Annotated in this window: 103 protein-coding genes, 4 pseudogenes and 2 other annotated features (1 of these 109 cut by a window edge); of the genes and pseudogenes, 30 read left to right on the top strand and 77 right to left on the bottom strand. The window is 39.5% G+C overall.

The features are described 5' to 3' along the window. Window positions 1-710 precede the first annotated feature (710 nt). The 10 genes from F991_RS10215 to F991_RS10265 all read right to left on the bottom strand — a co-directional run bounded on the left by F991_RS10215 (window position 711) and on the right by F991_RS10265 (window position 6,706). Window positions 711-1,124 (bottom strand): hypothetical protein, encoded by a 414-nt coding sequence (locus tag F991_RS10215; RefSeq protein ID WP_004671086.1) that lies wholly within the window; start codon window positions 1,122-1,124, stop codon window positions 711-713. Between the two features lie 262 nt (window positions 1,125-1,386). Continuing rightward, window positions 1,387-2,001, bottom strand: coding sequence for a virulence factor TspB C-terminal domain-related protein (locus F991_RS10220; protein ID WP_004671088.1), 615 nt, complete (start codon window positions 1,999-2,001; stop codon window positions 1,387-1,389). Window positions 2,002-2,158: 157 nt separating this feature from the next. Further along, window positions 2,159-3,378 (bottom strand): IS3 family transposase gene (locus tag F991_RS10225; protein WP_145972635.1). Its coding sequence is split into 2 segments (ribosomal slippage): window positions 2,159-3,102 and window positions 3,102-3,378, totalling 1,221 coding nucleotides; the frame shifts between segments, so codons are not numbered across the junction. Next, window positions 2,987-3,103, bottom strand: a sequence feature (AL1L pseudoknot). It overlaps the preceding gene by 117 nt. Continuing rightward, complete coding sequence (locus F991_RS17750) at window positions 3,347-3,835, bottom strand: hypothetical protein (RefSeq protein WP_004671089.1); 489 nt, start codon at window positions 3,833-3,835, stop codon at window positions 3,347-3,349. Before F991_RS17750 ends, F991_RS10225 begins: the two co-directional genes overlap by 32 nt. Before the next feature lie 70 nt (window positions 3,836-3,905). Beyond that, window positions 3,906-4,139, bottom strand: coding sequence for a major capsid protein (locus F991_RS10240; protein WP_004671090.1), 234 nt, complete (start codon window positions 4,137-4,139; stop codon window positions 3,906-3,908). Then, window positions 4,139-4,324: a hypothetical protein gene (locus F991_RS10245; RefSeq protein ID WP_004671091.1), complete on the bottom strand. Its 186-nt coding sequence runs from the start codon at window positions 4,322-4,324 to the stop codon at window positions 4,139-4,141. Before F991_RS10245 ends, F991_RS10240 begins: the two co-directional genes overlap by 1 nt. A gap of 3 nt (window positions 4,325-4,327) precedes the next feature. Continuing rightward, window positions 4,328-4,498 (bottom strand): hypothetical protein, encoded by a 171-nt coding sequence (locus F991_RS17495; protein WP_155757148.1) that lies wholly within the window; start codon window positions 4,496-4,498, stop codon window positions 4,328-4,330. Window positions 4,499-4,730: 232 nt separating this feature from the next. Further along, the gene (locus F991_RS10255; protein WP_004671095.1) at window positions 4,731-5,018 is read right to left on the bottom strand and encodes a hypothetical protein; all 288 of its coding nucleotides are present in this window, start codon (window positions 5,016-5,018) and stop codon (window positions 4,731-4,733) included. After that, window positions 5,008-6,453, bottom strand: a complete 1,446-nt coding sequence (locus F991_RS10260; protein ID WP_004671096.1) for a replication initiation factor domain-containing protein — start codon at window positions 6,451-6,453, stop codon at window positions 5,008-5,010. The genes F991_RS10255 and F991_RS10260 overlap by 11 nt, the downstream gene beginning before the upstream one ends. 4 nt (window positions 6,454-6,457) lie before the next feature. After that, window positions 6,458-6,706 carry a hypothetical protein gene (locus F991_RS10265; RefSeq protein ID WP_004671098.1) on the bottom strand — a complete coding sequence of 83 codons (249 nt, stop codon included), beginning with the start codon at window positions 6,704-6,706 and terminating at the stop codon, window positions 6,458-6,460. Window positions 6,707-6,850: 144 nt separating this feature from the next. Here F991_RS10265 and F991_RS10270 point away from each other — a divergent pair, with 144 nt between their 5' ends. After that, window positions 6,851-7,045, top strand: a complete 195-nt coding sequence (locus tag F991_RS10270) for a hypothetical protein (RefSeq protein WP_151283122.1) — start codon at window positions 6,851-6,853, stop codon at window positions 7,043-7,045. A gap of 56 nt (window positions 7,046-7,101) precedes the next feature. On the opposite strand, the gene F991_RS10275 is transcribed toward F991_RS10270, so the two are convergent. Together F991_RS10275 and F991_RS10280 are read right to left on the bottom strand one after the other, a co-directional pair. Beyond that, window positions 7,102-7,773, bottom strand: coding sequence for a HEPN domain-containing protein (locus tag F991_RS10275; protein WP_004671102.1), 672 nt, complete (start codon window positions 7,771-7,773; stop codon window positions 7,102-7,104). A 102-nt stretch (window positions 7,774-7,875) separates the two neighbouring features. Continuing rightward, complete coding sequence (locus F991_RS10280; RefSeq protein WP_034595537.1) at window positions 7,876-8,334, bottom strand: Lrp/AsnC family transcriptional regulator; 459 nt, start codon at window positions 8,332-8,334, stop codon at window positions 7,876-7,878. A gap of 109 nt (window positions 8,335-8,443) precedes the next feature. Between F991_RS10280 and rarD the strand changes: the two genes are divergently transcribed. The 3 genes and pseudogenes from rarD (at window position 8,444) to F991_RS10290 (ending at window position 9,912) form a co-directional block, all read left to right on the top strand. Next, entirely contained in the window at window positions 8,444-9,334 is an 891-nt protein-coding gene (rarD, locus tag F991_RS10285) for an EamA family transporter RarD (protein ID WP_004671106.1), read from the top strand. 33 nt (window positions 9,335-9,367) lie between these two features. Further along, a pseudogene (locus F991_RS17200) lies at window positions 9,368-9,544 on the top strand (transposase); the annotation flags it as partial. Window positions 9,545-9,648: 104 nt separating this feature from the next. Then, window positions 9,649-9,912 carry a VF530 family protein gene (locus F991_RS10290; protein ID WP_004671108.1) on the top strand — a complete coding sequence of 88 codons (264 nt, stop codon included), beginning with the start codon at window positions 9,649-9,651 and terminating at the stop codon, window positions 9,910-9,912. 1 nt (window position 9,913) lies between these two features. Here F991_RS10290 and F991_RS10295 read toward each other — a convergent pair. Continuing rightward, window positions 9,914-11,133, bottom strand: a protein-coding gene (locus F991_RS10295) for an IS3 family transposase (RefSeq protein WP_145972635.1) whose coding sequence is annotated in 2 segments (ribosomal slippage) — window positions 9,914-10,857 and window positions 10,857-11,133 — 1,221 coding nt in all. Because the reading frame shifts where the segments join, the coding sequence is not laid out codon by codon here. Next, window positions 10,742-10,858, bottom strand: a sequence feature (AL1L pseudoknot). (Overlaps the previous gene by 117 nt.) A gap of 279 nt (window positions 11,134-11,412) precedes the next feature. On the opposite strand from F991_RS10295, the gene F991_RS10305 reads away from it, so the two are divergent. Further along, the gene (locus tag F991_RS10305; RefSeq protein ID WP_004671110.1) at window positions 11,413-12,111 is read left to right on the top strand and encodes a DUF1826 domain-containing protein; all 699 of its coding nucleotides are present in this window, start codon (window positions 11,413-11,415) and stop codon (window positions 12,109-12,111) included. Window positions 12,112-12,157: 46 nt separating this feature from the next. Here the strand turns inward: F991_RS10305 and F991_RS10310 are convergent, their stop codons facing one another. Then, window positions 12,158-13,048 (bottom strand): LysR family transcriptional regulator, encoded by an 891-nt coding sequence (locus tag F991_RS10310; RefSeq protein ID WP_004671113.1) that lies wholly within the window; start codon window positions 13,046-13,048, stop codon window positions 12,158-12,160. A 110-nt stretch (window positions 13,049-13,158) separates the two neighbouring features. On the opposite strand from F991_RS10310, the gene F991_RS10315 reads away from it, so the two are divergent. Continuing rightward, window positions 13,159-14,082 carry an alpha/beta hydrolase gene (locus F991_RS10315; RefSeq protein ID WP_171063438.1) on the top strand — a complete coding sequence of 308 codons (924 nt, stop codon included), beginning with the start codon at window positions 13,159-13,161 and terminating at the stop codon, window positions 14,080-14,082. Between the two features lie 102 nt (window positions 14,083-14,184). Here F991_RS10315 and F991_RS10320 read toward each other — a convergent pair whose 3' ends face one another. Beyond that, window positions 14,185-16,356 carry a TonB-dependent siderophore receptor gene (locus F991_RS10320; RefSeq protein WP_004671117.1) on the bottom strand — a complete coding sequence of 724 codons (2,172 nt, stop codon included), beginning with the start codon at window positions 16,354-16,356 and terminating at the stop codon, window positions 14,185-14,187. 230 nt (window positions 16,357-16,586) lie between these two features. Here F991_RS10320 and F991_RS10325 point away from each other — a divergent pair, with 230 nt between their 5' ends. The 5 genes from F991_RS10325 (at window position 16,587) to F991_RS10345 (ending at window position 20,908) form a co-directional block, all read left to right on the top strand. Next, a complete protein-coding gene (locus F991_RS10325) occupies window positions 16,587-17,018 on the top strand; it encodes an SRPBCC family protein (RefSeq protein WP_004671119.1) in 432 nt (143 codons plus the stop codon). A gap of 177 nt (window positions 17,019-17,195) precedes the next feature. Continuing rightward, window positions 17,196-18,077, top strand: coding sequence for a LysR family transcriptional regulator (locus tag F991_RS10330; protein ID WP_004671121.1), 882 nt, complete (start codon window positions 17,196-17,198; stop codon window positions 18,075-18,077). 231 nt (window positions 18,078-18,308) lie between these two features. Continuing rightward, window positions 18,309-19,013 carry a CoA transferase subunit A gene (locus F991_RS10335; protein WP_004671123.1) on the top strand — a complete coding sequence of 235 codons (705 nt, stop codon included), beginning with the start codon at window positions 18,309-18,311 and terminating at the stop codon, window positions 19,011-19,013. A 1-nt stretch (window position 19,014) separates the two neighbouring features. After that, a complete protein-coding gene (locus F991_RS10340) occupies window positions 19,015-19,662 on the top strand; it encodes a 3-oxoacid CoA-transferase subunit B (protein WP_004671125.1) in 648 nt (215 codons plus the stop codon). A 73-nt stretch (window positions 19,663-19,735) separates the two neighbouring features. Beyond that, window positions 19,736-20,908 (top strand): thiolase family protein, encoded by a 1,173-nt coding sequence (locus F991_RS10345; protein ID WP_004671127.1) that lies wholly within the window; start codon window positions 19,736-19,738, stop codon window positions 20,906-20,908. Window positions 20,909-21,089: 181 nt separating this feature from the next. Here F991_RS10345 and F991_RS10350 read toward each other — a convergent pair whose 3' ends face one another. From F991_RS10350 to F991_RS10370, 5 genes are all read right to left on the bottom strand, one after another. Continuing rightward, complete coding sequence (locus tag F991_RS10350) at window positions 21,090-22,454, bottom strand: MFS transporter (protein WP_004671129.1); 1,365 nt, start codon at window positions 22,452-22,454, stop codon at window positions 21,090-21,092. 94 nt (window positions 22,455-22,548) lie between these two features. After that, a complete protein-coding gene (locus F991_RS10355; RefSeq protein ID WP_004671131.1) occupies window positions 22,549-23,826 on the bottom strand; it encodes a DcaP family trimeric outer membrane transporter in 1,278 nt (425 codons plus the stop codon). Window positions 23,827-24,117: 291 nt separating this feature from the next. Continuing rightward, entirely contained in the window at window positions 24,118-24,822 is a 705-nt protein-coding gene (locus F991_RS10360) for a class I SAM-dependent methyltransferase (protein ID WP_004671132.1), read from the bottom strand. A 67-nt stretch (window positions 24,823-24,889) separates the two neighbouring features. Next, window positions 24,890-26,584 carry an AMP-binding protein gene (locus tag F991_RS10365; protein ID WP_004671134.1) on the bottom strand — a complete coding sequence of 565 codons (1,695 nt, stop codon included), beginning with the start codon at window positions 26,582-26,584 and terminating at the stop codon, window positions 24,890-24,892. 103 nt (window positions 26,585-26,687) lie between these two features. Next, window positions 26,688-27,305 (bottom strand): TetR/AcrR family transcriptional regulator, encoded by a 618-nt coding sequence (locus F991_RS10370; protein ID WP_004671136.1) that lies wholly within the window; start codon window positions 27,303-27,305, stop codon window positions 26,688-26,690. A gap of 145 nt (window positions 27,306-27,450) precedes the next feature. On the opposite strand from F991_RS10370, the gene F991_RS10375 reads away from it, so the two are divergent. The 5 genes from F991_RS10375 to F991_RS10395 are packed head-to-tail and all read left to right on the top strand — an operon-like array spanning window position 27,451 to window position 33,965. Beyond that, a complete protein-coding gene (locus tag F991_RS10375; RefSeq protein WP_004671138.1) occupies window positions 27,451-28,623 on the top strand; it encodes an isovaleryl-CoA dehydrogenase in 1,173 nt (390 codons plus the stop codon). Window positions 28,624-28,647: 24 nt separating this feature from the next. Beyond that, window positions 28,648-30,249 (top strand): carboxyl transferase domain-containing protein, encoded by a 1,602-nt coding sequence (locus F991_RS10380; RefSeq protein WP_004671140.1) that lies wholly within the window; start codon window positions 28,648-28,650, stop codon window positions 30,247-30,249. Between the two features lie 10 nt (window positions 30,250-30,259). Next, window positions 30,260-31,063 carry an enoyl-CoA hydratase/isomerase family protein gene (locus F991_RS10385; RefSeq protein ID WP_004671142.1) on the top strand — a complete coding sequence of 268 codons (804 nt, stop codon included), beginning with the start codon at window positions 30,260-30,262 and terminating at the stop codon, window positions 31,061-31,063. 11 nt (window positions 31,064-31,074) lie between these two features. After that, complete coding sequence (locus F991_RS10390) at window positions 31,075-33,066, top strand: acetyl/propionyl/methylcrotonyl-CoA carboxylase subunit alpha (RefSeq protein ID WP_004671144.1); 1,992 nt, start codon at window positions 31,075-31,077, stop codon at window positions 33,064-33,066. Further along, a complete protein-coding gene (locus tag F991_RS10395; protein WP_004671146.1) occupies window positions 33,063-33,965 on the top strand; it encodes a hydroxymethylglutaryl-CoA lyase in 903 nt (300 codons plus the stop codon). Before F991_RS10390 ends, F991_RS10395 begins: the two co-directional genes overlap by 4 nt. Window positions 33,966-34,163: 198 nt before the next feature. Here the strand turns inward: F991_RS10395 and F991_RS10400 are convergent, their stop codons facing one another. Then, window positions 34,164-35,048 carry a LysR family transcriptional regulator gene (locus tag F991_RS10400; RefSeq protein ID WP_051064212.1) on the bottom strand — a complete coding sequence of 295 codons (885 nt, stop codon included), beginning with the start codon at window positions 35,046-35,048 and terminating at the stop codon, window positions 34,164-34,166. A gap of 251 nt (window positions 35,049-35,299) precedes the next feature. Here F991_RS10400 and F991_RS17210 point away from each other — a divergent pair. Both F991_RS17210 and F991_RS10415 read left to right on the top strand, forming a co-directional pair. Further along, window positions 35,300-36,444, top strand: a protein-coding gene (locus F991_RS17210; protein WP_155757138.1) for an IS3 family transposase whose coding sequence is annotated in 2 segments (ribosomal slippage) — window positions 35,300-35,564 and window positions 35,564-36,444 — 1,146 coding nt in all. Because the reading frame shifts where the segments join, the coding sequence is not laid out codon by codon here. Window positions 36,445-36,536: 92 nt separating this feature from the next. Further along, entirely contained in the window at window positions 36,537-40,007 is a 3,471-nt protein-coding gene (locus F991_RS10415; protein WP_004671151.1) for an indolepyruvate ferredoxin oxidoreductase family protein, read from the top strand. 101 nt (window positions 40,008-40,108) lie between these two features. Here F991_RS10415 and F991_RS10420 read toward each other — a convergent pair whose 3' ends face one another. The 11 genes from F991_RS10420 to F991_RS10470 all read right to left on the bottom strand — a co-directional run bounded on the left by F991_RS10420 (window position 40,109) and on the right by F991_RS10470 (window position 52,139). After that, a complete protein-coding gene (locus tag F991_RS10420; RefSeq protein ID WP_004671154.1) occupies window positions 40,109-40,444 on the bottom strand; it encodes a DUF3325 domain-containing protein in 336 nt (111 codons plus the stop codon). Then, window positions 40,441-42,135 carry a PepSY-associated TM helix domain-containing protein gene (locus tag F991_RS10425; RefSeq protein ID WP_004671156.1) on the bottom strand — a complete coding sequence of 565 codons (1,695 nt, stop codon included), beginning with the start codon at window positions 42,133-42,135 and terminating at the stop codon, window positions 40,441-40,443. Before F991_RS10425 ends, F991_RS10420 begins: the two co-directional genes overlap by 4 nt. A 4-nt stretch (window positions 42,136-42,139) precedes the next feature. Further along, window positions 42,140-42,487 (bottom strand): hypothetical protein, encoded by a 348-nt coding sequence (locus tag F991_RS10430; RefSeq protein ID WP_004671158.1) that lies wholly within the window; start codon window positions 42,485-42,487, stop codon window positions 42,140-42,142. Window positions 42,488-42,668: 181 nt separating this feature from the next. Then, on the bottom strand, window positions 42,669-43,094 hold the full coding sequence (locus tag F991_RS10435) for a YbaN family protein (protein WP_004671160.1): 426 nt from the start codon (window positions 43,092-43,094) through the stop codon (window positions 42,669-42,671). Between the two features lie 111 nt (window positions 43,095-43,205). After that, window positions 43,206-43,802 carry a biliverdin-producing heme oxygenase gene (locus F991_RS10440; protein WP_004671162.1) on the bottom strand — a complete coding sequence of 199 codons (597 nt, stop codon included), beginning with the start codon at window positions 43,800-43,802 and terminating at the stop codon, window positions 43,206-43,208. 33 nt (window positions 43,803-43,835) lie between these two features. Continuing rightward, complete coding sequence (locus F991_RS10445) at window positions 43,836-44,750, bottom strand: energy transducer TonB (protein ID WP_004671165.1); 915 nt, start codon at window positions 44,748-44,750, stop codon at window positions 43,836-43,838. 9 nt (window positions 44,751-44,759) lie between these two features. Beyond that, window positions 44,760-46,247, bottom strand: coding sequence for a hemophilin secretion modulator (locus F991_RS10450; RefSeq protein ID WP_004671167.1), 1,488 nt, complete (start codon window positions 46,245-46,247; stop codon window positions 44,760-44,762). A gap of 81 nt (window positions 46,248-46,328) precedes the next feature. Beyond that, complete coding sequence (locus F991_RS10455) at window positions 46,329-47,120, bottom strand: Slam-dependent surface lipoprotein (RefSeq protein ID WP_004671169.1); 792 nt, start codon at window positions 47,118-47,120, stop codon at window positions 46,329-46,331. Window positions 47,121-47,308: 188 nt separating this feature from the next. Further along, the gene (locus F991_RS10460; protein ID WP_004671171.1) at window positions 47,309-50,482 is read right to left on the bottom strand and encodes a hemophilin receptor HphR; all 3,174 of its coding nucleotides are present in this window, start codon (window positions 50,480-50,482) and stop codon (window positions 47,309-47,311) included. Between the two features lie 127 nt (window positions 50,483-50,609). Further along, window positions 50,610-51,614 (bottom strand): FecR family protein, encoded by a 1,005-nt coding sequence (locus tag F991_RS10465; protein WP_004671173.1) that lies wholly within the window; start codon window positions 51,612-51,614, stop codon window positions 50,610-50,612. Further along, the gene (locus tag F991_RS10470; RefSeq protein ID WP_171063439.1) at window positions 51,615-52,139 is read right to left on the bottom strand and encodes a sigma-70 family RNA polymerase sigma factor; all 525 of its coding nucleotides are present in this window, start codon (window positions 52,137-52,139) and stop codon (window positions 51,615-51,617) included. 188 nt (window positions 52,140-52,327) lie between these two features. Here F991_RS10470 and F991_RS10475 point away from each other — a divergent pair, with 188 nt between their 5' ends. After that, window positions 52,328-53,272, top strand: a complete 945-nt coding sequence (locus F991_RS10475; protein ID WP_004671178.1) for an ABC transporter permease — start codon at window positions 52,328-52,330, stop codon at window positions 53,270-53,272. Then, a complete protein-coding gene (locus F991_RS10480; RefSeq protein ID WP_004671180.1) occupies window positions 53,272-54,150 on the top strand; it encodes an ABC transporter ATP-binding protein in 879 nt (292 codons plus the stop codon). The genes F991_RS10475 and F991_RS10480 overlap by 1 nt, the downstream gene beginning before the upstream one ends. Window positions 54,151-54,330: 180 nt before the next feature. On the opposite strand, the gene F991_RS10485 is transcribed toward F991_RS10480, so the two are convergent. The 7 genes from F991_RS10485 to F991_RS10510 form a co-directional block, all read right to left on the bottom strand. After that, window positions 54,331-55,353 carry an ABC transporter substrate-binding protein gene (locus F991_RS10485; protein ID WP_004671183.1) on the bottom strand — a complete coding sequence of 341 codons (1,023 nt, stop codon included), beginning with the start codon at window positions 55,351-55,353 and terminating at the stop codon, window positions 54,331-54,333. A gap of 64 nt (window positions 55,354-55,417) precedes the next feature. Next, entirely contained in the window at window positions 55,418-55,852 is a 435-nt protein-coding gene (locus F991_RS10490; RefSeq protein WP_004671184.1) for a CopG family ribbon-helix-helix protein, read from the bottom strand. A 4-nt stretch (window positions 55,853-55,856) separates the two neighbouring features. Then, window positions 55,857-55,982, bottom strand: a complete 126-nt coding sequence (locus F991_RS17900; protein ID WP_004639188.1) for a hypothetical protein — start codon at window positions 55,980-55,982, stop codon at window positions 55,857-55,859. A 609-nt stretch (window positions 55,983-56,591) separates the two neighbouring features. Further along, on the bottom strand, window positions 56,592-60,197 hold the full coding sequence (uca, locus tag F991_RS10495; RefSeq protein WP_004671187.1) for an urea carboxylase: 3,606 nt from the start codon (window positions 60,195-60,197) through the stop codon (window positions 56,592-56,594). A gap of 3 nt (window positions 60,198-60,200) precedes the next feature. Continuing rightward, the gene (locus F991_RS10500) at window positions 60,201-60,854 is read right to left on the bottom strand and encodes an urea amidolyase associated protein UAAP2 (RefSeq protein ID WP_004671189.1); all 654 of its coding nucleotides are present in this window, start codon (window positions 60,852-60,854) and stop codon (window positions 60,201-60,203) included. A gap of 17 nt (window positions 60,855-60,871) precedes the next feature. Further along, entirely contained in the window at window positions 60,872-61,615 is a 744-nt protein-coding gene (locus tag F991_RS10505) for an urea amidolyase associated protein UAAP1 (RefSeq protein WP_228127771.1), read from the bottom strand. Window positions 61,616-61,880: 265 nt separating this feature from the next. After that, entirely contained in the window at window positions 61,881-62,360 is a 480-nt protein-coding gene (locus F991_RS10510) for an Lrp/AsnC family transcriptional regulator (RefSeq protein WP_004671193.1), read from the bottom strand. Window positions 62,361-62,490: 130 nt separating this feature from the next. Between F991_RS10510 and F991_RS10515 the strand changes: the two genes are divergently transcribed. Continuing rightward, entirely contained in the window at window positions 62,491-63,129 is a 639-nt protein-coding gene (locus tag F991_RS10515) for a LysE family translocator (RefSeq protein WP_004671195.1), read from the top strand. A gap of 75 nt (window positions 63,130-63,204) precedes the next feature. Here the strand turns inward: F991_RS10515 and F991_RS10520 are convergent, their stop codons facing one another. The 9 genes from F991_RS10520 to F991_RS10560 form a co-directional block, all read right to left on the bottom strand. Beyond that, window positions 63,205-64,035, bottom strand: a complete 831-nt coding sequence (locus F991_RS10520; protein WP_004671197.1) for an SDR family NAD(P)-dependent oxidoreductase — start codon at window positions 64,033-64,035, stop codon at window positions 63,205-63,207. Window positions 64,036-64,050: 15 nt separating this feature from the next. Beyond that, window positions 64,051-65,124: an amidohydrolase family protein gene (locus tag F991_RS10525; RefSeq protein WP_004671199.1), complete on the bottom strand. Its 1,074-nt coding sequence runs from the start codon at window positions 65,122-65,124 to the stop codon at window positions 64,051-64,053. A gap of 414 nt (window positions 65,125-65,538) precedes the next feature. Continuing rightward, the gene (locus tag F991_RS10530; RefSeq protein ID WP_004671202.1) at window positions 65,539-67,740 is read right to left on the bottom strand and encodes an OsmC domain/YcaO domain-containing protein; all 2,202 of its coding nucleotides are present in this window, start codon (window positions 67,738-67,740) and stop codon (window positions 65,539-65,541) included. A gap of 302 nt (window positions 67,741-68,042) precedes the next feature. Continuing rightward, a complete protein-coding gene (locus F991_RS10535) occupies window positions 68,043-69,215 on the bottom strand; it encodes a hypothetical protein (protein ID WP_004671204.1) in 1,173 nt (390 codons plus the stop codon). Continuing rightward, on the bottom strand, window positions 69,212-70,555 hold the full coding sequence (locus F991_RS10540) for a TolC family protein (protein ID WP_034595541.1): 1,344 nt from the start codon (window positions 70,553-70,555) through the stop codon (window positions 69,212-69,214). Before F991_RS10540 ends, F991_RS10535 begins: the two co-directional genes overlap by 4 nt. Further along, entirely contained in the window at window positions 70,552-72,138 is a 1,587-nt protein-coding gene (locus F991_RS10545) for a GH3 family acyl-acid amido synthetase (RefSeq protein WP_004671208.1), read from the bottom strand. The genes F991_RS10540 and F991_RS10545 overlap by 4 nt, the downstream gene beginning before the upstream one ends. Then, window positions 72,135-72,956, bottom strand: a complete 822-nt coding sequence (locus tag F991_RS10550) for a hypothetical protein (protein ID WP_004671210.1) — start codon at window positions 72,954-72,956, stop codon at window positions 72,135-72,137. Before F991_RS10550 ends, F991_RS10545 begins: the two co-directional genes overlap by 4 nt. Window positions 72,957-73,102: 146 nt before the next feature. Next, window positions 73,103-74,650, bottom strand: coding sequence for a DHA2 family efflux MFS transporter permease subunit (locus F991_RS10555; protein ID WP_004671212.1), 1,548 nt, complete (start codon window positions 74,648-74,650; stop codon window positions 73,103-73,105). Between the two features lie 24 nt (window positions 74,651-74,674). Then, window positions 74,675-75,742 (bottom strand): HlyD family secretion protein, encoded by a 1,068-nt coding sequence (locus F991_RS10560; RefSeq protein ID WP_004671214.1) that lies wholly within the window; start codon window positions 75,740-75,742, stop codon window positions 74,675-74,677. 677 nt (window positions 75,743-76,419) lie between these two features. Here F991_RS10560 and F991_RS10565 point away from each other — a divergent pair. Next, window positions 76,420-77,295 (top strand): bile acid:sodium symporter family protein, encoded by an 876-nt coding sequence (locus F991_RS10565; protein ID WP_004671216.1) that lies wholly within the window; start codon window positions 76,420-76,422, stop codon window positions 77,293-77,295. Window positions 77,296-77,416: 121 nt separating this feature from the next. On the opposite strand, the gene hchA is transcribed toward F991_RS10565, so the two are convergent. The 7 genes from hchA to atzF all read right to left on the bottom strand — a co-directional run bounded on the left by hchA (window position 77,417) and on the right by atzF (window position 86,915). Further along, window positions 77,417-78,292, bottom strand: coding sequence for a glyoxalase III HchA (hchA, locus tag F991_RS10570; RefSeq protein ID WP_004671217.1), 876 nt, complete (start codon window positions 78,290-78,292; stop codon window positions 77,417-77,419). A gap of 97 nt (window positions 78,293-78,389) precedes the next feature. Then, window positions 78,390-79,403 (bottom strand): NAD(P)H-quinone oxidoreductase, encoded by a 1,014-nt coding sequence (locus tag F991_RS10575; protein WP_004671218.1) that lies wholly within the window; start codon window positions 79,401-79,403, stop codon window positions 78,390-78,392. A gap of 7 nt (window positions 79,404-79,410) precedes the next feature. Then, complete coding sequence (locus F991_RS10580) at window positions 79,411-80,280, bottom strand: AraC family transcriptional regulator (protein ID WP_004671219.1); 870 nt, start codon at window positions 80,278-80,280, stop codon at window positions 79,411-79,413. A gap of 150 nt (window positions 80,281-80,430) precedes the next feature. Beyond that, window positions 80,431-80,703 carry a hypothetical protein gene (locus F991_RS10585; RefSeq protein ID WP_004671220.1) on the bottom strand — a complete coding sequence of 91 codons (273 nt, stop codon included), beginning with the start codon at window positions 80,701-80,703 and terminating at the stop codon, window positions 80,431-80,433. A gap of 58 nt (window positions 80,704-80,761) precedes the next feature. After that, window positions 80,762-81,457 carry a GntR family transcriptional regulator gene (locus tag F991_RS10590; RefSeq protein WP_004671222.1) on the bottom strand — a complete coding sequence of 232 codons (696 nt, stop codon included), beginning with the start codon at window positions 81,455-81,457 and terminating at the stop codon, window positions 80,762-80,764. Between the two features lie 11 nt (window positions 81,458-81,468). Continuing rightward, a complete protein-coding gene (gene uca, locus F991_RS10595) occupies window positions 81,469-85,074 on the bottom strand; it encodes an urea carboxylase (RefSeq protein ID WP_004671224.1) in 3,606 nt (1,201 codons plus the stop codon). A gap of 14 nt (window positions 85,075-85,088) precedes the next feature. Further along, complete coding sequence (atzF, locus tag F991_RS10600; protein WP_004671226.1) at window positions 85,089-86,915, bottom strand: allophanate hydrolase; 1,827 nt, start codon at window positions 86,913-86,915, stop codon at window positions 85,089-85,091. 319 nt (window positions 86,916-87,234) lie between these two features. On the opposite strand from atzF, the pseudogene F991_RS10605 reads away from it, so the two are divergent. Both F991_RS10605 and F991_RS10610 read left to right on the top strand, forming a co-directional pair. Continuing rightward, window positions 87,235-88,223: pseudogene (locus F991_RS10605) on the top strand (formylglycine-generating enzyme family protein). 247 nt (window positions 88,224-88,470) lie between these two features. Then, window positions 88,471-89,460, top strand: coding sequence for a formylglycine-generating enzyme family protein (locus F991_RS10610; protein ID WP_004671230.1), 990 nt, complete (start codon window positions 88,471-88,473; stop codon window positions 89,458-89,460). Between the two features lie 18 nt (window positions 89,461-89,478). On the opposite strand, the gene F991_RS10615 is transcribed toward F991_RS10610, so the two are convergent. From F991_RS10615 to F991_RS10635, 5 genes are all read right to left on the bottom strand, one after another. Further along, the gene (locus tag F991_RS10615) at window positions 89,479-92,463 is read right to left on the bottom strand and encodes a hypothetical protein (RefSeq protein ID WP_004671232.1); all 2,985 of its coding nucleotides are present in this window, start codon (window positions 92,461-92,463) and stop codon (window positions 89,479-89,481) included. A gap of 6 nt (window positions 92,464-92,469) precedes the next feature. After that, on the bottom strand, window positions 92,470-94,896 hold the full coding sequence (locus F991_RS10620; RefSeq protein WP_004671234.1) for a DUF2345 domain-containing protein: 2,427 nt from the start codon (window positions 94,894-94,896) through the stop codon (window positions 92,470-92,472). 149 nt (window positions 94,897-95,045) lie between these two features. Beyond that, on the bottom strand, window positions 95,046-95,399 hold the full coding sequence (locus F991_RS10625; RefSeq protein WP_004671236.1) for a winged helix-turn-helix domain-containing protein: 354 nt from the start codon (window positions 95,397-95,399) through the stop codon (window positions 95,046-95,048). 61 nt (window positions 95,400-95,460) lie between these two features. Next, window positions 95,461-96,570 carry an S-(hydroxymethyl)glutathione dehydrogenase/class III alcohol dehydrogenase gene (locus tag F991_RS10630; RefSeq protein ID WP_034595635.1) on the bottom strand — a complete coding sequence of 370 codons (1,110 nt, stop codon included), beginning with the start codon at window positions 96,568-96,570 and terminating at the stop codon, window positions 95,461-95,463. A gap of 20 nt (window positions 96,571-96,590) precedes the next feature. Then, window positions 96,591-96,866 carry a metal/formaldehyde-sensitive transcriptional repressor gene (locus F991_RS10635; protein ID WP_004671240.1) on the bottom strand — a complete coding sequence of 92 codons (276 nt, stop codon included), beginning with the start codon at window positions 96,864-96,866 and terminating at the stop codon, window positions 96,591-96,593. Window positions 96,867-97,162: 296 nt separating this feature from the next. Here F991_RS10635 and F991_RS10640 point away from each other — a divergent pair, with 296 nt between their 5' ends. Then, window positions 97,163-98,671: a phospholipase D family protein gene (locus F991_RS10640; RefSeq protein WP_051064213.1), complete on the top strand. Its 1,509-nt coding sequence runs from the start codon at window positions 97,163-97,165 to the stop codon at window positions 98,669-98,671. Between the two features lie 16 nt (window positions 98,672-98,687). Here F991_RS10640 and F991_RS10645 read toward each other — a convergent pair whose 3' ends face one another. Then, window positions 98,688-99,278: a uracil-DNA glycosylase family protein gene (locus F991_RS10645; protein WP_004671243.1), complete on the bottom strand. Its 591-nt coding sequence runs from the start codon at window positions 99,276-99,278 to the stop codon at window positions 98,688-98,690. Window positions 99,279-99,646: 368 nt separating this feature from the next. On the opposite strand from F991_RS10645, the pseudogene F991_RS10650 reads away from it, so the two are divergent. Next, window positions 99,647-99,997 (top strand): annotated as a pseudogene (locus tag F991_RS10650) (glutathione S-transferase); the annotation flags it as partial. Window positions 99,998-100,056: 59 nt separating this feature from the next. Here the strand turns inward: F991_RS10650 and F991_RS17215 are convergent. Next, window positions 100,057-101,201 (bottom strand): IS3 family transposase gene (locus tag F991_RS17215; protein ID WP_155757138.1). Its coding sequence is split into 2 segments (ribosomal slippage): window positions 100,057-100,937 and window positions 100,937-101,201, totalling 1,146 coding nucleotides; the frame shifts between segments, so codons are not numbered across the junction. A 75-nt stretch (window positions 101,202-101,276) separates the two neighbouring features. Here F991_RS17215 and F991_RS10665 point away from each other — a divergent pair. Continuing rightward, window positions 101,277-101,564: pseudogene (locus F991_RS10665) on the top strand (glutathione S-transferase family protein); the annotation flags it as partial. A 77-nt stretch (window positions 101,565-101,641) separates the two neighbouring features. Here F991_RS10665 and F991_RS10670 read toward each other — a convergent pair. The 5 genes from F991_RS10670 to F991_RS10690 form a co-directional block, all read right to left on the bottom strand. Beyond that, on the bottom strand, window positions 101,642-101,902 hold the full coding sequence (locus F991_RS10670; protein WP_004671246.1) for a hypothetical protein: 261 nt from the start codon (window positions 101,900-101,902) through the stop codon (window positions 101,642-101,644). Window positions 101,903-102,076: 174 nt separating this feature from the next. Continuing rightward, on the bottom strand, window positions 102,077-102,775 hold the full coding sequence (locus F991_RS10675; protein ID WP_004671249.1) for a histidine phosphatase family protein: 699 nt from the start codon (window positions 102,773-102,775) through the stop codon (window positions 102,077-102,079). A gap of 192 nt (window positions 102,776-102,967) precedes the next feature. Further along, complete coding sequence (locus tag F991_RS10680; RefSeq protein WP_004671251.1) at window positions 102,968-103,840, bottom strand: MBL fold metallo-hydrolase; 873 nt, start codon at window positions 103,838-103,840, stop codon at window positions 102,968-102,970. Window positions 103,841-103,850: 10 nt separating this feature from the next. Beyond that, window positions 103,851-104,261, bottom strand: coding sequence for a DUF6691 family protein (locus F991_RS10685; RefSeq protein ID WP_004671252.1), 411 nt, complete (start codon window positions 104,259-104,261; stop codon window positions 103,851-103,853). After that, window positions 104,261-104,677, bottom strand: coding sequence for a YeeE/YedE family protein (locus F991_RS10690; protein ID WP_004671255.1), 417 nt, complete (start codon window positions 104,675-104,677; stop codon window positions 104,261-104,263). Before F991_RS10690 ends, F991_RS10685 begins: the two co-directional genes overlap by 1 nt. A gap of 235 nt (window positions 104,678-104,912) precedes the next feature. Here F991_RS10690 and F991_RS10695 point away from each other — a divergent pair, with 235 nt between their 5' ends. Then, the gene (locus F991_RS10695) at window positions 104,913-105,284 is read left to right on the top strand and encodes an MbcA/ParS/Xre antitoxin family protein (RefSeq protein WP_004671256.1); all 372 of its coding nucleotides are present in this window, start codon (window positions 104,913-104,915) and stop codon (window positions 105,282-105,284) included. After that, on the top strand, window positions 105,281-106,045 hold the full coding sequence (locus F991_RS10700) for an RES family NAD+ phosphorylase (RefSeq protein ID WP_004671257.1): 765 nt from the start codon (window positions 105,281-105,283) through the stop codon (window positions 106,043-106,045). The genes F991_RS10695 and F991_RS10700 overlap by 4 nt, the downstream gene beginning before the upstream one ends. A gap of 59 nt (window positions 106,046-106,104) precedes the next feature. Here F991_RS10700 and F991_RS10705 read toward each other — a convergent pair whose 3' ends face one another. From F991_RS10705 to F991_RS10730, 6 genes are all read right to left on the bottom strand, one after another. Continuing rightward, the gene (locus F991_RS10705) at window positions 106,105-106,581 is read right to left on the bottom strand and encodes a DUF6438 domain-containing protein (protein WP_004671265.1); all 477 of its coding nucleotides are present in this window, start codon (window positions 106,579-106,581) and stop codon (window positions 106,105-106,107) included. 134 nt (window positions 106,582-106,715) lie between these two features. Continuing rightward, window positions 106,716-107,411, bottom strand: coding sequence for a 2-C-methyl-D-erythritol 4-phosphate cytidylyltransferase (gene ispD, locus F991_RS10710; RefSeq protein ID WP_004671266.1), 696 nt, complete (start codon window positions 107,409-107,411; stop codon window positions 106,716-106,718). Further along, window positions 107,401-107,766, bottom strand: a complete 366-nt coding sequence (gene ftsB, locus F991_RS10715; RefSeq protein ID WP_004671267.1) for a cell division protein FtsB — start codon at window positions 107,764-107,766, stop codon at window positions 107,401-107,403. Before ftsB ends, ispD begins: the two co-directional genes overlap by 11 nt. Window positions 107,767-107,893: 127 nt before the next feature. Further along, complete coding sequence (gene eno / locus F991_RS10720; RefSeq protein ID WP_004671269.1) at window positions 107,894-109,183, bottom strand: phosphopyruvate hydratase; 1,290 nt, start codon at window positions 109,181-109,183, stop codon at window positions 107,894-107,896. Between the two features lie 91 nt (window positions 109,184-109,274). Continuing rightward, window positions 109,275-110,132 carry a 3-deoxy-8-phosphooctulonate synthase gene (gene kdsA / locus F991_RS10725; RefSeq protein WP_004671271.1) on the bottom strand — a complete coding sequence of 286 codons (858 nt, stop codon included), beginning with the start codon at window positions 110,130-110,132 and terminating at the stop codon, window positions 109,275-109,277. Between the two features lie 35 nt (window positions 110,133-110,167). Beyond that, a complete protein-coding gene (locus F991_RS10730) occupies window positions 110,168-111,799 on the bottom strand; it encodes a CTP synthase (RefSeq protein ID WP_004671272.1) in 1,632 nt (543 codons plus the stop codon). A 370-nt stretch (window positions 111,800-112,169) separates the two neighbouring features. Here F991_RS10730 and F991_RS10735 point away from each other — a divergent pair, with 370 nt between their 5' ends. Next, window positions 112,170-112,628: a hypothetical protein gene (locus F991_RS10735; protein ID WP_004671273.1), complete on the top strand. Its 459-nt coding sequence runs from the start codon at window positions 112,170-112,172 to the stop codon at window positions 112,626-112,628. Window positions 112,629-112,726: 98 nt separating this feature from the next. Here the strand turns inward: F991_RS10735 and F991_RS10740 are convergent, their stop codons facing one another. The 4 genes from F991_RS10740 to F991_RS10755 all read right to left on the bottom strand — a co-directional run. Further along, the gene (locus F991_RS10740; RefSeq protein ID WP_004671274.1) at window positions 112,727-113,812 is read right to left on the bottom strand and encodes a YheT family hydrolase; all 1,086 of its coding nucleotides are present in this window, start codon (window positions 113,810-113,812) and stop codon (window positions 112,727-112,729) included. Between the two features lie 19 nt (window positions 113,813-113,831). Then, entirely contained in the window at window positions 113,832-114,548 is a 717-nt protein-coding gene (locus F991_RS10745) for an SGNH/GDSL hydrolase family protein (protein WP_004671275.1), read from the bottom strand. A 28-nt stretch (window positions 114,549-114,576) separates the two neighbouring features. Then, a complete protein-coding gene (locus tag F991_RS10750; protein WP_004671279.1) occupies window positions 114,577-114,990 on the bottom strand; it encodes a nuclear transport factor 2 family protein in 414 nt (137 codons plus the stop codon). Between the two features lie 83 nt (window positions 114,991-115,073). Continuing rightward, window positions 115,074-115,343, bottom strand: partial view of an NADPH-dependent 2,4-dienoyl-CoA reductase gene (locus F991_RS10755; RefSeq protein ID WP_004671281.1) — the 3' end only. It continues 1,755 nt past the right edge of the window; the window shows 270 of its 2,025 coding nt (coding positions 1,756-2,025); the start codon falls outside the window, past its right edge; the stop codon is at window positions 115,074-115,076.

Genomic DNA, 115,343 nt, shown 5'->3' on the forward strand with positions numbered 1-115,343 from the left:
TGTGAAGCTACCAACGCCACCAAAAGCACAAGTATAAAGACAGAAAAGCCTTTGTATATCAAAGGCTTGAAGCACAACTGTGCGTATAATGTATATTATGTTAAATAGAATATCTGAGACTGTAGCCTACACAACACTGTTTGTAGCTACAGCTCAGCAACGTGAATCTCTACGATCATAATTCACGTTGCTGAGTATTCCAAGTAACATAATATAAGTTATGCAGAAATCAGACCGCTACTCGACTTGCGTATTAGTCGAGAGCCTACGCAAGTCTGCGTGGCTATGACCTCTATGTCTGGATACATGATGCAGATTTGGTCAATCGTTTCCCGCATATTATAGGTTGCGGGAAATTGAAATTATGACCACCTATTAAAACTATAATTTTGCGATACTGGTCTATCTATATGATGCTGTAATTTATTAATTAGTAGTTTTACGTCATTTATTTTGTCATTGCTAGAGCTATTATCTTTTTGGACGTAAATTAGATATTCATCTAGTATTTCAATAAGTTGTTGCCAATCCTCTTGACGCATAACTCCAATTGAACGTTTGTATCGCATATATTCAACCTAGCGCGTCTGTTCTTTTCACTGAGAAATAAATATTTTCAGTCCTTGCTTGCTACTTAAGCCACTATAATTGTTAAAACCCGATCAATCATAGATTGATGGGTTTTATACAATTTTATGCGTTTAAGCAGCTCAACCTTTAATACGATCTGCATTAATTTTTTCTTGTCTTACATCATCATATAAGCCTTTTAAAACAGGATCATTTTCGATTTTTAATAGTCTTTGCTCATGAATTTGATCATACAAATCTTGAATAGTTTTGTTCTGTTCAACGGTCTCAAGTATATTAAATGCTTGATCTCCACCTTTAATATCAATAACTTGCTTGTAAATGTAAGATAAAGTTCGATCTATTTGAGTTCCTTTAATTAACCACCAATCAAATTCTCCATCAGTCATTGGATTTTCTGAGTCATTAAATCTAGAATCCAAATATTTATAGTCATCAATTAGTTGTTGAAATTCTCCTTTAATTGGTTCTATATCATGGACTAATTTATTGAACTCAGCATGGTCTGTTACTGGCTGAAATTGCTTTGACATTGATGATCTCCTTGAGAGTTTAAACAAAATGTAGTGAGTTAATATAATAATTAAAACCTTAAAAACAATAACTTATAAACATGCAAACAAAATGTAGTGACTTAAATTGGTTTTAACTACCATTATTAATACTTTGAGTGACTAATTTATTAATAAAAAAGACACTAAACAGCCCTAAACCTAATGATGAAATTGCTTTAAAAACAATTGTTCCACCCACGTAAGACAAGAATCTAAATAGAAAGCCCATCACTTGTATCCTTTAAGATTTGGAATAACCAATCAGAATTAGACTTGCAGCAATAAAGCCACTGGCAATGACAAAATATTTGATGCTACTTGCAAATTGACAAAGTGGTTCATAAGAAAATTTCAAATCAAATGCAGTAATTCCTAAACTAATTCTTTGAGTATAATCAGGTGGACATGAAGCATTAAATGAAATTGATAGTTGATCTAAATCATTAATTTGATAATTACCAACTTCTTTCGGTGGAGGTGTGTTTTCAGGATAGACAGTATCATCATAAATCACATCACAGATAGGTGTTGCCCAACTACAAAAATCAGGAAGAACCCCTGTTACTGCACCAGTAGCATCTTTTATTGAACCATCTTTAGTTTGAGGAGCTGTATTGATCAACGAAGATTCAATTTGTTTAACTGTTTCATCTGTTTGTATAGCTGTCGTATCAGATGTGTTATATAAATCGAGTAAAGCATCTGTGGCTTTTGTACGTTGTTCTAATGAGGGAAAGTATCCACTACCTTCAACTGCAAATGCATCATTTAAAAGAGCTTCAGCGAAGACTTCAGGCTGAATCACCTGTTCCTCAACAGGTAGAGTATTGGGTTTTCCACCGATACTACTTTCCATACTTTTTTCTTTTACCGCCCCCGTTTTGACATCCTTTCTATCAAAATATAAGGCTAAAGCACCAGAGCTTGTGATTGTATAAAATAAATTGGAATAAGAATAAGTTCCTGCCCAAGTTTGAACCGTACCGGGTTTGTCGGAGACTTTTTTATTTAAGTTAAGCCACCTGACCTAACGGGTTAATCTTATCATAGTACATTGCTTCAAACTCAAAAGGCGACACATAACCCAGTGCACTGTGTACACGCTTTTTATTGAACCAATCTACCCAGTTTAGTGTCGCAAGTTGTACATCTGCTAAACCTTGCCAATCTGCTTTTAAATATTCAATCACCTCTGTTTTGTATAAGCCATTCACCGTTTCAGCCAAAGCATTATCGTATGAATCACCAGTTGTACCGACTGATGCTCGTAAATTTGCTGCTTCTAAACGATTGGTATAGCGAATCGAAAGATATTGCACACCCCTGTCGGAATGATGAATCACATTCTTTGGCATGCCTCGATCGTGCAATGCTTGCTCAAGTGCATCGAGCACCATATCTGTATTCATCCGTGTAGATACTTTCCATCCAACAATTGCTCGTGAGAACACATCAATAATAAAGGCGGTATAGACCCAGCCTGAATGAGTTTGAATATACGTAAAGTCACTGACCCATAATTGGTCAGGTCGATCAGCACTAAAATTACGTTTCACTAAATCATCTGCTCGTTTTTGATCATCTCGGTTGCGGGTAGTTTGTTTGTTCTTACCACGCCAAACACCTTGTATATCTAGCTTCTGCATCAATCGAGCAACTGTACAACGTGCAATAACATAGCCTTCACGTTTCAATTTTTGCCAAACTTTACGTACACCATATCGACCTAAACTTTCCTTCCAAATTCGTTTAATTTGTTCAGCATGATGCTCATCATGTAGATCTCGTTTCGCTCGATGTTCTGGATTGTCAGCGAGATCTAAAGTTCGGTAATAGGTTGAAGCTGCGATCGGTAAAATCCTACAAATCGCATCAACACCATATAAGTCTTTATTGTTATGGATGAAATCCACCATTATTTGTGTGGGCGGTCGAGCTCCGCCTGGGCGAAAAAAGCGGCTGCTTTACGTAGAATTTCATTGGCACGCTTTAATTCTTTAATTTCACGTTCCATTTGCTTCATTTTTTCTTGATCAGATATCTGTTGTACTTTAATAGGATTTTGCTGATCTAAATGCTTTTGATGCCAGGCACGAAGTGTTTCAGGAGTACAACCAATCTTAGGCGCAATTGCTGTGATTGCAGCCCAAGTAGAAGGATAATCTTTTTCAGATTCAATTAGTAATTGAACCGCTCTTTCTCTAATTTCGGGGGTATAGGTTGGTTTTTTCATCGGAATAGTCTCTCAGAATATTGAGTCTCCGACAAACCCGGTACGGTTCAGTTTGATTTAATCTTTGCATCACCTCATTACCAATAGTTGTTGGAACATTGGAACAAAGAAGTAAATAGCACCACTCCCATTGACTTTGTCCCGCTTTTTTTAAGAATGTCCCATCATCTTGCTTATAGGTCATAGAATAGTAAGTGCCTGCAAAAAGAAGTACACCTACAGCACCACCTCTTAATGCTCTACTTGATAAAGCAGATTTCAAAATAGATGGTGTTGGTTTAACAGCAGTTTTGTAAATATTTCCATTCTTCTGACCTATTACATTGATTGATCGGTTGACCTTATCAACTGAAGTTTCATAGGTGAATCCACCTGCATTTGATGCATATAAGCTACTACTAGCTAGCGTAATAATAATGCTGCCAAACAAACGAACATAATGAGTAAATATAGCCACGCTTCCACCTCAAGACCTCATTTTATAGGGTGTGTAGGTAGGGTGCGAAGCTACCTACACAAAAAGTTAATTATCGAATTAAGGCAATCACACGTTTAATCACCCAAACTCCAGCTACTACACCAATAATGGCAATACCGACTGTTTGAAGTGTAGATGAACCACCACTAATGGCAGATGTAGCACCAGTTGCTAAATCACCCTCCGCAAAGGCAGAGCCTGTAGCAACCATTAATGCCGTACCTAAAGCAACAGGTAAAGCCTTGTTTTTTTTCTTTAACTTGAGTTTCCATATAAACCTCATTATTTAAGCAAGCTGATAACTTGCTTGACGATGAAAACAACGGCAAAGCAGCCTACGATTGCGATTAACATTTGATCGGCTTGCTGTACCGTTAAATTTGGCAAGAACGGTTTTTGTTCCTGCCATTCCAAGCACGTTTGCAAACCTGTTTCATTTTGCGGTGATAAAGTTTTGCAGACGTGCATTTCTTAAATTCCTTGTTCTTTAAGACGATGAATCACTTGTCGTCTTAAAGCCTGATACTGTACTGATGTGTAATATCGACCTCTAAACAGGTACAAATATTCAATAGAATTATTATCTAATGATGCGAACTTAATACGTTTAGGACGTTTAAAATGATCAGACGTTAAATTCACAACGAACTGAAAAAACTCAAAAAAAATCCTAGATATAATAAATCCAGCAACTAGACCGATGATTAGCATGTAATTAGCAGCTTCAACGAAATGAGCTACGGTTAAGTCCGACCGTAAAATTTCTAATTCAGTCATAAATAAGATCATCCATTACATTGTTTTTCATGCTGTTGTAGTACCTCTTCGTAGAAGAAATAAGCACCACATTTGTCACAGCAGTAAACTAAACAACTCATTTTTGTACTTGTGGTACGAGGTCTTTTAAGATTGTGACCATTGATTTACCGTTACTCACCTGCTCCATTGTTGCTTCAGCATTTAATGGAAATTTCAAGGCTTTCAACTTCTCGAAATTGGCAGATGTACCCCAGCGGATTTGTTCACCCACCTGCCCTACAAAGTTTTCACTATCTTGAAGCTCCGCTTGGAAGAAAATAGTTGTAGAGTCATAGGCATGTCCGTTGAACTCACCTTTTGAACTTTTTGCACCTAGTACGGTAATAGTTGTTTTAAACTGCATGAGCTAATTCCTCATAAATTGGTTGATTGATACGAACGGCTTGCATTGCTGCAATTGCAGAGAATTTCAGACGTTTGGGGACTTCATCTTTGGATGATGAAAGCATGGTAAGTAATTCAGAATCGTCATAGACTTTTCGGAACTGTCGAATGTATTTACCAAATTGACTTTTGGTAATTTCGATAGCTTTTTTCCACTCGATTTGTGATTGTTTTTTAATGATTTCAGTCTTTTCAGGCATGATGTATTGCCCTAATCGTGGCAATAAAACCTTTTCAAATACTGGATAAGCACCGACAAAATATTTTGACGGTGAGAGCAACATTTCTAATTCTAGGTAACGATCTTTGGATTTAAATTCGATTTCAATACGAACCCATTCACTTAAATGATCACCTTTCTCTTTTCCTTTTTCATAAATTCGGCAAGATTTTCCACTTTGACGACAACCAATATATAAAGTACGCCCTTTTCCGCTAGGACGTTTCCAATTACCAGCCTGTCTGGACTCAGGTACTCGACCAGAAACCCAAAACATTTCTTGTGTATCCCATTGATCGGCTTCATCTAGAGTGATGTATTCACCCTCTAAGTCATCAAAGCAAATATCCACACGAGAAAGCTTTGAACCTTTGATTTGCTTCAAATATTTATAGAGTTGTTCATTCCAGCCTTTACGAGCAAGCGCACATCCTGAACCATTGATTTGAATATAGATGTATTTTTGTTGATTTCCATACAGGACCATACCGAGGTCATCCTGTAAGGTGTAAGCATATCGATTATGATGCATGCCCTTATCACGCTTTTGACCTAGACCAAATCCAAATAATTCAAAAAGTTCTTGACCTAAAACAGATTCGAGTAATTCAGTTAGAGCTTCTTCTTCGATTAAAGGGTCAAGAGATAAATATTTTTCATGGAAACGTGACAAAGGAATACCGAAAGTCACCCAATCTATACCTGCTATACCGTTATCGACTTTTGCAGCAATTGGTACTGGCATAATGCCTTGAATGGTGGAAATAATTTTGTGGTTATCTAAATATCTTGGAAAAGCCCATTGTTCAGATTGCAGTGATTCAGTCGGTAACCCCATATTATAAATTGGGGGTTGAGAACCTTGCTGAGTTGGATGTACCGTGTTTTTTAGTACATTGGCTATTTTATGTTCAAATGTTTGAACGACTGAATTTTCTTTGGGTTGCTTCTGTTTTTTAGTGATGAGCTGCTGGCAATGGTTCAGTTTGTTCTGAACTACACCATTCAAATAATCTTTAAGGTTTTGGCAAACACGAAGATCAATTTCTGAATATGTAGCAGCTAAGACAATTTCATCCATGATGAAATTAGATTGCTCATAGACTTCTGTAAGTTGATGAATGTTTTTATCGAAGTCTTGGATTTTATTAATTAGTTCACATGCCTTATCCATCACCCTACTCTCCTAAATATTCACGAATTTCAGCATTGGCTTTTTTATAGGTTTCTAAGTGAGCATCAATGAATGAATAGTCATACGACCAATCACTTGCGACTATTGCCAAATGCTCAAGACATCTTTCTGTAGATTCAGCAGGACAACAAACGTCTAAACATGGATGACCATGTTCAGCAACAATCTTAGCAACTTGATTGAAAGCAGCTTGAGTGAATTCTTGAGTAGAGACAAAGGTAATATTATTCATATTGTATACATGTGTAAGTATTACATAGGGCAATACTACTATGATTTTGTGTTAATGTATACATGCGTAAATATAAAGTGCGTAAAAATAACTTGTATACTTATAGTGGAGTGCTATATGGGCCAAAAGGCTTGGAGTAAAAGAATGGCTGTGACTGTTCGTTTAAATGATTCAGAACAAGAAAGGCTTAGACGTAAAGCTATTGAGTTGAATAAGGTGCTAATCAATCGTGGGCTAGAACCAATTAAAGATAGTGAATTGGTACATCGAATTTTAGATCAGACAATTGAAGCTGCTGAAGTATCATCTTCAGGTGAAGTTATTATTGTTTTGAAATAAGGGAAAAGTCCCAAATTTGAGACTAGAGTCCACCATTAGAAAGCGTGGACTCTTTTTTATGATGAATAGGTAAGTAAAAATCTTTCAATATCTTTAATCATATCCTCAACATTTTGTTGATTAAACTTTTCATAATCACCATGAGCAGCATTATTTCTTATATCTGCTAATGCCGTGATTTGTTTTTGCTGAAGTGTGTTGTAAACACCTGCTTTTGCCAAGTCATCATTTAAGCGTGTAAGTTTTTTCTTTTCTAAATCGATTTCATTATTTTGGCATAGCTCTTTAATTGCTGTTTCTAAAACTACACCTGCAATTACAGCAGCAGCATTTTTATAGCCACTTTCAAGCAATGATTTAGCTTGCTCAAGTTCATTGTCAAAGACCTCAGCTTGCACAATTTGCTTAAACGTAACTAGAAACCCATTTTTAAAGTCATCATAAGCTGCTATTAAAACGGGTGATAACCGTTTTAGAACATCAGTTTTACTATCCATAGTTTGTGGCTTTTCAGATTCAATAAAATCTTGAAAATGTATTGATTTTTCACCACATGATAACTTTAGTAAATTTTTTACTTTAACTTTCCATGCTAAATACTGAGCATCTCCATTTTCACCTAAAGTTGTGTAGCTACCATATTCATGATGTTTAACTCTTGATAAAGATGCTATTGCATTTGCTTCTTCAATCAACTCTTCATAACGTTTTATGATTTTTTGGCTCATATTTTCTCAAGTATTAAGTCATTCTGAAGTCGCATAACTTCATTTTATGTTAAATAGAATATCTGAGACTGTGGTCGGCCTACACTTGCTTCAAAGTTATATTTATATATTTGGAATATCCAAAGATACTTTTACCCGATCCAATACAACAGTTGTTTTAAACCATTCTACATTTGGGTTGTTATGAAAGAGTTCATCACAGAGTTCTTGAAACCGATTCATGTTTGGTACTAATAGTACTAACATGAAATCGACTTCACCCGTAACATAATAGCATTGCTGTATTTCTGTCCTAGAGAAGCTTGCTTTAAGAGATTTAAGATCAATAGCATGGGTTTTATTAACCCTAATTTCTACAAGGATTGTAATCACTTGATTAAGCTTATCTGGATCTAAAACAGCAATATTCCCAATGATATAACCATTTTCACGTAACTTTTGAATGCGTCGTTGTACTGAAGCTGTAGATAAATGCACAGCATCTGCTAATTCTCGTAATGGAATTAAACTGTCTTTTTGAAGTAGCTTGAGCAATGCAAAATCAAATTTATCTAAAGTCATATGTGTATGTGTTGTGAGAAATTTTCTCATTTATTGTAAAAAATTAGAGTCTAATTATCAATCAATCTGAAATAAAATATTGTCCAAATGGCTTAGCTAGTAAATATCGATGTCTACACAATCAAATACGGCTCTTGGTATAACCTTTAATGTGATCGCCTCAATATTATTTGCGTTAATGTTTGCATATACCTCCCTACTCCAGTCTTTAAATGGAAATGAAATTTATGGTTGGCGTATATTACTAACATTTCCATGTCTAACGCTTTTCATTACTCTTCAGGGTGGTTGGTCGCAAGTCATTAGTATTTATAAACGTTTATACAATGAACGTTATTTCTTTTTAACTCGGTTTTTATCATCTTCTTTAATAGGTGTACAACTTTGGTTGTTCATGTGGGCACCTAGTAACGGTTATGGACTAGATCTCTCACTAGGCTATTTTATGATGCCAATTACTATGGTGATTTTGGGTCGTATCGCATTTAAAGATAATATGTCACGATTACAAAAGTTATCCTGCATTTTTGCAATATTGGGCATTATTAACATGTTGGTTATATCAAAAACGCTAACATGGCCAACCTTACTGATTTGTTTAGGTTATCCCATTTATTTTTGGTTAAGACAAAAAACCAATACCAACAATATTGGTGGCCTTTGGGTTGATATGATGCTCAGTCTTCCAGTCAGCATATTTTTTATATTTAAAGGTGATGTCGTCTTATCAGAAGAATTAGACACACTTTGGCTTGTTTTGGGATTAGGACTAATTAGCGCACTGGCTTTAGGGTTTCAGTCTCTGTCAGCTGCATATCTGAATCTAAGCCTTTTTGGTCTTTTGGTATATGTTGAGCCAGTTTTATTGTTAGCTTTTTCAATATTATTGGGTGAAACAATTAAACCAGCGGAATGGGCGACTTATATTGCTATTTGGTTGGCGGTTTGCGCCCTCATGCTTGAAGGTATTCTTAGCTTAAAGAAAAATAGCTTTACCTAAAAAGACTTTAATGAATAAGCCTGCGTCCAAAATATATCATATCGTACAACGGATTGGTCTTCTTACAACCATGCTTTGATCAATCGTGGAAACCTCACCATTTGGTTTGATTCCAATACACAGTGGTATGCATAATCAACACGTAAACAAGGACGAAATCAAACCCATTCTGATGCAGCCATCCAGTGTTGCTTAATGATCAAAGTTTTATTAAGCTGTAATTTTATATGTTAATTACGTTTAAATTTCAACTCTCTCATTTTCTAACTAGCTCAGGTTATAATAATGGCCTCAAAAAATATAGTTGATCTATTATGAACACCTCCAATGACCCTTTACACGGCAAAAAACTTGCTGGCATTTTGGATGAATTATTGGATTACTACGGTGGCTTTGAAGGCTTAAGTCGTAAAATTGAAATTAGATGTTTTTGCATAGATCCAAGTGTTAAGTCATCATTGCGATTTTTGCGTACCACACCATGGGCACGGGAAAAAGTAGAAAACTTATATTTGTATGTCTTACGCCAAAAAGCTAAACTGAACCGTACCGGGTTTGTCGGAGACTTTTTTATTTAAGTTAAGCCACCTGACCTAACGGGTTAATCTTATCATAGTACATTGCTTCAAACTCAAAAGGCGACACATAACCCAGTGCACTGTGTACACGCTTTTTATTGAACCAATCTACCCAGTTTAGTGTCGCAAGTTGTACATCTGCTAAACCTTGCCAATCTGCTTTTAAATATTCAATCACCTCTGTTTTGTATAAGCCATTCACCGTTTCAGCCAAAGCATTATCGTATGAATCACCAGTTGTACCGACTGATGCTCGTAAATTTGCTGCTTCTAAACGATTGGTATAGCGAATCGAAAGATATTGCACACCCCTGTCGGAATGATGAATCACATTCTTTGGCATGCCTCGATCGTGCAATGCTTGCTCAAGTGCATCGAGCACCATATCTGTATTCATCCGTGTAGATACTTTCCATCCAACAATTGCTCGTGAGAACACATCAATAATAAAGGCGGTATAGACCCAGCCTGAATGAGTTTGAATATACGTAAAGTCACTGACCCATAATTGGTCAGGTCGATCAGCACTAAAATTACGTTTCACTAAATCATCTGCTCGTTTTTGATCATCTCGGTTGCGGGTAGTTTGTTTGTTCTTACCACGCCAAACACCTTGTATATCTAGCTTCTGCATCAATCGAGCAACTGTACAACGTGCAATAACATAGCCTTCACGTTTCAATTTTTGCCAAACTTTACGTACACCATATCGACCTAAACTTTCCTTCCAAATTCGTTTAATTTGTTCAGCATGATGCTCATCATGTAGATCTCGTTTCGCTCGATGTTCTGGATTGTCAGCGAGATCTAAAGTTCGGTAATAGGTTGAAGCTGCGATCGGTAAAATCCTACAAATCGCATCAACACCATATAAGTCTTTATTGTTATGGATGAAATCCACCATTATTTGTGTGGGCGGTCGAGCTCCGCCTGGGCGAAAAAAGCGGCTGCTTTACGTAGAATTTCATTGGCACGCTTTAATTCTTTAATTTCACGTTCCATTTGCTTCATTTTTTCTTGATCAGATATCTGTTGTACTTTAATAGGATTTTGCTGATCTAAATGCTTTTGATGCCAGGCACGAAGTGTTTCAGGAGTACAACCAATCTTAGGCGCAATTGCTGTGATTGCAGCCCAAGTAGAAGGATAATCTTTTTCAGATTCAATTAGTAATTGAACCGCTCTTTCTCTAATTTCGGGGGTATAGGTTGGTTTTTTCATCGGAATAGTCTCTCAGAATATTGAGTCTCCGACAAACCCGGTACGGTTCAAAACAGAAATCGCAGCTATCAAAACCCTAGCCTCAGCATTCTTAATTCACGTTGCTGTGTATTCTAAATTTCATCTATCAGCCATTTACAGCGATCTTTGTAACCATGGCTTCATTACAACAGATCATGTTTCTTAATAACAGAGTTACCAACCTACTTTAATTGAAATGCAATGTTTTTATAAAGCTAAGTGTTATTATTAGATCCTGTTCATTATCATAATTCTCTTATGAAGAATGCATTTTCTGACAACCCTCAAATTGGCGTGGTTTCCACTTTTTCTGAATTGGTAAATTCCAATTTTCAAGGCGATATGAATGCCATTTGCTGGTATAGAAATTTGGTCGGTGATTTTGAAGAAATTGTGTCTAAACTTGAGTTAAAAGAGAATGTTACTGAGATTTCAGTTGAAGATCTTTTAGCATTGAAACTTTCGGAAAATGGCAATTTAGCAAGAGAAATTATCTTAAGAGATATGCGACTCTTAACTGACTTGGGGGCATCGCCTACGCTTAATTTAATTAATAATTACGAACGGGATGAAGAACTAGATTTTATTTCAACAGATGTATATTCGTTTCATGTTGACCGATCACCTATCCCAACAGATACTTTTTTGTGCACCTATCATGGTTCTGCAAGTGATATCCTGCCCCATGATCAAGTTGAACAAAAGATTTTAATTCCAGAAATTAGGGAAAAACTTAAAAAATTACATGACGGTCCAGAAGCTGAATTTGAAAATTTTCTAGAAGAGTATTTCTTTGATCTGCATTATCAGCCTAAACCCAACACAAAACCTGTGAATTTAGGTTTAGGACATCTATGGCGATTGGCTGTAGACCATCCATCACAACAAGTTTTACCTTGTGTTCACAGAGCACCTGCTGAAAAGGATGATGAATATAGACTGCTATTGATTTGTTAAGTATTTATTCGATATGGTTTGTTACTACAGCGCTATCAGGGGGAAATTAAAGTTTTTCTTTTAGAGCATTGATTAAGATATTCAGCAAAGGTGCTTGTTCACGTCTATGTGGATAATATAAGTGATAAGGCTCATAGCTATGTCGCCAGTCTTTAAGTATTTCTTCTAGCTCACCATTTTCAATATATGCTTGCACCATATCAATAGGTAGATAAGCGATTCCTACACCACTTCTCACTGCTTGAAGTACTGGAGATAAGGTGGTAAAAACAATTTTAGCATCGATCTTTACACTCTGAGTTTTATTGTTTTTAGTAAACTGCCAGCGGAATAATGCGCCATGTGTTGGTAAGCGTAAATTAACACAGTCATGCTCAATTAAATCTGTTGGGTGCTTAGGTCTACCTTTTTGATTTAAATATTCAGGGGTTGCTACTGCCAGCATTGAAATACCATCACTAATTCTGACAGCAATCATGTCTTTTGAGACAAGCCCACCTCGTCGGATACCCGCATCAAAACGACCATCAACAATATCGATTAAGCCGTAGTCTGAAGTGATTTCTATCGAAATTTCTGGGTATTTTTTGATGATTTTTTCGATCGCAGACCATAAAAAACTTTGTATTGCATATTCGTCAGCATTAATACGTAAAGTTCCCGTTGGATTCTTTCTAAGCGCACTAATTTGGTTAATACCATGCTCAATATCTTCAAGCGCTGGTTGAATCATATTCAGTAAATATTCTCCTGCTTCAGTTGGAGACACGCTTCTCGTTGTCCGTGATAGTAATTTAATCCCGATACGCTCTTCCAAATTACGAAGTGTTTGGCTAATCGCCGATTGTGATGTGCCAAGTTTTGCGGCAGCTCGAGTGAAGCTACGTTCTTGAGCAACAATCATAAATGCTTGCAAATCATGTAAATTTTCTTTCATTATTTATAAGTATTCAATATAAGTCTTATCTGATTATAACGGATTATCATAATGAATCATGACTGTTAATCTTATTTCATCAACATAGTTCCTCTCTCGGAGATTAAATGATGAAAACTGTTACTTTTAAAAATAAAAACATCGATGTTTCTGCAACGATTCGATTTCCTAAAGATTTTGATGAAAGTAAAAAATATGCAGCCATCGTATGTGCACACCCAATTAGTAGCTGTAAAGAGCAAACTTCAGGTGCAATTTATGGTGAAAAACTTACTGAGGCTGGATTTATTACTTTGGCATTTGATGCATCATATCAAGGTGCAAGTGGTGGCGAACCTCGCTTTCTGGAAGATCCTGCAACGCGTGTAGAAGACTTCCGTTGTGCTGCTGATTACCTCACCACCTTAAATTATGTCGATGAAAATCGTATTGGTGTATTTGGTGTCTGTGGCGGTGGTGGTTATGCGGTCAATGCAGCGATGACTGAACGTCGTTTCAAAGCAGTTGCGACTGTTGTTGCTGCCAATTATGGTCGTCTTATGCGTGAAGGTGATTTTAGCACTGATGCAGCGATAAAAACTTTAGAAGCAATAGCGGCACAAAGAACTGCTGAAGCACGTGGTGCTGAACCATTTATTACCCAATATATTCCAAACTCACAGCAAGAACGTGAACAAGCTGGAATACATGATATCGATATCAAAGAAGCCATTGATTACTATAAAACGCCTCGTGGTCAGGCTGATGGTTCACCCAATAAACTGCGCTTTTCTGGTTTAGCGGCTGCAGTTGGTTTTGATGCATTCCACTTGGCTGAGCATCTGCTTACTCAACCTTTGCAAATTGTAGTTGGTGACATCTCTGGCGGATTTGGGTCATATCGTGATGGTTATGAGTTGATTAGCAAAGCGGCTTCTAAAGATAAAAATCTATTCGTGGTTAAAGGTGCAAGTCATTACGACTTATACGATCGACCTGAACCTGTTGCTCAAGCTTTAGAAAAAATTATTTCGTTCTTCCAAAAACATCTTTGATTCGTATGGTGGAAAGTTTCTGAATCAAGAAACTTTCCACTCCTTTATACCGTTTCCCAACGATCTTTATAAGCTGAAATAAATGTTGATCCTAAATATAAATCAAAAACTCACATTCCAAGACAACTGCGCGGTACGTGGTGCACCAAGGAACAAATAATCATCTCCAAAGAAGCTACCTGCATCTCGCCAATATTTCTTATTGAAAACATTGTCGACATTGAACCTCAAGGTATTGTCATATCCATAAGCACGGAAGTTATAGGCTGTACCTGCATTAAATACTGTATAACCAGATACTTTCGCTGTACCTGATTTATTGGCGTATTTACTACTGCTGTATTGCATGCCTGTTAACAAGCGTAATCCATCTACTTGCGGCACTTGATAAGACAAATAACTGGCTAAACGCACTTTCGGTACATTTTGAGTTTGATGCCCTTGATAATCTGAGACATTTATATCCTTCAAGCGTGAACGAGTAAGCGCTAAAGTCGATATCATGTCTAGGCTCTGCCCTAGCCGCCCTTGTACGCCTAATTCCAAACCAAGGTTTTGTTGTTGACCATTGGCGACAAAATCATTTGAAATACCGGTATATTGATTATCTTGTTTCAAATCAAATAATGCAGCAGTGAACAGCAAATTCTGCACTTGTTGTTTAATCCCCAATTCATACTGGGCTGATTTTACAGGTGCTAAAGTTGCGTAGGCATTATTGGCAAACCACGGTGCTTGTCCACCATCGCTCAAGCCTTTGGCATAAGACGCATAGAGATGGGTATTTTCCCAAGGCTGAAACATCAGCGCGAACTGAGGCAAGAATCGGTTTAAGTCCGTATCACGGATAGTATTGGCTTCAGCATCATAAGCTTTTTCATCTAAATGCAGCAGTTTTCCACCCACTAAAACTGACCAAGTATTATTAAAATCAATCTGATCGAGCAAGTTGAGTGCGGTTTGCTGACTATCTAAAGATTTATAATGATTGCCTAAAGAAATGTTAGGTGGATTGTGTGTCTCACTATCTTTATAAATATTTCCTGTGCCCACTAACTCATTGATAGCATCATGTTGCGCACGGCGCTTGTAGGTCTGAGACAATTCAACATTCAGCTTATGTTGCCAAGATCCCGTATTAAATTTACCGTTTAATCCTGCTTTAAATTGATTGGTCAGGTAGCTGTCATCAGGGCTACGAAAATCATAAATATCATAGTTACCATTTTTGTCAAAACTATTGCCTAAGCCTGTAGTCTCACATATTTCACTGTAACAGCCCCATGGAAATGCCGAATAATCATCGACCACGACACGACTTTGTGATGCAGACAGGTTTGCAGCCCAATTCTGATTGATTTGATGATTATACTTTAAGCTGGCATTGAGGCTTTCATTGGTGACAGGTTTACTCCAGCTTTGATAGCCAAGTAAGCGATCCCATTCAACGCCAGTAGGTACGGTTTTTCCATCAAGTAATTGATAACCCGCGACAGAACGTTGACGTTGGCGCTGTGATTCGATATCAAATTCTAGTTTTGAATGATCTGAAATGTTCCAGTCTAAAGCCAGCGAACCAAATAAACGCTTACCATCGGTATGTTCAACATAAGGATGGATTTCTTCTGTAGCCAGATTAACTCGATAGCCAAATTTCTGATTTTCACCGACAAAACCACCCAAGTCAGTCGCGAAACGACTGCCACCATGACTGTCTGCTTCGACTGTAATAGAACGAGTATCTTTCGGACGTTTAGTCACGTAGTTGACTACACCACCTGGTGTCGACATACCGCTTTGAATCGCACTTATGCCTTTTAGGATTTCGACTTGCTCTTTGTTTTCAAGCGCCACATTTTGTTCCCCTCGTAGCAAGTTACCATTCAGTAAATAGCTTGAACCGAGATTTAACGCAAAGCCACGCATGACAAAGTTTGGATAGTAGCCAATTGGTGCATAGCCATCACCGACTGCCGCATCATTTTTTACGACATCGGTAAGTGTTTTAGCATGCTGATCTGCAATGCGTTCTGCTGTGACTGTGTTGATAGATGCAGGAATTTTTATAAGATTTTGCTGAGTAAAACCCGATAAATTCACTTTTGGCTGGTGGTATATGGGTTGTTCTACTTGTGCAGCCACGGTAATGGTCGGGAGACGTGGCGTATTATTTTCATTTTCTGCATGTACGACTGTTGAGCTAAGCCCTAGACATGAAAATGAGCCAACTGCCAGTAATGCTTTTTGTAAACGAGAAAATGGATATGTTTTCACAGTGGTTGCCTAACCCCAAAAGATAATCTTACAGCCTGAATTTTATGGGATGAGTATTCACAATTTTGTCGGATTGAACAAGCATATTCCCTTACATATCTCAGATTTGTTGAATGACCTTAATCAAACTTTATTCAGATTTCCGACAAAGGAAAATTCCTGAGTCTTTCAAAGCATGCTACTATTTCAAAATGACAATACATCATGTCAAATTAAAAGAAGGAATTGAGATGCTAAAAATGCAACAAGTCAAGATAACCCAAGAATTCAATGCACCTGTCGAAAAAGTTTTCGCGACCCTCAGTGAGCACGAAAATCTAAATAAAATTTTCGCGCCAGCAAAAGTGACTCGTCTCAGTGATGGCAAGGATGCGCGTAATGGTGTGGGTTCAGCACGTAAGTTATCTATTCCATTGACACCATCATTTGTCGAGACAAATTTGGTCTACATCGAAAATGAACGGATTGAATATGCCATTACCAGTGGTATTGCACCGATCAAAGATCATCGCGGTGTGATGAAGTTTACTGATCTTGGCAATAACCGTAGTCGTTTGGATTATACGATTATGTTTAAAGGTCGAGTTCCGTTTATTGGCGCAATCATTAAAGTTGCACTACAAAATGGTGTGAGCCGTGGGCTTAAAAAATTAAAAGTTTAATTTTAGAGAAAACCGAATTTTTCTAATTTTTGAATCAAACTCCCCTATTTTCTGATGGTGGGAGTTTTTATTGAGTCTATTTATCCACCATTCTTTGAAAAAACAATTCCTAAAATAACATTCAGCTCATTTTTACGATACATTATTGCCTTGGATGGGTTTAATTCAAGGAAAGACATGACACTTAAGCAATTAAAAGCCTTTTTGGCACTTGCTCGTACCTTAAATTATGCCAATGCTTCTCTTGAGTTACACCTGAGTCAATCTGCCCTGAGTCTTTCCATTAAAAGTCTAGAAGAAGAATTAGGCGGCAAGTTATTCAATCGAAATACACGCCGTGTTGAATTGTCTCAGGAAGGAAAATCACTGATTCCCTATGCAAAGAAATTACTCGCAAATTGGGATGAGATGGAAAATGATGTCAAACAGCGCTTTAAATTGAACCGCGGCACATTAAGCATTGCTTCAATGCCATTTGTCACCCATGCAATCTTGCCCGAGGTGATTCATGCGTTCTTATCGCTTCATCCAAACCTCAACTTTTCCATCCATGATATTCCGAATGAAACCATTATCGAAAAAGTGCAAGATGGTATTTTTGAGTTAGGAATATGTTTTGAACCTGATCTGACTGAAGGTCTAGAATTTAAACCTTTATTTGAGGAAGATTTCCTCGCTTTATTGCCTAAAAATCATGCCTTAGCTGGTTCTGCCTCTATCACTTGGCAACAGCTGCTTTCAAATCCTTTTATTACCTTACAAAAGCCTTCAATCGTCCGCCATTTGATTGAACAGAATTGCTTGCGCAACAATATGACATTGGATTTGAAAATTGAATGCCATCAAATTTCCTCTCTTTCAAGCTTTGTCGCTCTCGGCATAGGTGTGAGTGCGATTCCGCGTCATTTTGCCAAACATATCGATTTAGAACAAAATATTTTGCTTGAGTTACAAGCTGATACTATCCATAAAACAGTGGGAATTATCTATAAAAAGAATTTTGAAATATCCAATATTTCAGAGCAATTTATTGAGACTTTAGTCAATCATAAATTTTAAATTATTAATAACTCAGCAACTCTATTTCTAATGATATTTTTGATAATTATAAATTTATTAATATAAAACAATCGATTGCTATATTTAGTGCAGTTTTCATGGCGGTTTTCTATTTTATCTAAATTGTTATTTATTAATTTTCCTCATTAATCCTTAAGAAAAATCAACTTCTATACCTTAAAGCCAAGTGCTAATAATAAAGATACTAAGGGATAGTAGGAAAACAAGAGAATGAATAAGGTTTATAGCAGCGCAGAGGCAGCGCTCAAAGATGTAATTGCCAATGACCAAACACTTGCTGTTGGTGGTTTTGGACTATGTGGGATTCCTGAAAAACTAATCGTGGCGGTTAAAGATAGCGGTGCAATGGGTCTGACTTGTATTTCTAATAATGCAGGTGTTGATGACTTTGGTTTAGGGATTTTACTGCAAACAAAACAAATCAAAAAAATGATCTCCTCTTATGTAGGAGAAAATAAAGAATTTGAACGCCAATATCTCAATGGTGAACTTGAAGTCGAACTTACCCCACAAGGTACTTTGGCTGAGAAATTACGTGCTGGTGGTGCGGGGATTCCTGCTTTCTATACCCAAACAGGTGTAGGCACATTGATCGCTGAAGGTAAAGAACAGCGTAACTTCAATGGTAAAAACTATATTTTAGAAGAATCACTGACTGCCGATGTTTCTCTTGTTAAAGCCTACAAAGCAGACAAAGCAGGTAATTTGGTGTTCCGCAAAACCGCGCAGAATTTTAATCCTGAGTGTGCAATGGCTGGGAAAATCACCATCGCTGAAGTTGAACATGTGGTTGAGATTGGTGAATTAGATCCTGATGAGATTCATTTGGCGGGCATCTATGTAAATCGCATTATCTTGAATGCTTCACCTGAAAAACGTATCGAACAAAAAACCTTAAGCATGGAGGCAGTATAAAATGGCTTGGTCACGTAATGAAATGGCACAACGTGCTGCACAAGAACTTGAAGATGGCTTTTATGTGAATTTGGGCATTGGTTTACCTACCCTTGTTGCCAATTATATTCCAGAAAATATGAATGTTTGGTTGCAATCTGAAAATGGTTTACTCGGTATTGATGCATTCCCAACTGAAGATACGCTTGATGCCGATCTGATCAATGCTGGAAAGCAAACCATTACAGCACGTGCTGGCGCAGCTTTTTTCTCTAGTTCTGAATCTTTCGCCATGATCCGTGGTGGTCATGTCAATATCGCGATATTAGGTGCAATGGAAGTCTCTGAGCAAGGCGATTTGGCGAACTGGATGATTCCTGGCAAAAAAGTCAAAGGTATGGGCGGTGCAATGGATTTGGTTGTCGGTGTTCAGAAAGTTGTGGTTCTGATGGAACACTGTGCCAAAGATGGTACGCCAAAGATCGTCCCGAATTGTAGTCTCCCTTTAACAGGTCAAGGCGTGGTGCATCGTATCATCACTGATTTGGGTGTCATGGATATTACCCCACAAGGTGTTGAGCTGATTGAACTGGCTGAAGATGTGACACTCGAGCAAATTCGTGCTGTTACAGGTGTACCTTTAATTTTTAATAAATCCTTAGTTGCTTGATTTGATCAAATGTTCTGCTTTGGTTCCAACTAGAGCAGTTTTATCACAACATACATTTTAAGAGATATTAAAAATGAGTTCTATTGTTATCGTTTCAGGTAGTCGTACCGCAATGGGCGGTTTTCAGGGTAGCCTATCCGCTTTAACAGCACCTGAGTTGGGTGCTGCCGTGATTCGTGAATCTATTCAACGTGCAGGCATTCGACCTGAGCAAGTGGATGAAGTGATTTTTGGTTGTGTGCTGAGTGCAGGAATTGGTCAAGGTCCTGCTCGCCAAGCGATGCGTAAAGCTGGTGTTCCTGATCATGTAGGCGCTGTCACAATCAATAAACTATGTGGTTCTGCGATGAAAGCGGTATTAATCGCTTCGGATACACTTAAAGCAGGCAGCGCAAATATCGTGGTTGCTGGTGGCATGGAATCGATGAGCAATGCGCCGTATATCCTGCCTAAAGCACGTGGTGGCTACCGTATGGGTCATGGCGAGGTCAAAGATCACATGTTCTTGGATGGGCTTGAGGATGCGGAAACAGGTCGCTTAATGGGTTCATTTGCACAGGACATGGCAAACACCAAAGGCTTTACCCGTGAACAAATGGATAACTTTGCCATTTCTTCACTAAAAAAAGCACAAACAGCAATCACAGAGGGATATTTCAAAGAAGAAATCGTTCCTGTTGAAGTTAAGACTCGTAAGGGTGTCGAGCTTATTGATCAAGATGAGCAACCACATAAAGCAAATCTTGAAAAGATCCCAACGTTACGCCCTGCTTTTAGTAAAGACGGTACGATTACCGCAGCGAACTCTAGCTCTATTTCTGACGGTGCTGCCGCATTGGTACTTTCAACCGAAGACTATGCACAAGCAAATGGTTTAAATGTGTTGGCAAAAATTGTGGCGACTTCAAGCCATTCACAGCATCCAAGTGAATTTACGGTTGCACCTATTGGTGCGATTCAAAAAGTACTTGATCGTGCGGGTTGGTCAGTTGAGGATGTTGATGCATGGGAAATCAATGAAGCATTTGCGATGGTGGCAATGGCACCTATTCATGAGTTGGGTATTGATGAAACCAAAGTCAACATTCATGGTGGTGCTTGCGCTTTAGGTCATCCAATTGGTGCTACAGGTTCACGTATTATTCTTTCATTGATCTACGCTTTAAAGCGTTTAGGTAAAAAGAAAGGTGTTGCTGCACTGTGTATCGGTGGTGGTGAAGCAACTGCTGTGGCTATCGAAATTTAAGTTTCAAAAAGTCAAAAATGCATCTCAGATAAGAGGTGCATTTTTTTATCTGTTTAAAATTGAAATCTTTTAAAATATTTATCTTTAAACTCTATAAGATTTTGGGTTGTGCCCTAAATAAAAAAGCACATCAGCGTATCTGATGTGCCTTTAGTATTTGAATAATCATCAAAAAACCAAGTTAAGCATTACCTGATTCAGTTAAATTAGTTTTTACCTCTTCTACCTGTTGTTCTTCATCAAATTTATGACGTTTTAGGCTTAAAATCGCACAGATTGCAATCATCGCTGGAATAGAAATCATCACGAAATTCATAGTGTGCGGTAAGTTTAAGGTCAGTAACAAGCCAGTTAAAATAGGTCCGACGATCGCACCGATTCGCCCGACACCCGATGCACAACCGATTCCTGTAGAACGCACGCTTAATGGATAATATTGAGCAACATAGCTATAAAGAAGAATTGAGGTACCAATGGTCGCAGCACCTGCAACAGTCACTAAACCATATAAAACATAGGCTGGTGAGTTAAATCCTAAACCAATCAGTGCCGCAACGCCTGCCATGAGCATACTTAGAATTACTGGTTTCAAATGGAATTTATCTGAAAGAATACCACCGCCAATCGAACCAATCATTGCGCCGACATTTAGAGCGAGTAGGAATAAAATACTCTTTCCGAGTGAATACCCTGCTGCAAGCATCAGTTTAGGTAACCAACTGCTTAAGGCATATACCATTAGTAGGCACATAAAGAATAATACCCAAAACATCAGTGTATTAAAGGCACGACCTTGTTGAAATAATCCTTTGACTGAGCTACCTGTTGGAATATTTTCTTCATTTAGCATTAATTTTGTATTACGGGTAATTGCTTGTTCAGGCGAGATTTTTTGAATAATCTTCTGCGCCTGTTCAGTTTTCCCTGTTTTAACCAAAAAAGTTAAAGATTCAGGCAAAAACTTCCACATCACAGGTAATAAAAGCAAAGGAATACCTGCAATCAAAAACATGATTTGCCATCCTTGACTTTCGACCAGATAACTCCCAATCAATGCTGAGAGAATCCCCCCGATCGCATAACCACTAAACATGGTGCCGACTAAGGTACTGCGGATACGTTTTGGTGCATATTCAGATGTGAGTGCAACTAGATTTGGCATGACTCCGCCAATCCCTAATCCCGCCAAAAAGCGTAAAATACCAAATTCAAAAGGATTTGAAGCAAAAGCGCCTAAAAAGGTAAAACCGCTGAATAAAGTGACACAAATTAAAATTACATTTTTTCGACCAATTTTGTCTGCCAAAGCACCAAACAGCATTGCCCCAAACATCATGCCGCATAATGCGGTACTGGCTAGCATTCCTGCTTGGACTGAGGTCAGTGACCACTCTTGCATCAATAATGGCAATACCACGCCATAAATCACAAGGTCGTAACCATCAAAAATAATAATCAATAAGCACCAAAGCAAAATGCTCCAGTGAAAAGGGGTAAATTTTGCTTGGTCAATTACTGCATTTACATTAACTGTAGATGTTGTCATTCTGAATCTCCTCAATGAGATAATTTTTCCATCATATTTAAAACGGCATAATGCACCTTAAAGAAAAACAATATTATTCAAGGTTTTATTTAAATTAAAAATCATAGCTCGCCATCATATTGATACGGCTATCTGCCCCTGAACGACCATCAAATGTTTCTCGCTCGCCATAGACATATTCCATCCCCAAAGTAATCGGCTTGTATGGGTTGTACATGCCGTTAATCCAGCCTTGCCATAGTTCTTTATTTTGAGCTGGGTTATTTTTATGGATACGCGCAAATGCGTTATCGTCTTTGGCTTTCATATAGCCATAACCTAATGTTGAACGGAACTGTGAAGTGAATTGATGGGTAATCCCTGTTGAAATGGAATCAAATTCATTGGTTTGGATATTGTTTTGATCATCGATGGCATAACTACTATTCGTCCACATCAAGAAGCGTCCATCTCCTTTGATGTGGTTATAATCCGCCTTTAAGAAGGTTTTTGGACTGAGCTGATATTTGCCCCCGATGCCAATGCCCCACGCCCATTCATCATCATTGCTGATTTTCTTCTCGGCCACAAAGCTACGCCCAGATAGCATCGAACCATTTTCAAATTTATGATTTACGCGCCCAACAAATGCAGGCAAACGCATTTTATTTTCAGGATCTGAAGTGGCTGTGTATTTTGGATCTTCAACCGATAAGGCGAAGCTGGTATTTGCAGATAAAGAATCGCTATAGCGTACTAACGGAGAGCGTTGTAATGCGCCGCCCACATAGGTCGCAGCATCAATCGTTTCAGGATAGTATTCAGGTGCGATAAAGGTAGACCAAGTCTGACCAATCAACCATTTATCAAGCGTTAGATAGGCATGACGAATACGGAACTGATCACGTGAAGCGCCACCAAAGAAATCCATTTCTAATTTTCCGCCCACATCGCCTGCTGCTGTTGGTGTGGTGAAATTGAGTCCTATGCGTGAGACATTGGCAGTTGAATGTAAACGATCTTTTTGTTGTGCTGCTTCCGCTGTACTCTTGAGTGGTACACCACTGATATTGTTGTACATCGTGGATGCGCCTTTCGCTTGATAAGACGCATCGGCACGGATATAACCATATAGACTAACTTCTGCACCAGATTTTAGTTTAGGTGTCAGCGTTTGCGTGGTTACTGGAGAAGCTGCTGCGTTTAGATTGTTTGCTGGCTGTGCCGATGCAGGTTGCTGTACATAATGTTGCAACATTGCTCTTAACTCTTGTACTTCTTGGCGAAGCTGTGCAATTTCGGCACTCTCCGAAGCTGCATGAGCAGATGACATGACTGCCACAATGGACAGCGTCAGCACGCTTTTTTGCACCGTTAGTATGAACTTTTTCATTAAAATAAGTTTCCTTCTTTTTTGATCTTAAATACCGTTTTAAGATCGCTATTTGTTTGCGTTGTATCCTTTGCAGAAACCATGACTGCATCGCAATTTTTGTTTTAAAGCATTAACACATTGATTTATTTGGTTTTCACCTCCTTTAAAATACTGATATTGATAAACTCGCTCTTTTTTTAAGACAAAAAGATCTAGCAGCGGCTATAAAAGTCACTGTTAACCATTTGGTAAAAAATAAGTTTAAATGAGTCCTTTAATATTTATTCCATCATAGACGCAAGCCCTTGTTTAGGATACTTGTGCAGAAAACGTTTGACGCCTCTTTTTCTGCGCGATCAATCCTTGATACATTAAAATTTGGCTATAGGAATGCACATCCACAAAGCCTGTGCCATGGAGCAACTGCTGATAGTCAGCGAAGGAAAGCGTAAAAAATTCCTGTGCCATTCGTTCTAACATTTTCTGGCATTGCACTTCCGTCAAGCCTTGTGCCAAACATATATTTCGTAGTGCTTGAAGTTGCTGAGGGTCTGTGCAGGTCATTAAATCGTAGGTCAGCAAGATCCCATCCTCTTTTAAGTGATCATAGATCTCGCTAAAAAAAGTGGGCTTATTTTCATCAGCAATAAAATGAGCAACCAAAATAGAAAGTGCAGCATCAAAATAGACATGATCAGGTAAAATAGAGGTTTCACCATGTACAAATCTTACTTGAGCAGATCCACCTAAATCAGCGACCACTTTCTGGGCTTTTTCAAGCATGGTGAATGAGGGATCGACTGCTGTAAACTCCCAACTCGGATGCCTTTTGAGTAGATATTCCAGTTCATAGCCTGTGCCACAGCCAACGATTAAGATGTGCGCGTGTGGCGGTAACGCTGGTTGTAAAATGGCATCCACCTGTTGATGGATAATTTCATAACCCGGAATTAATTTACGGATATGTTGATCATATTCTTCAACGACTTTCGGGCTATTAAAATCTTTTGCCATTTTTGTTTTATCCTTTACTTGTGCGACTTTTAAAATGGTGCTTTTTCTAGCGAATGTAAAACATCATTTAGTCGAACACTGTTCCTGTTAAATTCAGCTCAGCACGCATAATTTCCTGTAATTTGAATTTTTGTGCTTTACCTGACGCTGTCATTGGAAATTCATTAAAGAATTTGACATAACGTGGCACTTTATTGTGAGAAATATGTGCTTTACAGAAAATACGGATGCTGTCTTCGTTGCTCTGATGGTGCTCATGTAGAATGATGCAGGCACACAGCTCCTCACCATAGCGAGTATCTGGTAAACCAATGACTTGAACATCGCTGATATCTGGATGGGTATACAAAAAGTCTTCTATTTCTTTTGGAAATAGATTTTCACCGCCTCGTATCACCACATCTTTTATACGTCCTTTGATTTTGACAAAGCCATCAGCATCCATTTCCGCGATATCACCCGTATGCATCCAGCCAGCAGCATCGATTACTTCACGGGTTTTTTCTTCTTCGCCCCAATAACCTGCCATCACTGAATAACCACGCACACATAATTCGCCTAAAGTACCCTGTGAAACGATTTGCCCTTCTGGATCGACGATTTTGATTTCAACATGTGGGTGGACATGACCAACAGTGCTAACGCGTTTATCAATGCTGTCACTCACTGAGCTTTGTACACTGACGGGAGAAGTTTCTGTCATGCCATAGCAAATGGTGATTTCTGACATATGCATTCGATCAATCACACGTTGCATGATTTCACGTGGACATGGACTGCCGGCCATAATGCCAGTACGCAGACTAGATAGATCAAATTCATCAAACTGTTCATGTTCCAAAGTGGCAATGAACATGGTCGGCACGCCGTAGGCTGCTGTGCAACGTTCTTTGTGAATGGTTTTGAGTGTTTCTAATGGATTAAACACTGCAGACGGATACACCATCGTCGATCCATGTGTGATACAGGCTAAATTTCCCATCACCATGCCAAAACAATGAAATAGTGGTACAGAGATGCAGACTTTATCCTGTGGGGTTAAACCAATGCCCTCACCGACAAAATAACCATTATTTAAAATGTTATGGTGGGTGAGCATCGTGCCTTTCGGATTGCCTGTCGTGCCTGATGTAAACTGGATATTAATGGTTTCATCAAATTGCAGTTGTTGCGCGAGTAACCGTAATTGTTCGAGCTGTTCTGCGGTTGGCGCGACGACAAGATCACTAAAACGATGAATTCCTATGTGTTGCTGCTCATCAATTTTGATCACAAATTTTAAGAATGGTAGTCGTTCGGAATGAATCACTTTATCTGTACAGAAGCCGATCTCAGGCGCGATTCTGGTGAGCAGTTCTTGGTAATCTGTGGTTTTGAACTGTGACGCGATGATCAGTCCTTTGCATGAGACTTTATTTAACACATATTCGAGTTCATGGCTTTTATAGGCTGGATTGAGATTGACTAAAATAATTCCTGCTTTAAACGCTGCAAACTGAGTGACTGTCCATTCAACACAGTTGGGAGACCAAATCGCTAATCGATCACCTTTTTTCAAACCGAGTTGAAGCAAACGGCATGCAAATGCATTCACTTCATCGTGCAGCTCTTTATAGGTTAACCGTCTGTTCTGATGCGAACTCACAATCGCCTCTTGCTCAGCATATTGCTGACAAGCTTGATCAAATTTCTCTCCGATCGTCATCCCCAACAGGGGTTGTGAACTTGGCCCAGAGGCATAGCTTAACTGTACGTGTTGCATTGAATCATTCTCCTTGATTCTTTGTAATTCTCATCGCTCTAATTGTTGTTACTGCAACTACTTTTCAAACTGCCTACTTTGTCATTTTCTTGATTATGCACGCCTACTTTTTTCGTACGGCATCCACACAAAAGTCAGCAATCTGTTTTGAAAAATAGTCCTTGTGTTGCTGATCAAACTTTGTATGTTGAGCTGGGTCTAAAGGCTCGACCACCACAAAAGTCATGGCACCAACCACACACAGTGCCGTGGTATTTAGGTCTTCTAAGACAAACTCACCACTTGCATTTCCATCCGCAAGGATTTTAATCACACTCTGTTTAATCAACTGCTTAACCCGAAAACGCTCATGTTCAACTGAAGAGTCAACGGGTTCAAACATAAGTGAATACGCAAGCTGAGGACTGTTCAATGCTCGTTTGACGAAAGTCGCAACGGCCTTGTGCAATTTATGTTCTGCAGTCAGATCACTTTCTGTGATTGCATCAATCACCAAAAGTTCGGTATTGATGGCTTCTGACAAAACTTCAATAAGCACCTGACTTTTATTGTCAAAGTAACGATAAACCAGACCACTTGAAACGCCTGCTTGCTCAGCAATTGTTTGTATCTGCGCGTCTTTAAAGCCTCCTTCTGAAATTAATTTTCTCGCCGAACTCAAAATCGCCTTACGATTTTGCTCCATTCGCTCTTGCATTAAAGATGATCGTTTATAGCTCATAAATTTTATTCTCTAATAAATAAAGTGAATTGTAAATCATTTTATGAATCTCTATTCACTTTTTTAAAAAATCATTGTATGGTACTTCCTAAGCACCTACAAGAATGCTTATGGAACAACAAATATAACCAATGGGATGAACACAATGAACCTACGTAGCTTGAATTTTGGCCTCGATGAAACACTCATTGCACTACAAGATTCAGTTGCCGCATTTTGTGCAAAAGAAATCGCACCAATTGCTCAACAAGTTGATCAAGACAATATATTCCCTGCTCATCTTTGGAAAAAGTTTGGCGATATGGGTTTATTCGGCTTAACGGTTTCCGAAGAATATGGTGGCACCAATCTTGGCTATCTTGCTCACATCATTGTCATGCAAGAAATTTCTCGCGCTTCAGCAGCCATCGGGCTTTCTTACGGTGCTCATTCTAACTTATGTATCAATCAAATTAACCGTAACGGAAGCGAACAACAAAAACAGAAGTATTTACCTAAGCTAATTTCTGGTGATTTCGTCGGTGCTTTAGCGATGTCTGAGCCAAATGCAGGTTCGGATGTGGTCAGCATGAAATTACGCGCTGAGCAAAAAGGTGATCATTTTGTTTTAAATGGTTCAAAAATGTGGATCACCAATGGTGGTGATGCAGATGTACTCGTGGTCTATGCGAAAACAGATCCTCATGCGGGTGCGAAAGGTATGACAGCCTTTTTAATTGAAAAAGATATGAAAGGTTTTAGCCATGGTCATCATTTAGACAAACTCGGAATGCGTGGCTCTAACACTTATCCGCTGTTTTTTGACAATGTTGAAGTGCCCGTTGAAAACGTACTCGGTGGTGTTGGTAATGGAACAAAAGTCCTGATGAGTGGTTTGGATTATGAGCGTGCAGTATTAAGTGCGGGTCCACTCGGAATTATGGATGCGTGTATGGACGTGGTGATTCCATATTTGCATCAACGTGAACAATTTGGACAAGCATTAGGTGAGTTTCAGTTAATGCAAGGCAAACTTGCTGATATGTATTCAACTTGGCTGGCATGTAAAGCGTTGGTCTATGCAGTAGGTGCAGCTTGTGACAAAGCCGATCATGACCGTAGCTTACGCAAAGATGCCGCAAGTGCCATTCTCTATGCAGCCGAAAAAGCCACATGGATGGCGGGTGAAACGATTCAAAGCTTAGGTGGCAATGGCTATATCAATGAGTTCCCTGCTGGTCGTTTATGGCGTGATGCAAAACTTTATGAAATTGGTGCAGGCACATCTGAAATTCGTCGCATGTTGATCGGACGTGAATTGTTTAATGAAACCAAATAATAACGATAAATCAGGATGCAGCTTATGAATCAATTACAAAGCAAAATTAATGTCAGAAGTGAAGACTTCAAAACCAATCAGCAGGCTATGCAAAGCTTGGTCAATGATTTAGCTGAAGTTGCCCAGAATATTGCGTTAGGTGGCGGTGAAAATGCTCGTCAAAAGCATTTGGCGCGTGGAAAATTACTTCCTCGTGAACGTATTGATCAACTGATCGATGTGGGTACTGCCTTTTTAGAAATCGGACAACTTGCTGCGTACAAGGTTTATGAGGATGACATCCCTGCTGCTGGCGTCATTGCTGGTATTGGACAGGTTAATGGTGTGACATGCATGATCGTTGCCAATGATGCCACAGTCAAAGGTGGGACTTATTATCCCCTCACCGTCAAAAAGCATTTACGCGCCCAAGAAATTGCTGAGCAGAACCATTTACCTTGTATCTATTTGGTCGATTCTGGTGGTGCATATTTACCTATGCAAGATCAGGTGTTCCCAGATCGTGATCATTTTGGTCGTATTTTTTACAATCAAGCACGTATGTCGAGCCAAGGTATCGCCCAGATTGCTGTGGTCATGGGGAGCTGTACCGCAGGTGGTGCTTATGTTCCTGCAATGTCAGATGAAACCATCATTGTACGTAATCAAGGCACGATTTTCTTGGGTGGTCCACCACTTGTAAAAGCTGCTACTGGTGAAGTTGTGAGTAGTGAAGATTTGGGTGGTGGTGATGTGCATACCCGTCTTTCAGGTGTTGCGGATCATTTGGCAGAAAACGATGAACATGCAATTGCAATTGCACGGAATATCGTTGCTAATCTCAATAAAAAGCCAAATGACTTAAACAAGCAGATTGATGAGCCACTATTTGATGCCAAAGAGCTATACGGTGTCGTACCAAGTGACGCACGTAAACCATTTGATGTACGTGAAGTGATTGCTCGTATTGTTGATGGCTCACGTTTTGATGAATTTAAAGCGCGTTTTGGTTCAACCCTAATCACTGGCTTTGCATCGCTATATGGCATGCCAGTCGGGATTATTGCCAATAATGGGATCTTATTTTCTGAGTCTGCACAAAAAGGTGCGCACTTTATTGAACTGTGTACCCAACGCAATATTCCGTTGTTGTTTATACAAAATATCACAGGCTTTATGGTGGGTCGCCAATATGAAAATGAAGGCATTGCTAAACACGGTGCCAAACTGGTGATGGCGGTTGCAACAGCGAATGTCCCTAAACTGACTTTAATTATTGGTGGTTCATTTGGTGCAGGTAACTATGGCATGTGTGGCCGTGCTTATTCACCACGTTTCTTATGGACTTGGCCAAACTCCCGTATTTCAGTCATGGGCGGTGAGCAAGCAGCCAGCGTACTTTCGACTTTGAAGCGTGATCAGATTGAGCAAAAAGGCGCTGAATGGTCTGCGCAAGAAGAAGATGAATTCAAGCAACCGATTCGTGATCAGTATGAGCGCCAAGGTCATCCTTACTATGCCTCTGCCCGCCTATGGGATGATGGTGTGATTGATCCTGCTCAAACACGTCAAGTGCTTGGGTTGAGCCTTGCAGCAGCCATGAATGCACCGATTCAACCAACCAAATTCGGCGTGTTCCGCATGTAAGAGGTGTTTTATGAGCTATCAATTTTTACAACTGGAACAGCATGATCAAGTGGCATTTGTGTGGCTAAATCGACCAGAGCTACACAACGCTTTTAATACAACGGTGATTGAAGAATTACATGCTTGTTTTAAGACCTTAAATAGTCGTGATGATATTCGAGTGGTGGTTTTGGCTGGTCGTGGTAAAAGCTTTTCAGCAGGTGCAGATCTCAACTGGATGAAACAAGCGGGTCAAGCTTCTTCAGCAGAAAATGAAGCTGATGCGATGAAACTCGCGCAGATGCTTGATGCGCTTGCGACGCTAAAACAACCAACGATCGCTCGGGTTCATGGCATCGCCTTTGGCGGTGGTATGGGGCTTGCCTCGGCTTGTGATATTTGTATTGCTAGTACCGATGTGAAATTTGCAACTTCTGAAGTCCGTTTGGGACTTGCACCTTCTACGATTAGCCCTTATGTCGTTCGTGCGATTGGAGCAAGACAAGCTTCACGCTATTTCTTAACCGCTGAACGTATCTCAGCACGTGAAGCCAAACAAATTGGCTTGGCACATGAAATTGCGGATGCGGAAGATTTAGACAAAAAAGTTCAAGAGATTATTGATGCATTATTACTTGGTGGTCCACATGCTCAGGCCGCATCGAAACAATTGATTCAAATGGTCAGCAATCAAAGTATGAATGATCACTTGCTTCAGCAGACTGCACAGCATATTGCACAAGTCCGTCAAGGTAGTGAGGCAAAAGAAGGTTTAAATGCCTTTCTAAATAAACAATCTCCTGCATGGATTTCAAATTCCAATAACAACAATTAAGGACGACCAAAATGTTTGAAAAGATTTTAATTGCGAACCGTGGTGAGATTGCTTGCCGTGTGATTCGTACAGCGAAAAAGTTAGGTATTGCAACGGTTGCGGTGTATTCAGATGCTGATGCGAATGCACAGCATGTCAAACTTGCCGATGAGGCGATTTATATTGGTCAATCCCCTGCAACGCAAAGTTATTTACAAGCTGACCGTATTATTCAAGCGGCGATTGATACTGGCAGCCAAGCGATTCACCCTGGCTATGGTTTTCTTTCTGAAAATGACCAGTTTGCCCTTGCTTGCCAACAACACAATATTTGCTTTATTGGCCCTCCTGTCGATGCCATCTTAGCCATGGGTTTAAAAGCAACCTCTAAAGCCTTGATGGAAAAAGCAGGCGTACCATTGACACCGGGTTATCACGGTACCAATCAAGATGCTGAGTTTTTAAAACAGCAAGCTGATGAGATTGGCTATCCAGTGTTGATCAAAGCCAGTGCTGGTGGTGGTGGTAAAGGGATGAGTTTGGTGGAACGCAGCGAAGATTTCCTACATGCCCTTGCCTCGTGTAAACGAGAAGCCAAATCAAGCTTTGGCAATGATGATGTCCTCATTGAACGTTATGTGATTCAACCACGGCATATTGAAGTGCAAGTATTTGGTGACATGCACGGCAACTATGTACATTTGTTTGAACGTGATTGTTCTGTACAACGTCGTCATCAAAAAGTGCTAGAGGAAGCACCTGCTCCACAAATGCCAAGCGATAAACTTGATGCCATGCGTCAAGCTGCAATTGATGCTGCACGTGCGGTAGATTATGTGGGTGCAGGTACGGTGGAGTTTATTGTAGAGCAAGACGGTACTGCCTATTTCATGGAAATGAATACTCGCCTACAAGTCGAACACCCTGTCACTGAAATGATTACAGGTGAAGATTTAGTAGAATGGCAACTTCGTGTTGCTGATGGTGAACCTTTGCCAAAACTACAGCATGAATTACAAATTCATGGGCATGCTTTGGAAGCACGTATCTACGCTGAAGAACCTGAAAAGGGATTTTTACCTGCAATCGGTAAAATTGACTATCTTCGTTACCCAACGCAAAACCAATACGTGCGTATAGATAGTGGCATTGTTGAAGGCGATGAAATCACCACCTTCTACGATCCAATGATTGCCAAGTTGATTGTATGGGGTAAAAACCGTGAAGCTGCTTTGATTCAAATGCAACATGCACTGAGTCAGTTTCATGTCGATGGTTTAGGCAATAACATAGCCTTTCTAGAAAAGATTGTACGCTGTGATTCCTTTAAACAAGCCAAGTTGGACACCAACCTGATTCAACGAGAAGAACAGTTTCTGTTTAGCCCAGCGAACATAAAATCTGAGTTTGTTGTTGCGACTGCATTTATCGAGTTTTTAAGTAAACTCGACAACAATCACTCTAGTCAAAAACAACTTTGGCAAGCACAACCGTTGTGGCGTCTAAATGTTGCTTATCAACACAGTATTAAACTCAATTATTTAAATCAAAATATTCAGATAAAGTTCGTCGCGGCAGAACAAGGTTTTAACGCAGAATTTAATGATCAAACTTTCCATATCTCTGGTGAACTCATTGATCAACATAGTGCTTCAATCCAAATCAATGCAACTCAGCAAAGACTCGCATTTAACCGAAGTTCACAAGGCATTACTTTGTTCCATACAGGGCAAAGCTATAAGTTTGATTATATTCGTCAAGACTTTAATCAGGCGGACAGTCAAGCTGAACAAGGACACCTAAAAGCGCCGATGCCGGGTGTAGTGACCCAGTTACTTGTGGGTGCGAATCATACGGTGAAAAAAGACGATATTCTCATGACACTCGAAGCGATGAAAATGGAATACACCATCCGTGCACCGAAAGATGGTGTGATTGTGGATGCTTATTTCCAAGTGGGCGATCAAGTTAAAGTCGGTGATGAACTGGTGGAGTTTCAAGCTGCTGAGGAGGAAGTTGCATGAGTGAGTTTGTCAAAATCGTGGAAGTTGGACCGCGTGATGGACTACAAAACGAAAAGCAGCCCTTAACCATAGAACAACGCTTCAATTTCATTAGCGACCTGATTGATGCAGGCTTGAAATCAATTGAAGTGGGTTCTTGTGTGTCGGCTAAATGGGTTCCGCAGATGGCGCAAAGCGATGAGTTATATAAACTGCTGCCGCAACGTGATGACTTGAATTTGAGCTTGCTGACGCCAAATCTCAAAGGCTTTGAAGCAGCGTTCGCTGTTGGCTGTAAAGAAGTTGCGGTTTTTACCGCAGCTTCTGACAGTTTTACCCGTAAAAATATCAATTGCTCGATAGATGAGAGCTTAGAACGCTTCTCAGAGATTTTCCAAGCTGCCAAGAAGTATAATATCCGCGTACGTGGTTATGTCTCTTGTATGGTGGACTGTCCTTATGAAGGTGCAATAGATCCAAAACAAGTGCTTAGCGTGGTTAAACGGCTCTATGACATGGGGTGTTATGAGATTTCTTTGGGTGAAACCATTGGGACAGCGACACCAGACCGTGTTCAAAAAGTTTGGCAAGCCTGCTTAGCTGAACTGGATAGCAATGTCTTGGCTGGGCATTTTCATAATACCTATGGCATGGCAATCGCCAATATCTATCAGTCTTTGCAACAAGGTATTCGTATTTTTGATTCGTCTCTTGCTGGGCTTGGTGGTTGTCCCTATGCCAAAGGTGCATCAGGCAATGTCGCCACTGAAGATCTATATTATTTGCTATCTCATATTGGATATGAAACAGGGATTAATTTAGAGAAATTAATGAGAGCAAGCCAAAATATCAATAAAGCCCTGAATCGAAAAAATTTATCAAGCTATGCCAATACCTATTTGCAGCAACATTGCGCATAAATAAATTTAATCACGGTTGAATCAATGCTCCACAATTAAATGTTGAAGGAGCATTTGAATCTTATTATTTTCTCACTCTTTAATTATGAAGCATTTTATTGGCCGTTTTTATTTCCTGATAAAGACTTAGTCGATATGGGTTAATTGATAAAAGTAAGAGGTATCCGCCTCTATTTTTGGAGCAATATGCTGTTCTACTCAATCTAACCATGCCCGTGTTTTTGCATCAATAAAATGTCGCGATGGTAATAACGTATAAACGCCAATATCTGGAGAACGCCAATCTGGCAAAATGTGACAAAGTCGCCCCGCACGAACAGCCTCGATTACCGTGAACATTGGTAAAAGCGCGATCCCCATATCTTGTTGAACCATATCTAACAATAACTCTGGCGTATCTGCAATCAATTGTCCCGTAATATCTATCTGATAAGAGCAGCTTTTTTTGCTGACCAGATGCCATTGTGCTGTGATGGATGGATTGACTAAACGTAAACAGGCATGCTCATGTAAATCATCTGGTGACTGAGGCATGCCATGTTTTTTCAAATACGTCGGTGATGCACAGAGCACTGAAAATATAGTACCAATACGTCGTGAAACAAATCTAGAATCCGTCAAAGATTCAGTGAGATAAAGACTGACATCAATCCCTTTGGCTAAAAGATCAGGGGCATTTTGAGACGTACGATATTCAACAGTCAGTTCAGGGTAAGTTCTACAAAACTCAGCCATGACAGGTGCGACGTAGTAATGACCAAAACTTGCCATACTCAAGATACGTAATCGACCTTTTGGCTTTGTGGCTGTTCCTGTCGCCTCCGCCTCTGCCTCATCAATCATTGCAATCACTTGTCGACAGCGTTCTGCGTAAGTTGCACCAATATCGGTCAACGCATGCTGTCTGGTAGAGCGTTGCAGTAATTTAATTCCTAAGCGTGTTTCCAACTCACTGATCAGACGTGAGACCTGCGCTGTGGTCAGATCCATCTGCTCAGCCGCTGCGGTAAAACTTCCACTGTCGATCACTTTCAGGAAAGCATGCATAGCATGCAACAGTCCACCCTCGTGATTTTTGCGCATAACGTAAATATCTTTTCCTAAATTACGCATTGTTGCACCAGTTTAGATCATCCACAATGGTAAATATGTACATACATTGAGCCAGCCCTTTTTCAAAGATGCTCAGCCCATTTTAATTTTTCGTATGTCAATTGCTCCAAACTTCAACTCGGATGTTGAGAAAAGAAAGTCGCACAGAGGTGGATCAGGAAATTTGAACAACACTTATAAGTGATATTTTGCTCCCCAAATGATGTTATAAACATCAATATATGGAGTATTTTATGACACGTAGACCAAGAAGAAATCATTCAAATGACTTTAAAGCTAAGGTAGCACTTGCTGCGATTAAAGCAGAAAAAACACTTGCTGAATTGAGTGCTGAATTTGATGTTCATCAAAACCAAATTATTGACTGGAAAAATCAACTGATTTCAGCTTCCTCGCAAGCTTTCGATCAATCAAAAGCTCCAACAGAACCACCCATCGATCTAAAAAAACTACATGCAAAAATCGGTGAGCAGGCATTAGAAATTGATTTTTTAGAAGGTGTGTTGAAGAAACTGGGTCGCTTCAACCACAAAAGTTAATCGATGACTCACTTCAGATTTCAGTATCTAAGCAAGCTAAGCTGCTGAAAGTCTCCCGTGGTTGTTATTACTATCGCCCAAAACCTGTGAGTGAATCAGATCTGAAGCTGATGCGCTGTATGGATGAGTTACATATGCAATACCCTTTTGCAGGTAGCCGTATGATGCGTGATTTATTGAATCGTCAAGGACATCATATAGGACGACGTCATACACGTACTTTAATGAAGAAAATGGGCATTAATGCGTTATATTGCAAACCAAATTTAAGCCAGGCTAATCAAGCTCACCGTAAATATCCATATCTGCTCAAAGGATTGGCTATTCAGCGCAGTAATCAAGTGTGGTCTACGGATATAACGTATATCCCTATGGCAAAAGGCTTTGTTTATTTATGTGCTGTGATTGATTGGCATAGCCGCAAGGTACTTGCGCATAGAGTATCGATTAGTATGGAGGTTACATTTTGCATAGAAACATTAAATGAAGCTATTGAAAAATATGGCCGACCTGAAGTCTTTAATACAGACCAAGGCAGTCAGTTTACCAGTGATGCATTTATTGATGTATTGAAATCAAATGGCATTCAAATCAGTATGGATGGTAAAGGTCGATGGGTTGATAATGTGATGGTTGAACGATTATGGCGGAGCGTTAAATATGAAGAGGTGTATCTCAAAGCCTACAGCAATGTTTTGGATGCGAAGAAGCAATTAAACGCATATTTTGAATTTTATAATTTGAAACGACCTCATTCGAGTCTGGACAAAATGACTCCAGATGAGTTTTACTATGACCAGCTACCACAACAAAATAAGGTAGCTTAACTAGAGCAGAGTATCACTTATAAATAAGCTTTTAGTTGTTCAAACAAGTGGGACCACCTCTCACGAACGACCACAATACTAAGGAGACATAAATGAATATAGCGACAAAATTTACACCAAGAATGATTACGACAAAGGATGTTTCACTTGAAGATAAATATATAAGCGATGACGGTACTGCTTATATGACAGGTATTCAGGCATTGGTTCGTTTACCACTCGCCCAGACACGTCGAGATACTTTAAACGGTTATCAAACCGCGGGTTTTATATCTGGCTATCGCGGCTCCCCTGTTGGTAATTATGATAGTTTCCTTTGGCAAATAGGCGGTTTACTCAAAGATCATCATGTGGTCTTTCAACCGGGTGTAAATGAAGACCTAGCTGCAACCGCAATTTGGGGCACGCAACAAGCCAACCTTGCTGGACAAGGCAAATATGATGGTGTCACTTCATGGTGGTATGGCAAAGGTCCTGGTGTTGATCGTTCTGGTGATGTACTTCGCCATGCCAATCTAGCTGGTACGTCTGAACATGGTGGTGTTGTTGCTCTATTTGGTGATGACCATTCCTGTAAGTCTTCTACTGTTCCGCATCAATCTGAACACGTCATGATTGGCTGTGGCATTCCTATTTTCTATCCAACATCCGTACAACACATTTTAGATCTCGGTGTTCATGCAGTCGCCATGTCTCGTTTTTCAGGCGTTTGGACATCGATGAAACTGGTCAGTGAAATTGTTGAAACATCTGCTTCGGTCAAAGTTGGTCTAGACCGCGTAACACCGATTATTCCAGAAGATGTCGAATTTCCTGAGAGTGGTGTCAATATCCGTTGGCCAGATCATGGCATACAACAAGAAGAACGACTCTATAAATATCGTTTACCTGCGGTATTGGCTTATGCACGCGCCAATAAGTTGAACCGTGTGACTTTGCCATGCAAAAATGCGCGTATCGGAATCGCTGCCAGTGGCAAAGCCTATTTAGATACGATTGAGGCATTACGTATTTTAGGGATTGAAGGTGAAGCTGCTGAACAACTCGGATTACGTGTTTATCAGGTTGAATTGATTTGGCCTTTAGAGCCTCAAGGTATTCGCGAGTTTGCTGAAGGTTTACAAGAGCTGATCGTGGTTGAAGAAAAACGCCCAATTCTAGAATCCCAAATCAAAGATGAGCTCTACTCTCTGCCAGATGACAAACGCCCTCGTGTGATTGGTAAAGCCTGTGATGGCAAAGGTGAATGGAGTACATCGATCGAAGAAGCGCCACTCATTGGTCATTATGAATTCCAGCCTGAACCAATTGCTAAGATGCTAGCTGCTCGATTCTTAGGACTCGATTTACCAGAAGCGTTAAGAACGCAAATTCAGAATAAAGCGGACTTATTACATAAAGCAGAACAAGAATCTCGCCGTGTAATCGATCTTGCTGAGCGCAAACCTTATTTCTGTAGTGGCTGTCCGCATAACACCTCAACCACACTGCCTGAAGGTAGTCGTGCGCTAGGTGGTATTGGTTGCCACTATATTGCGGTCTCACTGGATCGTGGTACAGAAACATATTCTCAAATGGGTGGCGAAGGTGTGAGTTGGGCGGGTGCATCGCATTTCACCAATGAAAAACATATTTTTGCAAATCTCGGTGATGGTACCTATTTCCATTCGGGCTATCTGGCGATTCGCCAAGCAATTGCAGCAAAAATTAATATCACCTACAAAATTCTCTACAACGATGCAGTTGCCATGACTGGCGGGCAACATGTCGATGGACATTTAAGTGTTGCGCAACTGACCAGACAGTTAGCTGCTGAAGGCATAAAAAAACAGGTGATTGTCACAGATGAACCCGAATTGATTCATGCAGAAGAAGAAATTGCGCCAAATGTGGAAATCTACCATCGAAATGAACTAGATTCGGTTCAACGTCAATTACGTGATATTTCAGGTGTTACTGCGCTAATTTATGTACAAACCTGTGCCAGTGAAAAACGCCGTCGTCGTAAACGTGATGCCTATCCTGATCCAGCCGAACGTATCTATATCAATACTGATATTTGTGAAAGCTGTGGTGATTGCTCTAAAAAATCGAATTGTTTATCCATTGAAACTGTAGAAACAGCTTTAGGAACTAAACGTCAGATCAATCAAAGTACCTGTAATAAAGACTTTTCTTGTGTTGAGGGTTTCTGCCCAAGCTTTGTCACTGTGCATACTCGCGACATGAAACGTCCTGAGAAATTTGAAGGCATCGCTGCAGGCTGGCCAGAAACACCAGTGATTCCCGTGCTTGATGATATTCCAAGTCGCATTATGGTAGGTGGTGTTGGCGGTACAGGTGTAGTGACGATAGGTGCTTTGCTCGGTATGGCAGCGCATCTTGAAGGAAAAGCAACACGTGTGATGGATATGGCTGGATTGGCTCAAAAAGGTGGTACGGTTTATTCCTATATCCAAGTCGCAAATTCTGATGATCAAATTTCTTCAACCAAAATCCCTGCGGGTCAATGTGATCTCTTAATTGGCGCAGATGCGGTTGTCGCAGGTAGTGGCGCAGCACTTTCACGTTTAAAAGATGATGCTGTGGTGATCGTCAATGAAGACTCCTCCCCAACCTCTGATTTTATCGAGTCGCGTGACTGGTACGCACCTATTAAGGATTTAATCCATCGCGTTCGTGGTCGTACTCGTCAAGGTTCGCTGGTTTCGCTATCTGCAACACGTATTGCAACTTTAGTACTCGGTGATGCCATCTTTACCAATCAATTATTACTGGGTATGGCATGGCAATCAGGTCGCATACCGTTATTACGTCAGAGCATAGAAAAAGCAATTCAACTCAATGGTACGGCTGTAGAAAAGAATCTTGAGGCTTTCCGTATTGGATGTCATCTTGCCAGTGATCCAAGTTTAGTGCCACGTTTGCTTGCAGCCATGAAAAAAACTAAAAAGCCTGAAACATTGGCTGAATTAATCGAAGATCGCTCATCACGTCTGGTTGATTATTGGAATGATGCGTACGCGATGAAATATCGTAGCTTGGTCGAACAAGCATCGAAAACATTACCAGAAGAATTGACCGCGACCATTGCCACACAACTGTATCGCGTCATGGCCTATAAAGATGAATATGAAGTCGCTCGTCTTTTAACAGGTAAAAAATTCAAACAGTCGATTGAAACCCATTTTGGTAAAGGCTTACGCTTAACTTACCATCTTGCTCCACCGACTTTAGGTGCTGATCAAAATATTCGTAAGCGTGCTTTCGGATATTGGATTCGTTTCCCAATGATGTTGCTGGCTCGTTTGCAGTTGCTTCGGGAAACCTTCCTCGATCCATTTGCACGTCATGAAGAACGCAGACGTGAACAGGCTTGGCGTGATCGTTATATCGCATTTGTTGAAGCACTGATTGCTTCACCTGAAAAGTATGACTTAACTGTCGCTGAGGAAATTGCTCAGTTACCTGTAGAAGTACGTGGCTTTGGTCATATTAAAACCGAAGCCATGCAGACAGCGATGCAACGTTGGGATGAGTTGTCATTAGCACTCAAAAAATAAGGAAATAGAAATAAAGTTGATATGATGACTTTATAAAAGAAAATTCAAAGCGTTAAAAGCTAAGCTCTTAACGCTTTGTTTATGACATACATATATCAATGCTATAGCAAGTGTATAACCAATAAAATCAGAAACAGCACTGCGACCATAGTATTCGCTTTAAATATCTTTTTAGGCGAATAGGTCAATAACAATCCGACCACCAAAGCTGCAAAGCTAATGCACCCTAACCATTCTGAAAGTCCAATTGAAATGCCTTTAAAGTATGCAGTGAATCCCGCAGAAATAATGAGTAAGCCCCAACCTACAATTTGAAATAAACGACAATTTCGTTGACTGACTGGACTTGAGAAAATCTCACGTTGGTGCTTTGCCATCGCACAAGCCAGACTCGACAATCCGACAACACAAACACACCACAATAACAAAGCAGTCATTCTATAGACTCCTGTGCAGTCTTGTTTTTAGGCTGTGATTTTTTCTTGATCGGTAAGCCTTGATAACGTTTTAGCTTGTAGTACGCGTAAATAAAGATCAGTCCTAAAGTGATCGATACCAGATCAAAACTTGCAATCATCCATTGACCCAAATAGATACTTTTCCAGAGTGGCATACCTCCAGTTAAGACATTGAGTATTGGAATCAATAAAAACATGACCGCAGCCAAAGCAAGTTGCTCTAACCATGCAGGACGATGCTGACGAATCGCAGCATGGACTAAACACAACAACCATGCGATAAAAAATACCTTAATTTCTATTGGTGAGCGTTCCACAATTTGAGCTGGAATCAAACGATTGGCGAAGAAATATGCTGCACAGGCTATCGGTAAACCTGTAATCGCTGCAATATTTAAAACTTCAACTACACGATGCCCGACAGGTTTATACCCCAATTTTTGGACATCTGGTGCGCGTTTAACCACCCATAGAATAAGTCCAGAAGCGATCATCATCGTACCTAACACGCCTGATAAAAATAACAACCAACGTAAAACTGAATCTACCCCATGTGCCATATGTAACCATGTCACTAAGGTATAAATCGCTTTTGGAGTCGAATTCACAGGTTTCGCCTCGTCTATTTCTCGACCAGTTACCGCATTGAATTTCAATGACGGGATACTTTCTCGATCCATTAACGTTGTGGTACGTGTAGCGTTATATTGTATTTCGGCTTCTACAGTATTGGGTTTATTGACCCTGATCGAAGAGATGGGATTGTTTAACCAACTATGTTGAACAGATTGTGTAAGCGCAGTTAAATTAACCATTTCTGCCGCCTCAACAGGCTTATTTTCTTGCCCTGATTCAACACGACCACCGCCACGATTTCCTCGTCCAGTCAGCAAGCCTTTTTGTTTTTGTTCTTCCAGTAAACGGGCTTGTTCAGGTGTTTGAGCAACAGGTTGATTGAGAATCTGATAAAAACTGCGCACATCGCCATAATGTGTATTCATCGCCCAAGGCATAAACAAATGCATCAGTAGCAATAAACCACTAAAAGTAATCATGATGTGAAAAGGCAAAGCAAAAACCGCCATCGCATTGTGTCCATCAAGCCATGAACGTTGACCTTTGGCAGGTCGGAAAGTAAAGAAATCTTTGAAAATCTTTTTATGCGTGATAATGCCGCTAATGATGGCAACAAACATAAATAATGTTGCTACCCCTACAATCCAGCGTCCCCAAATACGCGGCATGCCATATAGCTCAAAATGGAAACGATAGAGAAATGCCCCACCTCTTGTTTCTCTCGCCTTAATCTCTTGACCTGTTTGAGTATCTAAGTAAATCTCGCCACCACGTCGTCGCTCTTCACCTGCTTGGCGAATATTCAACATAATGGCGGGTTGTCTTTCATTGGCAAAACGAATATTCCAACTCTCAGCATTTTGCCCTTTCTGATTCAGATATGCTAAGGCATGGCTAAGTTGTTGTTGCTGTGAGGCGGTGTTCACTGACTGATGTAGCTCGGGTTTCATCCAAACGGTAATTTCATTTTGGAAGAAGCTCAACGTTCCCGTTAAAAATACGGCATATAACAACCAACCTAATAGCAGGCTCGTCCAAGTATGCAACCATGACATCGACTGGCGTGGCCCTTCATTTTTAGCATCAACACGCATGATGTTACCCTTGTAAGAATAAATAAATGAGTGTCATCAATACACTCGGCAATACCACTGAGAGCCATACTTTAAGGGTTGAATTGACCATGAAGACCCAAATGAACAAAGCACAATGAATGATAAAACCCAACATGGTGACGCTTAAAACTGCATTGGCTTTTAAAGGTTCAGTTGGAAATAAAAATACCAACAGCATCGTTGCGATGGCTGCAAAGTAATAACCACCAAAAATCGCCAGCACAAAACGTGAGAAAACCATCAAGCGGTATTTAAGCAATGATGATTGTTGAATTCGATGTTTGGAGACACTTTTAGTGGCAACGAAGGGAACTGATGCTTCAATAGTCATAACAATACCAACAGTGGTGACGACTATTCAAAATCACCCCCACCTTAATCTATTATTAAAAATTGTCTGCAGGATACACAAAACCTAAAAAAATAACAATAATGACAACTATTATCATTTGCATCTGGTTTATTTTTCCTCAAAATAAACACGATTGTATCTATTTGAATGAATAAAATAGCTATTTTCTCCACATCCAGATCAATACCACCAACATGCATCCTATTGCAGGATAGACAAACCAAGGGTGTGGAATCGTCCAGATCATCACTCCTGCTGCTATGCTCATACTAATTGTTGACATATATTTTGCTTTTTTCGGTATGCGACGATTTTCCCTCCATTCTTTTATGATGGGACCGATAAAACGATGGTTTAACAACCATTGATGAAGTTTTTCTGATCCCCTCGCCGCAAAGAAAACTGCCAGTAAAATAAAATCGACAGTTGGTAAACCCGGAATAAAAATCCCAATTATTCCCAGTGCAATGCATAACCAAGCGAGACATATAAATAACATGCGCCACCAAATCGAACGTGCGACTTTACTTTCTGATGGTGGTGAGGAAGTCAGTTCCATATTTAACTTATTCTCTGTGTGATCCATATGTTTCATACTCAGTTAGGCATAGGTTGATGAGTTAAGCGCTTTGAGAGTTTTCTAATCTTTGCTATGTATTTCTCCAATCTGGATAAATAAAAATAACTTCTCAAAGATTTAGTGCAATTCATCCAATCGGTTGAGTGCATGACCAAAATATCCAAAAGCATCTAATGCGCCTTGGATCACACGGTCTTGTTGAGACTGATCAAAGCCTGCCTCATCCAAGGCTTGTACAAAACGTTTCCACACCTTGGCACGACCTTCTGGATAAGCAGCAAGATTTCGGGCAGCAAAAGTTTCAGAAAAACCTAAATGCTTTTGCGCTTCTTTAAATAAAAAGGCTGCGCCTAAAGTTGAACCCTCCGAAACGTAAATCCAGCCTAATGCTTCAGGCATTTCGACATTTTTACTCTGTAATGGTTCACCTTTGGGTTGTAGTCCTAAGTCTTGCAAATCTGCAAGTGCTTGTTGAGAGCGTCCACGAATCCCTAAATCTGGGATGAGTTCTGCCACCCCTTGTTTTTCGAAAAGATGTTCAATCTCTTTTTGAAAGTAGTACTGTGACAAGGTGAATTGTGTATATCGCTCTTTACTCGAAAATACCGCTGCTTCAGCCATCAATTTGTGCATACGCTCATGTTCAGTTGCGGTTTCATGTTTTAAACGTTGGGACAATTGATTAGCAATCATCTGTTCTGTCGCTGCATTCATTTTCTTTCTCCTAAAATAGATTTCACGGATGGTTCAACGATTCCGACTGAGTTTAAGTTGGACTGGGAAGTCCACGACCACGGCCACTGCTTGGCCGTTCACTTGATAAGGTTTAAATTTTGATTTAAGTACAGCTTGTATGACACGTTGATCCAAGCTGCTGATGCCTGAACTCTGTTGTAATTGAATATCTGTTGCCTGACCGTTTTCATTAATGCGTATACGAAGTTCAACAGTACGATCTTGTTGTTTTAGTTCACGATCTTCATAGCTTAGTTTTGCAAAACTCAATACATCTACACGACTCACTTGTAATGGTTCATTTGGGGCGACTTGGCTATCTGGAGAACGTGCAAGTTCCTGTTGTGTCGCGAGTGTCGTCATTCCACCAGCGTTGGAATGGCTCTCTCCCTGTTGTTTTGATACATTTGGGTTTTGCTTCGATGTGAGCTGTTGTTCGATCTGTTTTGTTTTTAACGTTAGATCTTTATTCAGGGATGGCCCTGAATCTTCAGATATTTGAGTTGGGGTAGCTTGCTCATTTTTATGATTATGTTTTGGCTGGCTATCTGATATCACACGATCAGCATGTGTGCTGCTGAGTGTGCGAGTATTTGCGGCGGGTTTGGATGATACAGTTGCATTTGAACTCTCTGATACGCTTCGTTTTTGCTTCTCTGACTTGATTGCAACAGCACTTTGTCCAGACGATCGTGGTGATGGTTGTTCTACACTAGACACTGAAACGAAATGCACTTTTAATGCATTCACTTTCGGTGCGCTATCCAATGTATAGGGTTCTATCAGATGGCTGAGCAACCACAATGCCGCGATATGCAAAAGTATGATCGTACCTGCAACGCCCCATTTCCCGAAATGATGAGGGGGCAATTCAGCAGAGCAAGGAAATTGTTGTTTGTAACTTGGAGATAAATTTTTTAATTTCATCAACCTCTCCTAGAAACGGTGTTCGAGTTTCAGGCTGACATTGTGCTTGTCATAGGTGTACAACCAATCCACATTGCTATCATTGTGGTTATAGCGATATGTTAAATTCGGTGTTACACCATAAAATTTGAAGCGTGGCATTTGCACAACAAAAGTATAATTTTGTTCAAAATCATGTCGTCTTGCTTCATAAACCTTTGCGTATTTATCAAATTGTCGCCAACGATAAGAGCTTAATAATGTTGTATTAATTCCAATATTCCATGGTTTACTTATACCTAGACGAATTCCTTGTTGCTGGTAAGCCGCGGTATATTGTTCTTGTGTCGAACGATCAAGGAGGTCGAGTCCACCAAATAATGTCCATTGTTCTGGTAAAATTTTCCAAAAAGTCGCCAGTACCGAACGCTCTTGCCCATTAAGTGTTTTATAGGTGTGATAATCAAAATCTTTAATTTCTGCTTCAAGTTTGAGTGCTTTATCGCCTGAAATAAATCGCATCCATTCAATCCGCCCGCCCCAAGCATCGTATAAACTCTCGTTGCCATAAGGTTTGTGTTCAAATAGTGGACTGAAATTAATTTGGTTTTTTAAATCGTAATAGCTATAACCTGCATTTACGTTGAGGGTGGATTCGTTATAATTGCTTTGGTTATCGTAGGACTGTCCATAAGCTAGAGCACGTAGTGCAACACCATGATTTTCTTTGATGGAAAAACGTTTGATCAGGCTTGCGTCATAATCTAGACCATTTGCTGAAACTGCTTTTGGACTTCCTCGTGTAATTTGAGCTGGGATAATGTTGCCATCTTTATCCATGCCATACAGCGTCCAAGTTTTGCTTTGTTCTGATGAACTGTTTAGATTGCTCGCATAAGTCGGACCTATAGCAATAGAACCTTGCCATGCATCTCGTTGAGCAAGCGCTTTGACGAAAAGCTGAACCGTTTTTTGTACTTCTGGTGGAATGACACTGTGATCACTTTGTTCTAATTTATTTTGAATCGTTATAAAAAGGTGTGCTGCCTCTTTGTTCTTCTGTTGTTCAAACAGCACACGCGCTAACTCGAGTTCACAAATCAGATTGTTCGGTTGTTTATTTAAACTGCTTTGGAATTTTTGTTCAGCCAGTTTTAGTTGTCCCTGAGCACGTGCCAATGCACCTTCAGCGAAATCAGTTAAAGCCTGATCATACTCAGGATAGCTTTGATAATGCACTAAATAAATTTGAACATTAACCCATTGTTTTTGCATAACCGCTAGATATAGCGCTTTGGCTAGATCATCTTGGTTCTTCTCTACGACATAGACTTTTCCATTGATTTGGAGTTCAGGTAACTTTTCAGTGCTCCGAATCGTACCTTGTGCTTGAAGTGAACGCTGTTGTTGTAATAACTGCTGATCTAGGCTCTGATTTAGGCGAAGTTGAGTCTCATCATCCGCATAGAGTGATGTATTTCCCCATAAAGCCAAGCAACACAGCAATGTTCGTTTCATATCAACCGCAAACCAAAATGTAAAATCATCAACGCATAAAAAACAAAAGGAACCTACAGATGTAGATTCCTCTCGCCACGATTAGTTTTTCGCACCGCCAAATGCAGTGTTATAAGATGCGTTATTAAACTCGGCGATACCTGCCAAAGCCGCAGCATTTGCACCAAAGAAATGTCCTTGAACAATACCTGTATTATTTAACCCAGCTGTACCATTGGCGCTTGCTGCACCAGCAAACTCAGCAGTACCTGGATTAAATGTCACACCATTCAATGTTAAGTTTGAAACCGCTGTACCTGTTCCATTTAAAGAACCTTCAAGCGTCCCCGTACCAAAATTTGCAGTGAAATTACCAGTTAACAGATTCGTCGCAGATCCATTAATCCCTGCAACGGTATAAGTTGCAGTACCTGCTGTTGGTACGGTGGTATTGCTATTGTCACCCGCATAATAAACCGTATGGCTCGCACTCGCTGCTGTATCGCCAGCCTTCCACCACTCACCAAAATATACTTCCTGCGTACCCACCTGACCAAAATTAAAGTTACCTAAAGCACTATGTGAAGGTGGCAGAGCCGATACAGGAATGTGCGAAATATTGAAGGTCTTGCTACCCACTGTGACATTGGTATTACTGGTACCTTGTGCAGCAAATGCTTGTGCCAAGCCTTTTAATGAACTAAAACCTGTAAATGCATTGTATGGTGTGCCTGCCGCTTCTATAGATATGGCTGCTACACCGTCTGGATGGCTAGCATTTGCAGCCGCGCCGATTCTGATGTTTGCTTCATTGCTAGAAGCACCATCAATAGCTGCATGAGAAAATACAGCAGAACATGCGACTAGACCGATGAACAGTTGAGAGATTTTCATTTATTGTTACTCCATTTATTTGAAGATAAGTTATTGTTTCAATGAGGATAACGCTATCGTTATCATGTTGTTGTATGAGCAGTTGAATCTATAAAACTGCTTTTTAGTTATGTAAATAATAATCATTCAAATATATTATTTACGCCTATCTAATCCCAACTCACCAAAAGCAGGAATTAAATTCTGAGTTAAAACTTAGTGGTCCAACTGATTTTATGGGTGCGACCAGGTGCGGCCATCGCACTCCGAGTAAGCGGATCGATATAAAATTGGTTTGAAAGATTATTTCCTACAAACTCAACGGTGTTGTAGGTATCTACTTGATAACGTGCATAAGCATCAAAAATCCATGTATCGTCCCACGCCAAAGGAACATTGAGGTAATAGCCTTTATTGACGCTATCATCATTGTTTTTACGCAGTGGGCTTTCATAAGCTTTATAGAAAGTTGCACGTGCCCCAAGTTCAAGCGCTTCATCAAAGAAACGTGCGCCGAATAATGCATGTGCGCTGAGTTCTGGTGTAGACATTGTCACCAGATAACCATTTGGAAAGCCGTCATCGACGCAGCGTTGGTAAGCATCACGGAATTGAATGCCATGATCTGTTTGTACAGTGCCACTATTGATCATCCTGTCAATTGCACTATTGCTATCACAGACTTCATTTTTGAGGTTATAAGCCAAACTTAAGTCCGTGAAGAAAGCACCATTGTCAAAACGGCTTTGCAGTTCTAAACCTGCAAGTTTTTGCTCATCCATGTTGGTAAATATCAGATTTTGATTTCGCTCAATCACGTTTTTGGTCTTGTTGTAGTAATACGCCAGCTTAAAGTCAGCATTGCGTGCTGAACTGAACCAGTCACGCATATCATAGACATAACCCACTTCATAGTTAAAAGCATGTTCAGGTTTAACAGCTTGATAAGGCATCATTGCTGAAAAACCGACAGTGCTTTCAAATAAACTCGGCAAACGATATTCTTCAGCATATCGTGCATAGAGTCGGTTATTTTCGGTCAGTTGAATCGCTGCACTTAACTGAGGCGCCCAACCGCTATCTTTAACTTTGTTTACAGATTCAATTGGAACTTGTTCAATTACAGCGGGCTTAAAGCCATTTCCGATTACTACATATTTCTGATCTAAAGCGTTCAGTTGATCCAAAATGTTGTCAGCCAAAGCCAAATGACCATTTGGATCTGCTTTCCATTTCAACGTATTGATTTGTGACCAAATTCGGCTATATAAATTTGTCTCTGATGCAGGTACAGTCTCTAAGCGACCATCCCAATCAGGATTGCTCGTTGCATAGCGTTGCGATAGTAGGTTGATCATGCGCTGCTGCTGAGCATCATAACTTTCAGGCATAGTTCGATATTCAAAACTATATTCTTTGAGTCTATTTTTCTTGGTAAATAATGGATTTAGCGTAGGATCAACCCCATCGCGTATCGATTTATTTAAGAAGTCATCAAAAGCCCAATAAGAGCGGTAACGCATACCCGCATCGAAGCTTAACCAAGACAAGGGACGATAATTAAAATTAAAATCAAAAGTTTTCTCTTCACGTCGTCCAGCACGCGGTAAGGCCTGAAATATGCTATACATTGGGCCATATTCACCATAGATATCATCAGAAGTCAGCTTTTCTTTTAAGAAGCTCCCAGCTAAAGTCAAATCAAGCTGATCATTCAATCTTGCTTTATTACTGATGCTAATACCCTGTCGTTGATTGTCAGAGTGACTGATCGCAGTATTTATAAGGCGATTGTCTCGAAAATCAATATCAATTGGCCAACCACCACGAGTATAAGTCTGGCTTTCAGTATCGGTTTGCCAAACATTGGCATAAAAATCGACCCACTGATTACTTTCAGGTTTAAATTTGTATTCCAAACTGTAAGCTTTTGAACGGATATCACTAAGCGGCCATTGAGGTACACCCAAATCAGGCGTTATTCCCCATTGAATGCGAGATGGCATGATTTCGCCAAATTTATTTTTAGTATCTCGATAAGTGAGTTTTAAGGTTTGGAAATCTGTAGGTCGATAGGTTCCTTTGAAAAGCCAAGACTCCATCTGGCTAGATGTATTTGGAACTTCATCACCTGGTTTGTAAGCATGTGCAAAATATGGAATAAAATCGAAATTGTCATTATTGGGTTCAGCACGTTTGTAATAACCAGCACCGTGTGTGCCTGAAAAATAGTTGCCACGTTCACGAACAGCATAAACAGCCAATAAATCGAATTGATCTTGTTTCATTGCCAGTGCAAGTCGACCGGCTAAATCATCGCCAGAGAAATTAGAGTTATCTTTTCGGGTTCTATTTTTCTTGTAAATATCAGGATCATATCGGGCGCGATCTATTTCAATCCATGGTGTTGTCTCACTATAATCACGACCGACTTTACTCATGTTGGGTAGCGATGGATCTATTGAGTTCGTTGAGCCTTCTACTTTTAATTCAGCACCAAAGGTTTTTCCTGCGCGGACAATATCATCAGCTTCAAGTGTTTTAACCAACACCCCACCACCAACAGATGTTGTGGCATTACGTTCTAGTGAAGGTCCTTTGATGACCTCGATCCCAGCAATCAAGTTCGGATCAATATAGTTCCGATTGTTAACACCGTTATACCCTCGCCAAACAGCGACCGATTGCTCTGTTCCATCGATCGTTAATGGTACTCTACCAACACCTTGTACACCGCGAACACTTGGATCAAGTGCACCACTATTCCGAGCATCACCGCTATACACCCCGACCATACCTTGTAATACATCAGCAGGATTTGTACCTTTAAAACGCTCTACATATTCTTTACCTGCATAAACTGAAGAATGATTTGCGTCATAAACCTTGTTATAGCCTTGTGTATCACGATCTTCTTGACCGTAGACAACGATGGGAGCTAAACGAGCTGAGGCTTCATTCATTAAATCGCGTTGATCACTCATAGGAGAAACTAAAGCAGCTTGATTGGCTGTTAATGGTGGTGCTTTTTTTGTGAGTGTATAGCCTTGCCCAACTTTCACAGCATAAAATTCTGTGTTCATGAGAATATGTTGAAAGCCTTGCTCTATGGAGTAACTTCCTTTTAAGCCAGTACTATTTTTGCCTTTTAACTGTTGTGCATCGATTGCAATCGAAGTGCCCGATTGCTCTGCAAATTGATTTAATACATTTGCCAATGTACCTGCTGAAATATTATAAGATTTGGCATTTGTCGTTGCTGCATATGCAGGATGTAACGGTAAGGCTATACTCCCGATTCCCACGGTATAGATTGCAAGTGCAAGCTTTGATAGTCGAAACAGACTTTTTCTCTGTTGCTGGCCATTTCCCAAGTTTTCCATTACACACCCCAGTAAATAGAAATAAGAATCATTCAATATTGGTAGTTAAAATGATCCAAATTTATTGCTTCTATTTACTATGACGAACAAGTAAGAAAAAAGTGGAACCAAAAAATTAAAAAATTTGCTAAGTCGTCACAAAAATCACATAAGGTGTAATTTGATATATTTTTAATTGTGGAAAAACTGCGCCGAGTAGCTTAAGTGCGTCTTGTGTTTGGTCTAGTGGTAATACAGCATTGACGTGTATCTTGCTCAATGCTGAATCATTAAAAATAATTTTTCCTTTGTAGTTCTGATCCAAGGCTTTCAGCACTTGATTCAGTGGTAAATCTTCAACCATCAGTTGATGTTTATCCCATTTTTGCTGTTCATTGTAGCGATTCAGTGCTGAAATTGGCGTTAAACCATTTTGATCTATTCCAATCGCTTGCCCTGCTTCCACTATTGCTTGATTGACTTTATTTGCAGGTGTTGTCTTGGATGGTTTGGCTCGCACTTGAACTTTTGAATGCAGCATTTTTAATTCGGTTATCTCTGGTTGATAAGCAACACTAAAAGCTGTTCCGAGTGCCTGTATTTGTCCATGAGAGGTTTTGACAATAAAAGGTCGCTGCTGGTCTTTGGCGACATCAACAAATATTTCGCCTTGCACCAGCTCAACCACTCTTTGGTCAGACTTAAAATCAAGACTGACAGCACTTTTGCCGCGAAGAGTGATTTGTGAGCCATCTTGTAATGTTTGAGTCGTCCACTGACTAGAATTACTGCGAATATCCGCAGCAATATAACCTAGCGATGTATCTGATAAATATAATGTACCAACACCCAAAGTGCATAGAACGATCGCAAATGCTGTACCAGTTCGAATATTTTTATAAACCTTTCCTGATCCCAGCCCAGCTTTGAGTGCTGATTTTGCAATTTTTTTATGATGATTATGTGATAACTTTTGAATCGAACCGAGACAGCGTTCAATATCGTTGGCAATCTTTTGATGTTGCTGACTATTCTTTTTCCATTGTTTGAATTGTACTTCTGCATCACGACGAGTCACCTCATCATCCGCGCTTAATTGAACAATCCATTGCGCTGCTTCTTCAACCAGTTGTTGATTATGCTTTTTTGTCATTTACACCAATGCATCCATCATATCAATTCGGGTTTGATAGCACTGTACCAAACAACTGGTCAAATACTTCTGGATCATCTTGGTCGAAACACCGAGTTTTTCAGCCGTTTCTTTATGCGTATAACCCTCTAAATAATGCAAGATAAAAGCCTGTTGGGCTTTTTCAGAGACCGCTTCTAACGCTTTGCATAACTGATGAATGGCTTGAATGATTTGTACCTGTTCTTCGGGGGACACGACCGCATCAAGCATGTATTCCATTTCACTTAAACCATCAAGATACGCTTGTTCAATTCTTTTCCGTCTTACTTGATCGATCAATAAATTTTTCGCAATTGAAGTCAAATAAGCTTTTGGTTCTTTGACCCCCAACAAATCATCGCGTGTCTGAAGGATTTTAATAAATGTATCTTGAACTAAATCAGCAGCTTGCTCAGAACTTCCAATTTTCTTTCGCAGCCAATGATGAAGCCACCCGCTATGGTTTCTGTATAATTCATCAACGAGTATCGGGGTTTTGTTCACAATCATTGACTCAAAACAAAGTATTTACAAATGATAATAATTATCATTTGTAAAATCAAGAAAGAATAAAAATAAAGTTTCTCTGTTTGCTCATCGTCGCCGTAAAATTAGTATTTATCTCATTGGCACTTATTTTGCTTAACCAGTATTACGTTTTATAAAAAATGTAATATTAAGAGGCAAACAATATGAGTTACGTTGCACGCGAACTCAGCCAAACCAACAAAGTGTTATTTGGTCTCGGGTCATTTTTAATACCAATTTTGTTATGGTGTGCTGTGAGTTATTTGCCATTTTTATGGCACCCACAAGTCAAAATTACGGATATAGGCAGTGTGGCATATCTACAGATTGATAGTCGTATTGCCAAAGAAGTGTTTTATTCTGAAGCACAAAGTGCTGTAGATCATGGTTTAAAACCACCTCAAGGAATCTTAGTCAACCCCATTTATTTGCCTGCTCCTCACGAAGTTGCCAAAGCGCTTGTTACAGCGTTTACGACGCCACCTGTTCAAGCCAATGCGCCGTGGTTTCATGAAAGTCTTTGGCACAGTATTAAACTGGTGTTCAGTGCATTTTTTATCTCATCGCTCATCGGTGTACCTTTGGGGATTTTATGCGGTTTTTCTAAGACAATTTCACAACTCACAGAGCCGTTTGTTGAATTTTTCCGTTACCTGCCTGCCCCTGCCTTTGGTGCTTTAGCTGTTGCTATATTAGGTATCAATGATGCACCAAAAATAGCCATCATTATCATCGGTACGCTATTTCAACAGATACTCATCATTGCCAATACCACTCGATTGGTCGATCGCAGTTTGATTGAAGCAGGTTTTACCCTTGGCACGAACAAAACTAAGAGCTTATTTCATGTGGTGATTCCTGCTGCCTTGCCTGAGATTTATCGAGATTTGAGAGTTTTACTCGGTTGGGCGTGGACTTACTTGATCGTCGCTGAGTTGATTGGGAGCACATCTGGTATTACATGGTTTATCACCCAACAAGCGCGTTACCAAAATTTTGACAATGTTTATGCAGCCATCCTCATCATTGGTGTGATTGGTCTGATCTGTGATGTCATTTTGATGAAACTTGGACAGCAGCTTTTTAAATGGAAATCAGGAGCACACTAATGACAAATACCCATTTCAATGCTCGTGAATATTTTGATCATATTTATGAACGTGCTGTCATTTTAGAAGCGAAACAACTCACGCAAAGCTTCAAACACGGTAAAACTGAACGAACTGTTTTAAATCAAATTGATTTAAAGATTCATAAACGTGAGTTTATTTGTGTGATCGGTCCTTCTGGCTGTGGCAAGTCAACATTCAGTCGGATTGTTGCTGGACTTGATCCTTATTCAGGTGGAGAGATTCTGATTGATGGACAACCGATCATGGGTCCTAGTCCTGAGCGAGGTATGGTGTTTCAAGGATATACACTGTTTCCGTGGAAAACCGTCAAAGAAAACGTGATGTTTGGTCCAAAAATGAAGGGACAAAGTGATAGTACTGCTGAGGCTCAAGCGCGGGAATGGATTAATATTATCGGTTTAGAAAAGTATGAAAATCAGTATCCCTACCAACTCTCTGGTGGAATGAAGCAACGTGTTGCGATTGCCAGAGCATTGGTGAATGAACCCAAAATTCTATTGATGGATGAACCCTTTGGCGCACTTGATCCTCATACTCGTCAGAAGATGCAACGGCACTTGATGGATTTATGGCAAAATATTGATATCACGATTATTTTTGTCACCCATGATATGGATGAAGCAATATTACTTGCTGATCGTATCGTCGCACTGAAAGCCAATCCTGGTGAAATAAAAGAGATTATCGAGGTGGATTTACCTCGTCCACGTCATCCAGATCAAATGCTTTGCCCTGAATTCAAAGCATTGCGTCAACGTGTGGACCAACTGGTTCATGCCGATGAAGATCAACTCGATCCAGCACTCGAAGATTTACCATTGATTCCTCGTATGACTAAAGTAAGCGAAGATTGAAACGCCGATACGTCAATAAAGTAAAAAATTCAAAGCCCACTTATTAAGAGTGGGCTTTTTTATATCGAAGTATCATTTTTCACATGTATGAATGTATAAAAATCTCCCTATTTTCAGGGAGATTTTTAAGGTTTAATGATTGATCAAATGTATAAAGGATTGCCGTGATCACTTTAGAAATTATTTGATTTCTTCAACAAGCGTTGGAAAGATCACGCCATCAACATCCACTTTAGTGGCGTAAACACCATTTTTAAAATTAAATTCGTTGACGTGATAACTTGAGCCATAGATAGAATCAAAACCATCAGCTTTCGTAAATACCTTCTTATTTGCTTCGAGATCAAGTAAGTGAGTTCCATCAATAAATTGGGCATATTGAGCAGCATCTAAACCCACGCGTTTTGCCATAATCGCTACAGCATCGTCTCGTGTTGCAGGATCATTGATATATTTAACAGTTTTATCCCACACCTGAATGATTTTTTTCCAATCTTCTTTATTCGCAGCAAGGTGCGTCATATTGACGGTCAAAGTATCATAAATCAGTCCGGGCTTATCTTTGGATGAATAGATGATTTTAGAACCTGCAACCGCTTTCAAAGCTTGATTGGCTACAGGTTGCCAAACTGCAATTGCTGACACATCAGGACTTGCAAACACTTGAGGTAACTCATTCGTCATAGCATTGACTAAAGTGACCTCACTATTCGCCACTTTGGCATCATCTAAAGCCGTATTAAGTAAGTGATGATCAACTAGTCCTTTCTCAACTGCTATTTTTTTACCTTTTAAATCAGCAATATTATTAATTCCATTTTTGGCAATAATGACATCATTTCCTGCGGAATAATCGGTTGCCAAAATCATGATGCCTTTGGTGCCTCCTGACGCGATCACCAAGTTATCACCATTAGATACAGAAACGGCATCGAGTTGATTGGCAGAAAATGCATTGATTGATGCGGAATAATCGAACCATTTGAATTCGACATTTAACCCCGCTTCTTTGAACCAACCTTTTTCAATTGCCACCTGCCATGCCACCCAACCCGGCCAATCACTATATCCAATCGTGATTGGTTTTGTGTTGGTAGTACCTTCAGTTTTTGCTTTAGACTCTGGAATTTTTGCTGTGTTGTCACAGCCCCCTAAAAAAATCGCTGTCAGCACAGATGCTGAAATCAGTGTTTTTTTGATCATCTTATGCTTGCTCCTATTGTGCTCTGATATTTAGAACTTTTCGTCTTTACGAATGTTTATGTGCCTAAGTGTTTTGTGCGATTGGTGGCATGACGGCATCCATCAATTCCAAATGCCCTTTAATCACCCCTTTTAATGCAATGAACTGCTGACTGATGGCTTTCAAATCACTACTGGCACCTTGCATCAACATGACTTGTAGAACCTTGTCATCATCCAATTGAATATGTAATGAACTGATCACCTGAGCTAAGTATTGTTGCTGCAAATCAACAAGTTGCGTTCGCAGTGGTTTTAAACTCACGTCATATAACAATGTCAATGTGCCAACCATCACTTCATCGTTTTTAGCTAGATCATCGATTAAATGCCGATTAATCATGTCCAAGATCGCTTGTGAACGGCTTTCGTAGTGTTGATCTACGATTTTTTGATCAAGTGCATTCAATGTTGTTTCGGGCACGGTAATACTGATTCGAGCTAACTTTTGCTTGGCCACAGTCTTATCCCTTTACCTTGCTTACTTGGTGATTTTGTTTGAAATACAGACCTGCTCTTGCACTGAATAAATCGACTAAGAATTTCTTAATAGGGTGTTTTTCTACAGTGTTGGTTTTGGCTTCACTCATATCGCAGCTCCTACAAAGGTATTACTAAAATTAGTTTTTGTATTACTTCTATTGAGATGCAGAATATGTGCCAATTTATAGTGATTGAGATTTGTTGAATAAACTTAAATTAAATAATAAAAAAGCCCCACTACGTTGAGATGGGGCTTGCTTGAAAGCAGAGTATTTCATCAGTTTATTCCATTGTTACTGCTCATGTACTGGTTATTCTTTTTATACATGTTGGAATGAACCGATGTGTGTGATTTAGTGATCAAGTTTATTGTTCTCCTCTATTTATGTTGTATATAAATAAAAGCATAAAGCATGCCAAAATATCAGATAGTATGGATTCGGTCAGAATAAAAGATAAATAAGACACTTAGCTAAAGGAAGCACGAATGAGGATAATTTTCCCGTTTTAAAGTGCCTAAAAAATGTACCAATTTGCACCATTGGGGTTTAGATGTGCATCAAAATGTGGCTATATTTTATTCTGGTTGGGTCAACTCTTATTTTGTGGGGAACAAGAGCATTTAAGAAAAAAAGCCGTCGAATGTAAACACATTCAAAAATGTAATTCTTAAATTAAAAAAGACCGCTTAAGCGGTCTTTTTTATTTCAATCTCATTAAGCCACAGGTGCCAACGTAAACAATACCTGCCCTGTTTTAACAGTTTGTCCTTTTTCGATCGTAATCCTTTCAACTTTCATGCGTTCGGGCGCAACTATCGGAATTTCGATTTTCATAGCCTCGATGACCGCAAGCGTTGCTCCTTCCTCAACAATATCCCCAGATTGACATTCAATTTTCCAAATCGAACCCGGCATATGTGATTCAACGGCACAACCACCATCAGGAATGATGACCGTTTCACCCTCATCAACAGCATCTAAACTCTCTGAGACATATTCTGCTAGACCAGCCTCATGCCAACGACGACGTTCAGCATCAAAGTTAGCTTGTTGAGTCGCTTTAAAACTTGAAATGGTTTCAGCATTGTCTGATAAGAATTGATTATATTCTTTGAGGTTTAAAATACCTTCCTCAATTCTAAGTTTGAGTCGACCTGCCTTAAAATCCTCACGCATTTGCATGAGTTCAGTTTCAGAAACTTCATAGAATTTAATCTGATCAAAGAAGCGTAATAACCACGGTTTACCTTGCTCAAAGTCTGCATTTCTACGATAGCGAGACCACATTTGCGTCGTTCTACCCACAAACTGATAGCCACCTGGTCCTTCCATCCCATAGACACACATATAAGCACCGCCGATTCCGACAGCATTTTCAGGTGTCCAAGTTCGAGCAGGATTATATTTGGTCGTTACGAGTCGTTGACGTGGATCAAGCGGTGTCGCAACTGGTGCACCGAGATATACATCACCTAAGCCCATCACCAAATAATTTGCGTTATACACCACGTCTTTTACAGCTTGTTTATCTTTCAGACCATTAATGCGACGGATAAATTCTATATTGTCTGGACACCATGGTGCATCAGGACGCACCGTTTGCATATAACGATCAGTTGCTAATTGCGTTTGTGAATCTTCCCAAGCCAAAGGTAAATACACAGTACGTGAAGGAACTTGCATTTCAGTCACATCAGGCAATTCTGTTTCGGCTTGTTTGAGTAGGTTCAATAAATTCTGTTGATCCAGTTTGAGCGAGTCATAATGAATTTGAAGTGAGCGTATTCCCGGTGTTAGATCAATGATACCTATGATGTTTTGATCTTTAACCCACTGCATTAATGCATGTATGCGGAATCGCAAATTCAGGTCTAAAACCAATTCGCCATACTCAACCAACATGTAGTTATTACCAGCGGGGCGATACACTACATTTGGCGTATGTTCTTGACCATCTAAACGATCTAATACAGCATCATTTAAACTATCAAACTCAGCATAAAAGCTTTGACCGAATTGCACAGTATTGAGATGCTCTGTACTGAGCATATGATGATATGTTTGATTTAATTGGGTTGCTTGTTCATATCGAATAGGAACAAATTTAACTTTGTCTCCTGCTTTTAATTGACCTAATTTCCAAAGTTCAGAATGAACAACGACCGCTGGGCAAACAAAACCACCAAGGCTCGGACCATCAGGACCTAAAATGATCGGCATGTCTCCAGTAAAGTCGATTGCTCCAATAGCGTAGGCATTGTCATGAATATTGGAAGGATGTAAACCTGCTTCGCCGCCATCTTCACGCGCCCATTCAGGCTTTGGTCCGATCAACCGAATTCCTGTACGGCTTGAATTGAAATGAACCTCAAAGGAATGCTCAAAGAAGGCATCAATATCTTGTTTTGTGAAAAAATCAGGCGCACCATGCGGACCATACATCACCGCAATTTCCCAACTGTTTGAGAATGTCGGGGCTTGTTCCGCATTCAAACCTGTTTGTTGATCTGAACTAAAAGACGTGATGGGTAACATATCACCAATTAACAAATTACGTCCTGCATGACCACCAAATTGACCTAAGGTAAAAGTCGCTTGTGAACCCAAGTATTTGGGAACATTCAAACCACCTTCGATGCCAATATAAGTTCTACATCCTGTGATGATTTTGCCACATTTAAGAATTTGCCCTTTCTTGACATTCACCGTTTGCCACATTGGAAGGTGCTCACCATCCAAGGTTGATGGCATGTCACCACCAGTAAGAACGATTTGACTATCACAGTGAAACTTTAAAGTAGGTCCATGCAAGGTACATTCTAAACCTGCACTATTAGATGCATTACCAAGCAGTTGATTTGCAACATTGAGAGATAAAGGGTCAATCGCTCCTGATGGTGGTACACCCACATCCCAATAACCTAAACGCCCAGTAACATCTTGTATGGAAGTTTGAATACCAGCTTGCAATACCTCGATTTTTTGAGTTTTCCATTCAAAAGTATTGAGGAAACGAGTGGTTTGAGTACCCGCTTTAAACACTTCACAATCAATAATATTCTGTAAATATTCAAGATTGGTTTCGATACCTGCCACCTGAGTTTTAGCTAAGCTATGATTCATTGCTTGAATAGCCGCATCGCGATCATTTGCCGTGACAATAATTTTGGCAATCATAGGATCGTAAAATGAGGAAACAGTTGAGCCAGTTTCTACCCATGTTTCATTACGTGCTTGATCATCAAATTCGACAAAGGTCAGCAAACCTGCACTGGGTTGAAAGTTTTTGATCGGGTCTTCAGCATACAAACGAACTTGTATCGAATGTCCTTCTGATGTCAAAGATTGCGTTGGTGCTGTCCAGTCGCCACTTGCAAGTGTGACCATCCATTCCACTAGATCCACGCCGTATACTTGTTCTGTGACACCATGTTCAACTTGTAGACGGGTATTAACTTCCAAAAAGTAAAAGTCTTGTGTGTCCGTATCCATCACAAATTCAACAGTACCCGCTGAACGATAATTCACGGATTGCATAAGTTGAATCGCAACAGTCTGAATATATGAACGTTGTTGATCATTTAAATGTGGTGCTGGCGTTTCTTCGATGACTTTTTGATTGCGACGTTGAACAGAACAATCCCGCTCACCTAGCGCTAAAACTTGTCCTTGACCATCACCAAATATTTGCACCTCGATGTGGCGAGCATTCTGTACGAATTTCTCTAAATACAGTCCTGCATCTTTAAAGTTTGCCTGCGCAAGATAAGAAACTGTTGCGAAAGCATCTTTAAGCTCTTCAGCACTCCATACCAAGCGCATGCCGATACCACCACCGCCTGCAGTACTTTTTAGCATCACAGGATAACCAATGCGCTCGGCTTCAAGCAATGCCTCTGCTTCATCAGCTAAAAGTTGGCTACCCGGCAATAGTGGCACATTTGCTTCGATTGCAAGTTCTCGAGCGGTATGTTTCAAACCAAATGCACGCATTTGAGCTGAGTTTGGGCCGATAAATGCAATTCCTTGTGATTCACACAAATCACAAAATTCAGCATTTTCAGATAGAAAACCATAACCCGGATGAATGGCATTTGCACCTGTTTGTTTGGCGACTTCTAAAATTTTGTCAACGTTGAGGTAACTCTGACTCGCAGGTGCATCACCGATATAAATCGCTTCATCTGCTAAGGTCACATGCAATGAATCTCGGTCGGCCTCAGAGTAGACAGTAACCGATTGAATACCTAATTTTTTTAGTGTTCGAATAACACGACATGCTATCGCACCACGATTGGCGATTAAAACTTTATCAAACATAGACTAAGCCTCCTCACCATCACGAATCACTAATTGGATCGGTGTTGGGTTATAGGCATTACATGGATTATTCAGTTGCGGGCAATTAGAGATCAGCACGATTAAATCCATTTCTGCTTTGATCTCGACAAATTTACCCGGTGCAGAAATACCATCATCAAATTTCAAATGTCCATCAGATGTAACTGGAACATTCATAAAGAAATTGATATTTGGACCAATGTGGCGCACATTCAAATTGTGCTTTTTCGCGATGGGATGTTTAGCTAAGGCATACATGAAATTGTTACGGCAACTATGCATAGGATAAGTTTCATGTGCATAGCGCACAGTATTACTTTCGCAAGAACATGCGCCACCCAACGTATCGTGACGACCGCAGTTATCATCATGAATGACTGCAATTAGCCGTCCAAAGTTACTGTATAAAGATGTACCTTTTTCTAAATAGATATATTGATTCATGGCAAGCGTATCTGTAGCGCTATAACGCTCTTCAGGATTTTCTGCTGAGATAAATAATGTATCAACAGCTTGATTGCCCTCTAAATCGATAATCCGAAAGTATTGCCCTTTTTTGACTTCGCACATCCATGCTTCACCCGCAGGACACACTTCATTTAATGTAGCTTTTTCAAAAGTATGTAAGACCGTCATGATGCTTCTCCTATAGCTTAATATGCTGAACTTAATGCGTAGTAACGTGCGTTGTTTTGAAAAGCACGCTGATTTTGTGCACAGGCATCACGACAAATATCGTGGTTAGCTAAAGGATTGGCTTTATATAAAGACAATTGAATATCGCTTGGTTGATAGAGCGAACTGTTGTCTAAACCATGGGGAGCAGCAGAAAGAAAAACCAAACAATCCATTTCAAAACGTAATTCAATGATTTGGCTGGTATTGTCTGATTGGGTATAGCTTAGAGCACCTTGATCATTGGGGCTCACTTTTGAGAAAAGGTTTACGGTTGCACTTAAATCAGTTTGTGACAGTGAAAATTTCGCCATCTCTACCAATAAGCCATCTACACCGTTTTGGTACATTTCATTTCGTGCATCTTGAAAACGACGTTGACCAAACTGTTTGCTGATTTGCTCAGGACGACTCGCCCCACAGAACGTATCATTCCAACCATGGTCATCTTTAACGATCGATGCCATGACACGCCCTAAATCTGAATATAAAACATTGCCCGTCGTTAAAAATGCAGTGTGTTGCCCTTTTAAGGTGTCTGGCATGTTGTAACGTTCGAGTTTATCTTCAGCATTCACACAAAACAGTGAAAAATTGGCGTTTGAAGCCAGAGCTTTAAACTGAAGAACGGTCCCTTTCTGAACTCGTCCAGACCAATGATGACCACCCGGTAGTTTTTCAGTCCAAAGGATCTGGTTGTTATGATATTCGCTCATTCGCATGACCTCTTTTAAGGTTTAAGTCCAACCTCCCGGGCTTTTATCCCTCCGTGTAGTTCTTGCGAACCGTGAACTCTCGGTCTCAGTCATAGCCAACTTTGAGCAGTCGTCTATCGGAACCCTAGATCACTTCATGATGGAATTAATGAAGCAAATGGCGTGCCAATTTAGTAATACGATTTTGATATTTCGTCATACTTTTTTGGCTTAAAACAAGGCATTTTTATTTTATATGCACTGTGATCAGTCAAAATCAGTACGCTAGTGTTTATTTTTGGGCTTTTACTGGAAAACATAAAAAGGGCTTTATTTCTTTCAGGACAAACATACTTTGCATTTCTTTGATTCCGGGTAATCTTCGAATGGTCGTCATTGAAAATTCAGCATAGGTATCGAGATCTGGTGAAACGACTTGCAACAAAAAGTCAGCATCACCGCCAATGCTATAACATGCAACGACATAATCTAAAGCAGTGACTTCTTCTTCAAATTTCTTTGCCTCTCTTTCGCTATGACTATCAATCGATACACGGACAAACACCATCACACCTAAGCCAAGTTTTTTGCGATCAAGTAAAACGCCGTATCCTTTGATGACGTTGGTGTCTTCTAAATGTTTGACTCTTCGCCAACAGGGCGAGGTTGAAAGACCTAACTGTTCTGATAAATCAGCATTTGTGGTTCTTGAGTCTTTTTGCAACAACTCTAAAATTCTTGCATCAGTTTTATCAATTTTTAAATTAGGCATAATGTTTCTATAAAAGTTAAATATAGGGTTATTTATACCCTATTTTTGATATTTACTAGAATATATAGATCAAATTTACCTGTGTATTTATTAAAAAATAGAGATCCGATTTCATTTGGTTTTAATTGGCATGGAACATCTCACACAAACAATGACCTATGTTTTAACTTTGGCCTTAGCAGCGATACTCCCCGGACCGGGCATGACCGGTCTTATGTTTAAAACTTTAGTGCAGGGATATAAAAATGGATTGATGATGCTGTGTGGTCTCATCACGGGAGATATCACTTTTTTATTGGTTTCAATTTTTCTTTTTTCTTCACTTCATCATTTCAGTCCACATTTGGCTTTTTATTTGATCCTACTATCAAGTTCATACCTACTTTATTTGTCTTATAAGTTTTGGTTTTTTAACGGTAATCTTTTGGAAAATGAAGCACCTGCAAATCTCAAAAACACGCTTTTTTCCTATAAAGATGGGCTGTTAATTACTTTGAGTAATCCTAAAACTATTTCATTTTATCTTGCGATTGTACCTGCTATCTTCGGTGCGCAGTCATTGCAAAAGCAAAGCTGGTTTTTAGTGTCTATTACCATCTTCACGCTTGCCATCATTGGCGGACTTTATGTCTTTTTCTCATGGAATCTAAAGAAAGTACTGAGTGATATAAAAGTACAAACCATTTTATTAAGAACGCTATCTGTCATGATGGCTATGTTGGCTTTGGGAATGTTTTTTAGAGAATTTAACATTCAATATTTAACATAAACCATTGATTCACAAAGCCCTATATTACATTTCACTTTAGAGCTTTGTGAATCAAATAAAAGATGAACTCAAATCTTACTTTTTCTTTTTGGTGAACAAATTCAATGCTTGCGCATAATGTGATGGTGCTACACGCTGAATTAGATCTAAAATTTTGGCATCATTGCCAATTAAAACTCGGCGCTGATCTTTTTTAACCGCATTTAAAATTACTTTTGCTGCTTCTTCAGGTGGCGTTTTGAGTACCTTGTTAAAGGCTTTACTGGCTTTTGCAGGATTTAGTCCTAAGGCCCGAATACTATCACTCATGCGTGCACTATTTGCGATATTGGTGCGTATTCCCCCTGGATGAACGCAGGTTGCACTTACGCCGTTAGCTTGTAAGTCAAGCTCTTGACGAAGTGATTCCGTAAAACCACGCACTGCAAATTTAGTCGCATTGTATGCACTTTGCGTAGGTTGTGCTGTTAAACCAAATAGACTAGAAATGTTGATAATATGCCCTTCATCACTTTGCTTTAAATAAGGTAAAAATGCTTTGGTACCATGTACTACACCCCAAAAATTAATATCAAATACCCACTCCATTTCCTCATAACTCATTCCTTCAACCGTGCTTGCCAATGCCACGCCTGCATTATTAAAAATGAGGTTAATTTTTCCATGTTCTTGAGCGGTATTCGCAGCCCAATCCTCTACAGCAGCACGGTCAACAACATTCAAAGTCGTGAGTGTCACTTTGATCGGATAAGATTTAACAAGCTCCAATGTTTCAGCTAAGCCTTGCTCGTTGACATCACTCAGGGCTAAATGTGTACCTTGTTGTGCCAATAAGATAGCGAGTTGTTGACCGATTCCAGAACCCGCACCTGTAATCGCGGCAACTTTTTGATTAAAATTTTTCATAGCATGGCTCTTTGTTTAGTTGATGTCTAATTGATAAAAATGGATCGCGTTTTGTCTAAAAATCGCTTGCAAAGCTTCAGAACCATAAGGCTCAATCATTTTGATGTAAGCCTGTATTAAGTCTGTTAAACGTGCATTAGGTTTGTCCATTGGATAATTCGAAGCGAACATGATTCGACCTGCACCAAAGACATGGATCGCATGCTGTATCAATGGTGCTAATAATTGAACCATTTCAGCAACAGTTGCCGTCCGATTTTCTTTATAAAATGTATGTCCCAATATTGGCATCATAAGCCCTGATATTTTTGCATGCACATTCGGCTGCTCCGCTAAAGCACTTAGGTCGTTTTGCCATTGCTGAAATATTGCATCACGTTGCGCAGCAGTTTTCCCTGTCTTCTTCCCTACTGCACCAAACAAACCAACAGGTGTTGCAAGATGATCCACGACAATGCGTGTTTCTGGAAATTGCTTGGCCAAGGCAGTGATCTCATTTAATTGAGTTGAATAGCCCCAAGCATCAAAGGACAGATTCATTTTGGCGAGTTGCTCAAATCCTTTTAAGAATTTTTTAGACTGATATAAATGAGGTGTTTTAGACCAGCGATAGATGCCGTCATCTTCATGCCAAGAAGACATCTTTCGGATTCCTCTAAACAAAGGACTTGCATCACGATGAGCTTTTAGAATATCGGAGAATTTGCGGTGACTTGGATCTGCCGTGGCAACGATTGCAGCAAGTTTTAAATCATGCCTTGAGAAATCTAAATGGCTTAACCAGCTCGTTTCTTCAACAACGCCAAACCCTTTATGATGATGCCAATTGGCTTCGACATGCACCACACTCTCTACATTCAAACCGCCTAAGTCTTGACGGTAATGTATGGGTAAATAAGGATTTAAGATGTGTTCAGTCTTTCCTAGCGTATCTAATAATGGCTTGGGCTTTACTAGACGAATCACCTTATCCATGAGCGCTGGATATTTCCCCAAGGTTTTGACCAATAGCGCGGCTGAATGTGGTGTGTGATAAGGGTCCCATTGGTGTATATGTGGATCGATAATTGCCAAATCTAAGGGATTCATTTTTCTACTCTATTGATTATATATAAACGCATCTTTGTATTTATTCATCCATAAATAGCTTCGGTTATTAGATGATGACCATCTCTATCTTATTTTCCGAGCTTACAAAGATTTTAAATATGCATGAAATGATTTTTTCTAATGTAAAATTATGAATTCTATTCATAATTAGAAACTATACGCTTCTTTCATAAATTTCTTTTGTTTATCTCAATAAGGAAATACCAGCAGATGTAAATAATGATCAAAGGGGTTTAGCTAAAAACGCAATGCATGGTTGAAGTGTCAACAGACTCTAAATATTTATATCATTCTTATTTCTTTAAATTTTTTGTTCAAATGTGCTAGATATTTAAAAACACTGGATTGCTCAATGAATATCATCTTGCAGTCCAGTGTCGTGTATTGACGTTCCTAGCTTACTATCACTGATTTCGCACGAGCAGCATGCAATTTCTTATAGCTTTCAATCAAACGCAAATGACGATCGAGCCCTTCTAGTTTCGTGCTGGTCGGCGTTAAACCATAGAAACGAACAGTGCCTTCGACAGAACCCACTACAGCATCCATACGTTCATCACCGAACATACGACGGAAGTTCTTGTCGTAATCTTCCAATTCCATTTCATCATCAAGAATGACTTCTAGCACGACATTCATGCATTGATAGAACAAACGACGCTCAACGGTGTTGGTATTGTATTGCAAGAATGTTTCGACCAGTTCTTTGGCTTCTTCAAATTGCTGCAATGCAAGATTGATTAATAATTTTAATTCGAGCAGTGTGAGCTGTCCCCACACAGTATTGTCATCGAATTCAACCCCAATCAGCGTAGTGATCTCAGTATAATCATCCAATTCACATTCTTCTAAACGTTCAAGCAATGCTTCAAGTTGCTCATCGTCCAAGCGATGCAAGTTCAAAATATCTTCACGGAAAAATAAAGCTTTGTTGGTATTATCCCAAACCAAATCTTCAACCAAATAAATTTCTGAATAATCAGGTACTAAAATACGACAAGCGGTTGCACCGAGATGCTCATAGACAGCCATGTAGACTTCTTTGCCCATTTCTTCAAGGATGCCAAATAATTCAGCCGCTTCGTCAGCATTTGAGTTTTCACCATCATTGGTAAAATCCCACTCGACGAAATCATAGTCTGATTTGGCACTAAAGAAACGCCAAGAGACTAAACCACTTGAATCAATAAAGTGTTCCACAAAATTATTTGGTTCGGTCACTGCTTCACTTTGGAAGGTTGGTTGTGGCAAGTCATTCAAGCCTTCAAAACTACGACCTTGTAATAACTCAGTCAGACTACGTTCCAAAGCGACTTCAAAGCTTGGATGCGCACCAAATGAAGCAAACACACCGCCTGTGCGTGGGTTCATCAAAGTGACACACATCACTGGAAATTGACCACCCAAAGAAGCGTCTTTAACCAATACTGGAAAACCTTGCTCTTCTAAGCCTTGGATACCTGCAACAATGCTTGGATATTTCGCTAAAACGTCTTCAGGTACGTCAGGTAATGTGATTTCCCCTTCTAAGATTTCACGTTTTACAGCACGTTCAAAGATTTCAGATAAACATTGTACTTGCGCTTCTTCTAAAGTATTCCCCGCGCTCATACCGTTACTTAGATATAGGTTTTCAATTAGATTTGATGGGAAATAGACTGTCTCACCATCAGATTGACGCACAAATGGAAGTGAACAGATACCACGTTCGGTGTTACCTGAGTTGGTATCATACAAATGCGTCCCCAGTAACTCATCGTCAGGGTTATAAACTTCTAGACAGTATTCATCTAAAATTTCTTTTGGTAGTTCGCCATTTGGACCTGGTTTAAACCATTTCTCATCTGGGTAATGTACAAACTCAGCGTTTGCAATCTCTTCACCCCAAAATTGATCGTTGTAGAAGAAGTTACAGTTTAAACGTTCAATGAACTCACCGAGTGCTGAAGCCAAAGCACTTTCTTTGGTTGAGCCTTTACCGTTGGTAAAACACATTGGAGATTGGGCATCACGGATATGCAGTGACCAAACATTCGGCACGATATTGCGCCATGACGCAATTTCAATCTTCATGCCTAAACCAGCCAAGATCGCTGACATATTGGCAATGGTTTCTTCTAATGGCAGATCCTTACCTGCGATATAGGTACTATTTTCTGATGCTAAGCTTGGCATCAACAATGCCTGCGCATCGGCATCAATACTTTCGACTTCTTCAATAATAAATTCTGGGCCAGTTTGTATGACCTTCTTCACTGTACAACGGTCGATTGAACGCAAGATACCTTGACGGTCTTTTTCTGAAATATCAGCAGGTAATTCAACCTGAATTTTAAAAATCTGTTTGTAGCGGTTTTCTGGATCGACAATGTTGTTTTGCGATAAACGAATATTATCAGTCGGGATATCACGCGCGGCACAATACACTTTTACAAAATAAGCAGCACACAATGCTGATGATGCCAAGAAATAATCAAATGGACCCGGTGCTGAACCATCTCCTTTGTAGCGAATCGGTTGGTCGGCGATTACGGTAAAGTCATCGAATTTGGCTTCTTGTCGAAGGTTGTCGAGGTAATTAACCTTGATTTCCATGCTAGCACCTAAACTGATCTGATGTGTTTTAACACAAGAGATTGAAAATATTGATAAATAAGCCGAATTATAGCGTTAAAATTGACTTAATAATGCGTAGTTGCAATTGATCGTAGTCGTCATACGACTCACTGCAACTCGTAATGATGGGCATTATTATAGAAGTATTTTATGAAATTGATAACTTTTGTCGGTTTTTCTAATGGATTTAAAAGGAATGGCTTAAAAATACGCCATATTGAAGCATGTTAAATAGAAAATGACTGCTCAATAAAACATTTCACAGCCATTTTGATTGAGCGTCAAATCCGCCCCACCTCAAGATATGGAATTAGGTTTTGATCAAAGCTAGGACGCGGATCTCCCTCAAAGCTAATAAAACCATGCATTCCAGTCAACCGTTCTCCTTTATAGAATTGATTCAGTTGAAAGCGTGGATCTTTATGCGATAGCGTAAAACTAACAGCACCAATACCCAGTTGCTTAGAGTGATGATAGGCATCTTTTAACATCTGATGATGCAAAGCCAGAGCTTTTGGGTGACACAATAACGTATGTAATACATGATATTTCACTGCTTCGCCACGTTTGGGCAAAGGCATACTTTTACTAAACTTGGTGTAAAGGTTATATATCGGTCTGAGTACACCAATCATTGGACTGTAATGTAATATTTTGGTTTGTTTCAGGCTGTGCTGATCCCATAACCCAAACATGCCAACCAGTTTTTCACCCTTAAAATACAGAAGAAAGTCCGATAGTTTTATGCCAGAAAAATAGCAATCTCCCTCAGCTAACTCTTCGAAATTGTAAGCAGGGATAAAATTATAGTGAACAGACATCTCAGCAATAAACTGATTCATCGCCTGTATATGTTCTAGTTTGGCTATACAAGATTGAATCTGCGCTATGTCCGTATGATGTGGGTTTGAATCATTCAGGAAAGTCGTAATTTTTCTTCGTGGGCCTAAATCTGTCAGCGTTAAAGTCTCAATGAGTCCTTCATCATAATAATCAGGCATACCTGTTTTAGGCGCTTGTATCGCAGCACGGGCTGCATGATTATCATCAAAAATAATCATCTGACTAAAATTAGGCGCATGCATATTTTCTTTTACATGTGCACCGAGCACCTTAACTAATGATTTTCCTCGATAGCGATGATCAACGCGCAGGTCACTGGCATATCGAAAATTCTGTATGCTGCGATTGACATAACACGGACGATAGCCATTGCTATAACAAGCCACTTTTTTCTGGCTCGCAGTGTCTTCAATCACCACATGTAATTTATGCTTATACAAAATATCGGATGCTTTAAAATAACTCGGCTCACGTTGAAAACTGATTTGAACCCCTTTCGTTGTCATCGGAACAGCGATCAATGCTCGCAAGGCTTGGTCATCTTCTAATGTTGCCTCTCTTGTAATGAGATGACTTTTTTCAGGCGGTTGTAATGCTGGATTTATATTCATTGTAGATTCACCTGTTCAGGATATTGATTAGACACCAGATGATTTAGCTCGCCCATTTGATCCAATAACTGATAAATAAATACGATTTCATCTTGTTCATTGACGATTTTCTGAGTTTGAACATCCAACAATTTTTGCTCTGTATTGAGTAAGTCAAAGGTTGTCTTGGTGCCTATTTCAAATTCTTTTCGTGTGTATAGCAGCGCGATTTCTGCTGCATCTATTGCATTTTTGAGCGCATTTTTATTTTGACGGATACTTAAAAGTTGTGCATAGGTCGTTTGCGCACGTTGATTCAGATCCAATTCTAGGCTTCTAATTTTCTGATTGGCGAGATCCACATCCGTTTGTGCTTTTCGCACATTGGCGCGATTTAAACCATCATCAAACAAAGGCATATTTAACTGTACGCCCACCATATAATTATTACTTTCAGAACCAATGTAACTCGCTTCTTCTTGTTTCCCAGCGCGACTGGTCAACATCACAGTTGGCCAAAGCTCACGTTTTGTTAAGGCGAATTGTTGCTCTGCCGCTTGCTTTTGATATTTAGCTTGGATAAGCGCAGGGTGATTTTTAGTCTTTGATAAAATCTCATCCAAATTATTTGTCAGATTCGGTGCTTGAGTGATTGGCACCAAATGATCAGCGCGAACACCAGTCACTTGATAAAATTGCGCTTCGCTAATGCTGAGGCTCGATTGCGCTTGAGTGACATCTGCTTGTCCTTGCGCGACCTGCGCCAAGACTTGAGCCAAATCTGCACGGGTAATCATGCCAACATCAAAGCGTCGTTGTGATTCAAAAAGCGAGCGTTGTAGATTCGCTAGTGTTTTTTTTCTAAGTGCTAAAATCGACTGCTTTTTGAGTACATCGGTATAGACCATCACTGTATTTAAAATCGTTTCTGATCGTCGATCGGAAAATGCATGGGTCTGTGCAGAAAGCTGACTTTGAGCGGCATCTACACCCAAACGATGACGACCTGATGTGTAAATCGGATAGTCCATCTGTAGTTGTAAGCTGCGACCACGCCTATTTCCCTCTGTCGGAAATAAAACTGTTGCCGGTGTCTCTATTTTTTCATAGTCCAACTGCCCCACCAAATTTACTTTTAAACCATCACGTTGTCTTGCTTGTTCAAGCATGGCAGTGGACTGATTGACACTTAAACGGCTCAGTTCTAGTTGGCTTTCATGTTTTAAACTCGCACTCAAGGCTTGCTCTAAAGTCATTCCATTGACTGCACCCGATATGAATAAAACACTGACAAACACTAAAGAATGAAGTTTTAACACTCGCTTTTTGAATCGCTGCACCTTGCATCCTCCTTGTTTCATAGCTGAGCCAAACTATTCAAGCTCACTTTTTTCAGAGGTTCTGGCTTAATATTGCCTTCAATGATGCCATCGAACATCACCAACTTTTTATAGGCATTCCAACCATTTTCTGCCTGTCGAATCTGTGGTTGATCTAGCTGTCCCAGATTTCGAGCAAGTTCATAATGAAAGTTTCGACGTAAAATATTATCGATATATTCATGATCAACCGTGTGATGAATATCTCCTTCAAACAATACACAGTAAAACGGTTTAACATGCTGCTGTGTATCAATCGCGAGCAACGAAATCGCTTTAGAATCCGTTTGATTTAAATGTGATAAAAGCTGTTGTGCTGTTTCAGGAGCTAGCTTTTCCCCCACAAGATCGACACCAAAACGACGTCCTTGAAACTCAAAACACGGTATTTGATCCAAGAAACCAGTCACAATTAAGCAGTCATCCAAACAATATCGCAATAAACCATTACCTGAGCTAATGATTGGACTAACAACATCACCCATTTTCAATGCCCAAGAAGGGATAATCTGCCCTTGTTTTTCGCCTTCTAGATATTCAAATTCATAAAAATGACTTTGATATGCCAGTGGGTAATGATCTGCATAAGGAATCGTAACCACCCCTTCGGTTGCCCACAAACCTTTGCCTTCAAACTGTACCGCAGGCAGTCTCTGTCGCAATTGATCCGCCCAAGCTTTTGAACCAGCGGTATCCCAACTTGAGACTAAACTTAGTTTTGGCCATAAGGCTTTAAAATCAATTTGCTCACCATCGGAGCAATCAATTAAACGTTCAGCACTTTCTGGACTATGCGGAGCATCAACTTGTTGCAAAGAAAGTTGACGCGCACCCCATGAACCACTGTATAGAACTTCGGCAACGTCTTGTTGCATGGCTTCCAACCGATCTAGCAATTGCAAAGCAAAAGTCGGACTCCACACTGAAATCATGGCTAAATTACGGTTTGCAACCAAATAACAGATTGTGGCGAATAAGGCATCATCAGCGTTTGCTGCAAAGGCGATATTACTCGGAACTGCTTGAGTAAACTTGGATAAGATGCGCTTACCTATACCGAGTAATGCACTGTCATCATTTAAGTTTTTATCTTTTAGCACTTCACGTTGGCTTTCAGGCAACCATGAAACTGACCAATAATGAGTGCCCGATTGTAATTGCGGACATTTACGATACATACTCGCTAACCAAGGTGCGATGGCATGGTCAAGTTCATCCAAAAATGCTTGGGTATAAGGGATAAATTTGATCTGTTCACTTGAACCACTGGTCGGCTGAAAACGGATCAATTTACTACTGGAAAGTGAGGATTTCTGTTCCCGATAAAGTTGAATATCCTCTCGCCATGCGCTATAACTCGTTGCAGGAAAAGATGCGACAAATTGTTCATAATCTTTGACATCGTTCTGTTTTGCCAAAGTAGATGATTGCAAAATAACACTTAAAATTTGACGTTGCGTTGCTTCGAGATCATTAAAACCCTTCTTAAACTTTTGATCTGCGATATCACACCAGTGTTTTAAAATGAAATGCGATCCAGAGGTCAGCCAGTCTTGATATCTCATTTGCTGGCTCCTCGTTGACGTGTGTGCTTGGTCACAATTACATCGCATCGACCTTTGCTGATCGGCTTCGAGATTAGTTTTGCTGGGAAACGGGCAATATCTTTCCAAGCCAAACGTCCAATACACGGTAACTCCGTTCCGACTGTCCAAGTTGGATTGAGTTGCTCAAAAAACTCAATTTTTGGATTTTTTATTCTCATCTCATCCGTAATTGGTGCGACTTCCCCTTTTAATGGTTGATAGTCATTACCAAAGTTTAATAAGCCGACTTCTTTGTCATAATATTCACCAAAGAAGTTCTCACAGTAATGTTCTACCACCGCTGACAAGTGTTGGTTTTCATCCATTATGTTTGGATAGTATGCATAATAATTATTTGCCAATAACAAGTATGTTTTATAACCTTTAGATATCAATAACCAATAAAGTTCATTAAATGGATATTTAACTCTTAACTTCATAATCAGTTTGAACATGGTACTTTGCAGGGTGCGAGTCCCCCAATATGCTCTTAAAATAACCGTATCACCACTAAATATAACGGTGTAATCTTTACCTTCAAAATAGAAATGTTGTACAGCGACCGTTGAAAAACCCACAATTTCATTACTTTCTTTGTTGAAAATTAATATAGCGCCACTTTTCTTTTGGAAATCTTCAACAAAGACTGAAAACTTGGTGTTTTCATAATATTGCTCATAAATTGAATACATCGTTTTCAATTTATCAATATCAATCTTCTCTTTTTCTATATATTGGCCATAAGTGCTTTCTTTATTGCTTAATTTAGAAATCAGCTTATATGTTGTCTTAATCATAGTTTTAACCTTTAAATTTATACATAAGTATTCTTGTCCCCAAGACATCTCGATACTTATATAACTATTATTTTTATTTAAAGGGCATATACAGAGATACACCTTTCCAGTTTTTTAATTAAAAAACTCACCCTCTAATATGTTTTTTACATATTCATTTTCTTCCCCCTATCCATAAAAAATGTAAGGAAAGCAGCAATGAACATAATGATCGACAGCATACGCAGTAAATCATTAAAACTTGATGTCAGTGCTTGATAATGAATATCTCGATAAATAATACTCAGCGCGATTTGCTGCGCATTTGAACCCACTTCTTGATATTGCGCGGTGAGTTGTTCAAGTCGTTCTACAAAAATCCAATTCTGAGGCGTCATATATTGATTTAGCTCAGTGACATGGATCGCCGTAAGCCAATCTAATGAAGAGTTGATTAAAGCAAGTCCCACTGCACCGCCAATATTGCGCATCAGATTATAGATACCGCTGGCATCGGCAACTTTACTCATCGGCAAGGTACTCATGGCTAAATGCGAAACCACAATCAAACAAATCATTAAGCCAATACCACGATAGATTTGCGGCCAAAACATAAAGTCATAATCGCTATGGATACTTAAATGCGAATTTAACCAAACACCAAATCCAGCCAAGATCATGCCGACAAAGACCGTTTTTCTAGTGTCAAAATTTGGAATCAACCATGCAAGGAATGGTGCAAAACAGAACATAACAACGCCTGTTACCATCATAATGTGGCCGATTTGACTACTGTTCATTTCCCGAACTTGCCCAAGAAAAACAGGAATCATATAACCTAAACCATATAGCGCCATGCCAATAACAAAGGTGATGATTGCACTTAAGGTAAAATTTTTATTCTTAAAAACACTCAAATCCAATAAGGGTTTTTCTTGAGTAAGACTCCGATAAAAGAACGTAATACCGCCGAGAATGCAGATAATAAATGCCATGCGCACTCCACTATCCACCAACCAATCATGTCGAGCGCCTTCATCTAAAAAGTATTCCAATCCCCCCAAGAACATTGCCATCGCAATGAGACCGATCCAGTCCATTGTTTTCAGCAAAGAATGATCAGCACGATCAATATCAGGCCCAGAGAAAATAATGGTTGCGATAATGATGCCTGGAATAATATTGATCAGAAACATCCAGTGCCATGAGAAACTATTGGTGAGCCACCCACCCACAGTCGGCCCAATAGCTGGTCCTAAAGTACTGATCATGCCAAAAAGCACCAGTGGCAAAGTACGTCTCGCTTCAGGAAATAATATAAATAAAGCGGTCATGGAAGTCGGAATCATACCTCCGCCCATAAAGCCTTGAATTGCACGAAATACCAATAAACTTTCTAAGTTCCATGCCATCGCACACAATAGCGAACTGATCGTAAATCCAACTGCGCAAATCGTGTAATAAATTCGTGTCGATAACACCCGCGCAATAATACTGGACATCGGAATAGCGATGATTTCAGCAATCAAGTACACAGTTTGAACCCATGTCACCTCATAGCGACTGGCACTCATACCTGCTTGAACTTCATTCAGAGAACTTGCGACGATTTGAATATCTAAAATCGCCATAAAATTGCCAAAAATCATGGCAATAAAAATCACCCACGCGACTTTGGTCGGGAACTTCCAGTCCTCATCTAAACGCTTATCCATGTTTAGCACCTAAAATCGTGATGATTAAGTTCTTAAATTCACGGTTGCTTTGACCGACATACCGGGTTTGATCAGATCGATATGAGCGTTGCTGTCTATCGCAATACGCACAGGTATCCGCTGAACGACCTTATTAAAATTGCCTGTTGCATTATCTGGTGGCATCAGTGAAAACGTTGCACCTGATGCAGGTGAAAAACTTTCGATTTTTCCGGTATAGGTTAAACTTGGATACGCATCTATTTTTAATTTAACTTCTTGACCAATATGCATTTTTTCTATTTGTGTTTCTTTGAAGTTGGCTTGAACATATAAACTATTTTCTGGAATAATCGCCATTAGTCTTGTCTGCGGGCCAACACGAGAACCTTTTTGTATCGCTAAACTCCCCACCTTACCTGAGACAGGGCTAGTCACTTTTGCAGATGCTAAATCAATTTGAAAAAGATCCAAGCTTGCTTTTGCATTTTGAATATCTGCCAAAAGTTGTGCTCGACCTGCTTGTAGGCTTCCGAGCTGCGCTTCTGCTGAATTGACGGTTGCTAATGCTTTGTTCAGTTGAGCTTGAGCAGAAAGATATTGGGATTGAATGCTGTCAAAGTTTTGACGCGTAATCACGCCGTCTTTTAATAAGTCTTGGTAACGGGCGTAATCCTTTTTCAAACGAGATAAATCTGCTTGTACAGCAAGCACCCCGCTATTCGCTTCATTAATGGTTGATTTTGCCGACCTTTCATTTTGTTGCTGAACAATAAGCGCAGCTTCTTTTAATGTCACCAAAGATTGGGCTTGATCATAACGTGCCTGATAATCACGCTGGTCTAATATGGCTAGGGTCTCACCTTGTTTTACAAACTGATTGTCATTTATGACTAATTCAACAACTTCACCCGAAATTTTCGGCATGACCCATGTCACATCGGCTTGGATATAAGCATTATCTGTAGATTGATAAAATCGAAAAACAAAGAAGTAGTACATTACCCCAATCAATAAAAATAGCGAAAGTAGTGAAAAAACGATCCAAGTAACTTTTTGCTTTTTTTGGACCTTCGTATCCGTTCCCACCTCTACACGAGCTATGGTATCCATATTTTATTCCACATGTTGTAATATAAATTCTTCTATTTCGATTTATAGATTTCTATAACTTTCACTTATTCAGGCCAAATAAATAGTTACAAATATCAAATTGGCGCAAATTATCATGCTCGATGTAATTTAGTGTCATTGACCACAATTAAGATACAGTTGTGCACTTATGCCAATTACTTTTCAAAAAAAATAAGTGAAACAATAATCATTACTATTTGTGCCTTGATCATAATACACCCAGCTAAACAGGTATATACAATTGTTTATATTGAACTTTTACTAGATAAGTGAACGCTATAAACCTGTCTAAAATCAGTCTAGATTGAACATTTTTCTTCAAGATTAAGACAGAACTGTCATCACCCTGAATCGTCGTAAATATGTAACCAAACATAGAAAATGAATGCTCAGTCTAAAAGTGACATATTAAAATTTTATGAAATTGTCGTAGAGTAGATACATTCCAATCGAGAAATGCACATATTAATAAGTGAAATTATTTAGTAAAAATAACTAAATTCATGGTGCATAAAGTATTGGTTTTTTAAATTTGTTGCTTGTGTCGTACCAGCTTTCCCAAGAGCGATACAAATCGAAGGATTCGATTTCGTACTGGGTACGACCAAACAACATCTTTTCATACAAATAATATCTATTAAAAGGAAAAAATGATTATGGATTCAGGATTGATCACACTTTTTTTACCTATCGCCCTTGCAATCGTCATGGCAGGTTTGGGTTTAGAGTTAACGGTCAAAGATTTCGCCAGAGTAAGTAAACATCCCAAAGTTGTACTGATTGCACTGTTCTGTCAATTGGTCTTATTGGTCGGCATAGCCTTTTTAATCTGTAAAATCTTAGCTTTACCACCACTTTTAGCTGTTGGCTTGATGCTACTTGCTGCTTCACCCGGTGGAACGACCGCAAATTTATTTAGTTATTTATATAAAGGTGATATTGCACTAAATATTAGCCTAACTGCGATCAATGCTGTACTCGCCGCCGTTTTTTTACCTTTTATCGTCAATTTCTCAATCCTACATTTTATGAATGAGGGTCAACAAGTTGGACTACAGTTTTCTAAAATAATGCAGGTATTTTTAATTATTTTAGTGCCTGTCGGTATTGGTATGCTTGTTCGTCACTATGCGCCGCATTTTGCTGAAAAATTGAATCGTCCCGTACGCATTTTTGCCGTCATTTTCCTCGTGATTATTATTCTAGGTGCAATCATCACAGAACGTGCAAATTTAGTAGAGTACATTGGCCAAATTGGCTTAGCCACTGCTCTATTCTGTGCGATTAGTTTATGCGTTGGTTATTTTGTTCCTCGTCTGCTCGGCATTAGCTCATTTCAAGCGCGTGCTTGTGCTTTTGAGATTGGTATCCATAACAGTACGCTAGCGATGACGATTGCGCTTACCGTGATGGCGAGCACCACCATTGCAATGCCTGCTGCGGTCTATTCTATTTTTATGTATATCTTTGCGACTATTTTTGGGATCTGGGTCACTCGCTTTGGTCCTAAGGACGCAGTCACAACACCCTAATAGATTTATTCTTTAATAAAAAACAGCGTATCAAGTGATACGCTGTTTTTTATTGTCACCTTGAAGTTTGACAAATCACCAACTTGAAGGAGGTTGTATTTCTTTGATGATGTATTTCTTTTTAAACAATATTTGTATCTGCTAATAAGGCATTTGCTGCAAGCTTACCTAAATTGTTTGAAGCCAAAGGGCTGTCACCTGTTAATAATTTTCGATCTTGATGAACTTGACCTGTAATTCCTTTATTTAGGATTTCCACACCGAGTTTCTCTAAACTTTCACCAACCAGCCACGGTAGTTGACCCGGCATGTAGCCAATATCTATATTAGCACCTGTATCTAAAGCATCTGGAAACACACAGGCTTGATAGCCTTTAAAGAGATAATCGTTTGGATCTTCATCGACTGCCGCTGCAAGTAATGATGCTGGACCATGACAAAGTGTGATCACATATTTATCGTTTTCAACAGCCCACTTCAACACGGATTTAACGTCTTTACTATGCGGTATTTTTACCATTGCGCCATGCCCACCCGGAATGAAGATACCAACATAAGGAGAGTCTTTACTCAGTGCTTTATCCAAAATATCGGCTAATTTCAGGGGTGCTTTAAGTTGTTTCTCATACTTCTTATAGGTATCCAAAACAACTTGCTCTTCTTTGGGCATCGCCCACATTTCAAGTTTGACTGGATTGCCTGACAGCGTTGCAACATCAAATGCAAAACCTGCACTGTCTAAATGAAACATCGGTAATAACATTTCAACAGGGTGATTACCTGTAGAAAAGAATTTCTCATTTTGCATCAAGATATAACGTTCATCCGTTGCGATCATAAGAATTTTTTTATCGCCTTGATACGGATTTGGATAGGTTGTTCCATCATAATCCGTTTTAGGTGCTGTGTACTGACTCAATGAATATGGCGATGGGAAAAAAGCATTATCTTCAGCAACATCAGGCGTTGGGTTACGATCATCAGTATTAGTTGTCATTTTGAGTGTCCTCATAGGATTGTTTTATTTATACATACTGCTCAAGATTTGGGTCATGCTCAACTGATCTGCATAAACAGGCATGTAATGAATATAATTAGGCAAATTCAGCTTTAACTTCGAGTACAACTTTGCCAATATGTTGACTGCTCTCCAAACATTGATGAGCTTGCGCGACATCTTCAAAAGCAAAAGTTTTATAAATAATTGGTTTACATTGACCTGCTTCAATCAATGGCCATACGTATTGCTCAAGGTCTTCGGTAATTTCTGCTTTTTCTGCGTTGGTTCTCGCTCGCATGGTTGAACCTGTAACAGTCGCACGTTTTAACATCAATTCTTGTATATCAAAGCCATCTACTTTTCTGCCACCCATAAAGCCAATGATGACCAGTCGACCATCTCGTTTTAGCAAGCGTAAATTTTGATTAAAGTAAGATGCGCCAATAATATCCAAGATCACATCGACACCTTGACCATCGGTGCGTTCTAAAATTTCTTTTTCGAAATCCTGAGTTTTATAATTGATGACTTGCGACATTGAAGCTAGTTTTTCGACCTTGGCATCACTGCCAACTGTTGAAAAATTTTGAATTCCCATCGCATGACATAGACTAATCGCGGTTGAACCGATACCACTTGCGCCACCATGAATTAAGACAGTTTCATGATTTTTTAACTTCCCAATCTGAAATAGATTTGCCCATACAGTAAAGTAAGTTTCAGGAATAGCTGCTGCTTCTACAAAGCTCATATTTTTGGGAATAGCTAAAGTTTGATTCTCTGGCACAGCACAATATTCTGCATATCCACCACCATTGGTAAGTGCGCAAACTTTATCGCCGATTTTAAATTTTTGTACCTTTGAACCTATTTGTGAAATGATGCCAGCAACTTCTAAACCCGGAATCTGTGTCACGCCTTTCGGCATCGGATAAAGCCCTTGACGTTGCAAAATATCAGGTCGATTAATGCCTGTAGCATAGACTTCAATGAGCACTTCATCTTCTTTAATCTCTGGACGATCGCCTTGCACAACTTTTAAAACTTCTGGACCGCCCGCTTGAGTAATTTCGATATATTTCATTTGATCTACACTATTTTGATTCATGATTTGTTTATTCCTTATTTAACTCAGTCTGATTAGGAGAAAAACCAAACTGTTTTTTAAATTCTCGACTAAATTGTGATGAGCTTTGATAACCAACAGCATAAGCGGCTTGAGCAACGCTTTGGTTTTCGTTTTGCAACAATTGTTTGGCCTTATGCAATCGAACGACTTTGAGGTATTGCAAAGGCGGATGTTGGGTGACTTGTTTGAAGGCTTTATGGAAAGCGGAAGTACTCATATTGGCTTGCTCAGCAAGCATTTCCACTGTTAATTTTTCTGTAAAATGATGTTGAATATATTCACAAATTTTATAAATTGGTCTTAAATTTCCTTGAGCCACTAGCCCTTTTAAAGCATCTGCACCTGAGTGTTGAATCACTCGATATAAGAGTTCTCGTTTTATTTGATCACCTAAAATCAAAATATCTTGCTCAGATGTAAGCGTATTGAGTAGCCTAAATAATACACTTGAGATGTTCTGATCATACTGAATGACGCTCATTCCCGTCGTTAACGGCTTAAACTGATAATTCTCAAAATAGGTCTTTGCCAATAATTCATTGACAGTATCAGCCTCTAATTTCATACCAATCGCAATCATGGGGAATTCAGGACTTGCAATTGTGTCGCAATCAAATGGCATCGATACTGAAACGATTAGGCATTCTCCTTGTTGAAATGAATAGGTTTCTGTTCCGATATAGCCACGTTTTTGACCTTGTAAAACAAAAACTAAAGTCGGTTCTTGCAATACAGCAATCGGCGGTGTGTCATGATCGACTCGCATCAGGGTAATGCCATTGATTGCCGTAGTAAAAAAGCCTTCTTTATGAACGATTTTTAGAAAGAGTGCCGTGAGTGTTTGATCATTCATCATGTTTCATCTGATGATTGGAAGTTTGATCTTTATTATTAAATAGAAAAGTAATGAAAGATGTTAGTTTTATGCAGGATTAGGCATGAAAAATAGATTTTTCATGTTTATACTATGATTTAAACATCTTACGTTAAAATACTAATAAAGTTTTTATAAGTTACTATGTTTGTCATCTATACCAAGAATTGATCTAAGTCGGAAAATTTCTGATACTAATTTTGGAATATCTTGTTTTGCATGTGCAATAAAATCTTGTTCAGCAACAGTTCCACCACTTAATTCAATATCTTCACCATTTGTCATAATAAAACTAGACCCAGATTCATAGTCTCGACCTTCCACATAAGAAATCCAAGGTCCATCGGTTGCATTTAAACAGCGCTCTAAAATTTCTTCCAAACTTTCTTTTGATAACCCTTCCATTCAAACTCCCTTTAGTAAAACTTTAGTATTTTTTTTATTTGTTATAAAAAATATAAACTCAATAAAACTGACTCGAATCTAACATCTGTAAAGTAATTTTTTTCACTTCATCGCGACTTTGCATAATATGCGCTTCAATCGCATGGATTGCTTCATCCACTTTGCGATCGAAGATAAAACTGAGTATTTTCTGATGTTCTTGATAAGTTGCTTCTACACGATAATCTTTGGAAAAATCCAAACGACGGATAATACGGATGCGCTCACTCAAATCACGATGAATCCTTGCCATTTCATTATTTCCAGAGGCGCGAACTAAAGCACAATGAAAATCTTCATCTTGTTGTGAGAGTTGTTTGATGTCTTTTAAATATTGATGCGATTCTATCATCCATAAATCTTTTAAAACGGATAATTCAACAGAGTTTTGATGATCCATCTTACAAAGTTTACGAATCGAATCTTTTTCTAACACGATCCGCACATCATAAAGTTCTTCATAATAACGAAAATTGAGCGGTCGGATTTGCCAACCGCTACGAAAACTCACATCGACATAACCCTCTTGTTGCAAACGATATAAGGCTTGTCGGATTGGGGTGCGACTCACATCATAAGCTTTTGCAACTTCAGATTCTGTAAAACGTTCACCCGGCATCAGTTTGAAATCAAAGATATCATTCTTGATGCGTTGGTAAACTAGCTCAGACAAGTTGTCTGAGCTCTTTGTTGTTTTTATTTTGGTTTCTTTCATGCAGCCTTGCCTTATTCCATATAGACCAGTGGCTCGCCACTATGTACCGTTTGCCCTGCTCTGCAAATAATGGCTTTCACGATGCCATCTTCTTCTGCATAAACAGGAAGTTCCATTTTCATTGCTTCAATAATAGCAATAGTCTCACCTTTTTTAACCTCCTGACCGCTTTCAACAAAGATTTTCCAGATATTGCCAGTCATCGATGCGTTGAGGGATGAAAGATGGCTATAGTCTGCACTATTGCAAAGTTCAATCTGTTCTTCTGGCTGAGCGGCAAACTCTTCTTTCCAACGACTCACTTCTGTGGTAAATGCTTGTTGCTGCTTAGCTTTAAACTCAGCAATACTTTTCGCTTCATTTTCTAAGAATTTTACATAGTCTGCATAATCAAATTCAGTTTCTTCAATCTGAATTTGCGCACGACCATTTTCAAAATCTGCACGCCATAAATTCAGTTCATCTTCAGACACTTCAAAATATTTAATTTGATCAAAAAATTGCAAGAACCATTGCTTATTACCAAATTGTTTATTTTTCTTAAACTTGTTCCAAATCGGTAAAGTACGACCAATAAGCTGATAGCCTCCCGGTGAATCCATACCATAGATACACATGTACATACCGCCAATCCCCACTGTTCCCTCTGCGGTAAAGGTACGTGCAGGATTGTATTTAGAACTGAGTAAGCGATGACGTGGATCGATTGGCACGGCACATGGTGCAGTCAGATAAACATCACCCAAACCAAGAATTAAGTAATTCGCATCGAAAATAATATCTTTGACTTCATTACGATGAGCTAAACCATTAATTCGTTGAATAAAATCAACATTACTTGGTAGCCAAGGCGCTTTGGCACAAACACTTTCTTGATAACGCTCAACAGCCCCTAAAGTTGCACTGTCTTCAAATGCCATTGGCAAATGCACGATACGTGATGGAATTTTTAACTGACTCAAATCGCCCATTTCTTCTTCAAGTTTAAGTAATTGAGTAATCAGTTCTGATTGTGGAATTACTAAGCCATCATATTTAATTTGCAGTGAACGTACACCCGGCGAGAGTTCTAATACGCCATCGATATTTGCTGCACGAATCATTTGAATCAATTGATGCACACGTAAACGCAACGCCAAATCCAAAACGTTTTCGCCGTATTCTAAGAGAATATAGCTATCACCTGCTTGGCGATAAACTGTTTTTGGTGATAAATCGGTTGGTTCGCGTTGTGCCAAAATTGTTGTTAACACATCTTGAGTTGGCTCAATCGTCTCCACGACTTTGGTCGCATCAGCAAAGTTTTGGATATTTTCAATTTGCTTGCGTTCTAATTCATTGGCTTGTTCTACCGTGATTGGATAGAAACGAATTTTATCATCTGCCTTTAACTGCCCAACTTTCCAAAGTTCTGCTTTGGCAATGGTTACAGGACATACAAAGCCACCTAGACTCGGACCATCTTTTGCTAAAATAACAGGGAAATCACCAGTAAAGTTGATTGCGCCAATCGCATACTCACAGTCATGCACATTGGATGGATGTAAACCTGCCTCACCACCATTTTCTCTTGCCCAGCTTGGTGTCGGACCCGATAAACGTACACCTAAACGGTTAGAGTTGAAGTGTACTGTCCATTCAGATGCAAAAAACTCTTCTACATATTCAGGCTTGAAGAAGTCAGGTGCGCCATGTGGACCATATAAAACTGCGATTTCCCACTCATTGCCATATTCAGGAATCAGATCAGCCGATAATGCTTGAGGCACGTCAGTTGCAATTGGAAGTTCTATACTGGCAAATGTTGGATCAACCATTTTAATCATGTCACCGACACGTAAGGTACGACCTGCATGCCCCCCAAAATTACCAAGTGCAAAAGTAGAGCGACTGCCCAGATAAACAGGCACATCTAAGCCATTTCTCACAGCTAAATAAGTACGACAGCCTGTTTCAACTTGACCGATTTTAAGGATTTGCCCTGCTTTGACTTCAACAGGTTGCCAAAAATCAATTTTTTCATTATCCAAGAATGCTTTACAACTCGCTCCGGCTAAAGCGATGGTTGTATCCGCATGGAATTTTAATGTTGGTCCGACTAAGGTAAACTCAAAACCTGCGGCTTTAGAGTCATTTCCCACAATACGATTGGCAAGTTGAAAGGCATAATCATCCATTGGACCTGATGGTGGCACACCAATATCCCAATAGCCTGTACGACCCGGATAATCTTGAATTGAACTCAAAGTTCCTGCTTGAACCACTTCAATCACGTTTGGCGTATAGTTGAAGTCATCCAACATACGTGTCCAAATCTGCATGGATTCAAAACGTTCATCAGAAATAATGGCACGCGCATAATCTAAATTGGTGCTGATCCCATTTAAACGAGTTTCAGCTAAGACAGTTCGTAGTTTTTCAATCGCAGCAGCACGATCTTCAGCATGAACGATGATCTTGGCAATCATTGGATCAAAATATTGCGAAATTTCTGTACCTGTTTTGACCCAAGTATCGACACGAATTCCTTCTGGAAAACTCACTTCTGTCAAAACACCTGGACTTGGCTGGAAATTTTTCACAGGATCTTCGGCGTAAACTCGTACTTCAATCGCTGCACCTTTAGGCTGAATATTGCTAAGGTATGCCCAATCAAGTTCATCACCAGCAGCCACTTTGAGCATGCATTCAATGAGGTCTAGACCCGTAACCATTTCAGTGACTGGATGTTCAACCTGTAAACGCGTATTTACTTCAAGAAAATAAAACTCATCTCGATTTGCATCATAGATAAATTCTACCGTACCAGCACTGCGATAATTGACGGATTTACCTAACTCTACCGCAGCTAGATGCAGTTTTTTACGGGTTGCTTCAGGTAAGTTTGCTGCAGGCGTTTCCTCAACCACTTTTTGGTTTCGACGTTGCAAAGAACAATCGCGCTCACCAAAAGCAACCACTTGCCCTTTGCCATCACCAAAGATTTGCACTTCGACATGACGTGCTTTATCAATAAAACACTCAATAAATACGCCAGCATCTTTAAAGAACTGTTCGCCTAAACGTTTGACACTTTCATAGGCATCGGTCAATGCTTGCGGGGTGTCGCAACGGGTTAAGCCAATACCACCACCGCCAGCGGTACTTTTCAGCATAATTGGATAGCCAATACGATCAGCAGCAGTCAATGCTTCTTCTAAACTATCCAGTAATCCTGTCCCTGGTGTCATTGGCACATTCGCCTCTGCGGCCAATTCACGGGCACGATGTTTTAAACCAAACTCTAAAATTTGTTCGGCAGTTGGTCCCATAAAGGCAATATTATTTTCTTCACATGCACGTGAAAAATCAGCACTTTCTGAGAGGAAACCATAACCCGGAAAAATCGCCTCAGCACCCGTTTGTTTAGCAGCTTGAATTAATTTCTCAATACTTAAATAAGTATCGGCTGGTTTTAAGCCATCCAATGCAATTGCAATATCAGCATCTTCAACATGTTGTGCATAACAATCGCTATCTGAATAAACAGCAACACTAGTCACGCCTAATTTTTTCAGTGTGCGAATCGCTCGAACAGCAATTTCACCACGGTTTGCAATAAGTACAGTTTTAAACATGATGACTCCCCCAATTAATTCGCTGTGTTTGCTACTTGATTGTTACGATGCTGGATATAGGCTCTCCATCCACCAAAATGACTAATATTCTCTGCATCATCTATGCCATAAGGCTCACAAATAAAGCCTTTGACCCAACGACCATCTTCCAACTCGACATTGCCCATGCCCAAAGGGGTTGGGATCTCTGCTACAAACTCGCCAAATCGAGCGGTTGGAACATCCCAAAGTTCAACAATGATGCTTTGACCGTCTTGTTGACGAGCTAAGCCTGGTTTTGGCGGAACTGTGCCGTTTAAAGCATAGAGGGCATAATTTTTAGAGGTTTTTGTGGTTTCGATATGCACTGCATCACGCGTGGTCAATTGAAAATTTAATGGCATTCCGGTGAGATGCGCACCGACCACAGCAACACGGATATGATGAGGAGAAACTGGAGTTACAGAACCTAAAGGCTGAGTCTTATCTAAAGCACCTAATTTCAGTGCTAAGTAGTTTTGCCATGCCTTACCGAAATGAACTAATGCGGCATCGTGCCAAGCTGGGGCAATTAAGGTGATGCCAAAAGGTAAATGATCCGCTCTAAAGCCTGCTGGTAATGCCAGTGCGCTGAGATCAGCTAAATTGGTAAAATTGGTATATGTACCAAAGTGAGCGTTATATTCAATTGGATGCTGTTGTACTTGCTCAATGGTGTAAATGGTCGGTGCTGTTGGAACGATTAAAGCATCAAACTCAGCGAGTTTTGCTTGAATTTTTCGTGCTAAGTCTTGTTTTAAATATTCAGCATTGTAGGCATCGACAGCAGAATATTTTTCGCCGTTTTTAATAATTTCAAGTACTGTTGGATCAAAATCTTTTGCATTGGTTTTGAGTAAATCCTCGACCGCCGCAGTACGCTCTGCGACCCAAGACCCTTGATAAAGTTGCGCTGCCAGTTTTTCAAAATCTGAAAAATCAATCTTGGTGATTTCAGCGTTTAAACTTTCCAGCAATTGTACGGTTTGTTGAAATGCTTTTTCAGCTTGCTGATCACCAAAGAAATTCAGTTGGTTTGGAATTGCAAATTTTAATTTGCTAGAGAAACGTGCAGGCACATTTTTAGGGTGCTTACGTGAATAGCTATCCAGAACATCGTAGGCTTCGATTTGATGAGCGACTAGATCTGCATCGGCAACCGTTAAAGCAAATATCGAAATACAATCGAGACTTTTACACGCAGGTATTAAGCCACGGTTTGAAAAACGCCCTTTGGTCGGCTTTAAACCGACAATATTATTAAATGCCGCTGGCACACGACCTGAACCCGCCGTATCTGTACCCAATGCAAATGGCACGAACCCACGAGCTACAGCACTTGCTGAACCTGAGCTTGAACCACCACTGACATATTCAGCTTTAAATGTATTTGATACTGCACCAAATGGCGAACGTGTCCCCACCAAACCTGTAGCAAACTGATCAAGATTGGTTTTTCCAATCACAATCGCACCCGCTTGTTTTAACAAACGAACTGTTTCTGCATCTTGTTCTGCTATCTCGGTTAGTGCTTTACATGCGGCTGTCGTTGCAAATCCAGCAACATCAATATTGTCTTTAACTGCAAATGGCACGCCGTAAAGTGGAAATTGTTTATGCAGATTCTCAGTATCTTGAGTCGAGTGATTCAATGCTTGGATTTGCTGTTCAATTTGATCTACCGTCGCAATTGAAATCCATGCATTGTCTTGAGGGTCAATTGCTGCAACTAAATCTTTTAAAGTATCGAGCTGAATCTCTTTTTTTAAGTAAGCCGTTTGCCATTCAAAAATTGTCCAGCCTAAAGTTTTAATTTCGTGCACTTTATGAATCCTATCTTGTATACAAGTTTGAATTAATAAAAGCAGAAACCATGCCATAATTATTTTTTAATATAAATCATGTGTTTATGTTTATGTGATTTTTAGGTCTGATAAATATGCTTATTATTGGTGCTGAAATCACTGTTGTTGCACAATTCTAGAGATAATGCTGAGAATGAAATTTTTATCTAGCATTTCCAAAATCAGAGACTGTTCATCAAAATCAGAAATAGATAAGCTGAGCTTTTAATGCTTAAACACAACGTTTCTTTTCAATCTCCATAAACTCCCTTAAAATTTGGGCAATATCTGCAACCTAATGATTTTAAAAAAGATGATTAAACAAAACCTTGCGATCATTCTACTTTCTAGTATTGTCTTAACAGCCTGCGCAAAACCCGCGTCAAATCCAAATCAAAATGTACAAACACCAACAACCAAAGCAAATCTATCTGCTGAACAACAAAAGCAATTGCAACAACTGTTAGAAAAAACCAAAAAGAATCTCATCTTTGTGAAAGGTGGAAACTTTATGATGGGTGACTTTGGTCCTGAACATAGTGTCGATAAACTTCCCTATGCTGGCGGAGACAGTAGCCCCTTACACAAAGTCACTTTGGATGATTTTCATCTCAGTGCCACCAAAGCCACTTATGCCGATTTTGATGTCTATACTGATGTCACAGGGCAAAAAAAGTAGGAGTCTTTGATGAGTTTTCAATCAACTATCGTGCCCCAACAGCTGCGGCAGGCATCAATTGGCAGCAAGCACGTGATTATTGTCAATGGCTCGGTCAACAGCTCAACTTAAATATGGATTTACCAACCGAGGCGCAATGGGAATATGCCGCGCGTAATCGTGGGCAATATGTTCTCTTCGCCACAGACAACGGCAAAATCGATATTGGTCGTAATATTTGGAGCTTCGAACAACGACAACAATCACAAGATAAATTTAGAGTGTATAAAAATATCTCTATATTACAACAATTTCCGCCAAGTCCTTTAGGTCTGTACGACATGCTAACGGATAATTATGAATGGATGCTGGACTGGTACGATCCTGAGTACTACAGTAAATCTCCCGAAAAAAATCCGCAGGGTCCAGCGACAGGCACTCTAAAAGTGGTCCGCAGTTCTGCACCTGATGATGGGCAAAATATGCACATGGGGGGGAATGGTTTAACCATACAACGCCATGCCATGCATCCTGTTGCTTATCCTAAACTAGTAAAAGAATCTGCAAATGAGAAGTATTATTTTGATTTTAATCTAAATAACTCAGTGCGTTGTGCAGCCAATCCTTGATCATTTTCAAGGTGTACCCTTAAACATGGTACACCTTAGACTCCTCAGATTGATCCTGTTCAAATGGTGCTAATATTTCAAGGTTACTCGCCATCAGTGGTTGCTCCTCAAACCCGCTCGATATGCCCTGCCGTATTTTAAATTACACCCCGGGTGCACAGATAACATTCCGTTTGGAATACTTAACACAATGTTTCTTTTCAATCTCCATAAACTCCCTTAAAATTTAGACAATATCTGCAACCTAATGATTTTAAAAAAGATGATTAAACAAAACCTTGCCATCATTTTACTTTCTAGTGTGGCGCTATCCGCTTGTGCCAAACCCACTTCAAATCCTAATCAAAACGCACAAACACCAACAACTAAAGCAAATCTATCTGCTGAACAACAAAAACAATTACAACAACTGTTAGAGAAAACCAAAAAGAATCTCATCTTGGTCAAAGGTGGGACCTTTATGATGGGTGACTTTGGTCCTGAACATAGTATTGATAAACTTCCTTATGCTGGCGGAGACAGCAGTCCTCTACACAAAGTCACATTGGATGACTTTCATCTCAGTGCCACCAAAGCCACTTATGCCGATTTTGATGTCTATACTGATGTCACAGGGCAAAAAAAAGTGGGGGTCTTTGATGAGTTTTCAGTTTCTAGACGAGTTCCTATTGCGGCAGCAGGTATCAATTGGCAGCAGGCACGCAATTATTGCCAATGGCTCGGTCAACAGCTCAACTTAAACATGGACTTACCGACCGAGGCGCAATGGGAATATGCCGCGCGTAATCGTGGACAATACGTCCTGTATGCTACCGATAATGGTAAAATCGATATTGGTCGTAATATTTGGAGCTTTGAACAAAGAAAAGCCTTAGTAAAAAAATATAAAGCAGATATAAATGTGCCTGAATTACAGCAATTTCCACCAAGCCCTTTAGGTTTCTATGACATGCTAACCGATAACTATGAATGGATGCTGGACTGGTACGATCCTGAGTACTACAGTAAATCGCCTGAAAAAAATCCACAAGGTCCAGCAACAGGTACCTTAAAAGTGGTCCGTAGTTCTGCACCTGATGATGGACAAAATATGTACATGGGGGGGAATGGTTTAACCATGCAACGCCATGCCATACATCCTGTTGAAGACCCTGAACGTGCTAAATCAGAACTTGTTAAAAAATATAATCTAGATCTAAACAGACATAACTCAGTACGTTGCGCTGCCAATCCCTAATCCTATTAAGGTGTACCTTTAAACATGGTACACCTTGGACTCCTCGGATTCATCCTGTTCAAATGGGGCTAATATTTCAAGGTTACTTGCCATCAACGCTTGCTCCTCAAACCCTCTCGATATGCCTTGCTGCATGCGTAATTGCTCAAAACGATAGTCATCTTGATTTTGCACCAACATATAGTTCCAAGAAGTTCCAGTCACCGCCCTTGCTCCCTTGCGATATTTTAAATAGTCTTTGAGCCACTGATTAATATGAGTTCCTGCATAATCAATGCCTTGATTAATACAGCGAATAATATCTTCCGCATATTTTTTATCACTGCCATAATTTAAAAAGCGAATCAAATCCCCTTCCACTTTACCAAATTGATCTCGTGTTAACTTTTCACCTTGTGGATGAATATGTTGAATGGTATTTTGCCATTCTGCTACGGTGATACAGGTTTTTAAGATATTAATCACTGCGGTTTTTCGTGCAGGGAAAAACTGAATTTCTCGCTCACTAAAAGACACCCGAATATCAAAAATCGGAGCAGTACGATCACTCCAATGGGTCACTGCATACAGTAAGATGCCTTTGCTTTCTGGTGGGGCAATGATTAACTCCTCTCGTCCTTTAGCGGAGTTTACATGATTAGCTGTTTTTAAACGACCTTGGTCAATATCAAGTCGCTTAACCCAAAGATCAAATGAGTCTGCAATTACCTCTAAGTTTTGTGTTATTGGATGATCCTCACCAATACAATAAGCGAGTACTCGTGACATCAACAAGAACGCTCGCTCCGAGATATAGACCAAACTTCTAAACCCTGCTTGTAATAACTGCAATTTAATAAAACCGATATAGTTGAGGATATGCTCAGTCCCCACGGTAAATGTCGCAATCCCTTTTGCACCAATACCCCAACATAAATGCGCTGCGGCACGAACCTTAAAACATCCATCATGGTAAATCAGTTGGAATTGCCCTTGTGCACCAGCACCCGCACTGACACCAGCACCAGCAGACACCGCAGCGATGGTGACAAATTCTCCCTCACCACTACTATCTGCACTCGGTTTAAACCACTCTATTCCGCCCTTTAATACACCTTGGATTTGCGCACCAATAAATGCTTCCACGCCTACGGTTGCTTGTGGCTTGCCACTGTTCTGATCAGCAGTAATTTCTTTTAAACTACCTTGCGCTGGTTCAAACATCGGCTTACGCTCACGATTCAGCATGTTCGTCATCGATTGCTCTGGCTCACGCACCACTGCGGATAGCATTTGAGTCGTACCTTGATGGGTAATATCTACCGATAGATTTCCTGCGATCCCAAGATTGGCACCTGAGAAACCCGATAACTCTGTACCGATTAAAAAACGGATCGTACCTAAATCATAATTTTCAATTTCTAGCGTCCATCCTGACTCACACGGATAGAACCGACGCCATTCTTTTACCCCTTCAAACAGCGTCCATTTGACCGAAGCATCTCCGCTCAATTTCATTTTTAAACCAGCTGAAGATGCACTGATCATCCCTTCACCACCAGCACCCGCAACCATGCGCAACCACTGTGCTTCCTGATTAACAGTGACATCATTACTGTTGACATATTCTTCAGCAATTTCACCGCCCAAACCACCAATCAGGTTATAAACCGCTTTATCACCACCCACTGATTTTTTTGCGGTCAACAACTGTTGTCCTAATTTTTGAAATTCCTTTTTGATGAAACTCGGTGATGCAACCTGCCCATTTTCCCTTATAATTTGAACTTGTTTTTCTTCATTTAAACGTTCTTTCTTATAGTTTTCATAATCAGAAACTTTTAAATAGCGTCTTCCTAAGTCATATTTAGAATCAGCTTGACCCTTTTCTCCTGTTGTTTCAACGATCCAGACTTCTTTCAAATCAGCAACTTGTTTAAATTCACCATTTATTTTTTCAATGGCTTTTTGCTGATTGATATTTAGTCTTTTTTCAAGTTCCTTGATTTCTTCAAGATTTCGAAGTTGAATCTGGCGAGTGAGATCAGCATTAGATTTATGCACATCTTTTATAGCATCGGATAATATCTTGGTTTTTCGATCAAATTCAGCATAAAGTGCAGGTGGAAGAATCAAAACCTCATTGTTATGTGGATTGATCACAATCGGCGGTTTTTGTGCTTCTCCCAGATTCGCTTTATGGTTGATATCGGGATTGGTTGTTGCACGTGCTACTGGAAAAATGATCTGATGAATAACTTGTTTATCTACACAGGTAATTGGCTCAAACCACTCGCTCTTTTTTGAAGTACTGCCCAATGGGTATTTAACTTGAGTTTTTAAATGGGTCTCCACGAGTTGTGTATAACCCTTTTGATCGGTGGGGATAAGTCGAAGTCCGACTAATGGTTTGTCTGGACCCTCACCAAAAACTTGATAGCTCATATTCGGGATACCATTGCCTCGACTATCAGCAAAACGGTACAACACATACATTTTAAATTTGAAATGCTTTCTTGCCTTGATTAGCCGGGTATTGTTCTTTTTGTATTCCTCATAAGACATATTCAAATTTTGCTCAAGTCTTTGTACGCCTTGATGAAAAGCAGGAGGCATTTGGGGACGATTAAAGAAGCTACCCTTCGGTGTGGTCTTGGCTTGGTTTTGTAATTTAGCACGAGCTGTTTCCCGTTGAAGTTCATACTGTTCTTTTGTTATGAATTTTATATTGCCATCCAAACGACCTTCTTTAATCTCAATAACATTAGTGCCTTCAGCCAAAACAGGTTTAATCAGCTTCCTCGGACTAAAAATAGTTTCATGCCCCTCAACAAAGACATGAAGCTTACCATTTGCTGTAAGTTCAATCGGCTTGGTTTGCCCACGTTCATCTGTCACATCTGTATAAGTAATGCGTCCTCCTTGTTGCGGAAAGAAAATAAGCGTGTACTTAACATTCGCCAAGCTTTTATTTCTTTGGTTATAAAAAATAAGGGTGTATTCGAGAACATTATATTTATTCATTATTTTTTAACCCTTTGTTACAAGCTTATATTTAGAAGCATTTTTATCACTAATATGGATAGAAATTTGCTCTGAACTCTCTGTTTGGAATTTCTGAGTTTGACCTGCTGCATTGGTTCGACCAACTTGTTGGCTACCATCTGCTCTAAATGCAATATATTCCACATTTTTCGCTGGCTTACCTGCGAGATCTACAATTTCAAACGTTAAATAACATGGCTTACTGTTCAGCTTTATATCTGGCATCGCAACTTGCGCACCTCCCATAAACAAATGCTGCCCAGCTTTACATTCAAACTTTCCACCTGTGGTTGGGAAAATACCACCACCATTAATTTCGAGTTGCGAACTATCGCCAACCATGACGATTTTCTTTTTTGCAATAAAATGTATTGAACCCTCTGTCGAGATAATTTGTATTCCAGCTTTAGCCAATATATCTAAACCATCACTCTGTGCCTGTATCTCAAACTTGCCTTTTGCTGCAACTTGTTTAATCCCGCCTTGTGCTGCAAATAGACTGATCTTTTGACTGGCTTGGGCGATTAAATTCTTTTGCGTACTCAGGTTAATGCTATCGCCTGCAAATTGGTTCAGTTGTCCATCAGCGGAAAGGTGTATGTCTTCTGGAGTACTCAGTCCAATACCATTCGGTGAGCTAAGTAATAGGATTGCTTCATTGAATTTAGCAATCTTGTCTTGAATTGTCTCGGCGAACGCTTTGAGTTGTTCTAAAGCTTCGAGTTCATCCGTCTGTTGGTTCTTTGCCACTTCACTCAAGGCTTTGGCATTGGCTTGGTTGCCTTCCAGCTGTTGTTTGGCTGTTTGTGCTTCGAGATGATCGCCTTGAGCTTGCGCTTGTGCATGGGTGGTGATCAGTAAGCCTTCGCCTGCGCGGATCGCGCCCCATTGGTCAGTGCGTAGTTCAAAGCCTTCGCCTGCCCACGGGGTCAGTACATCCACCCATACCGAGTCGGTATCGTTGTCGTTGCTACCTGCACCGCCATCGTGTTGATGGTCATCATTTCGGGTGAACAGGAATCGGACTTTGATTCTGCCCCATTCATCGACATGGATTTCTTCACCTGATGGCCCAACCACTTTGGCACGTTGTGGGTTGGCTGCTGGACGGTGCTGCAGTGGATGGTATTCGGGTACAGTTTTGATGTTACGACGTTGTAGGGTCAGTTGGTTGGCTTGGCGTTCTCCGCTATTGTTTGAATATTGCCATTGGCTTTGTTCAACTAATTGGCTGATTTGATCGTTCAAATCTTTGGGTAGGTTGTTCTGATTAAACCAACCTTTTTTGATGATTAGAAACTCTTGGTCTGCCCCACTGTGTTGATCTATTTCAGGGTGTTCGTTCAGTTTAAACCAGTAGCCGACTTGTGTGTCTCGTACTGTAGTATGGGCAATAAACTGTTTGGCTTGGGCATTGTGGTAGTGGCCGAGGTTTTGATTAAGTTTTTCAATTTGGTTGTTACCTGATGCAGTTGCACCATCTTCACCATTGAGGTCTTGCATCCATGCAGGCGTGATGCACCATGCATCTTCAAGTCCAAGTGATGCGACATCATGTTGTTGGCTATGTTGGTGTTTCGTTTGTACGCTACCGGCACCGTCCTCTTGTTCTAGGGCATCGGCTTGCCAGCGTTGGATATGGACTGCGGTCGGTTGTAGAGAGCGTTCAGCAATCAGACTGGTCATACTGTCAAATTGTTCTGTGGCACTGCTGCGGTGATAACGAATCGTTCTGCGATTTAAGGCTTGGTATTGGTTGTTATCGTCAATTAAACGCAGTTTTTGCGCTTGGATCGGACTATTGCTGTTGGCAACGTTGAGTTGGGCTTCATCAATTAACCAGTTAACACCTTCACTACGCAATAAATTCGTTAGAAATTCTGCATCGGTTTGATTGTGTTGCATAGTGAATGGGCGAACATCGTAGTCTTGCGTAAGCCCACTGAGATCCAAGCTAAGACTGGATGCAAATAAGGGATTTTGTTGTTGCCATTCCTTAAAAACAACTTCCAATACCTCTATAACCGTCTTATTCATAAACACGCGGCTATTACGACGTTTATGCCACAGTGCAGTGGCATCTTGCAGTTTGAGTTTATATAGGGTCAAACTGCCATCAGATTGTCCTTGGACGGCTTCGGTGACAATCCCTGTGGTTCTAAAGAGTGTGCCTATATCCGTAACGGTATCGACAGCAACTTGGCAACCAATGAATTGTTTTAATGGAATGGTCGCGTTCGTAGATAAGCATATAAGGGCGGCAGTAATTCCGCCATTCAGACTATGCGTACCTTCAATACGCTGCAAAAATACCTGATTGGCTAAAGCAGGATTCGAAAATTGAATATGAATTGCACGTTTCTGTGCAGTTAAGCCGAGTTGTTCTAATGCAGAAAAAATAGTCTTGAACATTGCTTCTTATTGAGTTTTTTTAAACGTAAAGGCATTTTACAGGAAAAATCGATGATATGTTCAGACAGTTTCGTCTATTTGTGACGATTTGTGTCACCATTATAGAGGGGGATGCCTTTTAAAAATTCACTGGACAATCATCCTATTCTTCATTTCATTTCCATATAATTAGATAACTCTTCAAATTCTGATTCGACTGCCTGAATCGCTTGCTGCTCCATTATTCTAAATTTATTTAATACCAATTGTCCTAATTCCGTGACCACTGCACCACCACCATGTATTCCGCCAGTCTGAGTTTCAACAAGATTGGAACGAAAACATTGGTTCATTGTCTCTACCAACTGCCATGCACGCCGATAACTCATATTCATACATTTAGCGGCTTGAGATATTGAACCTGTACGTTGAATCGCTTCAAGTAACTCAGCTTTTCCAGGTCCAAAAGCAATTTCATTTTCAGACAATATACGAACATGAAGTTTTAAACGTGCTTTCGTCATGAATAGCTGCTCATAGATGATTTGATGGCACTTTTCGCACCATCAAATCTAAACTTAAACATTAGAAATGAATCACAGTACGGATAGATTTACCTTCATGCATCAAATCAAAGGCTTCATTAATATTCTCAAGTGGCATGGTATGCGTTACAAAAGGTTCAAGTTGAATTTCACCTTTCATTGCATCTTCTACCATTTTCGGGAGTTGCGAACGACCTTTCACCCCACCGAACGCTGTACCCATCCACTTACGACCTGTGACCAGTTGGAAAGGACGCGTCGAAATTTCCTGACCTGCACCGGCTACACCAATAATCACTGATTGTCCCCAACCACGATGAGCACATTCCAAAGCAGAACGCATCACATTGGTATTACCAATACATTCAAAAGAATGATCAACGCCCCAACCTGTCATTTCTACAATCACTTGCTGAATCGGTTGTTCATAATCTTTTGGATTTAAACAATCTGTTGCACCAAACTGTTTCGCCAATTCAAATTTATCAGGATTAGTATCCACAACAATGATTCGTCCAGCTTTAGCCTGACGTGCACCTTGTACGACTGCCAAACCAATACCACCTAAGCCAAAGACGGCAACACTATCCCCTTCTTGTACTTTCGCTGTGTTATGTACTGCACCGATACCTGTCGTTACACCACAGCCTAATAAACAGACTTGTTCATGATTGGCTTCAGGGTTAATTTTCGCCAAAGAGACTTCAGCAACAACCGTGTATTCACTAAAGGTTGAGCAACCCATATAGTGGTAAATTGGCTGACCATTATAAGAAAAACGGGTTGTGCCATCAGGCATAACACCCTTACCTTGAGTTGCACGAACCGCTACACATAGATTGGTTTTGCCCGATTTACAGAATAAACATTCCTTACATTCTGCCGTATAAAGCGGAATCACATGATCGCCAACCGCAACACTGGTCACACCTTCACCGATTTGAACCACAACCCCTGCGCCTTCATGACCCAAAACGGCAGGAAAAACACCTTCGGGATCATCACCTGATAAAGTAAAGGCATCTGTATGGCATACACCTGTATGTGTAATTTTAATGAGGACTTCACCTGCTTTCGGTGGCTCAACATCAAGTTCTACGATTTGTAATGATTCACCAGCGGCAAAAGCAACGGCTGCACGAGATTTAATCACAATGACACTCCTGAATTTTACTTTAAATAAGATTTAAGAATTTTACTGACTTGGATGAGCTCTTGACTGCGTTGCAACTCAGAAGAGTCACCGACAACCAAAGTATCTTTTAAATGAATTTCGAGAAGTTCATTCATCAAACCATTTATAGAACCACGAACTGCACAGATTTGCTGCAAAATATCTGCACATTCTGCGTCATTTTCCAAAGCACGCTCAACACTCTGAACTTGACCTTGGATGCGTCTTACACGAGTGAGGATCTTTTTTTTGTCCTCTAATTGCTTAGGCATAATGTCGATCACATTAAATCTAAAAACATACTATACACCAGTATAGTACTATGGCTCAATATTTATTGATTTATACACTATACATCTGTATTGATTCAGAGTATTTACATAGGAAAAATATATAAATTAAAATATAAGCTGTTGATTATATTTATAATTACATTTAAACCTTGGAAAGAAAACGTATTTAGATATATAAGAAAATCAATAACCTACAAATTACTGTTGGACTCACACGCTTGATAAATAAAATGATAAACAATTCATACTCTTTCAAGATAATGACACTTGGTATTATGTTAGCAATAAGTGGCTGTTCATTGCCCCCCAATCAAAACCATGATCGGAGTAATCCCTTGCAAACAAAAACAAAATGGATAAATGATCCTCAAACCGATCTTAATATTGAAAATGGTTTAACTGCATTTTTAGCTTTGGATGATGCATTTTTAAGTATCGCATCTCGTATTCACTTAATCAGGAACGCTAAACATCATTTGGATTTGCAATATTACATTTGGAATGATGATCCAATTGGCAACTTGATGCTTTATGAATTACTCAATGCTGCTGACCGAGGGGTAAAAATCCGATTACTGATTGATGACCAAAATGGAGTCAAACTCGATAAAACTCTTAAAGCACTCTCGCAACATCCAAATCTAGACATTCGTATTTTCAATCCATATAAGTTTAGACATCTGCGCTTTATTGACTATATTTTCAGGTTAAATCAAATTAACCATCGCATGCACAATAAACTCACGATTGCTGATTCATCAATCGCAGTCACTGGTGGTCGAAATATTAGTAGTGAATACTTTGACGCCAGTGATCAATTCCAATTTAGTGACATGGACATTTTATTTTATGGCGCGTCTGTTGATCACGCTGCTGAGGTCTTCGACGAGTTTTGGCAAAGTCCTTTAAGTTATTCTACTGAACAATTACTTGGTCAAGGCACACCGCAGCAATTTGAAAGTATTAGGCAAAGTTATCAGGCTTTTGATGAAGAAAATACGCTTACTGAAAATAAGCTTGAAGCTGCGCAGGATTATTTAAAAATCCGTCTTCAAAACTACCCTATTCAATGGGCAAAAGCACACTTTGTTGCGGATCGACCGAATAAAGCATCGGGACAAGCAAAAGAGCAAGAACTGCTTTATGCACAAGTCTTAAAGATTATGGGAAAACCCGAGCAGCACATGGAGTTGGTTTCGGCCTATTTTGTGCCAACACAACGTGGAACAGAATACTTAAGCCAATTATCGAATAACGGTATCAAAGTTAGGGTGCTCACCAATAGTTTGGTCGCAAATGATGTTGCTGTGGTACATTCATTTTATAGTCAATACCGTAAACCGCTTCTACAAAATGGCGTACAACTTTACGAGTTCAAACCCAATATCGAAAGAAAAAAACGGACTTGGTATGAAATCGCAACGGGTAGCGTGATTCCTGTAAAAGGTAAAAATCGCTCAAGCCTACATGCAAAATTCTTTGATGTAGATGGTAAAGTTTTTATTGGTTCTTTTAATTTTGACCCTCGTTCTGCGCATTTAAATACTGAAGTCGGTTTGGTGGTTGAATCAGATCAATTACAGAATCAAGTTACCGCTCTTCTGGATGAACACATGTTACAAGTCGCCTATCAACTTAAACTTGATGCAGATGGCAATATTGTTTGGTTTGAACATAAGGAAAATGGTCAAGTCATTGAACATCATCATGACCCTGAGAGCACTAGATTCCAAAGGTTTAGCATGCATTTCGTGTCTTATTTTCCAGTAGAATGGATGATGTAGTTCAATTTTATATTGATTACACCAAACCAATTGTTTCAAAGAATTGTCGATAAGCATCCGCTTTTTTTTCTAAGGCTAAAGGATATGCCCGAGACGATGATGGTAAACGATATAAATTAAGCTTACGATTAGCATAATTTACTTGTACAGATTGACCAATCATAGGCTTATTTGCTTGCTCTGGAAAATGCTGCATCAAAGTATCGGTGGCCTTGTCCCCTGTAGTCATGATGGTATGGCACATTGGGATTTTTTCAAGCAATTCTGATAAATCAGTTGGTGTGACAATTTCCAAAAACTTGTCCGAAGCATTGCCTTGCAGCCGTTTAACTTGATAGGCCGTATCAAATATTCCAACACCAATTTGTGTTAAGAAATCACGTATAAGCTGTTCTTTAAAGTTTTTATTCGGCAAGTCTAAAAAATAGTCTTTGTCTTTAAAGAAAATCAAACCAAAGATACGCCACATATCATTTTGATAGTTCGGATAATAGAAATCCATTTTCCATCTACTTTGAGGCGGTGGAAAGCTTCCTAACATGAGTAATTTTGCATGAGCAGGTAGAAAAGGAGTTAGCGGATGTGTTTCTATTTCTATATCAGTCATTTAAATAAAAAACCAAGTTTAAAATTGAGTGAATAATTTTGATCATTTTATAGATATTTCTAGCTTTTTGCTTGTGCCTTTTCGTATAGCAAAATTTCAACAATAACTTTTTTCATTAAATTTTGAGTTCGCTGATTTGGGCAAACTGAGCAATATGTTGACTCAAAATCGAAGGAAAAGGTTTTTCTAAATCGCTTTCTAACTATCGGCATCATCCCCCCCTCTTTAGCCATAGGTATGGAACAATCATCAAAAGTTAGTAGCTCAGATGCTTTTTTAGAAAGTCGCCATGATAAATGTGTTTAATCGCTTATTGAAATTTGAAAAGTGTGGGAAAATTACCGTAAAACGCTTTAGCAGGAATTATCATGATTACATTACATCATTTAGATCAATCACGTTCTTTTCGAATTTTGTGGCTACTTGAAGAAATCAAACAGCCGTATCAACTGCAACGCTATTACCGTGATTTAACTACCCATTTAGCGCCTGAGTCTTTAAAAAATATTCATCCTTTAGGTAAGTCTCCTGTGATTGAGTGGCAAGGTAAAATCATTGCGGAATCAGGTGCCATAGTAGAGTTATTAATTCAGAAATTTGCACCTCACTTAGCACCAGACATCAATGATGCTACTTATGTAGACTATCTACAATGGATTCATTTCTCTGAAAGCTCTGCCATGTTGCCATTTTTATTAAAAGTTTTTAATGAGATAGAGAGGTGGTCCCACTTGTTTGAACAACTAAAAGCTTATTTATAAGTGATACTCTGCTCTAGTTAAGCTACCTTATTTTGTTGTGGTAGCTGGTCATAGTAAAACTCATCTGGAGTCATTTTGTCCAGACTCGAATGAGGTCGTTTCAAATTATAAAATTCAAAATATGCGTTTAATTGCTTCTTCGCATCCAAAACATTGCTGTAGGCTTTGAGATACACCTCTTCATATTTAACGCTCCGCCATAATCGTTCAACCATCACATTATCAACCCATCGACCTTTACCATCCATACTGATTTGAATGCCATTTGATTTCAATACATCAATAAATGCATCACTGGTAAACTGACTGCCTTGGTCTGTATTAAAGACTTCAGGTCGGCCATATTTTTCAATAGCTTCATTTAATGTTTCTATGCAAAATGTAACCTCCATACTAATCGATACTCTATGCGCAAGTACCTTGCGGCTATGCCAATCAATCACAGCACATAAATAAACAAAGCCTTTTGCCATAGGGATATACGTTATATCCGTAGACCACACTTGATTACTGCGCTGAATAGCCAATCCTTTGAGCAGATATGGATATTTACGGTGAGCTTGATTAGCCTGGCTTAAATTTGGTTTGCAATATAACGCATTAATGCCCATTTTCTTCATTAAAGTACGTGTATGACGTCGTCCTATATGATGTCCTTGACGATTCAATAAATCACGCATCATACGGCTACCTGCAAAAGGGTATTGCATATGTAACTCATCCATACAGCGCATCAGCTTCAGATCTGATTCACTCACAGGTTTTGGGCGATAGTAATAACAACCACGGGAGACTTTCAGCAGCTTAGCTTGCTTAGATACTGAAATCTGAAGTGAGTCATCGATTAACTTTTGTGGTTGAAGCGACCCAGTTTCTTCAACACACCTTCTAAAAAATCAATTTCTAATGCCTGCTCACCGATTTTTGCATGTAGTTTTTTTAGATCGATGGGTGGTTCTGTTGGAGCTTTTGATTGATCGAAAGCTTGCGAGGAAGCTGAAATCAGTTGATTTTTCCAGTCAATAATTTGGTTTTGATGAACATCAAATTCAGCACTCAATTCAGCAAGTGTTTTTTCTGCTTTAATCGCAGCAAGTGCTACCTTAGCTTTAAAGTCATTTGAATGATTTCTTCTTGGTCTACGTGTCATAAAATACTCCATATATTGATGTTTATAACATCATTTGGGGAGCAAAATATCACTTATAAGTGTTGTTCAAATTTCCTGATCCACCTCTTAGAGACCAAGCAAGGTACGCAGTTAATATTTCTAGAAAACTATACTCAAGTTGAATTTGATAAGGTTTTTGGTTATCTAAATGAGTATTTAGAAAATAAATCATACTTGGTGGAGGATCGTTTAACTGGTGCAGACTTTATGATGGGATTTGGACTTCATGCCTTAATTCATCAAATGGCACAAGGTGAGAAATACCCAAATATTCAAAAATATGTCGAGGGATTAAGTTTATTACCTAGCTGGAAAGCAGCAGTAAAAATTGAACAAGATGAAGTGAAGACCTGAAAATAAAAACATTATCAAGCGTTTTCATACAATACAGAAATGGAAAGCCCAGCTAAGGGCTTTCCGATCTAATCATTTTAAGCGTGAAATTCCTTCGTGGTCATCTCACCTAAATAACAAATAGATAACGTAAACAAGTTCTCAGGATCTGCTGATGGATCATTCTTTCTGATCCACTCCAATCCAATTACACCAAGCTCATTTAATTTTGATTGGGAAACGGGTGGTAAAAAGGTTTCCAAGGGCAGTTGAATGCTAAAATTTCGAGTATTACCACTACCATTCTTATCATTAAAAGTATAACCAATTAAATACCAGTGATATTTTTGTTCAGACATTTCTTATTCTCAAGTTGAATTGTTGAGATATTTTTATACCACAGAAACTCGAAAAACCCACTCAGAACACGTGTGCCTGTCTATTTTTTGTCACATCTCCATAGGCTCACAAGAGTTGAAGTCTGAGTAAGCGAACATCACTTTTCAGATGATTTAATAGACGAGTTCTCCCAGTTACAACCAAGTTAGCAAATCTGGATTTTTAGATTTAATAAATTGATGCTCGTTCACACTCAATAGCTGTGGCTCACCATTGACTAACTTCAAGGTGGTAACACTTGTGTTTGCAATCGACCAACTGAGCGCGAAAGTACGTTGCACACTTAACTCAAGTAATTTACCGACCACAACGGAGATCACGCCACCAGAAGTAAAAACAACAGCTTCTTGGGGTTGTTTATGTGCTAACTCTGCACATAAATTCTCTAATGCACTTTCTACACGCATTTTAAAGGTGAACCAAGATTCATCATACTCATGATGAAATTCTTCATTTGTCCAACGAGCAATCGCTTGATCGAAAATCTGAAATAAATAAGCTCTCGGGTCTACTTCTTGAAAAACGTCTTGTTGCAATACTTCTGGTTGGGCAAACCTTGGCTCATATAAAGAAAATACTTGCTGATGATTAAACTCATTCCATAACCCATCAGTTTTATAATCAGCTTGGGGAAAACACTCATTCAATGAAATTTGAGTGGTTTGTTGATGTCGCTTCATGCTACCTGAAACGATATAAGGCGGTTCAGTAAAAAGATGCTTAAAATATTGCCCCAAGAGCTTTGCTTGTGCTTCACCATTTTCAGATAGCTCATCGTAATTACTTTTACCAAATGAAGCCTGACCATGTCTGACTAAATAAATGGTGGTCATTTAAACACCTTAATTTCAGCAAGTTTTAAAATGAATTGTATTTTTATCATAGCGTTGACTGAATGTACAAAAATTTATGTTAGGAAATTGCATGTGACTAAGTTAATAAAATAGATGATTAAATTTACTTAGGCTATTTAGAGCACATGCAATAACATCGACATTTAGTATAGTAAACCCGGCTTAGATGATTCACTGCTTAAAGTAGTTTAGAGGTAGCTTTAAATAACGTATGCCATTGGACTCAGGTTCAGGAAAACGCCCAGCATCCATGTTGATTTGAATAGATGGCAGAATCAGTTTCGGCATAGCCAAAGTTGCATCTCGTGCTTGTCTCATATTCACAAAATCTTGCTTGTGAGTTTTAGCATCTATATGAATATTGGTTTGCTTTTGTGCATTGATAGTTGTTTCATAAAGGTATTCATTTCTTCCTTCAGGCTTATAATCATGGCAGAGAAAAACTCGTGTTTGATCAGGAAGTTGATATAGTTTTTGTACCGAATCAAATAAAGTATCTGCACTACCTTTAGGAAAGTCACAACGTGCTGTGCCATAGTCTGGCATAAATAGCGTATCCCCTACGAACACAGCATCACCGATCACATAACTTAAGCATGCAGGTGTATGTCCTGGCGTTGGGAGATTGAATGCATCCAATTCACCGATACTAAAATGCTCGTTATCTTTGAATAAATAATCAAAGCTTTGATGGGTGTTAAAATACTTTATATCAATGCCATATATTGCACTGAAAGTTTGTTGAACAATACTGATCTTCTGACTCATGGCAACTTTACCACCCAGTTTTGATTTTAAGTATTGAGAAGCCGTTAGATGATCTGCATGTACATGTGTTTCCAATATCCATTCAACTTTTAATTGATGATCTTCAACATATTGAACGATTTGATCCGCACTTTCAGTCGAAGTTGAAGCCGATGCAGAGTCATAGTTCAATACGCTATCAATTACAGCACAACAGTTCGTCTGTGGATCGCTCACTACATAACTAAATGTATTGGTATCTTGATCAAAAAAAGCTTTAACTTGAGGATATTGCATGGTATTTCTCCTAGCGCTTAGCCCATAAATGATGAATAAACATTCCAAACAGCATGGCCGTAATAAAATACCAAATCTGAGAATAACCCAAGCCAATCAATGTAATTGCAGGTGCAGGGCAAACACCCGCAATACCCCAACCTACACCGAATAAAATTGCTCCGATCCCCAGTTTTTTATCAATCTGAGTATTTGTTGGTAAAGTAATTTTTTCTCCAAATAATGTTTTTGGGTGACGAATTGCTTTTTGGAAAGGAATAATTGCAACAGCAATTGCACCAATCATCACAAACATTAAGCTAATATCCCATTGGCCAAAGATATCTAAGAAACCTAAAACTTTTGCTGGATTTGACATCCCAGAAATCATTAAACCTAAAGCAAATAAGCTACCAAATAAAAAAGCGAAAATATTTTTCATTACATCGCTCCCACTAGATGACGAGCTATATATACCGTTACGATCCCAGCAAACATAAATATCATCGTTGCGATTATTGAACGGATAGATAAACGACTTATTCCACAAATACCATGTCCACTAGTACATCCCGAACCTAAGCGCGTACCGAAGCCAACCAATACCCCTGCTGTCATCAAGGCGATCGGAGATGACTCTAAGATGATCTCAGGCTTAACAAATAATTGATAAATAAATGGTGTGATAAGTAGACCTAACAAAAACCAAAAAGCTGGGCTTTTAAATAATGATTTTGGTTGGAGTAGCTGGGCGATCAGACCACTAATTCCTGCGATCCGACCATTCACATATAAGTAACCAATAACTGCTAACCCAATAAGCACACCGCCCATCAGTGCCAACAAAATGCTATGCATATTCCGCTCCGAACATTATGTGTTTTTATAATATATTATTTAGAATAATAATATAAGCTATTTTTCTACATTTGATTTAATGCGTTATTTTATCTACCTTTATTCAACTATATCTATTTTCGCCAATCAGATTCTACTTATATCATACGCATACAAAATCCTTACTCCAACACAAAGTTGTGCATATTGCACAATTAATATATAATAAGTGCATAGACAACATGAGGGTTTCATCATGAGTGCATTATTAAAACAACCCGCAGACAAAAAAGTTGTACTCGCTAAAGCGGTGCTCAATGCAGCAGAACAACTTGACCTAAAACAAGTACAATTAGCCGCCATTTTAGGTGTACACCGTACAGCGATCAGCCGATTGAAAAACAATCCTGAGTTAGATCCTGCGTCTAAACAAGGTGAATTGGCACTATTGCTTATTCGTCTATCACGGGCATTATATGCTTTGACTGGTGGAGACACCGACTGGATGCGCCACTTTATGAATACACCAAATCGTGTGACTGGTGGTGTTCCTGTTGAACAAATCGAAAGTGTAAGCGGATTGGTCTCTGTTCTGCAATTTGTCGATGCAATTCGAGGTAAAGTATGACCGCCATTGAACAAAATCTATGGCAACAGTGTCAAGGAAACCAACAAATAACGCCTCTATCTGGTACTTTATATCGTTTAGTAGAAAGCCAAGAACAAATTGCGACACGACAATTAGTTGATACCTTAGAAGAACAAGCTTTACTGGAGGATATGCTGGAGTTGGTTAAACCACCATATCCTCCAAACTCAGATCATTTACATTATCTACTTAAAACACCTTTTCGCTATCCTCCACTAAAATGGGGTTCTCGTTTTGGTCGCACCTTTGAACCAAGTATTTTTTATGGCGGATGTAGCATCGCAGTGACGCTAGCAGAATCAGCTTATTATCGCTTTATATTTTGGCATTCAATGAATGGCCAACCAAAGAAAAAAACCATACGTACCGAGCACACCTTATTCTCAGTCGGCTATCATTGTGATAAAGGTATCCGTTTACAATCTCCACCATTTGAACAGTATCTTGATCTTATCGCTCACCCGACAAACTACAGTTATGCTCAACAGTTGGGTACATCCATGAGAAATGCAGGCATAGAAATATTTGAATATCCATCTGCTCGTGAAAATAACCATGCAGCATGTGTTGGACTATTTACAGCAGATCACTTTAGCCAAAATAGCCCGATAGCTCGATCGCAATGGTTTTGTGATATTGGTGCAGATGAAGTTATATTTAAAGCAGTCGAAGATTCAAGCATTGTACGTTTTGAATTATCACAGTTTTTACAACAAGGTGAATTTCCAATGCCAGCATAAGATGGCAATCTTCATATAAAAATGCCCCGATATATCGGGGCAAATAAATAATATTCTATTTAACTCACTAAACCATCAACCCCAATCATTTTTGGCAACTTTTCAATCAGTTTATTGAGCTCAGCATTTGCTGGCGAAATACAGCCCATGTAGTGACTTAGTTTAGTTACCGTACCATCTGGACGTGACCAAGAAAAATAGGCATTCTGCTGGTCAGTTGCGGTCTCTTCACAAGCTGTAGTTTTTACACTCATACCTGTTTCTGGGCGATACGTTTTCAGCTCTTGTTGAAGCTTGCTATAAACAGAAGGATCAACGGTAAGGTCTTGCGTCCCAACAACTTTGGTATATTGCTTCCCATCAAAATGGACCTTCCCTGAAGGAGAAATTTCAACAGAATAAATCGGGCATGCACCAAAACAAGGGCTGGTCGAGTAGCGAATGGTTTCCTGTACGGTATCTTGAGGCTGTTGAGCAGTTGTTGCACAACCCACCAAAGAAAAGCTAAAAAGACCTGCAAGTAATAATTTTTTCATTTATTGATCCATTATCAAGAATGTTGTTTAAATTTAACAAATTGTGAAATATTTGTCATTTATGTTAACAGGAAAATGATAAATTTCATCTAATTTACTTAGGCTATTTTATAATAAGAAAGATATATCTAAATCTAGTTTGTTTGAGACAGAAGAACTAAGCGTGCAAGTTCTAAATCATCGGTATAAGTAATTTTAATATTATCTGAACGCCCTTGTACCACTTGCACAGCTTCACCGATATATTCCAAGGCACTTGCTTCATCGGTGATATTGATTTGGGCTGCCAAAGCAGCCTCAATCGCATGTTTGAGCGTTTTTAATTTTGCCATTTGTGGTGTTTGCGCTTGCCATAAATGCTCACGACTTACTGTTCTTTCAATCTGATCATTAGCTTGTACGTGTTTTAAAGTATCACGCACAGGTATTGCTAGAATCGAACTTTGATTCGATTGAACTGACGATAGCACTAATTTCTCTAAACAGTTCGCTGTTACACATGGACGTGCAGCATCATGTACCAAAACCCAATCATTTTCATCTGCAATATCGGATAAATAAATTAAAGCATTAAGCACAGAATGAACACGCTCGACACCACCTATACAGTAGTGCAATTTATCTAGATGTTGAAAAGAGAGTGTTCTAGCAAAGTTATCTTGCTCACCGATCGCTAGCACACACCCCGCCAAAACCAATGTATTTAAACGGTTGACCGTATGTTCAAGTACAGTTTGACTTTGAATATATTGATATTGTTTTAATTCGGTTTTGGAAAAACGACTGCCCGAACCTGCTGCGGGTACAATCGCCCAAAGCTTAGTTTTCATTGGTGGCAGTATCTACTTTTGCATTTGGATCAATATAAATTGGTTTGTAATGGGTACTAATAGTACTCATTTGCACAAAAGTTTCGTTAGGTTTAACTAAACCTAAATCTAAGCGTGCATGTTCCTCAATTGCTTCACTTCCGTTTTTTAAATCAAAAACTTCAGCGGCCAAAATACGATTACGCTCTTTTAACTCAGTATTGATTTCAGCTTGTTGTTGAATTTGATGAGTTAAAGCCTGATGAGGAACGTATCCGCCCTCACCTAGCCAAAACCGATACTGTAAACTTGCAATCAAAACGATTGCAAGCAACAGAATCAACTTACTTGAAGTAGATCGAAAAATCTCTAACATGAATAACTCCCTATATCCCTCTTTAAAGGAAGATCAGTCACGAATTCTATAGGATTCTGAATTCGTGAAGTTTCTCTCTTTTGTAAAGAAAGAGGGTCAGGAGGATTCAACATAGCTGAGATTGACCTTAATTTAGACCTTTAAACTCAGCTTTACCGCGGTAAGCTGCTTGAGTTAACTCTTCAATACGAAGCAATTGGTTATATTTCGCAACACGGTCAGAACGACACAGTGAACCAGTCTTGATTTGACCTGCTGCTGTACCAACTGCTAAATCAGCAATAGTTGAATCTTCTGTTTCACCTGAACGGTGTGAAATAACAGTGCTATAACCATTTGCTTTAGCTAGGTAAATTGCATCTAAAGTTTCAGTCAAAGTACCGATTTGGTTATATTTGATCAGAATAGAGTTACCTACTTTCTCATCAATACCACGTTGTAAAATCTTAGGATTGGTTACAAATAAATCATCACCAACCAATTGGATTTTATCGCCAAGGATTGAAGTGAGGTAGCTCCAACCTTCCCAGTCAGACTCATCCAAACCATCTTCGATTGAGATAATTGGATACTGGTTCACAAGGCCCGCTAAGTAGTCAGCAAATTGATTGCTAGTAAATGCTTTGTTGCCTTCACCCGCAAGAATGTATTGACCATTTTTGTAGAATTCTGATGATGCACAATCAAGCGCAAGCATAATATCAGAACCTGCTTTATAGCCAGTTTTTTCAATTGACTCAAGAATAACGGTGATTGCTTCTTCATTAGAACGAAGGTTCGGTGCAAAACCACCTTCATCACCAACTGCTGTATTTAGACCTTGTTTCTTTAAAACTGATTTTAAAGAATGGAAAATTTCAGCACCTGCACGTAGCGCCTCAGAGAATGAAGTGAAACCGACTGGTTCAATCATGAACTCTTGAATATCTACATTATTATCCGCATGTGAACCACCATTGATGATGTTCATCATTGGAACAGGCATAGTCAAAATCGTTTGACCACGAAGATCTGCGATGTATTGGAAAAGCGGGGTTTTCTTTTCATCAGCAGCAGCACGTGCAACAGCTAAAGATACAGCTAGTGTTGCGTTTGCACCTAATTTTTCTTTGTTTTCAGTACCGTCAAGCGCGATCATTGTATTATCAATGTCTTTTTGCTCAAAAACTGATTTACCCAACAAAGCATCGCGAATCAGTGTGTTAACGTTATTAACTGCTGTACGAACACCTTTACCTAAGTAACGTGCTTTATCACCATCACGAAGTTCTAAAGCTTCACGAGAACCAGTTGAAGCACCAGATGGTGCACATGCACGACCAACAATCCCAGATTCTAAAATTACGTCTGCTTCGATGGTTGGGTTACCACGAGAGTCCAAAATTTCGCGCGCACGAATATCAACGATTTGGCTCATGAACAATTCCTCTGTTGAATGAATAATAAATTAAACCCATATTTCCTTAGCGTTCCCCTTTTATAGAGGAACTCAAAGGGGAAAGATTGGTTTAATGTGTATCTAACTTTTTGAATCCTTTGATCAAAGTATCCAATTCTTTTAATTGTGCCAAGAATGGCTCAAGCTGAGACAAACGCAATGCACAAGGTCCATCACATTTTGCATTTTCAGGGTCTGGATGTGCTTCTAAGAACAAACCAGCTAAACCAGTTGCCATACCAGCACGTGCTAATGTGGTGATTTGCGCACGGCGACCACCAGCTGAATCTGAACGACCGCCCGGTGTTTGCAATGCATGGGTCACATCAAAGAAAACAGGAACATTCATTTCTTTCATCGTGTCAAAACCCAGCATATCAACAACTAAGTTGTTATAACCAAATGCTGAACCACGTTCGCAAAGAATAAGTTTGTCGTTCCCAGCCTCTAAACATTTATGCAAAATATGACGCATTTCATGTGGCGCTAGAAATTGTGCTTTCTTGATATTGATAATCGCCTGTGTCTTTGCCATTGCTTCAACAAGATCAGTCTGACGACTCAAAAAAGCTGGAAGTTGGATAATATCTGCAACTTCCGCAACTTCCGCTGCCTGATACGGTTCATGCACATCGGTAATAATTGGAACATTGAACTGTTTTTTAATGTCTGCAAGCCATTCAATTCCTTTTTCCAAACCTGGACCACGGAATGAATTTAAGCTAGAGCGATTCGCTTTATCAAAGCTTGCTTTGAACACGTAAGGAATATCTAAGCGCTTGCAAATATCAACGTAAGTTTCAGCGATTTCAAAGGCTAAATCTTTTGATTCGAGTACGTTCATTCCGCCAAATAATACAAATGGCAAATGATTTGCCATTTGTATATCGCCTAAACGTACAACTTCTTGTGGTTTTAATTGTGACATCTAAACTTTCCCAGTTTATTTAAAGCCTACATTATTTACTTCTGATGCTGTTTTTTTGCAGCATCAATAAAACTAGCAAATAATGGATGTCCATCACGTGGTGAACTTGTAAATTCCGGGTGGAATTGTACAGCAATAAACCAAGGATGTTCAGGAATTTCTACAGTTTCAACTAAATGTTGTACTGATGAATAACCAGAAACCTTCATTCCAGCTTGTTCAAGTGTTGGAATAAAACGGTCATTCATTTCATAACGATGGCGGTGGCGCTCAACAATTTCAGCTTGACCATAGATGCTACGAATTTTTGCACCCTCAACCAACTCTGATTTTTGTGCACCTAAACGCATCGTACCGCCTAAGTCTGACTCAAGACTACGATGTTGTAATTCGCCACGTTCATCCAGCCATTCTGTAATTAAGCCAATAAGTGGATACTTGGTTGAACGATTAAATTCAGTTGAGGTCGCTTCAGGCAGTCCTGCTACATTACGCGCGTACTCAATCACAGCCAACTGCATACCCAAACAGATACCTAAAAATGGAACACCATTTTCACGCGCATATTGAATTGCACGCATTTTACCTTCGGTACCGCGCTCACCAAAGCCACCTGGTACTAAGATCGCATCCGCAGTTTCAAGTACAGAAATATCCTGACCTTCTAAAGATTCAGCATCAACATAATCAATTTGTACTTTAACGCGATTTTGGATACCCGCATGTAAAAGTGCTTCATTTACAGATTTATAAGCATCTGGTAATTCAACATATTTACCCACCATCGCGACACGCACGATATATTCTGGGTTTAATAGTGCATCAACCACATTATCCCAGTCTTCAAGATTTGCTTCTGGAAGATCATTATAGCCAAAACGTTCGCAGATTAAGTCATCTACGTTTTGCTCAGAGAAATTACGTGGAATTTGATAAATTGTTTTTGCATCTTTACATACAACAACTGCACGTGCTTCCACATTGGTAAACAATGCAATTTTACGTTTAGTATCTGCATCAACATCATATTCAGTACGGCAAATAAGAATATCAGGTTGAATACCAATTGAAAGCAACTCTTTAACAGAGTGCTGAGTTGGTTTGGTTTTAAGTTCAGCAGCCGACTTGATGTATGGCAATAAAGTTAAATGCATCAACATGGTCCGTTTATGACCCAGTTCAACCATAAGCTGACGCACTGACTCCATAAATGGAAGTGATTCGATATCACCTACTGTACCGCCGATCTCGACGATCGCGACATCGTAACCTTCACCGGCACGTAATACACGTTCTTTAATATTATCTGTAATATGCGGAATAACTTGGACTGTACCACCGAGGTAATCACCACGGCGTTCTTTGTTTAAAACGTCTTGGTAGACACGTCCACTGGTGAAGTTATTTAACTTCGTCATTTTTGCACGACGTAGGAAACGTTCGTAATATCCCAAATCTAAGTCAGTTTCAGCACCATCCTCTGTGACAAAAACTTCACCGTGCTGAAATGGGCTCATGGTACCTGGATCGACATTGATATATGGATCCATTTTTACCATCGTGACATTTAAGCCACGAGCTTCCAAAAGTGCGGCAACAGAAGCAGCAGAAATACCTTTACCTAGTGATGAAACCACACCACCAGTGACAAAAATAAAATGGGTCATTAAGTTTCTCGTACAATCAAGCCGAAATCGGCCTACAATGTTGGGCAATTTTACTGTACTCTGCCCCTATAAAGCAAAGTCAAACCGCTTCAATTCAAAGAACTATAAACAACTGGTTATTCTATCAGCATTTTCAATAAAATTTTATGGGATTTATGGAGATTTCATATAAAAATTGCTTTTAACAAATCAAAAACACAGCTCCGATGAGAAAAATTCCCTTAGAACCCCAACATCGATCCACTTCATAACACATGCATCCATGCAAACATTTATAAATTATCAACAAACTCGATAAATCCGAGTGCTTTTTTCAGTTAATTTTGCTGTTATAATCCTCGTCGTCCTTATTTGATATGTTGTTTTAGCGATGGCGAATAATAAACTTTTAATTTGTGCAGCACTTGCGACTGGTCTTTTACTTACAGCTTGTGTGAAAAAAGAAGAACCTAAAAACGAAGAGCAGCCTGAACAGGCTACTGAAACACAAATGACAGAGCAACAGCCTGAAGCTGCGAAAACTGAAGTGTTTGAGTCTTTAGAAAGTATCAATACAGAAGAAGCTCCCGCGCCTGTAGTTGAAACGACTCTTGAAGAAACTGAGAATACGACAACTGAAATTCGTCGTGAAACTCGACCTGCTCAAACCCAAAATACAACTGCTCAATCTGAAGCTCCTCGTACAGAGCAACCTAGAGCAACTCAAACTCAACCTAGCGCGCCACGAGTTGAACAGCCAAAACCATCTAAATCGAATACTTCTGGTCAAAGTGAAGAAGATGCAGTCGCTGCTGCGATCGCTGCTGCAACACCTGCATTAAGCAACTAATCTGCTTAAAAAAAGTATTTAAAAAGCCAGTTCCTTTGCGCCGCTTTCATCACGGTTTAAGGGAGCTGGCTTTTTTATAGCTGGAATATTAACAAACCCTAATAACTCTTAAAAAAATCTGCCATCAATCGTGATGCCCAAGATTTCACCGCTAGGCTTTCATAGAAGCCACAATGACTCCCTTTTTTCGTAGTAATCACGACCATATTATCCATCTGTTGTATCTTGTCCTTATAAGGCTCGAAATTCTTGATTGAACAAACGGGATCATCTTCAGCATTTAGAATCATCAGTGGGATTTTGATATTTTCAAACACGTAAATTGGGTTTATCGCTTTGCAATAAGATTGATAATCCTCATAACCCGCCATTTCAAAATATGCTTTTTCAAACTCCTCTAAGCTTGTTGTCGCCAATACCTTTTCAAGAGAAGCAACCCGACTCCAGATATTTTGATAAGGGTAAATAAAATGTTTGAATAATTTTTTGGTCATCAATTTACTATAAAAAGGATGAACATTTTTAAAGCCTATTTCTGTGTCATAACCCGGACACATCGCGAAAGCTGCCTTAAATGGCGTATCTTCACCTTGCTCCCCCAAATAACGTACCAATAGTCCTGTACCCGCAGAAGATCCCACTGCATATAAATCAGAACTAGGGAATAATTGCTGAATATGATCGAGCTGTTCTTTTAAATCACGAGTAGAACCAAATAAAGAAATTTGTGGCACTGGCATAGGTAAACCAGCATGACCACGGCGTAAACAAAGTGCGATTCGCCAACCCGTATATTGATGTAAATCTTTGACCAACTCTCGCATGCTTTCAAGTGTACCTGTGATGGTATGCATGATCACAACAGTGGGTGTAGTGACAGGAAGATCATATCCATACCAAGCAATTGCGGTCACACCACCATCTTGCATGGTAAGTTGATCTATACGATCATATTCCAGCTTGATTGTTTTCTTTCTAATGATATCAAAATATAAGAGATGGACATGTGTATTACTCAACCAAGGTGTTGGGCGATACTTTTGCTTTAATTGGGGTAACTTCTCCAGAACATCTTTGATTTTGCCTTTTGGGTGATAATACATTTTTGGTGGTTCGGCACCGAGTGCCAAATCAAATAGATTTAAACCTAAAACTTTCAGTTTATTTAGAGTGAATATACCCATACTTCATTCCTCCCTCTACTTAGGGTCTAAACGACTGTCGCACTAAATCTGCGACTTGTTTCCCCCAAATTGCATAAACTTCTTTACTAGGATGAAAGCCATCTCTTGCCATCGGCAGATTTAGCGCCTGCAAAGCTTCGATATCGTATGCAATAAATCTAAATTGATCTTGTGAAGTGAGCCATTGTTGTAATGTTTTATTCATTTGCTCTGCATATTTTCCGAACAACCAAGCCAATGGCTGAGGCAGTGCTGGAAAATGCTGCATCGGTGGTACTCCTGATACAATAACCAATTTTGGTTGAAAGTGTTGCTGTATTTGGGTAAATAATTGTTTTTGTTGTTTTATCCAAGACTTTGCTGAAATAAGTTTAGTCACATCATTAACACCAATAGACGTCACTACAACATCATATTGTTGTTGATCTAAACCCAGTATCGCTTGGAAAACTTGTTTGGTTGTATCACCCGTCTTCGCGTGAAGCTTCCATTGCAAGGCATACTCTGTTTTTAATTCAGAGATAATCACTCCAGATAAGGCATCTTGTTGTGTTTCAACACCTACACCTGCCGCAGCGGAGTCGCCTAAAATTAAGATCGAAAGGGGTTGACCTTGACCAACGCACCCCTCGCGCTCACCACTTGGCTCAGACAAACGTGGCGTATTCTTACGAACGCGTGTTCCCTGTATAATCAGCACAGGTAACAAAGCAATTGTTGAAAGTTTTAGCCACATTTTAATAGTCTCGATATACTTAGGCTATTTATGATTGAGCAGTCTGGTACTGTGCCAATCGAGCGCCCATTTGTTCTGCCAACGCTGCTAAACCACTCATTGGGCGAATCATCACCTCGAAATCAGTAATTTTTCCTTGTTCATCAAAACGGATCATATCAATACCTTTTAATGATTTACCGCTTACATTGGCGCTAAATTCGAGTACGACACTTTCACCATCGTCGGTATAAAACTCACGATGATACTTAAAGTCTTGAAAAACTTGGATGACATTACTCAAGATAAAGAAAACAACTTGTTTCCCGCCATAAGGCTTATGAGCGACTGGCGAGCGGAAAACTACATCATCAGAGAGCAAGTCATTTAAAATGGACAAATCACCTGTTTTAATCATTTGATGCCAAAGTTGTACCGCTTGTTTTGTTATTTCAATCGTCATTGTTATATTTCCTTTTAATTAATTCATAGCGCAATGGACACCTCCTCCTAAGAGAAAATGTCCAAAGTATTAGGTCTGTTTATTTATAGTACCGCAGCCAATTCAGCACCTTGACGAATCGCACGTTTCGCATCTAATTCACCTGCTTCTTTCGCTCCGCCAATCAGATGAACATTCTTACCATCTGCTTTAAGCTGATCAAACATTGCTGTATAAGACTCTTGACCCGCACAGATCACAACATTGTCGACTTCAAGAACAGTGCTGTGACCATTCAAAGTAATATGTAGACCCTGATCATCAACTTTATCGTAGCTAGCACCCGCAATCATTTTGACATCACGATGTTTTAA

Origin of the sequence: Acinetobacter sp. CIP-A165, from assembly GCF_000367985.1 — a bacterium.
Classification (GTDB): Bacteria; Pseudomonadota; Gammaproteobacteria; order Pseudomonadales; family Moraxellaceae; genus Acinetobacter.

Excerpts from the sequence above, each read along its gene's own strand:
- F991_RS10215 (WP_004671086.1), bottom strand. The coding sequence starts at position 1,124 with ATGTCAAAGCAATTTCAGCCAGTAACAGACCATGCTGAGTTCAATAAA.
- F991_RS10220 (WP_004671088.1), bottom strand. The coding sequence starts at position 2,001 with ATGGAAAGTAGTATCGGTGGAAAACCCAATACTCTACCTGTTGAGGAA.
- F991_RS10240 (WP_004671090.1), bottom strand. The coding sequence starts at position 4,139 with ATGAGGTTTATATGGAAACTCAAGTTAAAGAAAAAAAACAAGGCTTTA.
- F991_RS10245 (WP_004671091.1), bottom strand. The coding sequence starts at position 4,324 with ATGCACGTCTGCAAAACTTTATCACCGCAAAATGAAACAGGTTTGCAA.
- F991_RS10255 (WP_004671095.1), bottom strand. The coding sequence starts at position 5,018 with ATGCAGTTTAAAACAACTATTACCGTACTAGGTGCAAAAAGTTCAAAA.
- F991_RS10260 (WP_004671096.1), bottom strand. The coding sequence starts at position 6,453 with ATGGATAAGGCATGTGAACTAATTAATAAAATCCAAGACTTCGATAAA.
- F991_RS10265 (WP_004671098.1), bottom strand. The coding sequence starts at position 6,706 with ATGAATAATATTACCTTTGTCTCTACTCAAGAATTCACTCAAGCTGCT.
- F991_RS10270 (WP_151283122.1), top strand. The coding sequence starts at position 6,851 with ATGGCTGTGACTGTTCGTTTAAATGATTCAGAACAAGAAAGGCTTAGA.
- F991_RS10275 (WP_004671102.1), bottom strand. The coding sequence starts at position 7,773 with ATGAGCCAAAAAATCATAAAACGTTATGAAGAGTTGATTGAAGAAGCA.
- F991_RS10280 (WP_034595537.1), bottom strand. The coding sequence starts at position 8,334 with ATGACTTTAGATAAATTTGATTTTGCATTGCTCAAGCTACTTCAAAAA.
- rarD (WP_004671106.1), top strand. The coding sequence starts at position 8,444 with ATGTCTACACAATCAAATACGGCTCTTGGTATAACCTTTAATGTGATC.
- F991_RS10290 (WP_004671108.1), top strand. The coding sequence starts at position 9,649 with ATGAACACCTCCAATGACCCTTTACACGGCAAAAAACTTGCTGGCATT.
- F991_RS10305 (WP_004671110.1), top strand. The coding sequence starts at position 11,413 with ATGAAGAATGCATTTTCTGACAACCCTCAAATTGGCGTGGTTTCCACT.
- F991_RS10310 (WP_004671113.1), bottom strand. The coding sequence starts at position 13,048 with ATGAAAGAAAATTTACATGATTTGCAAGCATTTATGATTGTTGCTCAA.
- F991_RS10315 (WP_171063438.1), top strand. The coding sequence starts at position 13,159 with ATGAAAACTGTTACTTTTAAAAATAAAAACATCGATGTTTCTGCAACG.
- F991_RS10325 (WP_004671119.1), top strand. The coding sequence starts at position 16,587 with ATGCTAAAAATGCAACAAGTCAAGATAACCCAAGAATTCAATGCACCT.
- F991_RS10330 (WP_004671121.1), top strand. The coding sequence starts at position 17,196 with ATGACACTTAAGCAATTAAAAGCCTTTTTGGCACTTGCTCGTACCTTA.
- F991_RS10335 (WP_004671123.1), top strand. The coding sequence starts at position 18,309 with ATGAATAAGGTTTATAGCAGCGCAGAGGCAGCGCTCAAAGATGTAATT.
- F991_RS10340 (WP_004671125.1), top strand. The coding sequence starts at position 19,015 with ATGGCTTGGTCACGTAATGAAATGGCACAACGTGCTGCACAAGAACTT.
- F991_RS10345 (WP_004671127.1), top strand. The coding sequence starts at position 19,736 with ATGAGTTCTATTGTTATCGTTTCAGGTAGTCGTACCGCAATGGGCGGT.
- F991_RS10350 (WP_004671129.1), bottom strand. The coding sequence starts at position 22,454 with ATGACAACATCTACAGTTAATGTAAATGCAGTAATTGACCAAGCAAAA.
- F991_RS10355 (WP_004671131.1), bottom strand. The coding sequence starts at position 23,826 with ATGAAAAAGTTCATACTAACGGTGCAAAAAAGCGTGCTGACGCTGTCC.
- F991_RS10360 (WP_004671132.1), bottom strand. The coding sequence starts at position 24,822 with ATGGCAAAAGATTTTAATAGCCCGAAAGTCGTTGAAGAATATGATCAA.
- F991_RS10365 (WP_004671134.1), bottom strand. The coding sequence starts at position 26,584 with ATGCAACACGTACAGTTAAGCTATGCCTCTGGGCCAAGTTCACAACCC.
- F991_RS10370 (WP_004671136.1), bottom strand. The coding sequence starts at position 27,305 with ATGAGCTATAAACGATCATCTTTAATGCAAGAGCGAATGGAGCAAAAT.
- F991_RS10375 (WP_004671138.1), top strand. The coding sequence starts at position 27,451 with ATGAACCTACGTAGCTTGAATTTTGGCCTCGATGAAACACTCATTGCA.
- F991_RS10380 (WP_004671140.1), top strand. The coding sequence starts at position 28,648 with ATGAATCAATTACAAAGCAAAATTAATGTCAGAAGTGAAGACTTCAAA.
- F991_RS10385 (WP_004671142.1), top strand. The coding sequence starts at position 30,260 with ATGAGCTATCAATTTTTACAACTGGAACAGCATGATCAAGTGGCATTT.
- F991_RS10390 (WP_004671144.1), top strand. The coding sequence starts at position 31,075 with ATGTTTGAAAAGATTTTAATTGCGAACCGTGGTGAGATTGCTTGCCGT.
- F991_RS10395 (WP_004671146.1), top strand. The coding sequence starts at position 33,063 with ATGAGTGAGTTTGTCAAAATCGTGGAAGTTGGACCGCGTGATGGACTA.
- F991_RS10400 (WP_051064212.1), bottom strand. The coding sequence starts at position 35,048 with ATGCGCAAAAATCACGAGGGTGGACTGTTGCATGCTATGCATGCTTTC.
- F991_RS10415 (WP_004671151.1), top strand. The coding sequence starts at position 36,537 with ATGAATATAGCGACAAAATTTACACCAAGAATGATTACGACAAAGGAT.
- F991_RS10420 (WP_004671154.1), bottom strand. The coding sequence starts at position 40,444 with ATGACTGCTTTGTTATTGTGGTGTGTTTGTGTTGTCGGATTGTCGAGT.
- F991_RS10425 (WP_004671156.1), bottom strand. The coding sequence starts at position 42,135 with ATGCGTGTTGATGCTAAAAATGAAGGGCCACGCCAGTCGATGTCATGG.
- F991_RS10430 (WP_004671158.1), bottom strand. The coding sequence starts at position 42,487 with ATGACTATTGAAGCATCAGTTCCCTTCGTTGCCACTAAAAGTGTCTCC.
- F991_RS10435 (WP_004671160.1), bottom strand. The coding sequence starts at position 43,094 with ATGGATCACACAGAGAATAAGTTAAATATGGAACTGACTTCCTCACCA.
- F991_RS10440 (WP_004671162.1), bottom strand. The coding sequence starts at position 43,802 with ATGAATGCAGCGACAGAACAGATGATTGCTAATCAATTGTCCCAACGT.
- F991_RS10445 (WP_004671165.1), bottom strand. The coding sequence starts at position 44,750 with ATGAAATTAAAAAATTTATCTCCAAGTTACAAACAACAATTTCCTTGC.
- F991_RS10450 (WP_004671167.1), bottom strand. The coding sequence starts at position 46,247 with ATGAAACGAACATTGCTGTGTTGCTTGGCTTTATGGGGAAATACATCA.
- F991_RS10455 (WP_004671169.1), bottom strand. The coding sequence starts at position 47,120 with ATGAAAATCTCTCAACTGTTCATCGGTCTAGTCGCATGTTCTGCTGTA.
- F991_RS10460 (WP_004671171.1), bottom strand. The coding sequence starts at position 50,482 with ATGGAAAACTTGGGAAATGGCCAGCAACAGAGAAAAAGTCTGTTTCGA.
- F991_RS10465 (WP_004671173.1), bottom strand. The coding sequence starts at position 51,614 with ATGACAAAAAAGCATAATCAACAACTGGTTGAAGAAGCAGCGCAATGG.
- F991_RS10475 (WP_004671178.1), top strand. The coding sequence starts at position 52,328 with ATGAGTTACGTTGCACGCGAACTCAGCCAAACCAACAAAGTGTTATTT.
- F991_RS10480 (WP_004671180.1), top strand. The coding sequence starts at position 53,272 with ATGACAAATACCCATTTCAATGCTCGTGAATATTTTGATCATATTTAT.
- F991_RS10485 (WP_004671183.1), bottom strand. The coding sequence starts at position 55,353 with ATGATCAAAAAAACACTGATTTCAGCATCTGTGCTGACAGCGATTTTT.
- F991_RS17900 (WP_004639188.1), bottom strand. The coding sequence starts at position 55,982 with ATGAGTGAAGCCAAAACCAACACTGTAGAAAAACACCCTATTAAGAAA.
- uca (WP_004671187.1), bottom strand. The coding sequence starts at position 60,197 with ATGTTTGATAAAGTTTTAATCGCCAATCGTGGTGCGATAGCATGTCGT.
- F991_RS10500 (WP_004671189.1), bottom strand. The coding sequence starts at position 60,854 with ATGACGGTCTTACATACTTTTGAAAAAGCTACATTAAATGAAGTGTGT.
- F991_RS10505 (WP_228127771.1), bottom strand. The coding sequence starts at position 61,615 with ATGCGAATGAGCGAATATCATAACAACCAGATCCTTTGGACTGAAAAA.
- F991_RS10510 (WP_004671193.1), bottom strand. The coding sequence starts at position 62,360 with ATGCCTAATTTAAAAATTGATAAAACTGATGCAAGAATTTTAGAGTTG.
- F991_RS10515 (WP_004671195.1), top strand. The coding sequence starts at position 62,491 with ATGGAACATCTCACACAAACAATGACCTATGTTTTAACTTTGGCCTTA.
- F991_RS10520 (WP_004671197.1), bottom strand. The coding sequence starts at position 64,035 with ATGAAAAATTTTAATCAAAAAGTTGCCGCGATTACAGGTGCGGGTTCT.
- F991_RS10525 (WP_004671199.1), bottom strand. The coding sequence starts at position 65,124 with ATGAATCCCTTAGATTTGGCAATTATCGATCCACATATACACCAATGG.
- F991_RS10530 (WP_004671202.1), bottom strand. The coding sequence starts at position 67,740 with ATGGAAATCAAGGTTAATTACCTCGACAACCTTCGACAAGAAGCCAAA.
- F991_RS10535 (WP_004671204.1), bottom strand. The coding sequence starts at position 69,215 with ATGAATATAAATCCAGCATTACAACCGCCTGAAAAAAGTCATCTCATT.
- F991_RS10540 (WP_034595541.1), bottom strand. The coding sequence starts at position 70,555 with ATGAAACAAGGAGGATGCAAGGTGCAGCGATTCAAAAAGCGAGTGTTA.
- F991_RS10545 (WP_004671208.1), bottom strand. The coding sequence starts at position 72,138 with ATGAGATATCAAGACTGGCTGACCTCTGGATCGCATTTCATTTTAAAA.
- F991_RS10550 (WP_004671210.1), bottom strand. The coding sequence starts at position 72,956 with ATGATTAAGACAACATATAAGCTGATTTCTAAATTAAGCAATAAAGAA.
- F991_RS10555 (WP_004671212.1), bottom strand. The coding sequence starts at position 74,650 with ATGGATAAGCGTTTAGATGAGGACTGGAAGTTCCCGACCAAAGTCGCG.
- F991_RS10560 (WP_004671214.1), bottom strand. The coding sequence starts at position 75,742 with ATGGATACCATAGCTCGTGTAGAGGTGGGAACGGATACGAAGGTCCAA.
- F991_RS10565 (WP_004671216.1), top strand. The coding sequence starts at position 76,420 with ATGGATTCAGGATTGATCACACTTTTTTTACCTATCGCCCTTGCAATC.
- hchA (WP_004671217.1), bottom strand. The coding sequence starts at position 78,292 with ATGACAACTAATACTGATGATCGTAACCCAACGCCTGATGTTGCTGAA.
- F991_RS10575 (WP_004671218.1), bottom strand. The coding sequence starts at position 79,403 with ATGAATCAAAATAGTGTAGATCAAATGAAATATATCGAAATTACTCAA.
- F991_RS10580 (WP_004671219.1), bottom strand. The coding sequence starts at position 80,280 with ATGATGAATGATCAAACACTCACGGCACTCTTTCTAAAAATCGTTCAT.
- F991_RS10585 (WP_004671220.1), bottom strand. The coding sequence starts at position 80,703 with ATGGAAGGGTTATCAAAAGAAAGTTTGGAAGAAATTTTAGAGCGCTGT.
- F991_RS10590 (WP_004671222.1), bottom strand. The coding sequence starts at position 81,457 with ATGAAAGAAACCAAAATAAAAACAACAAAGAGCTCAGACAACTTGTCT.
- uca (WP_004671224.1), bottom strand. The coding sequence starts at position 85,074 with ATGTTTAAAACTGTACTTATTGCAAACCGTGGTGAAATTGCTGTTCGA.
- F991_RS10610 (WP_004671230.1), top strand. The coding sequence starts at position 88,471 with ATGATTTTAAAAAAGATGATTAAACAAAACCTTGCCATCATTTTACTT.
- F991_RS10615 (WP_004671232.1), bottom strand. The coding sequence starts at position 92,463 with ATGAATAAATATAATGTTCTCGAATACACCCTTATTTTTTATAACCAA.
- F991_RS10620 (WP_004671234.1), bottom strand. The coding sequence starts at position 94,896 with ATGTTCAAGACTATTTTTTCTGCATTAGAACAACTCGGCTTAACTGCA.
- F991_RS10625 (WP_004671236.1), bottom strand. The coding sequence starts at position 95,399 with ATGACGAAAGCACGTTTAAAACTTCATGTTCGTATATTGTCTGAAAAT.
- F991_RS10635 (WP_004671240.1), bottom strand. The coding sequence starts at position 96,866 with ATGCCTAAGCAATTAGAGGACAAAAAAAAGATCCTCACTCGTGTAAGA.
- F991_RS10640 (WP_051064213.1), top strand. The coding sequence starts at position 97,163 with ATGTTAGCAATAAGTGGCTGTTCATTGCCCCCCAATCAAAACCATGAT.
- F991_RS10645 (WP_004671243.1), bottom strand. The coding sequence starts at position 99,278 with ATGACTGATATAGAAATAGAAACACATCCGCTAACTCCTTTTCTACCT.
- F991_RS10670 (WP_004671246.1), bottom strand. The coding sequence starts at position 101,902 with ATGTCTGAACAAAAATATCACTGGTATTTAATTGGTTATACTTTTAAT.
- F991_RS10675 (WP_004671249.1), bottom strand. The coding sequence starts at position 102,775 with ATGACCACCATTTATTTAGTCAGACATGGTCAGGCTTCATTTGGTAAA.
- F991_RS10680 (WP_004671251.1), bottom strand. The coding sequence starts at position 103,840 with ATGCAATATCCTCAAGTTAAAGCTTTTTTTGATCAAGATACCAATACA.
- F991_RS10685 (WP_004671252.1), bottom strand. The coding sequence starts at position 104,261 with ATGAAAAATATTTTCGCTTTTTTATTTGGTAGCTTATTTGCTTTAGGT.
- F991_RS10690 (WP_004671255.1), bottom strand. The coding sequence starts at position 104,677 with ATGCATAGCATTTTGTTGGCACTGATGGGCGGTGTGCTTATTGGGTTA.
- F991_RS10695 (WP_004671256.1), top strand. The coding sequence starts at position 104,913 with ATGAGTGCATTATTAAAACAACCCGCAGACAAAAAAGTTGTACTCGCT.
- F991_RS10700 (WP_004671257.1), top strand. The coding sequence starts at position 105,281 with ATGACCGCCATTGAACAAAATCTATGGCAACAGTGTCAAGGAAACCAA.
- F991_RS10705 (WP_004671265.1), bottom strand. The coding sequence starts at position 106,581 with ATGAAAAAATTATTACTTGCAGGTCTTTTTAGCTTTTCTTTGGTGGGT.
- ispD (WP_004671266.1), bottom strand. The coding sequence starts at position 107,411 with ATGAAAACTAAGCTTTGGGCGATTGTACCCGCAGCAGGTTCGGGCAGT.
- ftsB (WP_004671267.1), bottom strand. The coding sequence starts at position 107,766 with ATGTTAGAGATTTTTCGATCTACTTCAAGTAAGTTGATTCTGTTGCTT.
- eno (WP_004671269.1), bottom strand. The coding sequence starts at position 109,183 with ATGAGCCAAATCGTTGATATTCGTGCGCGCGAAATTTTGGACTCTCGT.
- kdsA (WP_004671271.1), bottom strand. The coding sequence starts at position 110,132 with ATGTCACAATTAAAACCACAAGAAGTTGTACGTTTAGGCGATATACAA.
- F991_RS10730 (WP_004671272.1), bottom strand. The coding sequence starts at position 111,799 with ATGACCCATTTTATTTTTGTCACTGGTGGTGTGGTTTCATCACTAGGT.
- F991_RS10735 (WP_004671273.1), top strand. The coding sequence starts at position 112,170 with ATGGCGAATAATAAACTTTTAATTTGTGCAGCACTTGCGACTGGTCTT.
- F991_RS10740 (WP_004671274.1), bottom strand. The coding sequence starts at position 113,812 with ATGGGTATATTCACTCTAAATAAACTGAAAGTTTTAGGTTTAAATCTA.
- F991_RS10745 (WP_004671275.1), bottom strand. The coding sequence starts at position 114,548 with ATGTGGCTAAAACTTTCAACAATTGCTTTGTTACCTGTGCTGATTATA.
- F991_RS10750 (WP_004671279.1), bottom strand. The coding sequence starts at position 114,990 with ATGACGATTGAAATAACAAAACAAGCGGTACAACTTTGGCATCAAATG.